At 70.6% G+C, this 112276-nt stretch carries 107 protein-coding genes and 2 pseudogenes (1 of these 109 cut by a window edge); 45 read left to right on the forward strand and 64 right to left on the reverse strand.

Features of this window, described 5'->3' with window-relative positions; all coding sequences use genetic code 11:
• Nucleotides 1–230 precede the first annotated feature (230 nt).
• Nucleotides 231–1109, forward strand: a complete 879-nt coding sequence (locus tag APR04_RS14385; RefSeq protein ID WP_253871352.1) for an IS3 family transposase — start codon at nucleotides 231–233, stop codon at nucleotides 1107–1109.
• On the opposite strand, the gene APR04_RS31295 is transcribed toward APR04_RS14385, so the two are convergent.
• The 5 genes and pseudogenes from APR04_RS31295 to APR04_RS14405 form a co-directional block, all read right to left on the reverse strand.
• Complete coding sequence (locus APR04_RS31295; protein WP_372496113.1) at nucleotides 997–1476, reverse strand: polymorphic toxin-type HINT domain-containing protein; 480 nt, start codon at nucleotides 1474–1476, stop codon at nucleotides 997–999. The two genes, APR04_RS14385 and APR04_RS31295, sit on opposite strands and share 113 nt — an antisense overlap.
• Before the next feature lie 383 nt (nucleotides 1477–1859).
• A pseudogene (locus APR04_RS31300) lies at nucleotides 1860–2633 on the reverse strand (putative T7SS-secreted protein); the annotation flags it as partial.
• On the reverse strand, nucleotides 2524–3987 hold the full coding sequence (locus APR04_RS14395; protein ID WP_253871356.1) for an NAD-dependent succinate-semialdehyde dehydrogenase: 1464 nt from the start codon (nucleotides 3985–3987) through the stop codon (nucleotides 2524–2526). The gene APR04_RS14395 and the pseudogene APR04_RS31300, both read right to left, overlap by 110 nt.
• A complete protein-coding gene (locus APR04_RS14400; RefSeq protein ID WP_253871358.1) occupies nucleotides 3984–5945 on the reverse strand; it encodes an FAD-binding monooxygenase in 1962 nt (653 codons plus the stop codon). The genes APR04_RS14395 and APR04_RS14400 overlap by 4 nt, the downstream gene beginning before the upstream one ends.
• Nucleotides 5946–6001: 56 nt before the next feature.
• On the reverse strand, nucleotides 6002–7381 hold the full coding sequence (locus APR04_RS14405; RefSeq protein WP_253871359.1) for an MFS transporter: 1380 nt from the start codon (nucleotides 7379–7381) through the stop codon (nucleotides 6002–6004).
• A 159-nt stretch (nucleotides 7382–7540) separates the two neighbouring features.
• Between APR04_RS14405 and APR04_RS14410 the strand changes: the two genes are divergently transcribed.
• Genes APR04_RS14410 through APR04_RS14435 form a run of 6 tightly spaced genes read left to right on the forward strand, consistent with a single transcriptional unit; the run spans nucleotide 7541 to nucleotide 14099 of the window.
• On the forward strand, nucleotides 7541–9094 hold the full coding sequence (locus tag APR04_RS14410) for a fumarylacetoacetate hydrolase family protein (protein ID WP_253871361.1): 1554 nt from the start codon (nucleotides 7541–7543) through the stop codon (nucleotides 9092–9094).
• Complete coding sequence (locus APR04_RS14415; RefSeq protein WP_253871363.1) at nucleotides 9091–9822, forward strand: GntR family transcriptional regulator; 732 nt, start codon at nucleotides 9091–9093, stop codon at nucleotides 9820–9822. Before APR04_RS14410 ends, APR04_RS14415 begins: the two co-directional genes overlap by 4 nt.
• Nucleotides 9819–11369, forward strand: coding sequence for a 5-carboxymethyl-2-hydroxymuconate semialdehyde dehydrogenase (hpaE, locus tag APR04_RS14420; protein WP_253871365.1), 1551 nt, complete (start codon nucleotides 9819–9821; stop codon nucleotides 11367–11369). Before APR04_RS14415 ends, hpaE begins: the two co-directional genes overlap by 4 nt.
• A gap of 2 nt (nucleotides 11370–11371) precedes the next feature.
• The gene (gene hpaD, locus APR04_RS14425; protein ID WP_253871367.1) at nucleotides 11372–12517 is read left to right on the forward strand and encodes a 3,4-dihydroxyphenylacetate 2,3-dioxygenase; all 1146 of its coding nucleotides are present in this window, start codon (nucleotides 11372–11374) and stop codon (nucleotides 12515–12517) included.
• A gap of 11 nt (nucleotides 12518–12528) precedes the next feature.
• Nucleotides 12529–13314 (forward strand): 2-oxo-hept-4-ene-1,7-dioate hydratase, encoded by a 786-nt coding sequence (gene hpaH, locus APR04_RS14430; protein WP_253871640.1) that lies wholly within the window; start codon nucleotides 12529–12531, stop codon nucleotides 13312–13314.
• On the forward strand, nucleotides 13299–14099 hold the full coding sequence (locus APR04_RS14435) for an HpcH/HpaI aldolase family protein (protein ID WP_253871368.1): 801 nt from the start codon (nucleotides 13299–13301) through the stop codon (nucleotides 14097–14099). Before hpaH ends, APR04_RS14435 begins: the two co-directional genes overlap by 16 nt.
• Nucleotides 14100–15029: 930 nt before the next feature.
• On the opposite strand, the gene APR04_RS14440 is transcribed toward APR04_RS14435, so the two are convergent.
• The gene (locus tag APR04_RS14440; protein WP_253871369.1) at nucleotides 15030–15590 is read right to left on the reverse strand and encodes a TetR/AcrR family transcriptional regulator; all 561 of its coding nucleotides are present in this window, start codon (nucleotides 15588–15590) and stop codon (nucleotides 15030–15032) included.
• Between the two features lie 79 nt (nucleotides 15591–15669).
• Here APR04_RS14440 and APR04_RS14445 point away from each other — a divergent pair, with 79 nt between their 5' ends.
• The gene (locus APR04_RS14445; RefSeq protein ID WP_253871370.1) at nucleotides 15670–17184 is read left to right on the forward strand and encodes an MFS transporter; all 1515 of its coding nucleotides are present in this window, start codon (nucleotides 15670–15672) and stop codon (nucleotides 17182–17184) included.
• Between the two features lie 183 nt (nucleotides 17185–17367).
• Nucleotides 17368–18216: a glycosyltransferase family 2 protein gene (locus tag APR04_RS14450; RefSeq protein ID WP_253871371.1), complete on the forward strand. Its 849-nt coding sequence runs from the start codon at nucleotides 17368–17370 to the stop codon at nucleotides 18214–18216.
• Nucleotides 18217–18282: 66 nt separating this feature from the next.
• Here the strand turns inward: APR04_RS14450 and APR04_RS14455 are convergent, their stop codons facing one another.
• From APR04_RS14455 to APR04_RS14475, 5 genes are all read right to left on the reverse strand, one after another.
• Nucleotides 18283–18828, reverse strand: a complete 546-nt coding sequence (locus tag APR04_RS14455; RefSeq protein ID WP_253871372.1) for a ferritin — start codon at nucleotides 18826–18828, stop codon at nucleotides 18283–18285.
• Nucleotides 18829–18913: 85 nt separating this feature from the next.
• Complete coding sequence (locus APR04_RS14460; protein ID WP_253871373.1) at nucleotides 18914–19201, reverse strand: hypothetical protein; 288 nt, start codon at nucleotides 19199–19201, stop codon at nucleotides 18914–18916.
• A gap of 91 nt (nucleotides 19202–19292) precedes the next feature.
• On the reverse strand, nucleotides 19293–19775 hold the full coding sequence (locus APR04_RS14465; protein ID WP_253871374.1) for a hypothetical protein: 483 nt from the start codon (nucleotides 19773–19775) through the stop codon (nucleotides 19293–19295).
• Nucleotides 19772–22237 (reverse strand): molybdopterin oxidoreductase family protein, encoded by a 2466-nt coding sequence (locus APR04_RS14470; protein ID WP_253871375.1) that lies wholly within the window; start codon nucleotides 22235–22237, stop codon nucleotides 19772–19774. Before APR04_RS14470 ends, APR04_RS14465 begins: the two co-directional genes overlap by 4 nt.
• Nucleotides 22238–22291: 54 nt before the next feature.
• Complete coding sequence (locus APR04_RS14475; protein ID WP_253871376.1) at nucleotides 22292–22774, reverse strand: MarR family winged helix-turn-helix transcriptional regulator; 483 nt, start codon at nucleotides 22772–22774, stop codon at nucleotides 22292–22294.
• 90 nt (nucleotides 22775–22864) lie between these two features.
• On the opposite strand from APR04_RS14475, the gene APR04_RS14480 reads away from it, so the two are divergent.
• The 3 genes from APR04_RS14480 (at nucleotide 22865) to APR04_RS31035 (ending at nucleotide 25351) form a co-directional block, all read left to right on the forward strand.
• Nucleotides 22865–23923 (forward strand): LLM class flavin-dependent oxidoreductase, encoded by a 1059-nt coding sequence (locus APR04_RS14480; RefSeq protein WP_253871378.1) that lies wholly within the window; start codon nucleotides 22865–22867, stop codon nucleotides 23921–23923.
• Nucleotides 23923–24612: an NADPH-dependent F420 reductase gene (locus tag APR04_RS14485; protein ID WP_253871379.1), complete on the forward strand. Its 690-nt coding sequence runs from the start codon at nucleotides 23923–23925 to the stop codon at nucleotides 24610–24612. Before APR04_RS14480 ends, APR04_RS14485 begins: the two co-directional genes overlap by 1 nt.
• 67 nt (nucleotides 24613–24679) lie before the next feature.
• A complete protein-coding gene (locus tag APR04_RS31035) occupies nucleotides 24680–25351 on the forward strand; it encodes a GNAT family N-acetyltransferase (protein ID WP_253871380.1) in 672 nt (223 codons plus the stop codon).
• Nucleotides 25352–25412: 61 nt separating this feature from the next.
• Here APR04_RS31035 and APR04_RS14495 read toward each other — a convergent pair whose 3' ends face one another.
• The 5 genes from APR04_RS14495 to otnK form a co-directional block, all read right to left on the reverse strand.
• Nucleotides 25413–26585 (reverse strand): MarP family serine protease, encoded by a 1173-nt coding sequence (locus APR04_RS14495; protein WP_253871381.1) that lies wholly within the window; start codon nucleotides 26583–26585, stop codon nucleotides 25413–25415.
• A 155-nt stretch (nucleotides 26586–26740) separates the two neighbouring features.
• Complete coding sequence (locus tag APR04_RS14500) at nucleotides 26741–27634, reverse strand: CHAD domain-containing protein (RefSeq protein ID WP_372496114.1); 894 nt, start codon at nucleotides 27632–27634, stop codon at nucleotides 26741–26743.
• A 37-nt stretch (nucleotides 27635–27671) separates the two neighbouring features.
• A complete protein-coding gene (locus APR04_RS14505) occupies nucleotides 27672–28460 on the reverse strand; it encodes a DeoR/GlpR family DNA-binding transcription regulator (RefSeq protein WP_253871384.1) in 789 nt (262 codons plus the stop codon).
• Nucleotides 28461–28476: 16 nt separating this feature from the next.
• Nucleotides 28477–29184, reverse strand: a complete 708-nt coding sequence (locus APR04_RS14510; RefSeq protein ID WP_253871385.1) for a class II aldolase/adducin family protein — start codon at nucleotides 29182–29184, stop codon at nucleotides 28477–28479.
• Nucleotides 29181–30410 carry a 3-oxo-tetronate kinase gene (gene otnK, locus APR04_RS14515; RefSeq protein ID WP_253871386.1) on the reverse strand — a complete coding sequence of 410 codons (1230 nt, stop codon included), beginning with the start codon at nucleotides 30408–30410 and terminating at the stop codon, nucleotides 29181–29183. Before otnK ends, APR04_RS14510 begins: the two co-directional genes overlap by 4 nt.
• Before the next feature lie 120 nt (nucleotides 30411–30530).
• On the opposite strand from otnK, the gene APR04_RS14520 reads away from it, so the two are divergent.
• Nucleotides 30531–31922: a homoserine dehydrogenase gene (locus APR04_RS14520; RefSeq protein ID WP_253871387.1), complete on the forward strand. Its 1392-nt coding sequence runs from the start codon at nucleotides 30531–30533 to the stop codon at nucleotides 31920–31922.
• A gap of 52 nt (nucleotides 31923–31974) precedes the next feature.
• Nucleotides 31975–33360, forward strand: a complete 1386-nt coding sequence (locus APR04_RS14525) for an SLC13 family permease (protein WP_253871388.1) — start codon at nucleotides 31975–31977, stop codon at nucleotides 33358–33360.
• A 9-nt stretch (nucleotides 33361–33369) separates the two neighbouring features.
• Here the strand turns inward: APR04_RS14525 and APR04_RS14530 are convergent, their stop codons facing one another.
• The 5 genes from APR04_RS14530 to APR04_RS14550 all read right to left on the reverse strand — a co-directional run bounded on the left by APR04_RS14530 (nucleotide 33370) and on the right by APR04_RS14550 (nucleotide 39535).
• Entirely contained in the window at nucleotides 33370–34164 is a 795-nt protein-coding gene (locus APR04_RS14530) for an SDR family NAD(P)-dependent oxidoreductase (protein WP_253871389.1), read from the reverse strand.
• A gap of 346 nt (nucleotides 34165–34510) precedes the next feature.
• On the reverse strand, nucleotides 34511–35032 hold the full coding sequence (locus APR04_RS14535; RefSeq protein ID WP_253871390.1) for a mycothiol transferase: 522 nt from the start codon (nucleotides 35030–35032) through the stop codon (nucleotides 34511–34513).
• A gap of 93 nt (nucleotides 35033–35125) precedes the next feature.
• Nucleotides 35126–37021, reverse strand: a complete 1896-nt coding sequence (locus APR04_RS14540; RefSeq protein ID WP_253871392.1) for a PhoX family protein — start codon at nucleotides 37019–37021, stop codon at nucleotides 35126–35128.
• Between the two features lie 118 nt (nucleotides 37022–37139).
• Nucleotides 37140–38165 (reverse strand): L-idonate 5-dehydrogenase, encoded by a 1026-nt coding sequence (locus tag APR04_RS14545; RefSeq protein ID WP_253871394.1) that lies wholly within the window; start codon nucleotides 38163–38165, stop codon nucleotides 37140–37142.
• A complete protein-coding gene (locus APR04_RS14550; protein ID WP_253871397.1) occupies nucleotides 38162–39535 on the reverse strand; it encodes an MFS transporter in 1374 nt (457 codons plus the stop codon). The genes APR04_RS14545 and APR04_RS14550 overlap by 4 nt, the downstream gene beginning before the upstream one ends.
• Nucleotides 39536–39686: 151 nt before the next feature.
• Here APR04_RS14550 and APR04_RS14555 point away from each other — a divergent pair, with 151 nt between their 5' ends.
• Nucleotides 39687–40397 carry a GntR family transcriptional regulator gene (locus APR04_RS14555; protein WP_253871399.1) on the forward strand — a complete coding sequence of 237 codons (711 nt, stop codon included), beginning with the start codon at nucleotides 39687–39689 and terminating at the stop codon, nucleotides 40395–40397.
• Between the two features lie 184 nt (nucleotides 40398–40581).
• On the opposite strand, the gene APR04_RS14560 is transcribed toward APR04_RS14555, so the two are convergent.
• From APR04_RS14560 to APR04_RS14590, 7 genes are all read right to left on the reverse strand, one after another.
• Complete coding sequence (locus APR04_RS14560) at nucleotides 40582–42423, reverse strand: HNH endonuclease signature motif containing protein (RefSeq protein ID WP_253871400.1); 1842 nt, start codon at nucleotides 42421–42423, stop codon at nucleotides 40582–40584.
• 287 nt (nucleotides 42424–42710) lie between these two features.
• Entirely contained in the window at nucleotides 42711–43472 is a 762-nt protein-coding gene (locus APR04_RS14565; protein WP_253871401.1) for an ABC transporter permease, read from the reverse strand.
• Between the two features lie 11 nt (nucleotides 43473–43483).
• Nucleotides 43484–44311 (reverse strand): ABC transporter ATP-binding protein, encoded by an 828-nt coding sequence (locus tag APR04_RS14570; RefSeq protein ID WP_253871402.1) that lies wholly within the window; start codon nucleotides 44309–44311, stop codon nucleotides 43484–43486.
• A 143-nt stretch (nucleotides 44312–44454) separates the two neighbouring features.
• Entirely contained in the window at nucleotides 44455–45297 is an 843-nt protein-coding gene (locus APR04_RS14575) for a DUF4097 family beta strand repeat-containing protein (protein WP_253871403.1), read from the reverse strand.
• 79 nt (nucleotides 45298–45376) lie between these two features.
• Nucleotides 45377–45946: a histidine kinase gene (locus APR04_RS14580; protein WP_253871404.1), complete on the reverse strand. Its 570-nt coding sequence runs from the start codon at nucleotides 45944–45946 to the stop codon at nucleotides 45377–45379.
• A 132-nt stretch (nucleotides 45947–46078) separates the two neighbouring features.
• Complete coding sequence (locus APR04_RS14585) at nucleotides 46079–46747, reverse strand: response regulator transcription factor (protein ID WP_253871405.1); 669 nt, start codon at nucleotides 46745–46747, stop codon at nucleotides 46079–46081.
• On the reverse strand, nucleotides 46744–47934 hold the full coding sequence (locus tag APR04_RS14590) for a sensor histidine kinase (RefSeq protein ID WP_253871407.1): 1191 nt from the start codon (nucleotides 47932–47934) through the stop codon (nucleotides 46744–46746). Before APR04_RS14590 ends, APR04_RS14585 begins: the two co-directional genes overlap by 4 nt.
• Before the next feature lie 213 nt (nucleotides 47935–48147).
• On the opposite strand from APR04_RS14590, the gene APR04_RS14595 reads away from it, so the two are divergent.
• From APR04_RS14595 to APR04_RS14605, 3 genes are all read left to right on the forward strand, one after another.
• On the forward strand, nucleotides 48148–48798 hold the full coding sequence (locus APR04_RS14595; protein ID WP_253871409.1) for an ABC transporter ATP-binding protein: 651 nt from the start codon (nucleotides 48148–48150) through the stop codon (nucleotides 48796–48798).
• Nucleotides 48799–48839: 41 nt separating this feature from the next.
• Nucleotides 48840–50123 (forward strand): ABC transporter permease, encoded by a 1284-nt coding sequence (locus APR04_RS14600; protein ID WP_253871411.1) that lies wholly within the window; start codon nucleotides 48840–48842, stop codon nucleotides 50121–50123.
• Between the two features lie 188 nt (nucleotides 50124–50311).
• Nucleotides 50312–51502: an alcohol dehydrogenase catalytic domain-containing protein gene (locus APR04_RS14605; RefSeq protein WP_253871413.1), complete on the forward strand. Its 1191-nt coding sequence runs from the start codon at nucleotides 50312–50314 to the stop codon at nucleotides 51500–51502.
• A gap of 27 nt (nucleotides 51503–51529) precedes the next feature.
• Here the strand turns inward: APR04_RS14605 and APR04_RS14610 are convergent, their stop codons facing one another.
• Nucleotides 51530–52300, reverse strand: coding sequence for a UdgX family uracil-DNA binding protein (locus tag APR04_RS14610; protein WP_308292355.1), 771 nt, complete (start codon nucleotides 52298–52300; stop codon nucleotides 51530–51532).
• Between the two features lie 49 nt (nucleotides 52301–52349).
• Between APR04_RS14610 and APR04_RS30555 the strand changes: the two genes are divergently transcribed.
• Nucleotides 52350–53804 carry a BadF/BadG/BcrA/BcrD ATPase family protein gene (locus tag APR04_RS30555; RefSeq protein ID WP_308292356.1) on the forward strand — a complete coding sequence of 485 codons (1455 nt, stop codon included), beginning with the start codon at nucleotides 52350–52352 and terminating at the stop codon, nucleotides 53802–53804.
• Between the two features lie 50 nt (nucleotides 53805–53854).
• A complete protein-coding gene (locus APR04_RS14625) occupies nucleotides 53855–54907 on the forward strand; it encodes a DUF4037 domain-containing protein (RefSeq protein ID WP_253871417.1) in 1053 nt (350 codons plus the stop codon).
• Here APR04_RS14625 and APR04_RS14630 read toward each other — a convergent pair.
• Nucleotides 54898–55209 (reverse strand): annotated as a pseudogene (locus tag APR04_RS14630) (SDR family NAD(P)-dependent oxidoreductase); the annotation flags it as partial. The gene APR04_RS14625 and the pseudogene APR04_RS14630 sit on opposite strands and share 10 nt — an antisense overlap.
• A 129-nt stretch (nucleotides 55210–55338) precedes the next feature.
• Between APR04_RS14630 and APR04_RS14635 the strand changes: the two are divergent.
• The 4 genes from APR04_RS14635 (at nucleotide 55339) to APR04_RS14650 (ending at nucleotide 61542) form a co-directional block, all read left to right on the forward strand.
• The gene (locus APR04_RS14635) at nucleotides 55339–55947 is read left to right on the forward strand and encodes a TetR/AcrR family transcriptional regulator (RefSeq protein ID WP_253871419.1); all 609 of its coding nucleotides are present in this window, start codon (nucleotides 55339–55341) and stop codon (nucleotides 55945–55947) included.
• A 66-nt stretch (nucleotides 55948–56013) separates the two neighbouring features.
• The gene (locus APR04_RS14640) at nucleotides 56014–57507 is read left to right on the forward strand and encodes a DUF3375 domain-containing protein (RefSeq protein WP_253871421.1); all 1494 of its coding nucleotides are present in this window, start codon (nucleotides 56014–56016) and stop codon (nucleotides 57505–57507) included.
• On the forward strand, nucleotides 57500–58156 hold the full coding sequence (locus APR04_RS14645) for a DUF4194 domain-containing protein (protein ID WP_253871424.1): 657 nt from the start codon (nucleotides 57500–57502) through the stop codon (nucleotides 58154–58156). The genes APR04_RS14640 and APR04_RS14645 overlap by 8 nt, the downstream gene beginning before the upstream one ends.
• Nucleotides 58153–61542, forward strand: coding sequence for an ATP-binding protein (locus tag APR04_RS14650; RefSeq protein WP_253871426.1), 3390 nt, complete (start codon nucleotides 58153–58155; stop codon nucleotides 61540–61542). Before APR04_RS14645 ends, APR04_RS14650 begins: the two co-directional genes overlap by 4 nt.
• Nucleotides 61543–61592: 50 nt before the next feature.
• Here the strand turns inward: APR04_RS14650 and APR04_RS14655 are convergent, their stop codons facing one another.
• Genes APR04_RS14655 through APR04_RS14670 form a run of 4 tightly spaced genes read right to left on the reverse strand, consistent with a single transcriptional unit; the run spans nucleotide 61593 to nucleotide 65900 of the window.
• A complete protein-coding gene (locus APR04_RS14655) occupies nucleotides 61593–62246 on the reverse strand; it encodes a M15 family metallopeptidase (protein ID WP_253871428.1) in 654 nt (217 codons plus the stop codon).
• 45 nt (nucleotides 62247–62291) lie between these two features.
• Entirely contained in the window at nucleotides 62292–63398 is a 1107-nt protein-coding gene (locus APR04_RS14660; protein ID WP_253871642.1) for a sensor histidine kinase, read from the reverse strand.
• Nucleotides 63391–64086: a response regulator transcription factor gene (locus APR04_RS14665; RefSeq protein WP_253871429.1), complete on the reverse strand. Its 696-nt coding sequence runs from the start codon at nucleotides 64084–64086 to the stop codon at nucleotides 63391–63393. Before APR04_RS14665 ends, APR04_RS14660 begins: the two co-directional genes overlap by 8 nt.
• Before the next feature lie 44 nt (nucleotides 64087–64130).
• Complete coding sequence (locus APR04_RS14670) at nucleotides 64131–65900, reverse strand: ABC transporter ATP-binding protein (RefSeq protein ID WP_253871430.1); 1770 nt, start codon at nucleotides 65898–65900, stop codon at nucleotides 64131–64133.
• 256 nt (nucleotides 65901–66156) lie between these two features.
• Between APR04_RS14670 and APR04_RS14675 the strand changes: the two genes are divergently transcribed.
• Both APR04_RS14675 and APR04_RS14680 read left to right on the forward strand, forming a co-directional pair.
• Nucleotides 66157–67554, forward strand: a complete 1398-nt coding sequence (locus APR04_RS14675; RefSeq protein ID WP_253871431.1) for an AAA family ATPase — start codon at nucleotides 66157–66159, stop codon at nucleotides 67552–67554.
• Entirely contained in the window at nucleotides 67551–68180 is a 630-nt protein-coding gene (locus tag APR04_RS14680; protein WP_253871433.1) for a DUF4276 family protein, read from the forward strand. Before APR04_RS14675 ends, APR04_RS14680 begins: the two co-directional genes overlap by 4 nt.
• Nucleotides 68181–68318: 138 nt before the next feature.
• Here APR04_RS14680 and APR04_RS14685 read toward each other — a convergent pair whose 3' ends face one another.
• The 7 genes from APR04_RS14685 to APR04_RS14715 form a co-directional block, all read right to left on the reverse strand.
• Nucleotides 68319–70649, reverse strand: a complete 2331-nt coding sequence (locus APR04_RS14685; RefSeq protein ID WP_253871435.1) for a PQQ-dependent sugar dehydrogenase — start codon at nucleotides 70647–70649, stop codon at nucleotides 68319–68321.
• Between the two features lie 83 nt (nucleotides 70650–70732).
• Nucleotides 70733–71785, reverse strand: coding sequence for a ThuA domain-containing protein (locus APR04_RS14690; RefSeq protein ID WP_253871437.1), 1053 nt, complete (start codon nucleotides 71783–71785; stop codon nucleotides 70733–70735).
• 60 nt (nucleotides 71786–71845) lie between these two features.
• Nucleotides 71846–72625, reverse strand: coding sequence for an ABC transporter ATP-binding protein (locus APR04_RS14695; RefSeq protein ID WP_253871439.1), 780 nt, complete (start codon nucleotides 72623–72625; stop codon nucleotides 71846–71848).
• Complete coding sequence (locus APR04_RS14700; RefSeq protein ID WP_253871441.1) at nucleotides 72615–73370, reverse strand: ABC transporter ATP-binding protein; 756 nt, start codon at nucleotides 73368–73370, stop codon at nucleotides 72615–72617. Before APR04_RS14700 ends, APR04_RS14695 begins: the two co-directional genes overlap by 11 nt.
• Complete coding sequence (locus tag APR04_RS14705; RefSeq protein ID WP_253871443.1) at nucleotides 73367–74425, reverse strand: branched-chain amino acid ABC transporter permease; 1059 nt, start codon at nucleotides 74423–74425, stop codon at nucleotides 73367–73369. Before APR04_RS14705 ends, APR04_RS14700 begins: the two co-directional genes overlap by 4 nt.
• Nucleotides 74409–75293 (reverse strand): branched-chain amino acid ABC transporter permease, encoded by an 885-nt coding sequence (locus APR04_RS14710; RefSeq protein ID WP_253871445.1) that lies wholly within the window; start codon nucleotides 75291–75293, stop codon nucleotides 74409–74411. The genes APR04_RS14705 and APR04_RS14710 overlap by 17 nt, the downstream gene beginning before the upstream one ends.
• Before the next feature lie 4 nt (nucleotides 75294–75297).
• Nucleotides 75298–76539, reverse strand: a complete 1242-nt coding sequence (locus APR04_RS14715) for an amino acid ABC transporter substrate-binding protein (protein ID WP_253871447.1) — start codon at nucleotides 76537–76539, stop codon at nucleotides 75298–75300.
• 124 nt (nucleotides 76540–76663) lie between these two features.
• Between APR04_RS14715 and APR04_RS14720 the strand changes: the two genes are divergently transcribed.
• The gene (locus APR04_RS14720) at nucleotides 76664–77701 is read left to right on the forward strand and encodes a LacI family DNA-binding transcriptional regulator (protein WP_253871449.1); all 1038 of its coding nucleotides are present in this window, start codon (nucleotides 76664–76666) and stop codon (nucleotides 77699–77701) included.
• Between the two features lie 220 nt (nucleotides 77702–77921).
• Here APR04_RS14720 and APR04_RS14725 read toward each other — a convergent pair whose 3' ends face one another.
• The 3 genes from APR04_RS14725 to APR04_RS14735 form a co-directional block, all read right to left on the reverse strand.
• Nucleotides 77922–78743, reverse strand: coding sequence for an alpha/beta fold hydrolase (locus tag APR04_RS14725; protein WP_253871451.1), 822 nt, complete (start codon nucleotides 78741–78743; stop codon nucleotides 77922–77924).
• 8 nt (nucleotides 78744–78751) lie between these two features.
• Nucleotides 78752–79264 carry a PadR family transcriptional regulator gene (locus APR04_RS14730; protein WP_253871453.1) on the reverse strand — a complete coding sequence of 171 codons (513 nt, stop codon included), beginning with the start codon at nucleotides 79262–79264 and terminating at the stop codon, nucleotides 78752–78754.
• Nucleotides 79265–79341: 77 nt separating this feature from the next.
• Nucleotides 79342–80715, reverse strand: coding sequence for a serine hydrolase domain-containing protein (locus APR04_RS14735; protein ID WP_253871455.1), 1374 nt, complete (start codon nucleotides 80713–80715; stop codon nucleotides 79342–79344).
• A gap of 134 nt (nucleotides 80716–80849) precedes the next feature.
• Between APR04_RS14735 and APR04_RS14740 the strand changes: the two genes are divergently transcribed.
• The gene (locus APR04_RS14740) at nucleotides 80850–81575 is read left to right on the forward strand and encodes a TetR/AcrR family transcriptional regulator (RefSeq protein WP_253871457.1); all 726 of its coding nucleotides are present in this window, start codon (nucleotides 80850–80852) and stop codon (nucleotides 81573–81575) included.
• 141 nt (nucleotides 81576–81716) lie between these two features.
• Nucleotides 81717–82988 (forward strand): ATP-grasp domain-containing protein, encoded by a 1272-nt coding sequence (locus tag APR04_RS14745; RefSeq protein ID WP_253871459.1) that lies wholly within the window; start codon nucleotides 81717–81719, stop codon nucleotides 82986–82988.
• 54 nt (nucleotides 82989–83042) lie between these two features.
• Here APR04_RS14745 and rpmF read toward each other — a convergent pair whose 3' ends face one another.
• From rpmF to rpmB, 6 genes are read right to left on the reverse strand one after another with little or no spacing between them, the layout of a single operon-like run.
• Nucleotides 83043–83213 (reverse strand): 50S ribosomal protein L32, encoded by a 171-nt coding sequence (gene rpmF, locus APR04_RS14750; protein ID WP_253871461.1) that lies wholly within the window; start codon nucleotides 83211–83213, stop codon nucleotides 83043–83045.
• Nucleotides 83214–83255: 42 nt separating this feature from the next.
• A complete protein-coding gene (gene rpmG / locus APR04_RS14755) occupies nucleotides 83256–83423 on the reverse strand; it encodes a 50S ribosomal protein L33 (RefSeq protein ID WP_253871463.1) in 168 nt (55 codons plus the stop codon).
• Nucleotides 83423–83731, reverse strand: coding sequence for a type B 50S ribosomal protein L31 (locus tag APR04_RS14760; RefSeq protein ID WP_253871465.1), 309 nt, complete (start codon nucleotides 83729–83731; stop codon nucleotides 83423–83425). Before APR04_RS14760 ends, rpmG begins: the two co-directional genes overlap by 1 nt.
• A 16-nt stretch (nucleotides 83732–83747) precedes the next feature.
• Nucleotides 83748–83870 carry a type B 50S ribosomal protein L36 gene (ykgO, locus tag APR04_RS14765; protein ID WP_253871467.1) on the reverse strand — a complete coding sequence of 41 codons (123 nt, stop codon included), beginning with the start codon at nucleotides 83868–83870 and terminating at the stop codon, nucleotides 83748–83750.
• 52 nt (nucleotides 83871–83922) lie between these two features.
• Nucleotides 83923–84228 (reverse strand): 30S ribosomal protein S14, encoded by a 306-nt coding sequence (gene rpsN, locus APR04_RS14770; protein ID WP_253871469.1) that lies wholly within the window; start codon nucleotides 84226–84228, stop codon nucleotides 83923–83925.
• Nucleotides 84228–84464, reverse strand: coding sequence for a 50S ribosomal protein L28 (rpmB, locus tag APR04_RS14775; RefSeq protein ID WP_108496538.1), 237 nt, complete (start codon nucleotides 84462–84464; stop codon nucleotides 84228–84230). The genes rpsN and rpmB overlap by 1 nt, the downstream gene beginning before the upstream one ends.
• Before the next feature lie 123 nt (nucleotides 84465–84587).
• On the opposite strand from rpmB, the gene APR04_RS14780 reads away from it, so the two are divergent.
• Complete coding sequence (locus tag APR04_RS14780; RefSeq protein ID WP_253871471.1) at nucleotides 84588–85709, forward strand: CobW family GTP-binding protein; 1122 nt, start codon at nucleotides 84588–84590, stop codon at nucleotides 85707–85709.
• A 16-nt stretch (nucleotides 85710–85725) separates the two neighbouring features.
• On the opposite strand, the gene APR04_RS14785 is transcribed toward APR04_RS14780, so the two are convergent.
• Entirely contained in the window at nucleotides 85726–86241 is a 516-nt protein-coding gene (locus APR04_RS14785; RefSeq protein ID WP_253871473.1) for a GNAT family N-acetyltransferase, read from the reverse strand.
• A gap of 181 nt (nucleotides 86242–86422) precedes the next feature.
• Here APR04_RS14785 and APR04_RS14790 point away from each other — a divergent pair, with 181 nt between their 5' ends.
• The 3 genes from APR04_RS14790 to APR04_RS14800 are packed head-to-tail and all read left to right on the forward strand — an operon-like array spanning nucleotide 86423 to nucleotide 89051.
• Nucleotides 86423–88177 (forward strand): polymorphic toxin-type HINT domain-containing protein, encoded by a 1755-nt coding sequence (locus tag APR04_RS14790; protein WP_253871475.1) that lies wholly within the window; start codon nucleotides 86423–86425, stop codon nucleotides 88175–88177.
• Nucleotides 88178–88205: 28 nt separating this feature from the next.
• Entirely contained in the window at nucleotides 88206–88538 is a 333-nt protein-coding gene (locus APR04_RS14795; protein ID WP_253871477.1) for a hypothetical protein, read from the forward strand.
• A gap of 3 nt (nucleotides 88539–88541) precedes the next feature.
• Complete coding sequence (locus APR04_RS14800; protein ID WP_253871479.1) at nucleotides 88542–89051, forward strand: hypothetical protein; 510 nt, start codon at nucleotides 88542–88544, stop codon at nucleotides 89049–89051.
• A gap of 139 nt (nucleotides 89052–89190) precedes the next feature.
• On the opposite strand, the gene APR04_RS14805 is transcribed toward APR04_RS14800, so the two are convergent.
• The 3 genes from APR04_RS14805 to APR04_RS14815 form a co-directional block, all read right to left on the reverse strand.
• Complete coding sequence (locus APR04_RS14805) at nucleotides 89191–89652, reverse strand: NUDIX hydrolase (protein WP_253871481.1); 462 nt, start codon at nucleotides 89650–89652, stop codon at nucleotides 89191–89193.
• A gap of 84 nt (nucleotides 89653–89736) precedes the next feature.
• On the reverse strand, nucleotides 89737–90354 hold the full coding sequence (locus APR04_RS14810; protein ID WP_253871483.1) for an RloB family protein: 618 nt from the start codon (nucleotides 90352–90354) through the stop codon (nucleotides 89737–89739).
• The gene (locus APR04_RS14815) at nucleotides 90354–91634 is read right to left on the reverse strand and encodes an AAA family ATPase (RefSeq protein ID WP_253871485.1); all 1281 of its coding nucleotides are present in this window, start codon (nucleotides 91632–91634) and stop codon (nucleotides 90354–90356) included. The genes APR04_RS14810 and APR04_RS14815 overlap by 1 nt, the downstream gene beginning before the upstream one ends.
• A gap of 249 nt (nucleotides 91635–91883) precedes the next feature.
• Here APR04_RS14815 and APR04_RS14820 point away from each other — a divergent pair, with 249 nt between their 5' ends.
• Genes APR04_RS14820 through APR04_RS14840 form a run of 5 tightly spaced genes read left to right on the forward strand, consistent with a single transcriptional unit; the run spans nucleotide 91884 to nucleotide 97396 of the window.
• The gene (locus tag APR04_RS14820) at nucleotides 91884–92711 is read left to right on the forward strand and encodes a MurR/RpiR family transcriptional regulator (protein WP_253871487.1); all 828 of its coding nucleotides are present in this window, start codon (nucleotides 91884–91886) and stop codon (nucleotides 92709–92711) included.
• A gap of 59 nt (nucleotides 92712–92770) precedes the next feature.
• The gene (locus APR04_RS14825; protein WP_253871489.1) at nucleotides 92771–93943 is read left to right on the forward strand and encodes an ABC transporter substrate-binding protein; all 1173 of its coding nucleotides are present in this window, start codon (nucleotides 92771–92773) and stop codon (nucleotides 93941–93943) included.
• Nucleotides 93940–95673, forward strand: a complete 1734-nt coding sequence (locus APR04_RS14830; protein ID WP_253871491.1) for an ABC transporter permease — start codon at nucleotides 93940–93942, stop codon at nucleotides 95671–95673. The genes APR04_RS14825 and APR04_RS14830 overlap by 4 nt, the downstream gene beginning before the upstream one ends.
• Entirely contained in the window at nucleotides 95670–96734 is a 1065-nt protein-coding gene (locus APR04_RS14835; protein ID WP_253871493.1) for an ABC transporter ATP-binding protein, read from the forward strand. The genes APR04_RS14830 and APR04_RS14835 overlap by 4 nt, the downstream gene beginning before the upstream one ends.
• A gap of 44 nt (nucleotides 96735–96778) precedes the next feature.
• Entirely contained in the window at nucleotides 96779–97396 is a 618-nt protein-coding gene (locus APR04_RS14840) for a histidine phosphatase family protein (protein ID WP_253871495.1), read from the forward strand.
• 80 nt (nucleotides 97397–97476) lie between these two features.
• Here the strand turns inward: APR04_RS14840 and APR04_RS14845 are convergent, their stop codons facing one another.
• Nucleotides 97477–98421, reverse strand: a complete 945-nt coding sequence (locus APR04_RS14845; RefSeq protein ID WP_253871498.1) for a sugar phosphate isomerase/epimerase family protein — start codon at nucleotides 98419–98421, stop codon at nucleotides 97477–97479.
• A 182-nt stretch (nucleotides 98422–98603) separates the two neighbouring features.
• Between APR04_RS14845 and APR04_RS14850 the strand changes: the two genes are divergently transcribed.
• Nucleotides 98604–99488, forward strand: a complete 885-nt coding sequence (locus APR04_RS14850; protein ID WP_253871500.1) for a hypothetical protein — start codon at nucleotides 98604–98606, stop codon at nucleotides 99486–99488.
• 5 nt (nucleotides 99489–99493) lie between these two features.
• A complete protein-coding gene (locus APR04_RS14855) occupies nucleotides 99494–99910 on the forward strand; it encodes a DUF6933 domain-containing protein (protein WP_372496115.1) in 417 nt (138 codons plus the stop codon).
• Between the two features lie 137 nt (nucleotides 99911–100047).
• Here the strand turns inward: APR04_RS14855 and APR04_RS14860 are convergent, their stop codons facing one another.
• Nucleotides 100048–100317 carry a hypothetical protein gene (locus tag APR04_RS14860; RefSeq protein ID WP_253871504.1) on the reverse strand — a complete coding sequence of 90 codons (270 nt, stop codon included), beginning with the start codon at nucleotides 100315–100317 and terminating at the stop codon, nucleotides 100048–100050.
• Nucleotides 100318–100435: 118 nt separating this feature from the next.
• On the opposite strand from APR04_RS14860, the gene APR04_RS14865 reads away from it, so the two are divergent.
• Nucleotides 100436–101146 carry an ASCH domain-containing protein gene (locus APR04_RS14865; protein WP_253871506.1) on the forward strand — a complete coding sequence of 237 codons (711 nt, stop codon included), beginning with the start codon at nucleotides 100436–100438 and terminating at the stop codon, nucleotides 101144–101146.
• Nucleotides 101147–101200: 54 nt separating this feature from the next.
• Here the strand turns inward: APR04_RS14865 and APR04_RS14870 are convergent, their stop codons facing one another.
• Complete coding sequence (locus APR04_RS14870; RefSeq protein ID WP_253871508.1) at nucleotides 101201–102541, reverse strand: hypothetical protein; 1341 nt, start codon at nucleotides 102539–102541, stop codon at nucleotides 101201–101203.
• Between the two features lie 118 nt (nucleotides 102542–102659).
• On the opposite strand from APR04_RS14870, the gene APR04_RS14875 reads away from it, so the two are divergent.
• Nucleotides 102660–102995 carry a nucleotide pyrophosphohydrolase gene (locus APR04_RS14875; protein WP_253871510.1) on the forward strand — a complete coding sequence of 112 codons (336 nt, stop codon included), beginning with the start codon at nucleotides 102660–102662 and terminating at the stop codon, nucleotides 102993–102995.
• 108 nt (nucleotides 102996–103103) lie between these two features.
• Here APR04_RS14875 and APR04_RS14880 read toward each other — a convergent pair whose 3' ends face one another.
• The 7 genes from APR04_RS14880 to APR04_RS14910 all read right to left on the reverse strand — a co-directional run bounded on the left by APR04_RS14880 (nucleotide 103104) and on the right by APR04_RS14910 (nucleotide 109853).
• Entirely contained in the window at nucleotides 103104–104933 is a 1830-nt protein-coding gene (locus APR04_RS14880; protein ID WP_253871511.1) for a calcineurin-like phosphoesterase C-terminal domain-containing protein, read from the reverse strand.
• Nucleotides 104934–105152: 219 nt separating this feature from the next.
• The gene (locus APR04_RS14885; RefSeq protein ID WP_253871512.1) at nucleotides 105153–105668 is read right to left on the reverse strand and encodes a hypothetical protein; all 516 of its coding nucleotides are present in this window, start codon (nucleotides 105666–105668) and stop codon (nucleotides 105153–105155) included.
• Nucleotides 105669–105734: 66 nt separating this feature from the next.
• On the reverse strand, nucleotides 105735–106010 hold the full coding sequence (locus APR04_RS14890; protein WP_253871513.1) for a hypothetical protein: 276 nt from the start codon (nucleotides 106008–106010) through the stop codon (nucleotides 105735–105737).
• Nucleotides 106011–106236: 226 nt separating this feature from the next.
• Nucleotides 106237–106839 (reverse strand): hypothetical protein, encoded by a 603-nt coding sequence (locus APR04_RS14895; RefSeq protein ID WP_253871514.1) that lies wholly within the window; start codon nucleotides 106837–106839, stop codon nucleotides 106237–106239.
• Nucleotides 106840–106841: 2 nt separating this feature from the next.
• On the reverse strand, nucleotides 106842–106982 hold the full coding sequence (locus APR04_RS14900) for a hypothetical protein (RefSeq protein ID WP_253871515.1): 141 nt from the start codon (nucleotides 106980–106982) through the stop codon (nucleotides 106842–106844).
• A gap of 2 nt (nucleotides 106983–106984) precedes the next feature.
• A complete protein-coding gene (locus APR04_RS14905) occupies nucleotides 106985–108109 on the reverse strand; it encodes an ISAs1 family transposase (protein WP_253871516.1) in 1125 nt (374 codons plus the stop codon).
• Nucleotides 108110–108218: 109 nt separating this feature from the next.
• Entirely contained in the window at nucleotides 108219–109853 is a 1635-nt protein-coding gene (locus tag APR04_RS14910) for a polymorphic toxin-type HINT domain-containing protein (protein ID WP_253871517.1), read from the reverse strand.
• A 162-nt stretch (nucleotides 109854–110015) separates the two neighbouring features.
• On the opposite strand from APR04_RS14910, the gene APR04_RS14915 reads away from it, so the two are divergent.
• The 3 genes in view from APR04_RS14915 to APR04_RS14925 are tightly spaced (at most 41 nt apart) and all read left to right on the forward strand, a layout consistent with a single transcriptional unit that may run on beyond the window.
• The gene (locus APR04_RS14915; RefSeq protein ID WP_253871518.1) at nucleotides 110016–110522 is read left to right on the forward strand and encodes an HAD domain-containing protein; all 507 of its coding nucleotides are present in this window, start codon (nucleotides 110016–110018) and stop codon (nucleotides 110520–110522) included.
• A gap of 41 nt (nucleotides 110523–110563) precedes the next feature.
• The gene (locus APR04_RS14920) at nucleotides 110564–111814 is read left to right on the forward strand and encodes a hypothetical protein (protein ID WP_253871520.1); all 1251 of its coding nucleotides are present in this window, start codon (nucleotides 110564–110566) and stop codon (nucleotides 111812–111814) included.
• On the forward strand, nucleotides 111811–112276 hold the 5' portion of the coding sequence (locus APR04_RS14925) for a glycerophosphodiester phosphodiesterase (protein ID WP_253871521.1). 299 nt of this gene lie beyond the right edge of the window; only the first 466 of its 765 coding nucleotides appear in the window; it begins with the start codon at nucleotides 111811–111813; its stop codon lies off the right edge, out of view. Before APR04_RS14920 ends, APR04_RS14925 begins: the two co-directional genes overlap by 4 nt.

Raw genomic sequence — 112276 nt, forward strand, 5'->3', positions numbered from 1 at the left:
CCGATCGTCCGCCACATCAAGGTCAAGGGCCGGGCGTCACCAGACGATCCTGCTTTGACCGAGTACTGGCACCGACGGCGTCGACGACCACCATCACTCCCTATGCCTTCCGCTGCCCTCGGGCTTGCTTGAGCCGGATGCTCGGAAACGGGCACGTCCGGTTCTGAGGAGGCCCCGGCACAGCAATGTGCCGGGGCTATCCGACTCTTCGCGAAGAAACACCGGTGAGCGTGAGGTACGCGTTCATCCGAAGCGAAGAAGGCAACTATCCCGTGGCGTCGATGTGCCGGTGGGCACGCGTGTCACGGTCGGGCTATCACGCGTTCAGGACCCGCAAGCCCTCCACCCGGGCGCGCCGGCGGGCCGACCTGGCCGCGATCGTCCGGTTCAGCTTCGACGAGTCCGACGAGACGTACGGGTACCGGCGTGTGCATGCTGACCTGGTCCGATGGGGCTTCCAGGTCGATGACGAGACGATCCGCTCGATCATGCGCGAGCTGGACCTGGTGCCGTGCCAGCCACGCCCATGGCGCCCGGTCACCACGATCCCCGGCCACGCCGGAGACACACCTGACCTCGTCAGACGCGACTTCACCGCCACCGAGCCAGGAGTCAAACTGGTCGGGGACATCACATACATCCCCACGTGGGAGGGCTGGCTGTACCTCGCCACGGTCCTGGACTGCTTCAGCAAGAAGGTCGTCGGGTACGCGATGGCCGAGCACATGCGCACCTCTTTGGTGACCGACGCCCTGGACATGGCGGCCAAGAATGGTCACGTCCGGCCCGGAATTACTCTGATGCATACGGACCGAGGCACGCAATACACGTCTGATGAATATGCCAGGCATGCTCAGAAGCTCGGGATCACCCGGTCCGTTGGACGCACCGGGATCTGCTACGACAATGCGTGGGCCGAGTCGTTCAACGGCACCTTGAAGAACGAGCGGGTTCACCGTACCGAGTATCCAACTCGCGAGCACGCGCGTTTTGACATTACCCGCTACGTCGAACTACGCTACAACACCAGAAGGCTCCACTCCACGCTCGGTTACCGTACACCGAACGAAGTCGAAGAAGCCTGGCACGCGGCGAATATTGCGGCGTAAGAATCATCGGAATCAACTGTCCGAAATTCTTAGGGCCCCTCACTTCGATCGGTGTGGTTGTGCCCTCCGGCGTGACCAACAGGTCGCCGACCTGTAGGAACGCAGTGTCCAACCAGCCGCGGTCGTGGACCATGAACGGGTGCTCTGCCGTGGTCGAGACCCGTTCGCCGTTGATCGTGAGGTGGAACAGCTCGGTCGTGGTCCGCACGAACGTCTCGACGACCAGCTGCAGCTCATCACGACCGGTGACCAGGTTGTGGGCCCAGACCTTGTCGCCCGCCACGATGTCCTCGATCGCCCTGGGCCGTCCGGGGTATGGATCAGCGTCCCGGCGACGAAGCACTTGCCGAACCCGAACTTGCACCACCCCTTGCTCATCGCCTGCCGGAACCCACCCGACTTCGCGATGGTCTTCGACAACCCCATCGCAGCCTTCGCAGCACCACCCAGCCCAATGAGCGACAACGCGGCACCGGCGATGGCGAGACCCGCTTCGGCCCAGGATCGTTCACCTGTGGCCGCGAGCGTGATATTCGCGACCGCACTGACTATGGCCGCGACCGCGGCGATGACGATCAGCACCCCAGCCAGCGCCGTCCCCACGATGGGGATGAACGCGACGATGATCGCCAGGATTCCCGCGATGGTGGAGATCATGTCGGCGATGTCCGCGATCGCGGCGACGAGCTTGGAACCCCAGTTGTCCCACCACCCATCATTGAGATCATCCGAAGAGGTGATCTCCTCGATCCGGTCGACCGCATGCTCCGCCGCCCGATCCCGGTCCGACACAGCCGACTCCACGCTCGACCTCGCCGAACTGATGACCCCGGCGGCCTGGTCCGCGTCACCGCCGGCCTGCTGCGCCTTCTGCTCGTACTCCTGCTTCTCGCTCTCGTCCTTCGCCCCATCGGCGAGGTCCTGCCACCGGTCCTTCGACCCCGCAGCCGCCTGCGCCGCATCCTGCGCCTCACGCGCCCGGTCCAACGCCGCCAACGTCTCACCCTGCACCCGCTCCAGAGACGACGCGTACCCCACCAGCGCGTCACCCGCGGCGACGTACCGGGAGTGGGCCTTACGGATCTCACCGATGGTGTCTTCCTTGGCCTCCATCAGAGAATCCACGGCCTGCGAGATCGTCCCGTCCACATCGAGGCGACTCATCGCGGAGGCCGCGTTGTCGATCGAGCGGGCAACCTCCTGATACTCCTGCCCACCCGAGAGCACCAGCACCGGATCACCCGGCGTCGGATCAGCATCCAGACCCACCGGCGACCAATCAGACGGCCTCATCAACCCCACCCCTGAGCAGCAACGACAACGACGCAGATGAGAGTACCTAGCGGACGGCACCATAGCCACGAAGACCGACCTGGGCCGTCCTGCATACAGCATCCCCACATGCCCAGGGCGATCAGGCCGGGGTGAGGGTGTACTTGGTCTGGAGGTACTCGTGGATGCCCTCCGCGCCGCCCTCGCGGCCCAGGCCGGACATCTTCCAGCCCCCGAAGGGCGCTGCGGCATTGGAGACGACGCCGACGTTGAGCCCCATCATCCCGGTCTCGAGCTGGTCGATCATGCGCTGGCCGCGCGACAGGCTCTCGGTGTAGACGTAGCTGACGAGCCCGTACTCCGTGTCGTTCGCGAGCGCGACGGCCTCGTCCTCGGTCTCGAAGGTGGCGATCGCGAGCACCGGGCCGAAGATCTCCTCCCGCAGGATGTCGCTGCCTGGCGCGACGCCGGTCAGGACCGTCGGCTCGAAGAAGCTGCCTGCCCCGTCGACGCGGGAGCCGCCGGTGGCGATCCGCGCGCCCCGGGACACCGCGTCCTGGACCAGGGTCTCGGCCTTGGCGACGGCCTTGTCGTCCACCAGGGGCCCGATGGTCACGCCGGACTCGGTGCCCCGGCCGATCACGAAGTCGTCCACCGCCGCGGTGACCCGGCGGGCGAACTCGTCGGCGACCGAGCGGTGCACGATGAAGCGGTTCGCGGCCGTGCAGGCCTGCCCGATGTTGCGGAACTTCGCCGCGAGGGCACCCGTGACGGCCTGGTCCAGGTCGGCATCCTCGAAGATCACGAAGGGGGCGTTGCCGCCCAGCTCCATCGAGGTGCGCAGCACGCCGGGCGCTGCCTGCTCCAGCAGCTTCTGGCCCACCGGCGTCGACCCCGTGAAGGACAGCTTGCGCAGCCGCGGGTCGGCGATGATCGGGGCCGAGACGGCGCCGGAGCTGGACGTCGTGAGCACGTTGACCACGCCGTCGGGCAGGCCGGCCTCCTGCAGGAGCTTCGCGAGGTACAGGGTGGTCAGCGGCGTCAGCGCGGCCGGCTTGATGACCACCGTGCAGCCCGCGGCCAGGGCGGGCGCGATCTTGCGGGTCGCCATGGCCAGGGGGAAGTTCCACGGGGTGATGAGGAAGCAGGGCCCGACGGGATGCTGGGTGACGATCATGCGCCCGGTGCCCTCGGGGCTGGTCCCGTAGCGGCCGGTGGCCCGCACCGCCTCCTCGGAGAACCAGCGCAGGAACTCGCCGCCGTACGTCACCTCGCCGCGCGCCTCAGCGAGCGGCTTGCCCATCTCGAGCGTCATGAGCAGGGCGACGTCCTCCCGGCGTCCCTGCAGCAGGTCGAACGCGCGGCGCAGGATCTCGCCGCGGTCACGGGCCGGCGTCGCCGCCCACTGGGCCGCGGCGGAGACCGCGGCGTCGAGCGCCGCCCTGCCGTCGTCCGCACCGGCGTCGGCGATGGTCCTGATGGTCTCGCCGGTCGCCGGGTCCTCGACCGTGAGCGTGGCTCCCGACGCGGCCGGACGCCACCGGCCACCGATGAACAGGCCGTCGGGGACGGCGGCGAGCAGGTCGGTCTCGCGGGTGTCGGTCATGCGCTCTCCTCGGTGTTCGTGGTGTTCGTGGTGTTCGTGGTGTTCTGCGGCAGCAGCGCCCCGGCGAAGAACTCCCGGAGCTCGTCCGTCGCGCTCAGCGGCAGGACGGTGGCCACGTACTGGTCGGGCCGGACGACGACGACGGCGCCACCGCGGTCGATGCCGCGCTGCTCGAAGATGTCCTGGGCCGGGTCGGTCGCGTAGACCTTCTCGTAGTCGACCAGAGCGAACGGGCCGACGCGCGGCGTGAAGACGTCTGGCACGTCGGCGAACTCGACGCCGAAGTGGTCCTGCTGGTAGACGACCTTGACGTCGAGCACGGAGTCCGGATCGGTTCCAGCGGGGGTGTGCCGCAGGAGCGGGGAGTCGGGGGACGTGCCCAGCCACTGCGCCCAGTCCCGCAGGGCCGACGGCTCGCTCGGCGCCGCGGCGTCGGCGAACGCGTAGACGCGCCAGCGACCGTCGGCGCGGGCGTGGTGCCCCAGGTGGGCCGCGTTGCCCTCGGCCACGCGCTCCACCGGCGCTGACTTGAACCGCTTGCCGACGGGGAACCCCGTGGCGAGCTCCTGGTGCGCCGGGCCGGCCACGATCATGGAGGGCTGGTACTGCGTCATGAACCCGCAGGGGAACTCGGCGGTCTTGACGTAGAAGTCTTCGAGGTACGTCGGGTCGGGCAGGTCCTCCGGCGGCGTGGCCATGAGCCGCGACCACTCCCGGTCGAAGTCGATCAGGTTCTGGGCCACGACCTGCCGCTCGGCCGAGTAGGTGGCCAGCAGCGCCTCCGGCGCCCGGCGCGTGAGCACGTGCGCCAGCTTCCAGGCGATGTTCCAGCCGTCCTGCATCGACACGTTCATGCCCTGGCCGGCCTTCGCGCTGTGCGTGTGGCAGGCATCGCCGGTGAGGAACACCCGGGGCGTGCGGGTACCGGTGAGGTGGTCGGGGACGTCGTCGAAACCGTCGGTGACCCGGTGGCCGACCTCGTACACGCTGTGCCAGGGCACGTCCTTCACGTCCAGCGTGTAGGGGTGGATGATCCGGTTGGCCTTCTCGATGACCTGTTCCAGCGGGGTCGCGCGGATGCGGCCGGCGTCGTCGGGCGGCACCTCGCCGAGATCGACGTACCAGCGGGCCAGGAACCCGCCCTCGCGGGGGATGAGCAGGATGGACCCGCCGTCGTGCGACTGGATGGCGCACTTGGTGCGGACGTCGGGGAAGTCGGTCACGGCGAGCACGTCCATCACGCCCCAGGCGTGGTTGGCCCGGTCGCCGACCGCCTTGCGCCCGATCGACTCCCTGACGGAGCTGTGCGCCCCGTCGCAGCCGATGACGTAGCCGGCCCGCACCGTGCGTTCCGTGCCCTCGTCCGGTCCCGCCGTGTGCCGGAGCGTCACCGTGACCGGGTACGGGTCCTGAGTGGTGCCGCCGGCCGCGTCCGTCGTGTCGGCCACCGTGAGCCCGACTGCCTCGAGCCCGTAGTCCGGCGTGATGCGGGCGGGCCCGGCGGCGGCCACCTCGGCGAAGTAGTCGAGCACGCGGGCCTGGTTGACGATCAGGTGCGGGAACTCGCTGATCCCATGGGCGTCGTCCGGCGGGACGGCGCCGCGGACGATGTTCGCCGGGTTCTCGGGGTCGGGCTTCCAGAACGCCATCTCCGTGATCCGGTAGGCCTCGGCGGTGATCCGCTCGGCGAACCCGAACGCCTGGAACGTCTCCACGCTGCGTGCCTGGATGCCGTCGGCCTGGCCCATCTCGAGGCGTCCGGCCCGCCGCTCGACGAGGTGGGTGCGGATGCCGGGGAACTGTGCGAGCTGGGCCGACGCGATCATTCCTGCGGGGCCGCTGCCGACGATCAGCACGTCGACCTCGTCGGGCAGCTCGGCCGGTCGCTCGAGACCGTAGCCATCGGCCGGCCGGACGCGCGGGTCGCCGGACACGTAGCCGTGGTGGTGGAACTGCATTGTTCGTCCGTTCTGCTCGGTGGGCGTGCTGCTCGGGCTCGGGCCCGGGTGCGGGCTCAGGCCTTGGCGAGGCCGTAGATCGGGCTGGCGGCCTGCAGCTGCTCGTGGTCGGGGCCCAGCGGGATACCCGTACGGTCGCGCAGCATGAGCGTCGCGGCGAGCCCGATCACCGTCATGCCCGCCAGGTACATGGTCACCGCCGCCGTCGTGCCGGTCGCCTGGACGAGCGCTGTGGCGATGGTCGGCGCGAACGCGCCGCCCAGGATGGACCCGATCGCGTAGGAGATCGAGACGCCGGAGAACCGGATCGACGCGGGGAACAGCTCGGCGTAGAGCGCGGCCTGCGGCCCGTACGTGAATCCGAGGCCGACGGACAGGAAGACCAGTCCGAGCAGCAGCGAGCCGAACGTCGCGCCGTTGACCAGCGGGAACAGAGTAAGGACGCCGGCGAGCTGCACCACGAAGCCGATGACGTAGGTGGTGCGGCGGCCGAGCCGGTCGGACAGCGCGCCCGCGGACCACGTCGAGGCGAGCCACACGACCGCCGAGATGGTCACGGCCCAGAACACCGGCCCGCGGTCCAGCCCGACGGGGCCCTCCGGGTCGGACGCGTAGCTCTGGATGTAGCCGCCGGTCGTCATGTAGCCGACGGCGTTGTTGCCCGCGAAGACGAGGGCGGCCACGATCACGAGCGGCGTGTGCTTGCGGAAAAGCTGCAGCAAGGGCTGGCGGGTGGTCTCGGCACGCTCGGCGATCTCGACGAACACGGGGCTCTCCTCGACGCTGCGGCGTACCCAGTACCCGATGCCGATCAGGACGACGCTCAGCAGGAACGGGACGCGCCAGCCCCACGTGAGGAACGCTTCGCCGGGCGCGACGGCGTTCATGATGCCCAGCACCGCGGACGCGAGCAGGAGGCCGAGCGGGACGCCGATCTGGGGCGAGGCGCCGAACAGGCCGCGGCGCTTGACCGGTGCGTGCTCGCAGGACATGAGTACGGCGCCGCCCCACTCGCCGCCGGCCGAGATGCCCTGCAGGATCCTTAGGAGGACCAGCAGGACGGGGGCGGCGATGCCGATCTGGCCGTAGGTCGGCAGCACGCCGATGAGCGCGGTGGCCAGGCCCATCAGGACCAGGGTGAGCACCAGGACGACGCGTCGTCCGTACTTGTCGCCGAGGTGCCCGGCGACGAAGGCGCCGAACGGGCGGAAGAGGAAGCTGACCCCCACCGAGCCGAACGCCAGCAGCGTCCCGAGGCTCGCACCGGCCGGCTCGAAGAAGAGCTGGCCGAAGACGAGGCCTGCCGCGGAGGCGTAGATGAAGAAGTCGTACCACTCGACGGTCGTGCCGACGACGGTGGCGAGGACGACGCGGCGCCGCTCGCGTGAGGAGGGGGAGCGGGCCGCTGCGGGCCCGTCGGGGGTGAGGCGTGACATCGCATGACTCCCTTGTCATCCGGGCCCGCCCTCGTCGGAGGGCCCTTCGTGTGTGCTCGGCAGGGACGACCTTGCCGTGTTCTCCTAGACCATATACGATCTGAGATACGAAATGCCAGAGGTCGTCGAAGACCAGTGGATCGACGGGCAAGGGAGCTCATGGGTACCGAAGCGCACGCCCCGACGGCACGGGAGCTGCCGCCGTCCGGGCCGCTCGCGGCACGGCCGGGCAAGATCGTCGCCGTCCATCTCGCCTACGTGTCGCGCGCCGAGCAGCGCGGCCGGCGGCCCGCGGCGCCGTCGTACTTCTTCAAGCCGGCCAGCTCGCTCGCCGCGACGGGCGGAGTGGCCGAGCGCCCCGCGGGCACGGAGCTGCTCGCGTTCGAGGGCGAGGTGGCGCTGGTCATCGGCGAGCCGGCCCGGCACGTGCCGGTCGAGCGGGCGTGGGACCACGTCGTCGCCGTGACCGCCGCGAACGACCTCGGTGTCTACGACCTGCGCTGGGCGGACAAGGGCTCGAACGTGCGCTCGAAGGGTCGCGACGGCTACACGCCGATCGGCCCGGAGCTCCTCGACGCCCGCGTGGTCGACCCTGCCGCGCTGCGCATACGCACCTGGGTCAACGGTGAGCTCGTGCAGCAGGACACCACGGGTGACGACGGGCTGCTGTTCCCGTTCGCGCAGATCGTGGCCGACCTGTCCCAGCACCTCACGCTCGAGACGGGCGACGTCATCCTGACGGGTACGCCCGCCGGGTCGAGCGTCGTGGCGCCGGGTGACGTCGTCGAGGTAGAGGTGGACGCGCCGACGGCGCCCGGCGCGCCGACGTCGGGCCGCCTCGTGACCACGGTGGTGCAGGGTGACGTGCCGTTCGGCGACGTCGGAGCGGGCCCGAAGATCGACGACACCCAGCGCGCCGAGGCGTGGGGGAGCCGCGAGGCCGCCGGCCTGGCGCCAGAGCCGGGGCCGTTCTTGCTCACGGCCGAGCTCGTCGACAAGCTGCGGCGCGCGCCGGTCGCCGGGCTGTCGGCCCAGCTGCGCAAGCGTGGCCTGAACAACGTGCTCATCGAGGGCGTGCGGCCGAACACGCCGGGCGCGACGATCGTCGGCCGCGCGCGGACGCTGCGCTTCGTGCCGAACCGGGAGGACCTGTTCGTCTCGCACGGCGGTGGCTACAACGCGCAGAAGCGGTTGTTCGACGCGGTCGACGCCGGCGAGGTCATCGTCATCGAGGCCCGTGGCGAGACAGGTTCGGCGACGCTCGGCGACGTCCTCGCGCTGCGCGCGCACGTGCGCGGCGCTGCAGGCATCGTCACCGACGGCGGCGTGCGGGACTTCGACGCCGTCGCCGCGACCGGGCTGCCGGTCTTCTCCCAGGGCGCCCACCCCGCGGTGCTCGGCCGCCGGCACGTCCCGTGGGACACCGACGTCGCCGTGGCCTGCGGCGGGGCGACGGTGCTGCCGGGTGACGTCGTCGTGGGTGACGCGGACGGTGTGGTCGTGGTCCCGCCGCACCTGGTCGAGGAGGTCGCCGACGCGACCATCGCCCAGGAGGAGCAGGACGCCTGGGTCGCACAGCAGGTGGCTGCAGGCCACCCGGTCGACGGGCTCTTCCCCCCGAACGCCGAATGGCGCGCGCGGTACGAGTCGTGGAAGTCCCAGTCATCGAAGTCCCAGGCACCGAAGTCCCAGGCACCCAGGGAATCGCGATGACGACCGAAGACGTCACGGCCTCGGCCGTCGAGGTCGCGTTCGCCGGCGCGCTCAGCAAGTCCCAGCTCGCCTACGACTACCTCCGCGACCGCATCGCGCGTCACGAGCTGAGCCCTGGCTACCGCCTCGTGCTCCAGGGCATAGCGGATGAGCTCGCGATGAGCGTCGTGCCAGTCCGCGAGGCGATCCGACGCCTGGAGGCGGAGGGCCTGGTCACCTACGAGCGCAACGTCGGTGCGCGGGTCGCGATGGTCGACGAGAACGGGTACGTCGACGCCATGCAGGCCCTCGGCGTCGTCGAGGGAGCCGCGACCGGGCTCTCGGCGCGCGCCATCTCCACCGCCGACCTCCAGCGGGCGACCGAGGTGAACGACCACCTGCGTTCCCTGCTCGACCACTTCGACCCGCACGCGTTCACCGCCCTGAACCGGCAGTTCCACTCGGTGCTGTTCGAGTCGTGCCCCAACCAGCTGCTGCTCGACATGGTCCACCGGGGCTGGGCCCAGCTGTCCGGGCTGCGCGACTCCACGTTCGCGTTCGTCCCCGGCCGCGCGCACGACTCCGTGGCCGAGCACACCCACATCCTCGACCTGATCACCCGCGAGGCCGACCCGCTCGAGATCGAGATCGCCGCACGCAACCACCGCTGGGCGACCATGCGGGCCTTCCTGGACGCGCGTGCCGACGCAGCCCCGCCCCGCCAGACCGCACACAGGGAGACACAGTGACCAACCAGGCGAACGACCAGCCGACCCGCTACGTGCCGGCCGACCTGCCCGGCCGTATCCAGCACTACATCGGCGGCGCGTTCGTCGACTCGGCCGACGGCGCGACGTTCGACGTGCTCGAGCCGGTGACCAACGACGTCTACCTGCAGGCGGCAGCAGGGAAGAAGGCCGACGTCGACCGCGCCGTCGCCGCGGCGCGCGACGCGTTCGTGAACGGGCCGTGGCCCCGGATGCTGCCGCGGGAACGTTCGCGGATCCTGCACCGGATCGCGGACCTCGTCGAGTCCCGCGACGCGCGGCTCGCCGAGCTGGAGAGCTTCGACTCCGGCCTGCCGATCACGCAGGCACTGGGCCAGGCCCGCCGGGCCGCGGAGAACTTCCGGTTCTTCGCCGACCTCGTGGTGGCCCAGGCGGACGACACCTTCAAGGTTCCTGGCCGCCAGATCAACTACGTCAACCGCAAGCCGATCGGCGTCGCCGGCCTCATCACGCCGTGGAACACACCGTTCATGCTCGAGTCCTGGAAGCTCGGGCCGGCGCTCGCGACCGGCAACACGGTGGTGCTCAAGCCCGCCGAGTTCACGCCGCTGTCGGCGTCGCTGTGGGCGGGCATCTTCGAGGAGGCGGGTCTGCCCGAGGGCGTGTTCAACCTGGTCAACGGTCTCGGCGAGGAGGCGGGGGACGCGCTGGTCAAGCATCCTGACGTCCCGCTCATCTCGTTCACGGGGGAGAGCAGCACCGGCCAGCTGATCTTCGCCAACGCCGCCCCGAACCTCAAGGGGCTGTCGATGGAGCTGGGGGGAAAGTCCCCGGCCGTCGTCTTCGCCGACGCCGACCTGGACGCCGCGATCGACGCGACGATCTTCGGCGTCTTCTCGCTCAACGGCGAGCGCTGCACCGCGGGCAGCCGCATCCTGGTCGAGCGCGCGGTCTACGACGAGTTCGTCGAGCGGTATGCCGCGCAGGCGCAGCGCGTGGTCGTCGGCGATCCGCAGGACCCGGAGACGGAGGTCGGCGCGCTCGTCCACCCCGAGCACTACGACAAGGTCATGTCCTACATCGAGATCGGGAAGTCAGAGGGCCGGCTCGTGGCGGGCGGCGGGCGCCCCGAGGGTTTCGAGAGCGGCAACTACGTGGCGCCGACGGTGTTCGCGGACGTGCCGCCGTCGGCCCGGATCTTCCAGGAGGAGATCTTCGGCCCGGTCGTGGCGATCACGCCGTTCGACACCGACGAGGAGGCTCTCGCCCTGGCCAACGGGGTCAGGTACGGGCTGGCCGCCTACGTGTGGACCAACGATCTCAAGCGCGCGCACAACTTCTCGCAGGCCATCGAGGCGGGCATGGTCTGGCTCAACTCGAACAACGTGCGCGACCTGCGCACACCGTTCGGCGGGGTCAAGGCGTCCGGCCTCGGGCACGAGGGCGGCTACCGCTCGATCGACTTCTACACCGACCAGCAGGCCGTGCACATCACGCTCGGCAAGGTGCACAATCCGACGTTCGGCAAGCAAGCTGCCGGCAAGCCAGCTTTCGGCAAGGGAGCCTGAAAATGACCGACCCGACGGGACCCGTCGTGACCAGCGAGGCACCGATCACCGCCGCGGACCCGGTCCCCACGCCGCTGGCGCCACCGCCGGACATCCTGCGGTGCGCGTACATGGAGCTGGTGGTCACGGACCTGGCCGCCTCCCGAGGCTTCTACGTCGACGTGCTCGGCCTGGTCGTCACCGAGGAGGACGAGGACGCCGTCTACCTGCGGAGCCTCGAGGAGTTCATCCACCACAACCTCGTGCTGCGCAAGGGACCGGTGGCCGCCGTCGCCGCGTTCTCCTACCGGGTGCGCAGCCCCGAGGAGCTCGACCGCGCCGTCGCGTTCTACACCGAGCTGGGCTGCCGCGTCGAGCGCCGCGCGGACGGCTTCACCCGCGGGATCGGCGACTCGGTGCGAGTGACCGACCCGCTCGGCTTCCCCTACGAGTTCTTCTACGACGTCGACCACGTCGAGCGGCTCGCGTGGCGCTACGACCTGCACACCCCCGGCGCCCTGGTGCGGCTGGACCACTTCAACCAGGTGACCCCGGACGTGCCGCGCGCCGTGAAGTTCATGGAGGACCTCGGCTTCCGGGTCACGGAGGACATCCAGGACGGCGAGGGCACGACGTACGCCGCGTGGATGCGCCGCAAGCCGACGGTGCACGACACGGCGATGACGGGCGGCGACGGCCCGCGCATGCACCACGTCGCGTTCGCCACGCACGAGAAGCACAACATCATCGCCATCTGCGACAAGCTCGGCGCGCTGCGGCTGTCGGACCACATCGAGCGCGGCCCGGGCCGGCACGGCGTCTCCAACGCGTTCTACCTCTACCTGCGGGACCCGGACGGCCACCGCGTGGAGATCTACACGCAGGACTACTACACGGGCGACCCGGACAATCCCGTGGTCACCTGGGACGTGCACGACAACCAGCGCCGCGACTGGTGGGGCAACCCGGTGGTGCCGTCCTGGTACACCGAGGCGTCCCTCGTCCTGGACCTGGACGGCAACCCGCAGCGCGTCGTCGCCCGCACGGACACCTCGGAGATGGCGGTGACCATCGGGGCGGACGGGTTTTCCTACACCCGTCCCGAGGACGACGCCGACGTGCTGCCCTCGTGGAAGCAGGGCGAGTACAAGCTGGGACACCAGCTGTGACGGGGGAGCGCATGCTGGACGACGCGACGATCACCACGATCGCGGACGAGCTGGCCCACGCCGAGGCCGAGCGCACGACGGTGCCGCTCCTGACGGCGCGGTACCCCGGCATGACCGTCGAGGACTCCTACGCCGTGCAGAACACCTGGCGCCGGCGTGGCATCGAGTCCGGGCGCCGCCCGGTAGGCCGCAAGATCGGGCTCACCTCCAAGGTCATGCAGGCCGCCACAGGCATCACCGAGCCGGACTACGGTGCGATCTTCGCGGACATGGTCTTCGACAACGGGTCGGTCATCGAGCACTCGCGGTTCTCGAACGTGCGGATCGAGGTGGAGCTCGCCTTCGTGCTGCGCGACGGGCTCAAGGGACCCGACGTCACGGTGTTCGACGTGTTGAGGGCCACCGAGTACGTGGTGCCCGCCCTGGAGATCCTGTCGTCGCGCATCGAGATGACCGGGCGCACCGTCGTCGACACGATCAGCGACAACGCCGCGATGGGCGGCATGGTCTACGGCGGGAACCCGGTGGCGATCGGGGAGACCGACCTGCGCTGGGTCTCCGCGCTGCTCTACCGCAACGAGGCCATCGAGGAGTCCGGCGTCGCGGCCGCCGTGCTGAACCACCCGGCCACCGGCGTCGCCTGGCTGGCGAACAAGCTGGCCCAGCACGACGACGCGCTGGAACCCGGCGAGATCATCCTGGCCGGTTCGTTCACCCGGCCGATCTGGGTGGAGCCGGGGGACACCGTGCTGGCCGACTACCGAGAGCTGGGGACCGTCTCGTGCCGATTCGTCTGACCCTCCCGCCCACGCTCCGCGACCGCATCGCCGGCGCCGACCGGCCGCAGATAGGCATGTGGGTCTGCAGCGGCAGTCCGCTGGTGGCGGAGATCTGCGCGGGCGCCGGCCTGGACTGGCTGCTGATCGACGGCGAGCACTCGCCGATCGGCCTGGAGACCACCTCGGCGCTGCTCCAGGCGGTCGCGCCCTATCCGGTCACCCCGCTCGTGCGGGCTCCGTCCGACGACGCAGTGGGGCTCAAGCAGCTGCTCGATCTGGGCGCCCAGAACGTGCTGGTGCCCATGATCGACACGGCCGAGCAGGCCCGCGCCGTCGTACGGGCCGTCCGCTACCCGCCGCGCGGCATCCGCGGGGTGGGCAGCGCGCTGTCCCGCGGTGCGCGCTGGAACCGCGTCGAGGGCTATATGGCCGACGCCGACCGGCACGTCTCGCTGTTCGTGCAGATCGAGTCCGCGACCGGCGTCGAGAACGCCGCGGCGATCGCGGCTGTCGACGGCGTGGACGGCGTCTTCGTGGGACCGTCCGACCTGGCGGCGTCCCTTGGCGTGCTCGGCCAGCAGACGCACCCGGACGTCACCGCAGCGGTGCGCGCGACGTTCGAGGCGGTGCGGGCAGCGGGCAAGCCCGTCGGCGTCAACGCCTTCGACCCGGCGGTGGCGCAGGCCTACCTGGACGGCGGGGCATCCTTCGTTCTAGTCGGGGCCGACGTCGCCATGCTCGCCCGCGGCTCGGAAGCGCTGGCGGACCGCTGGACCGACGTCGGCGGGACGGCCGGGGAGTAGAGACTCGCTGGGATGGCCTTGAGTTGGCGTTGGTGTAGACGCAGCTTGGGGTGGTATTGACGTAGCGCTGACGTAACGCTGACGTGGCTTTGGCGCAGCGGCGGGGGTGGCGTGGGATTGAGCCGGCACGAGACCGGCGCGCAGCTGGCGCGGGTCCGCGGCGAGTGAGCCGCCGCGGTCGGTCGGCGGCGGGTTCGGTCACCGGTGGGCTGGTCGCCGCAGTACCTATGGGGGTGCCGGGTAGGCCGAACTTTGTTCAGCCCAGGCTCGGATTTGCGAGCTGTGCCGAATAGTTCAGCCAAGGGCGAATCAGGCATGACTGGACCGATCGAAGTTCAGCCGGCCTGACGGCGTCGAGCCGCCGCAAGTCGTGAGCCCATGGACACACCCGCCGGCGTCGAACCGCAAGCTGCGCGTCGATAGGTCTGCGGGTCAGTGTCGAACCGCAAGATCATCGTTGATCGGGCTAGGCCCGAGCGTCGAACCGCAAGATCACGGTTGATCGGGCTGGGGTCGAGCGTCGAACCGCAAGTTCGTCGTTGCTCTTGGCGTCGATCCGCAAAGTACGCGTCGATTGCGGCCAGTCTGGACCTGCAAGTTGCGGTTCGGCTCCGGAGAGCACGCGCAGCTTGCGGTTCGGCGCCGTTCGGTCGTTCGGTGGACGCGCAGCTTGCGGTTCGGCGTCGTTCGGTCGTCTGGTCGACGCGGAACTTGCGGCTCGGCGCCTCAGGTGACGGCTAGCTTGCGGCTCGTCGCCGGTCGGCCTGCCGGGCAGGTCGGTCTGCCGGGCTGGCCGGGCAAACCAGGCCCAGGCGGGCTCGGCCGGTCGGAGGCGTACATCAGACGGACCGTCCGGATCAGTTCGCCGCGACCCATTCGCCGCGACCTGTTCGCCGCGACCCATTCGCCGCGACACACATTCCTCGTGACCTACTGGTCGAGGACCGTCAGTGCGAGCAGCTGCTCGCGGAGTCGCTCCAGCTCCTCCGGTGCGGGCTCCATGCCCCATACCGGCTGGGCGCTGGCGCCGTCGGCCGCGGCGAGGACGAGCAGAAGGACGTCCTCGGGAAGGCCGTCCGCCCGCAGGTCGTCCTGCCAGCGCAGTGCGTCGGCGCGGGCGAGGTCGGTGACCGCCTCGACGGTCGACAGGTGCGCGATCACCACGAGTGCGTCTCGCGTGGCGGCCGCGTCCAGCGCGCCGTCGATCGACGTCCGCACATAGGCGCGCACCAGGCTTCCGGGAGCGTCGTCGTCCGGGTCGACGGCGGCGAGCACGGCCATCCTGAACCGCTCGAGCCAGTCGTGCGCCATCGCCAGGAGCAGCTCCTGCTTGCTCGCGAAGTGGTAGAGCAGCCCACCCTTGGACACCCCCGCGCGGCGTGCGACGTCGTCGAGGGTGGCCGAGATCCCGCGTTCACGGACCAGCTGGCCCGCCGCGTCCAGGAGCGCGGACCGCGTCTGCTCCGGGTCTCTGCCCGCCGTTCGACCCACTCGCCACCACCTCTACCTTCGACACGCACTATAGGGCCCGCACTATGAAACTGTACCGGCTGGACGGTACAGTTGTCACATGACCGTTCCTGTCCCCGTCCTCTCCACGCGCCGCCGGTGGGCCGCGCTCGCCGTCCTCGTGCTGGCGGTCGGCCTGCTCGCGATCGACGGCACCGTCCTCTATCTGGCGGTTCCGTCGCTGACCCGCGACCTGGCGGCTACCGCCACCCAGGTGCTGTGGATCGGGGACATCTACTCGCTGGCCATCGCCGGGCTGCTCGTCACCATGGGCACGCTTGCCGACCGCATCGGCCGCAAGCGACTCCTGCTGATCGGTTCGACGGCGTTCGGCGCCGCCTCGGCCCTCGCCGCGTTCGCGCCGAGCGCCGAGGTCCTCATCGCCGCCCGGCTGCTGCTCGGCGTGGCGGGGGCGACGATCATGCCGTCGACGCTGTCGCTCATCCGGACGCTGTTCCCGGACGCCCGCGAGCGCAGCCGCGCCATCGCTGCGTGGTCGGCGGCGGCCGGTGGTGGCGCGGCGGTGGGGCCGCTGGTCGGCGGTGCGCTGCTGGAGCACTTCTGGTGGGGCTCGGTCTTCCTCGTGAACATCCCGGTGGTCGTGGTGCTGGTTGTCGCGGGCGCCGTGCTGCTGCCTGAGGCGAAGGACCCGGACCCGGGCCGCCTCGACGTCCTGTCGGTCGTGCTGTCCTTCGCCGCCGTGATGCCGCTGGTGTGGTCCATCAAGCACGCGGCCTCCGAAGGCGTGGACCTGCTCGCGGTCGGGGTGCTGGCGCTGGCGGTGCTCGCCGGGATCGGCTTCGTCCGGCGTCAGGCCCGGCTGGTCGCCGACGGGCGGGGTCCGCTGCTCGACATCGGCCTGTTCCGGATCCCGGCGTTCAGCGGCGCGGTGGCGGCGAACCTGATCGCGATCTTCGCGCTCACCGGCATGCTGTTCTTCTTCTCGCAGTACCTGCAGCTCGTGCGGGGGTACTCGCCGCTGGTGGCAGGCATCGCCGAGCTCCCGGCCACCATCGCGTCCATCGTGGTGGTCGTGGTGGTCGGCTGGTCGATCACGCGGTTCGGGCGTGGCCCCGCGATCGCGCTCGGCCTCGGGGTCACCGCGCTCGGGATGCTGGCCATCGCGGCGGCCGAGGGTGCCGACCACTACGTGTGGCTCGCGCTCGCCCTGGTCCCGGCCGGGCTGGGCGTTGGACTGGCGATGACCCTGACGACCGACGCCGTCGTCTCCGCGGTGCCGCCGGCCAAGGCGGGTGGCGCGTCGGCGATCTCCGAGACGGCGTACGAGCTGGGCGTGGCGCTCGGTGTCGCGGTGCTCGGCTCGCTGGTCACGCTCGGCTACCAGGCGCGCATCGCGCTACCCGCTGACGTGTCGGCGGACGTGCGGGTCCAGGCCGGTGACTCGCTCGCCTCGGCGGTAGCGGTCGCCGGCGAACGGGCGGACGTGCTGGAGGCGGCCCAGGAGGCGTTCGTCGCCGCCCTGCAGGTCGCGTGCGTCGTCGCGGCGGTGCTGACCGCGATCGCCGCCGTCGTCGCCTGGCGGCTCATCCCGGACGAGGGCAAGCGCGCCCGGTGAGCCCCGGCGCCCTGCGCGGAGGAGTTGCCTCCGTCGGTCGAGGCACCGGAGCGGACCAGGGCCGTGCTGGAGCAGCACCATCTGGACGCCTGGCTGGCCGCCGTCCGGCCCGGATGCGGGCGGGCCGGACGGCGGCCACCCTGGGAGTGGCCAGTCGAGTCGACGTACTGAAGGGGGAACGCGGTGGAGGCCGAGGACGACCGCGTCACGGTCGTGGTCGCGAGCCGGAACCGCCGGGCCGACCTGCTCGCTTCGCTGCCCGTCCATCGGGCGCCCGTGATCCTGGTGGACAACGCCTCGACCGACGGCAGCCCCGACGCCGTCGAGGCGGCATGTCCCGACGTGCGGGTCATCCGCCTGCCGCGCAACGTCGGCGCCGTGGCCCGGACGGTCGGGGTCCGGGCCGCGACCACACCGTTCGTCGCCTTCGCCGACGACGACTCGTGGTGGGCGCCGGGCTCGCTGCACGACGCCGCCGCCGTGCTGTCCGATCATCCTCGGCTCGGACTCGTCTGCGCCAGGATCCTCGTCGGACCGGAGGAGCGCACCGACCCGGTGAGCGAGCTGATGGCCGCTTCGCCCCTGCCGCAGGACGCCTCCGTGCCCGGCGAGGCGCTCCTCGGCTTCGTGGCCTGCGCTGCGATGGTCCGCCGTAGCGCGTTCCTCGCCGCGGGAGGGTTCGACCCCGTGGTGCGGTTCCCCGGCGAGGAGGAGCGGCTGGCGCTCGACCTCGCGGCGGCCGGCTGGGCGATGTCCTACGTCAAGGAAGTGGTGGTGCACCACCACCCGTCACCGAGCCGGCAGCCGCCGGCCGCGCGGCAGCACGGGATCGCCCGCGCGGCGACGCTCACCGCGCTGATGCGCCTGCCGTGGCGCGACGCCGTCGGCGAGCTCCGCGGTGTTGCGGCGCAGAGCCAGAGCCACCGGTCCGGCGTGGTCCGGGGCCTGCGGGAAGCGCCCGCCGCGCTCCGCCGGCGTCGGCCCGTGCCGGCCGAGGTGGCCGCGATGCGGAGGCTCCTCGTGCGGTGGTGAGACAGCGCCGTGGTGAGGCAGCGCCGTGGTGCGGCAGCGCCGTGGTGCGGCAGCGCCGTGGTTCGCTCAGAGGGCCCCGCCGGCCACCCTCGGTGCGGCAGCGGACTCTCCGGCGTCGCCGATGGTCTCGCGCGCGACGTAGTTCTCCAGGTCGAACAGGTTGTCGCCGGCGCGCTTGGCCACGGTGACGAGCGTGGTCGCTGCGGCGACCTCCTCGACCTGCTCCTCGAGGAACCACATCAGGAACTGCTCGCCCAGGGCGTCGCCCTCGTCGCGGGCGGCCCGGAAGATCGCCTCGATCTGCCGGGTGACCTGCTGCTCCTGGTCGAGCGCGAGCTGGAGCGGCTCGATGACGTCTTCGAAGTCGTTGCGCACCTCGGGGGTGCCGGGGATCTTCACGGGCAGCGACCGGTCGAGGTGGTACTGGACGATCATCATCCCGTGGTTGCGCTCCTCGAGCGCCTGGCGGTAGAAGTGCGCGGCGAGCTGCGGCAGGTCGTGGCTGTCGAACCAGACAGCGATCGCCATGTACTGCAGGTGCGCCGCCAGCTCGTGGCCCACCTGCTCGCCCAGCAGCCGCAGATACTGGGAGCTCTCCGAGGTCGTCGTCATGCGCTCACGCTACCGCTCCGTTCCGAGCACACCGAGCACACCGAGCGCACCGAGCGCACCGAGCGCATCCAGCGCACCGGCCGCGTCAGAGCGGCGTCGGCTCGCCCAGCAGCACGAGCCCGCGCGGGAACTGGCCGTCCGTCACCTCCTGGACGCGGCGGCGCGCCTCGTCGGCGCTCCCGGCGTGGAGCCGCAGCTCCCTGGTGGTCGGGCCCGGGTCCGGTCGCGCCGAGTCGCCGGGGGAGTCCAGGCCGGGCTCGGCGACCATCCGGGCCTGCAGGCCGGCGGCACGCAACGCGTCAACGAACGACCCGGCGTCGCGCTTGGCCGTGTCCAGATCGGGGAAGGTCACGGCAATGAGGTAGTTCTCCATGTCGGCATCTCCATGTCCTGGTACTCGTGTGGCCTGGTACTCGTGTGGCCTGGTACTCGTGTGGCCTGGTACTCGTGTGGTGACGAGCTGGTCAGCTGATCAGCACCTGGGTCGACGACTCCTTGAGCTTGGCGTTCGCCCAGCGCATCTGGCGCAGCGTGTCGGGATGGCACCGTTCGGTCAGGGCGAGCACGTCGGTGTGCTGGATACCCTGTGCCGCCTGGGCGAGCATCTCCCAGTCCACCGACACGCCCGCCGCGTCCAGATAGAGCGCGCGCAGATCACGCAGCAGCAGGAGCCCCGGGGTGCGGGCCCGCCCGACGAGCTCGCTGCTCTTCTCGCGCACCGAGCGGGCGAGCGAGCGCTCGGCCTGCGGCTCGGCGTCGAGATCGACGCCGTAGTCGACAGCCGCCTCCGCGATGTCGCGGACGTGCCGCTGGGACCAGGCGGCGATGTCCCGGGCCACGTGATAGATCTCGTGGTCCACCTGGTGCCGCTCCGAGATCCGCAGCAGGTCGAGCGCCAGGTGGTTCTCGGACCGGTGCAGCTCCCGCAGGACGAGGCCGAGCTTCATCGCGGGCCCCCTGGTCGGGTGGCGGACAGGTCCTCGTCGGCGACCGCCTCTGCTCCGCCGGCGGTCGCAGGCACCCCTGGCGTGACCGAGGCCGAGCCGGTCGACGGCGCCGGAGCGGGGGAGCCGTCCCCGTCCCTGACCTTGCGCACGGCCGCCGCCGCTGTCTTGAAGAGCGGCTGCTTGGAGCAGGGGTCCCAGTCCGTCATCGTCAGCTCGTTCGCCGCGCGGCCCTGGCCGTCCGGTTCGTGGCCGCCGCTGGTGTCCCAGTAGCCGTAGTGGAACGGCACGAACGCGACGCCCGGGCGGATGCCGCTGATGCGCGCCTTGGCCCGTAGACCACCCCGTGGCGTGGTCACCTCGGCGAGGTCGCCCTCCGCGAGGCCGAGCGCCTCGGCGTCGTGCGCCGAGACCTCCACCCAGACCCCGGGGGCCGCCGCCTGCAGCTGCGGCGCCCGGCCTGTCTTGGTGCGGGTATGGAACTGGTACAGCGTGCGCCCGGTGATGAGCTGGAGCGGGAACTGCTCGCTGGGGATCTCGTGGGGCACGAGGTACTGGGCCGCCTTGATGACGGCCCGGCCCTCCGGGTTCAGCGCGGCGTACTCCGTCGGCTCCAGCGGTGCCCCGGTGATCAGGTCGCGGCCGTAGCTCTCGCAGTAGTCGGGGCTGCTCCAGAACTGCCCGTCGGCGTAGAGGCGCTCCGTGCCAGCGGGCTGCTCCTCCGTGCAGGGCCACTGGATGCCGCTGCCGCCGCGCAGCTTGTCATAGCTGAGACCGGTGTAGTCGCACGGGCGCCCGCGGCTGCACTCCTTCCACGCCTCGAAGGCGGACTCGGCGTCGTGCCACTTGACCAGCGGCGCGTCGTCCTTGTCCCGCAGCCCCATCCGGTGCCCGAAGTCGATGAAGATGTCGAGGTCCGGCCGCGCCTCGCCGGGCGGCTCGACGGCCTTCTCCGAGAGGTGCACGGTGCGGTCGACGTTCGTGAAGGTGCCGGTCTTCTCGCCCCACGTCGCGGCGGGAAGCACGACGTCGGCCAGCTGAGCCGTCTCCGACAGGAAGATGTCCTGGACGACGAGGAACAGCCGCTCCTGCGTCAGGATCGAGCGGACGCGGGCCAGCTCCGGCAGGGACACGGCCGGGTTGGTCGCCTGCACCCAGAGCATCCGGATCGAGCCCTCCTCGACGTACCGCATCATCTGCATGACGTGGGTCGGCGGAGAGTAGTGCGGGATGCGCATCGGGTCCACGTTCCACACCTCGGCCAGGTCCTTCACGTGCGCGTCGTTGGACCAGTTGCGGAATCCCGGCAGGTCGCCGTCGGCCCCGCACTCCCTGGTGTTCTCTGCCGTGGGCTGCCCGTTCATCTGCAGGAGGCCGCACCCCGGCTTTCCGAGCATGCCCCGGACCAGGTGGACGTTGTTGACCTGCACCGACGCGGCGGTGGCCTGGTGGGACTGGTAGAAGCCCTGGAGCACGGTGGACAGCAGCCGCTCCCCGGTGCCCAGGATGCGGGCCGCCTCGCGCAGGTCGGCGGCGGGGACGTCGCAGATCGTGGCGACGCGCTCCACGGGGTAGTCCGCGACCATCTGCGCCAGGTCGGCGAAGCCCACGGTGTGCTGGTCGATGTACTCGTGGTCCACCCAGTCCTGCGCGACGATCTCGTGCAGCAGACCGTTCATCAGCGCGAGGTTGGTGCCGGGGCGCGGCGCCAGGTGGACGGTGGCGGCGCGCGCCACCGGCGTCATCCGGGGGTCGACACAGATGATGGCCGGCGGGTTCGGGCCGGCGAGCCGGTCCAGGACCCGGGACCACAGCACGGTCTGCGTCTCGGCCATGTTGTGCCCGAAGAGCGCGATCACGTCGGCGTGGTCGATGTCCGTGTAGGACCCGGGCTGCCCGTCGGAGCCGAACGACTCCTTGAGCGCGGCGGCCGCCGTCGCGGTGCACAGCCGCGTGTTGCCGTCGACGTGGTTGGTGCCGATGCCCCCGTGCGCGATCAGGCCGAGGGTGTAGTACTCCTCCAGGAAGAGCTGACCCGTGGTGTAGAAGCCGATGGCGCTAGCGCCCTGCTCCGCCATGAGCTGCTTGGCGTTGCTCACCACACGTTCCATCGCCTCGTCCCAGGTGGCCTCCACCAGCTCGCCGTCCTTGCGGACGAGCGGCCGCGTGAGCCGGGCGGGGTCGGCGTTGGCCTGCCAGCCGTAGAGGTCCTTTGGCCCGAGCCGGCCGTGGTTGACCCGGTCCTCGACCCGGCCGCGGACGCCCACCATGCGGCCGTCGCGCACCGCGATGTCGAGCGCGTCGCCGTTCGAGTGCAGGATCGTCGCGGACTGTACCCAGCGGTCGACCTCGTCGGCGGTGACGCCGTCAGCGAGGAACGTGTCGGTCCGTGCGGGCCACGGGGTTCCCGGGCCGTAGGGCGTCCGGGTTCCCCAGGGTTCGGCGATGCGATCGGTCTGCGGCATCTGTCCAGGCAATTGCGGCTCGGAGCCGCTCGCAACCGGAGGCCCGCGGCTCGCTCACCGAGCGGGACGGTCCAAACGGGTGCGGAGCGCCGCCGTGAGGTGCTCTACCTGTTCCAGCTGGTCCGGGGTCAGGGCGTCGACGAACAGCTCGCGCACCGCGCGCAGGTGCGGCACCGAGGCGCTCCGGAAGGCCTGCGCCCCGTGGTCCGTGAGGACCACCTCGGCGCCGCGGTAGTCGACGGCGCAGTCGTCGCGGCGGATGAGGTCGCGCCCCTCCATGCGCCTGATGTGGTGGGACAGCCGACTGCGTTCCCAGCCGACGGCGTCGGCGAGCTCGGAGGAGCGCAGGCGGCGCCCGTCCGCCTCGCTCAGGGCGAGCAGCACCGCGTAGTCGCCGGGCGACAGCGCTGACTCCTCGTGCAGACGGGCGCTCAGCCGCGCGTTCAGCGCCTGTGCGGTCTCGATGAACCCGCGCCAGGTGCGCAGCTCGTCCGCCGTCGGCGACTGCCGGGAGCGGAGCGGTGTGTCCTCTGTCACGACGACCTCCAGTGATTGACGTGTCAACCATATCGGGCGCATGATTGACACGTCAATCAAATGTGCAGGCCAGTCGTGGAGGAGTCCCCCATGGGCGACATCGAGTTCGGCATCGACACTTTCGGCGACCTGCCGCGGAACGACCACGGTGAGGTCGTCTCCTACGCGGAGGCGATCCGGCGCACGGTCGACGAGGCGGTGCTCGCCGACCAGGTCGGGATCGATGCCGTCACCGTCGGCGAGCACCACCGCCCCGAGTACGCGATCTCGACCCCGGAGACCGTGCTGGCCGGGATAGCGACCAGGACCTCGAACATCAAGCTCGGCTCGGGCGTCACGGTCCTGAGCTCGGACGACCCGGTACGCGTCTTCCAGCGGTTCGCGACCGTCGACGCCCTGTCGAACGGCCGCGCGGAGGTCATCCTCGGGCGCGGCTCGTTCACCGAGTCGTTCCCGCTGTTCGGCTACGACCTGCGCGACTACGACGAGCTCTTCGAGGAGAAGATCAACCTGTTCGTCCGGCTCCTCGACGAGAAGCCGGTCACGTGGGAGGGCACCCTGCGGCCGTCGCTGGCGCAGGCCGACGTCTTCCCCAAGACGGAGTCCGGGCGCCTGACGACCTGGGTCGGCGTGGGCGGTACGCCGCAGTCGGTGCTCCGCACCGCCACGTACGGGCTGCGGCTGATGCTCGCGATCATCGGCGGCCCGCCCGAGCGGTTCGTGCCGTACGTCGACCTCTACCGCCGGGCGGCCGCCGAGGTCGGCACCACCGCCTACCCCGTCGGCATGCACTCGCCCGGCTTCATCGCGGACACGGACGAGAAGGCGATGGAGCTGTTCTACCCCGGCTACAAGGTGGTCCGTGACCGCATCGGCGCCCTGCGGGGCTGGCCGCCGCTGCGCCGGGGCGAGTTCGAGGCCGACGTCGCGCAGGGCTCGCTCTACATCGGCTCCCCCGAGACTGTGGCCCGCAAGATGGCCCGGGCCATCGGCACCCTGGACGTCGGCCGGTTCGACCTCATCTACTCCGCAGGCGGGGCCATGCGCGCCAGCGACCGGCTGCGCGCCGTCGAGCTGTACGGCACGCGCGTGCTCCCGATGGTCCGCGAGCTGCTCGCCGAGCAGCCGGCGAAGCCGGCGGTGTCCTGATGTCGGCGGCCCCCGTACGCACCCTCGGGATTCTCGGCGCAGGCAAGGTCGGCACGGTGCTGGCCCGCCTTGCCGTCGCGGCCGGATACCGTGTGCTCGTGGCAGGCTCCGGCGACCCAGATCGCATAGCGCTCACCGTCGAGGTGCTCGCTCCGGGCGCCCGCGCGGTCGATGCCGAGACGGCGGCGCGCGAGGCGGACGCCGTCGTCCTCGCCCTCCCGCTGGGCAGGTACCGGACCATCCCCGCCGCGGTGCTGGAGGGCACGCTGGTGATCGACTCGATGAACCACTGGTGGGAGGTCGACGGCCCGCGGGACGCGATCCTGCGGCCGGAGGAGTCCACGAGCGAGCTGGTCCAGGCGGCGCTCCCCGGGACGCATGTCGTCAAGGCGTTCAACCACATGGGCTATCACGACCTCGAGGACGAAGCGCGGCTGCCCGGGTCGCCCGGCCGCAAGGCCATCGGCGTCGCAGGCGACGACCCGGCCGACGTCGCGGCGGTGGCCGCGATCGTGGACGCGCTCGGCTTCGACCCGGTGGTCGCAGGCACGCTCGCCGAGGGGATCCGCATGGAGCCCGGCACTGCCGTGTTCGGCGCCGACGTCGACGCCCCGGAGCTGGGCGAGCTGCTGGGCGCCCGCGTTGCCTCGGAGCCGGACCAGGATCGTGCGGAGGCGGTCAGTGCCTGACGGTCGCGTGCCTGACGGTCGCGTGCCTGACGGTCGCGTGCCTGACGATCGGGTGCCTGACGATCGCGTGCCTGACGATCGCGTGCCTGACGAGCCAGGGGAGCCGCCGCTGCCCCGGCTCGTGCGTGCCTGGGTGGCGGGCTGGGCGCTGTCCCGGGGGACCGCCCCGCCGGTCGAGCAGGCGGAGGGCTTCCGGATCGAGGTCGGGCGGCCGGACCAGGTCGCCCGGTACGTGCTGCTCGACTCCAGCGAGGCGGCGGTCCGTACGGTGGCCGGTGCGGTCACCGTGCCCCACACGTGGCTCAGGGCGTTCGTCGCTCCGGAGGTCGTCGCCACGTGGCTCCCGCCCGGCTGGACGGCGGGGCCTCCGACGTTCCTCATGGCGACCGGCCTGCGTCCGTCGAGCGCCCGCGCCCCCGACGGCTACGCGGTGACCGCAGAGACCAGGGCAGGCGTCACCTTCGTCCGCGTGCTCGCCGCCGACGGCGGGCTCGCCGCCCGCGGCCAGGTCGCGGTGGCCGGCGAGAGCGCCGTCGTCGACCAGGTCGAGACCGAGCCGGCTCACCAGCGCCGCGGCCTGGGCAGCCTCGTGATGCGCACGCTGGCGAACGCCGCCGTCGAGCAGGGCGCCACGACGGGCGTGCTCGGCGCGAGCTCCGACGGGCGCGCCCTGTACGAGGCGCTGGGCTGGCGGCTGCACGCCCCGCTCGCCGGGTTCGTCTACCGGGCGACGGCCTGAGCCGCCCCGGCCGTCCCGCACCGCCGCCAGGCCGAGCGGGACGGCCGGGCCGTCCGGGGCGTCAGCTCGCGCACTGCCCGGTCGTCACCGCGGCCTCCAGGTCGGTGGCCTGAGCGGCGACCGGCATCAGCTCTGCGGTCGTCATCGCGTAGCCGATGTCGCGGTCGGAGTCGTCGCGCGCGAAGATCACGCCGGCCACCTCGCCCTGGGTCGTCAGGAGCGGGCCGCCCGAGTTGCCGGGGCGGACCACGGCCGCCAGGGAGTAGACCTCACGGTTCGCGCCGCCTGCGCCGTACGAGTCCGGGACGCGCGTGGTGCTGACGCTGAGCACCCCGGCGCTGCCCGAGGTGAACGGGCCGCCGTAGGGGTAGCCCTGGACGACGCCGCTGTCGCCGACCGACAGCGTCGGCGCTATGCCCAGCGGGTCCGCGTCGAGGTCGTCGACCGCGATCACGGCGAGGTCGTCGACGGGGTCGTAGTAGACCACTCGCCCCTCCCGGACCGTGCCGCCGGGAAGCTCGATGACCGGCCGGTCCACACCGGCCACGACGTGCGCGTTGGTCACCAGACGGTCGGGGGCGACGACGAACCCCGACCCGGTCGAGCTCTTGCCGCACGCGTACGCGATGCCCGAGATCCGGGCCACGGACTGCGCCGACGCCTCCAGCTCGGCGTTCTCCAGGTCGACGGCAGGCACCACCGGCGTGTCTCGCGGCACCATCAGGATGTTCAGCCGCGGCAGGCCGTCGTCGAGCACGATCGAGCGCATCTCGGCGAGCGGGCGGCCCACGGCGGGCGGCGTCAGGTCGTCGATGGTGCGCAGGACGGCGGACGAGGAGACCGCCGAGGCGACACCGGGCGCGCCCGTCGCGCTGATCGCGTTACCGACGAACGAGAGCGCAAGGGCGACGACGCCCACGTTCGCGACCCCGCCGAGCAGACGTTCGAGCGGGCGGAGCGAGGTGCGGTCCACGCCCTGTCGCAGGTTCCGGCCCAGCCCCGCACCGATGGAGGCGCAGAACAGGGGCAGAAGGATGGCCACGGCGATGGACACCGGGCCGCGCCACTCGGAGGTGGGCAGCAGGTCGTTGACGGCCGGGACCGCCCAGAAGGCCGCGACACCGCCGACGACGAGGCCGATCAGGCCGCCGAGCGTAGCCAGCAGGCCCCGGCTGAGGCCGGCCATGAGGGCGAGGAACAGCACCACGAGAAGCACCAGGTCGAAAAGCTGCACGGGGCTCCTTCGGGGGCGGTCGACGGCGGGCGGCGGTCAGGCGGTCAGGCAGGACGAGACGAGACGACCGTATGCGCTGAACCTGTGTGCGGCGGCCCGCGACCCGGCTCCATCACGCGATCCCCCGATTTGCGGCGAGAAGTTCACCGCCGTTTTCACCTTTCTTTCGGGGAGGGCGCGCGCGTCTCCAGCTCGCCCAGCGCGGCGGGCAGGTCCGCCAGGGCGGCGACGGCCTGCTCGTGGCACCCGACCACGACGGCGTCGTACGCCTCTGAGCCGCCCGCGTGCGCGTGGACGTGCTCGGCGAGGAGCAGGGCATCGCGGTGGTCGCCGAGCAGCGACTGGATCCGGTGTCCGGCGGAACCGAGGTCCTTGGTCCTGCGGCCGAGCAGCCCGACAGGCTCGCGCGTGATCGCCTCGCAGGTGTGCCGCAGCCGGCGTGCCGCCTTGCGCAGCTCGTGGGCGCTCGCGAGATCGGTGAGCTCGCCCACGGAACCGAGGGTGCGTTCGGCCTGCCGGCGGACGGCGCGACGGGCTGCCTTCTTCGCCGGCTGCGACGCTCGTTCGCCGAGGCGGGGCTCGGCCGCCCACTCGGTCAGCAGCCGGTCGAGGTCCCGACCCCTGTTCGACCGGGTCCAGCGGACGACGTCGGCGTGCGCTTGCTCGTGGGCCGTCAGCAGCGGGTCGAGCAGGGCGGAGCGAGCCTGCTCGTCGAGGCCGGCCGTGTCGGCCGCCGCGTCAGCCGCCGTGTCAGCCGCCGCGGCCACCTGCTGCGCGCGGACCTCCAGGTCGCGGGCCCGCCCCAGCACGTCGCCCCACTCCTTGAGCAGGGACCGCAGCTCGGCGGTCGCATCCTTGTCGAGGTACCTCCGGAACGCGGCGAGCACGTTGCGCAGGCGACGGACCGAGGTGCGCAGCCCGTGCACGGCGTCCGGCTCGTCGGCGAGCGCCGCCGGGACGCGGTCGTGGATCCGGCGCACGAGGTCCTCGACCGCGAGGGTCAGCAGCTCGCCAGCGGTCTCGGGACGTGTGGTGGTATCAGCGGCGATGCGGCCAGGCTATCGCGCGGGCCGACGAGCTCACGGGTCAGGGGAGCTGCGCGCGCACGACCTCGACGCCAAGGGCCTCGATCCGCTCGGCGTCGGGCTCGTCGAGCGCGAGGTCGCAGATCACGGTGTCGAGCTCGTCCAGGGACAGCACGCGGTACTTGGCGAAGCGGCCGAACTTGCCGCTGTCCGCGAGCAGCACGGTCGTCGTCGCCGACGCCATCGCGGCGCGCTTCGCCTCGATCTTCGCCTCGACCGGCGTCGTGACGCCGTGGCGCGCGTCCCAGGAGCTCGATGACAGGAACGCGATGTCGAGCGACAGCTCGGCGAGGGTCAGGGCCGCGAGGCGGCCGATGGTCGACTGGTTGTCCGGGTCGACGCGCCCGCCCACGCTGATGAGGTCGACGCTCGGGTGGTCGAGGAACGCGAGCACCGTGCTCAGGTCGTTCGAGACGACCGTGAGCCCCGTCCGGTCCTCAAGGTACGGGCGCATCGCCTGCACGGTGGTCCCCGCGTCGAGGTAGATGGTCATCGAGTCGGTGACCAGCTCGGCGGCCGCCCGGGCGATGGCCTTCTTCTCCGGCAGGCCGGTCACGGCCTTCTCGGCCCGCCGGGGCTCGTTCAGCAGCCGGGTCACGAGGGTGGCGCCGCCCTGCGTCGCCCGGACGCGGCCCTGCTCGGCGAGCAGGGCGACGTCGCGTCGCGCGGTCATCTGGCTGATGCCGAGCAGCTCGGTGATCTGCCGGTAGCTGAGCACCTGCTCCGTGCGCAGGTGCTGCAGGATCTGCTGCCTGCGCTGCTCCGGGATCAGGGCTGTCGTCTTCGCCATCGTTGCCTCCTGCGCGTCAGTTTAGGGGCGCCGGAGTCCAGGGGCTGCGCCAGCGTCCGGCCAGGTCCTGGATCTGTTCGGGCGCCAGCTCCCGGCGCGACGAGCCTGCCGTGAGCAGCGCGATCCGGCACGCCTCCTCCAGCTCGGTGGCGCGGTCGACGGCCTCGTCGAGGGACGAGCCGACGACGACGGCGCCGTGGTTGGCGAGCAGCGCGGCACGCAGGGGCCAGGGTGCGGCGAAGAGGTCGTCGCCCAGCGCGGGATCGCCCGGATGACGGTAGGGGAGCAGCGGCGTCTGCCCGACCCGCATCACGAAGTACGGCGTCAGGGGAGGGATCGCGTTGTGCGCGGCCCACGGGGCGAGGCACGCGAGCGCGACGGCGTGCGGTGAGTGCACGTGCACGACGGCGCGGTGGCCGGCGTCGCGCCGGTAGAAGGCCACGTGCAGCGGCGTCTCCTTCGAGGCGCGGGCGCCCCCCAGGTGCGTCCCGTCGAGCCCGACGTGCGCGAGGTCGGCCGCGGAGAGCTGCCCGAGGGACGAGCCGGTACCGCTGATCAGGATCCGGTCGCCGGCCAGCACGCTGACGTTCCCGCTGCTGCCCGGGCTGAGGCCGGCGGCGACGAGCTGCCGTCCGGCCTCGGCGAGAGCCTTCGTCGCCTCCTCAGCGGCGGCGTCCGTGGTGTCGTCCGTGGCGTCGTTCGGAGCGTGGTCCTGCGCGTTCACCGCAGCACCTCCCAGGCCTGCGTGAACAGGTCGGTGCCGCCGAAGTTCCCGCTCTTGAGCGCGAGCGCCACCGTGCGGCCCTCGGCGCTGCCTGTCGCCCAGCAGACGCCGGGCGCGAGCTCGGGCCCGATGTGCAGCGCGTCGACGCCCAGCGCACGCACCACCGATCCGCTGCTCTCGCCACCAGCGACGATCAGCGCCGTCACGGTTCCGCGGGCCACCAGCCGGCCGGCGACACCGGCGAGCACCCGTTCGACGACGGGCGCGACCTCGACGTCGTCAACGGAGGACCGCACGTCGGCGCGCTCTCGGGCCGCGCACACCACGGGACGGGAGGCGACGGGCTGCTGCTCGACCCACGCGGCCAGCTGCGCGATGGTGCCCTGCTCGTCGGCGACCGCCGCGGCGAGGTCGATCAGCCGCACGGGCTGGGTCCGTGCGGCGTGCGCGACCTGTTCGAGCGTCGTCGCAGACACGCTGCCGCACAGCACGACTCCGCGGTCGGTACCGGGCGGCGACCACAGGGCGTCGGGCAGCCGTGGTCCGGCGATGCCGAGTGCGAGGCCCGAACCCCCGGACACGAGGACGTCGTCGGTGGTGGCCTCGCCGATCACCGCAAGGTCGTCGTCGGCGACCGTGTCGAGCACCGTGTAGCGGGCGGCGGACGCGTCGAGCGCGGCCCGGACGGCGTCGGCCCCCTCGCGCACGGTGGGCAGGGCGACCTCGCCGACGTCGTGCGGGGTCTGCGGGCGTAACAGGTCCGCGACGCGCGAGCGTGTCATCGGTGTGAGCGGGTGCTGCCGCATCGAGGAGTTCTCGAGCAGGTCGGCGCCCACGAACAGCTGGCCGTTGTACACCGTGCGCCCGTTGGCGGGCAGCGCGGGCACGACGACGGCGCGCGCCGCGCCCACGGCGTCGGCCACGGCGTCGAGGACCGGGCCGATGTTGCCGTCGTCCGTCGAGTCGAAGGTCGAGCAGTACTTGACGTAGAAGCGCGTGGCGCCCCAGGCGCGCAGGCGGTCCACCGCGTCGAGCGAGGCGCGCACCGCCTCGGCGCGCGGCGCCGTGCGGGTCTTGAGCGCGACGACCACCGCGTCGACCTCGCGGAGCTGGTCTGGGGTGAGCGTGCCGTTCTCGACGACCACACAGACGCGATGACCGGACCTGCGCAGCATCGTGGCGAGGTCGGTGGCGCCGGTGAAGTCGTCGGCGATGGATCCGAGCATGTTCGGATCCTCTCACACCCTGTGACGATTTGATGCGAAGTTGGACGATAGTAGAAGCTGTGGCACAGTGGCCGCCAGCCCGCTCGATCGCCGAGCTGGTGCACGACGATCGGAACAACGGTGATCCTTCATCACGTCACACGGACGCGCGCCCCGCTCCGCGTCGCCCTGACGGGCGCCAACGGCGGCTACGGGCGCACTTTCCTCGCATCGCTCGGGCTGACCCCCGAGATCCGCCCGGTGGTCCTGGTGGACCCCGACGTCGCGGGCGTACGCCGCATGCTCGACGAGCTGGGTGTACCGGCGGAGCGGGTCGCAGAGGCCACGGACGCCGCGGCAACGGCACGCCTGGTCGAAGAGGGCCGCATCGCCCTCGTCACCTCGGCGGACGCCCTCGACTGGGCGAGCGTCGACGTGCTCGTCGAGGCCTGTGGCAGGGTGTCGGCGGGCTTCGCGTACGCCTCGGCCGCCCTCGACAACCACACGCACGTCGTCATGGTGAGCAAAGAGGTCGACACCGTCGTCGGCGTCGAGCTCGGGGCGCGTGCCGCCGCGAACGGCCTCAGCTACCTCCCGGGCGACGGCGACCAGCCGGCCAACCTGCTGCGCCTGGTCGACTGGGTCAGTGCCGTCGGGCTCGACATCGTCGCCATCGGCAAGTCCGGCGAGTACGACCTCGAGCTCGACCCCGCCACCGGCCGCGTGACCCAGGCCGGCGTGACCGTGGACGCGCCGGAGCTCACCGGCCTCCTGGAGCTCGGCGACGACGTCGCCGGCACGCTCGCCCGCCGCGCCGAGGCCGTGCGCGGTCTCAAGCGGGCAGCGGCGGCCGACTCCTGCGAGATGGCGGTCGTCGCCACGCGGACGGGAGCGACCGCCGACGTCGAGGCGATGCACTACCCGGTGGCCCGCATCGCGGAGCTCGCCGACATCTACGCCGCACGCGAGCACGGCGGCATCCTTGGGCACGACGGCGTCGTCGACGTCTTCTCGGCGCTGCGCCTGCCGGGCGAGGCGAGCTTCGCCGGCGGCGTGTTCGCCGTCGTGCGCACCGGTGATCCGGTCACCTGGGAGCTGCTGCGCGGCAAGGGCCACGTCATCAGCCGCGACGGACGCTACGCCTGCATCTACTGGCCATACCACTACATGGGCGTCGAGACGCCGCTCACCGTGCACGCCGCCGCCGACCGCGTGCCGGCGCTGCCGCCGCGCTGGACCACCCTGCTCGCCGCCCGCGCGGCGGAGGACCTCGGCGTCGGGACGGAGCTCCTTGTCCAGGGCCACCACCATGAGATCGACGGCGTGGCCCCCGTGCTGCTCGACCCCGCGGTCCTTGACGGGGCGGAGACGGCGGCCCCGTACTACCTGCTCGACGGCGCACGCCTCGTACGCCCCGTCGCTCAGGGCGACCTGATCGGCCTGGACGACGTCGAAGGCGTCGACGCGCCGGCGCTCGCCGCCTACCTGACGGGCATCACCCGCACCACCACGAACGACGGAGACGATCGATGACGATTCTCGACCCGAGCACGCACGCCGTGCGGAACCCAGAGGAGCGGGTGGCATGACCGCCGAGATCATTGCCCTGATCGGGCTCGCGGCGGTCTTCGGGATCTCCGCGCTGCGCCACATCCACATGGGCGCGCTCGCCCTGGTCGCCGCGTTCATCGTCGGCATCGGCGTCGTGGGCGAGAGCCTCGACGACGTGCTCGGTGGCTTCCCCGTCGACGCGTTGATCATCCTGCTCGGCATCACCTACCTGTTCGGCATCGCCCGCGAGACCGGCACCATCAGCTGGCTGGTGGACCGCTCGATCGGCCTGATCGGCGACCGCGTGGCGCTGCTGCCGTGGGGCCTCTGGCTCGTCGCGACCGGCGTCGCCTGCCTCGGCACCTCGCACGCTGCCTTCGCTGTCGTGCCGATCGCCATGAGCCTCGCGGCCACCCACCGGATCAGCTCCACGATGATGGCCATCGCCATGAGCTCCGCGATCGTCGGTGGTGCGCTGGCGCCCACCAGCATCGTCGGCATCACCGTGCAGACCGTTGCCTCCTCCGCGGACATCCGCTACGACGCCGGCCTGATGTTCGGACTCTCGGTGGGGGTCAACGCGCTCGTCGTGCTCGTCGCCTTCTTCATGTTCGGTGGTCGCGAGCTCATCCAGCGCTCGCGGCAGGCGTCCGGCTCGTCGTCCGGCTCGTCGTCCGGCGGCGGACCGGGCGGGGCGTCGTCCGGCGGCAGCTCCGGAAGTGGCGTCGGTGGCGGCAGCGGCAGCGCGTCCGGCGGCGTCGCGACCTTGACGCGCACCGAGACCACTGTCGAGACCACGAGGATCACGGCGATGCAGGTGCTCGTGCTGGCCTCGATCGTGGTGCTGATCGGCGGGTTCTTCCTGCTGACGCAGCTCGAGGTGGACGTCAACCTCGGTGTGGTCGCGCTGACCATCGCGGTGATCCTCGCGCTCGTCGACCCGGGCGTCGGACGCCGCGCGATCAACAAGGTCGACTGGAGCACGATCCTGCTGCTCGGCGGCATCATCACTTACGTGGAGGTACTGACCCGGCTCGGCGCCATCGACCAGCTCGGCGAGGCCGCCCGGTCGGTGAGCGACCCGCTCGTCGCCGCGTTCGTGATCTGCGTGGTGGCCGGCCTGGTCTCGGCGTTCGCCTCGACGATCGGCATCATCGGGGCGCTCATCCCGCTGGCGGTCCCGCTGCTCGTGCCGGGTGGCGGACTGGAGATGACCGGCTTCATCTACGCGCTGGCGATCTCGGCGTCGCTCGTCGACTGCGCACCGTTCGGGACCACTGGTGCGACCATCGTCGCCTCGACGGTGGAGGTGGATCGCACACGCGTGAACCGGAACCTCACGGTCTGGGGACTGTCGATGGTGATCATCACCCCGGTCGTGACGCTGCTGACCATGGTGGTGCCGTTCCTCTGGTTCTGACCCGCCGGGCTAGGGGAGGATCGAGTCCACGTAGCCGCCGTCGACGCGGACGGCGGCGCCCGTCGTCGCCGAGGCGAGCGGCGAGCTGAGGTAGGCGACCAGGTTCGCGATCTCCTGCGGCTCGATGAGCCGCTGGAGCAGCGACTGCGGGCGGTGCAGGCGCATGAACTCGCGCTGCGCCTCGTCCCACGGCAGGTTCGGGTCGACCAGCTCGTAGACGAACTGCTCGACGCCGCCGGTGTGCGTGGGCCCGGCGATGACGGAGTTGACCGTCACGCCGGTGCCCGCGGCCTCCTTCGCGAAGCCGCGGGAGACCCCGAGCAGCGCCGTCTTCGAGACGCCGTAGTGGATCATCTCGGCCGGGATGACTATCGCGGAGTCGCTGGCGATGTTGAGCACCCGGCCCCAGCCACGCGCCGTCATGCCGGGCAGGCTGGACCGGATCAGCCGGACGGCGGCGAGCACGTTGACCTCGAAGTACCTGCGCCACTCGTCGTCGTCGATCTCGAGCGGGGGCATGCTGCCGAAGATGCCCAGGTTGTTGACCAGGATGTCGACGTCGCCCGTCGCGGTGAGCACCTCGTCGGCGCCCGCTGCATCGGAGACGTCGCCCGTTGCCGCGACCAGCTCGCGACTCCCTGACTCTGCTCGTAGCTCGTCGATCGCGGCTGTGACGCCCTCGGCGCGTCGGCCGTTGATCGCCACCCGGGCACCCGCGTCGACGAGCGTCGCGGCGATCGCCCGTCCGATGCCCTGCGTCGAGCCGGTCACCAGAGCCGTCTTGCCGGTCAGGTCGATGCGCATGTCGTCCCCTTCACTGCGTGTCTCGTGCGTTCGGCACAGCCCGCATACCCCGGTCCCAGCCGAACACAGTTCAGCCCACCCGGCACCCGCCACCGGAGCACCGTGCCCCTGCGCTGTTGCCATCCGGCGGGGCAACGAGTGCGGTTCTCCGCACGGACTCTGGGGCGTGCTGGAGAATCCCCGGGTGACGAGCAGCTACTTCCAACGTGTCCGATGGCTTCATGAGAATCCGGAGGATCCCGTGGTGCTCTGGGCGCACGTTGTCGACGGTGTGCCGCTGGGTGCGCAGGAGTACGTCGAGGAGCAGCGCGTGCTCGGACGGCGCCCCGCCACCTCTTGGACTTCGTCAGGGCCGCTCGCGTCGTCGCAGCACGATCCCGCGGACGAACGAGGCCTGGCCCGCGTGCTGCAGGTCGTCGGCGACGATGCTGACCAGCCGGACGCCGAGCGTGACCGGCGGGTCCCAGGACTCGTCGATCACCTGCTCGAGGTCGGCGTCGGACAGGGTGGTCAGGTAGCGCACCGTCCGCGTGTGCACCGCGTCGTGGTAGCCCGTCAGCAGGTCGGCCGACGACACCCGGACGGCGGAGACCTCGTCGGCGTCGTGCCCGTAGCCGGTCTCCTCCGCAGGGAAGGGCAGCCCGAACCGGCGGTCCCACCCGTCGTCGGACCAGACCTGGCTGGCGCCGGCGGCGTCGGCGACGTGGTCGTCCTGGACCCGGGTCAGGTGCCAGACGAGCCACGCCACCGAGTTGGCTTCCTCGTCGACGCGGAACGCGAGCTCGTCGGCGGACAATCCCAGGACCGAGCCGTGCACCGCCTCCTTGATCCGGCCGAACGCGTCCGCGAGCAGATCCGTACCACGCATCGATGGTCCCCTCTCGTGCCTCGGCTTCCCCGGCCACGATGCCACGGCGCCCCCTGGCTCGCTCGGCGCGTCCGGCGCGGATCGGTACAAGAGCTATGCGCCGACCACGCCGCCGTCCTCCCTGGTGATGACGATCGTGGCGGACCGGGGGCGGCCCGTCGGGCTGTAGTCGGGCCAGCTCGAGCTCGCCCGCGGGTTGTCGGGAGTGCCCGAGTCGCCGGGGTGCTGGATGTTGACGAACAGCGACCGGCCGTCCGGGGTGGCGGTGATGCCGGTGATCTCGCAGCGCGGGGGACCGACGAGGAACCGGCGGATGTCGCCTCGCTCGGTGTCGGCCACCAGCATCTGGTTGTTCTGGTCGCCGCCGTCGACCTGCGGCTGGGCGCCGTCGGTCAGGATCCAGAGCCGCCCGACGGCGTCGAACCACAGGCCGTCGGGGGAGCCGAACGCCTGGTCCGAGGGAACGGTGGCGCCGCTGGCCTCGTCCCCGGCGAGAAGGAAGATGTCCCAGTCGAAGCGCACGGCGCTCGGGTTGCGGTTCTCGTCGATCTTCATGATGTGGCCGTAACGGTTGTTCAGCCGTGGGTTCGCCGCGTTCACGGTCTCGGTGCGGGCCGTGTTGTTCGTGCAGGTGAAGTACACGGCGCCGGTGTGCGGCTGCACGGTGCACCACTCGGGCCGGTCCATCGGCGTCGCGCCCACCGCGTCGGCCGCGAGGCGCGTGTGGATCAGCACCTGGGCCTGGTCCGCGAAGCCGTCCGCGGTGGTCAGGCCCGGCTCGCCGTGCACAAGCGGCAGCCAGCGGCCCGAGCCGTCCTCGTCGAACCTGGCGACGTACAGCGTGCCCTCGTCGAGCGGGCTCCGCCCGGCCTTGCGCGCCTTCACGATCGGCTCGGCGCCCACGAACTTGTAGAAGTAGTCGAACTGGGTGTCGTCACCCATGTACACGACGGCCTCGCCGCGCCGCCCCCGCACGACGACGGCGTTCTCGTGCTCCATCCGGCCGAGCGCGGTCCGCTTCTTCGGCGTCGACGTCGGGTCGAAGGGGTCGACCTCCACCACCCAGCCGAACCGGTTGTACTCGTTCGGCTCGTCCTGCATGTCGAAGCGGCTGTCGGTGGTGTACCAGGGGTACGGGCTCTCGGAACCGATGCCGTAGCGCTCCTCGACCGACCCGGCCGTCGGCGGCTGCTCGCCGTAGTAGAAGTACTTGTTGATCGTCTCTTCGCACGTCAGGTACGTGTCCCACGGGGTGGGGCCGCTCGCGCAGTTGTTCAGGGTGCCTAGCACGAGCACGCCGTCCGGGTCGGCGCCCGTCCGCATCAGCGGGTGCCCCGCCGCGGGGCCGGTGAGCTCGATCGGCGTGGTCATGGTGACGCGCCGGGCGAACCGCGACTCGGCGAGCTGCCACTCGCCCCGGCGGTCCTGCTCGACCTGGATGACCGAGACGCCGTGCGCGGCCTGCGACTTGGCGGTCTTCTCCGCCGACCAGGCGGCCCGGCCGTCGGTGTGCAGCAGGTTCTCGGTGGTGGCCTCGTGGTTGACGCAGAGCAGGCCGGAGCGCCGGTCCCGGAGCGGGAAGAACCACATGCCGTCGTGGTGGTCGCCGGCCTGCCGCGCCTGGTCGGCCGCGCTGTTGCTCGCGTCCTCGGCGAACGCAGGGCCGGACGGGACGATCGGGTGGCCCCACGGGAAGAGCACGTCGTACCGGTATCCCGGCGGCAGCAGCACCTCGTCGGCGATGCTGGGCGCGATGGCGGGGAAGCCGAGCAGCGGGCGCCCGCCGCCGCGGCCAAGGCTCTCCGCCGCCGCGGCGGCACCGCCACTGGCCCCGGCACTCGCACCCGACCCGGCCGCGGCCGCCGGGGCCGTGACGCCGAAGAAGGCGGCCGCCGCGGTGGCCAGACCGCCCGCCATGGCGGTCCGGCGGGACAGCCGAAGCTCAGCGAGCTCGGAGATCGACGGTGTGTCGGGGGTGTCGGCGTTCACTGCGGCTCCAACCGTTGGCGCGGGCCGCGATGCGGCCGGGACGCCCGCCACGGTAGGCAGCCGATATGGCCAGGTCCTCACACGAGGGTGAACGACGGCGGAAGGTGCCGGGCCCGGGTCAGTCGCCGGAGAGGCGGATCAGCACCTTGCTGCTGCCGGGCCCCGCGGCCGTGGCGAGCGCCTCGCCGGCCTGCTCGATGCCGAAGCGGTGCGTGACCACGCCGGACACGTCCAGACCGTCACCCAGGGCGTCGAGGGCGTCGCTGATCTCCTCGACGAACCGGTAGGCGCCCACCCACGTGATCTCGCGGGTGACGAGGTCGCCGAGGGCGGCAGGGGCAGGGGCGCCGGGCAGGTTGCCGACCTGGACGAGCGTCCCGCCGCGAGCGGTGGCCCGCAGCACACCGCCGAGGGCCGCCGGAGCCCCGGAGGCCTCGAACACGAGCTCGCAGTCGTCGGGCAGCCGGTCGCCTGCGCCGAGGTCGAGGACGTGGTCGGCGCCCAGCTCCTTGGCCACGGCCAGCGAGGAGGCGGAGAGGTCTGCGGCGGTGACGGTCGCGGCGCCCGCGTGCTTGGCCGCGGCCACGACGAGGCAGCCGATCGGGCCCGCGCCGTTGACCAGCACGTCGCGCCCGCGGACGTCACCGGCGCGGTGGACGGCGTGCATGGCCACGGCCAGCGGCTCGGCGAGGGCTCCCTGCTCGGTGCTCACGCCGTCGGGCAGCCGGCGCAGCTGGTGGGCCGGGACGGCCCGCAGCTCGCTGAACCCGCCGTCGGTGTGCGGGTGGAACGCCGCCGAGCCGAAGTACCGCACTCGCGAGTGGAGGTTGGTCCGGCCGGCGAGCCTGGGTGGCAGGACCGAACCGTCGGCTGCCTGCGCCGGGTGGACGGTGACCGGCGTGCCGGACTCCCACCCAGTGACCCCCGGCCCGGTCGTGACGACCCGGCCGGCGACCTCGTGGCCGAGGACGAGCGGGTCGCGCAGCACGGCGGTGCCGGAGGAGCCGTTCTTCCAGTAGGCCAGGTCCGACCCGCAGACACCGCCCCACTCCATGGCCACGACGACCTCGCCGGCCTGGGCGACGGGGTCCGGGCGCTCCTCGACCCGCAGGTCGCCGGCGCCGTGCACGACGACGGCCCTCATGCTGCGTCCTCGAGCCGGACGAGGTCGCGGCCCACGGTCTCGGGGGAGAGGCGTGCGGCCACCAGGGTGATGGTCGAGTAGACGACCAGCATCGCGGCGATCGGCCACCAGCTGCCGGTGAGCGCGGTGAGCGACGCGGCGATGACGGGCCCGATCGCGGTCGCGAGGATGCCGCCGATCTCCTTGGTCAGGGCCAGCTGGGTGAACCGGGTCCGGGCGCCGAACAGCTCGGCCATCGTGACGCTCTCCAGGGCGAACAGCCCCAGGACGCCGAGGTTCAGCCCGGCGATCATGCCGAACAGGAGGCCAGCGGTGCTGCCGCTGGTGATCATCAGCATCATCGGGAACGCGAACGCGATGGTGAGCAGGGACAGCACGGTGTACATCGTGCGTCGGCCGAAGCGGTCGCCCAGCATGCCGATCACCGGCACGGTCACGAAGCCCGCGACGGAGCCCCACATGATCGCCTCGGTGGCCAGGGCGCGGTCCATCGCCAGGCTGGTGGCGATGTAGCCGACGAGGAAGGTCTGGATCAGCCCGGAGTTGCCGGCCTGGCCGAACCGCAGGGTCAGCGCCAGGAAGAACGCCTTGCCCTTGCGCTGCTTGAGGGCCGTCTGGAGCACCGGCTCGGTGGTGGCGGACTCGACCTCGGCGCGGCTGAGGGCGACCCCGTCCACGACGTCGGCCCGCGCCTCGAAGACTGGGCTCTCCTTCACGTTCCTGCGGACCCAGACCGCGAAGATCATCAGCACGAAGCTGAGCAGGAAGGGCAGCCGCCAGCCCCAGCTCAGGAGCTGCTCCTCGGTGAGCACGGCCAGCAGCAGCGCCCACAGGCCCGACGCCGCCAGCGTGCCGGAGTTGGTGCCGAGCGAGACCAGCGAGGCGACGAGGCCGCGACGCTTCACCGGCGCGTACTCCGCCAGCATCACGGTGGCGCCCGCGATCTCGGCGCCGGCGCCGAAGCCCTGGATCAGGCGCAGCACGACAAGGAGGATCGGCGCGGTGATGCCGATCATCTGGTAGGTCGGCAGCACACCGATCAGCGTCGTCGACACGCCCATGAGCGCGATCGTGATGAACAGGACCTTGCGCCGGCCGAGACGGTCGCCCATGCGGCCGAAGTAGACGGCGCCCGCGAGCCGGGCCACGTACCCGACGCCGTAGGTGGCCATCGCGGCGATCAGGGCGATCGCGGGGCTGGCCTCGGGGAAGAAGATCTGGTTGAAGACGATGGCGGCCGCCAGCGAGTACAGCTGGAAGTCCATGAACTCCATGGCGGTGCCGAGCCAGCCCGACACGGCTGCCCGCGTGAGGTCCTTGGTTGATCGGGTGACCGTGTTACCCGGCGGGGTCGTTGCTGTTTCCGCCATTGGAGTGTGCTCCTTGCGTTCTTGACTGACGTCGTTGTCGGGGATGCCCGCCCGCCAATGTGTGGCAGTTCTTGTATGTAAGCAGCGTCGACAAGTAGGTGTCAACTGACCATGGTGTGGAAGGAGGGGTCTTCTCGCCTAGACTCCGTGCATGAGGGAAGCCTCGAACCGATCCAACAGGCGAGTCGTCTACGAGACGCTGCGCCGCAAGGTGCTCACCCTCGAGCTGCCGCCCGGCGCCTCCCTGTCGGAGAACGAGCTCGCCGCGTCCCTCGGCGTGAGCCGGACGCCGGTGCGCGAGAGCCTGATCCTCCTCGGCGAGGAGGGCCTCGTCCGGGTGTTCCCCAAGGTCGGGTCCTTCGTGTCCCGGGTGGACGCCGCACGCGTCGCGGACGCGCAGTTCCTCCGCGAGGCGGTCGAGCTGGCCGCGTTCGACGACATCCCGGAGACCCTCGACCCCGACCTGCTTGCCGAGCTGCGCGCCAACCTGGAGCAGCAGCGGGCGCCCGGGCTCGACCTCGAGAAGTTCTTCGAGCTCGACGAGTCGTTCCACCACGGGCTCCTGCGCCTCAGCGGGCACGGCAGGGCCTGGTCGACGGTCGTCGCCGCCAAGGGGCACCTGGACCGGGCCCGCCGTCTCGGGCTGCACGAGACCAATGGCATGGGCCGCTTCGTCGACGAGCACCACACCATTCTCGACGCGGTGGTGGCCGGTGACATCCCGAGCGCGCGCGCCGGCCTGCGGGCCCACCTCCGCGCGGTGTTCGACGACATCGAGAAGACCCGCCGGCGTTCGCCGGAGCTCTTCGCCAGCGACGACGGCTCCGTTCCCGTGCGCCGCAGCGTCGCCGTCTGGGAGTAGCCGGCCGCGCTCGGCGAGGGCTGTCGGCGCGGCCGTTCCGGCCGACGCGTCCCGGAGGGTGTCGAGCGCTTGACTGACCGCGCGGGCCTATTGGGCTGCTGAGCTGCTGAGGTGCTGGGCGGGTGGCTTCGGTGGTCGGTGTCCGCCGGCCGGCTACTTCTGTGGCCGGTGTGGCCTGGCGGGGTCAGGCGGCTTCGGCGGACGGTTGGTCTGCGGGTGGGTCGGTGGCAGGTGGTGGTGCGGCGTCGATGGGTTCGGGCAGGGTGATGCGGTGCCCGGCGGCGTCGGTGAAGGCCCATCCGGTCTCCAGCAGGGCGCCGGGGACGGTGCCTGTGGTGGTGCCGCCGGCGGTACCACCGGTGGTGGTGCTGGGGTCGACGATGCTGGTGGTGGTCTTGCCGGTCCATTGCATGGTGATGCCTCGGGTGTCGACGAGCTGATGGTGGTACCAGCACAGCAGGGCACTGTTGGTCACGGAGGTGTTCCCGCCGTGCGCCCAGTGGGTCACGGCGTGGTGGACCTCGCATCTCGATGGCGGTTGGTCACATCCCGGGAACACGCAATGCTGATCCCGGGCGATCACCGCGCGACGCATCTGGCCGGTCACAGTGCGCTGCGCCCGCCCGACGTCCAGTACGGCGCCGTCGGGCCCGAACACGATCCTGGTGACCGCACTGTCACACGCCAGCCTGCGCAGCAGCGCCCGCGGGGCGCGCCCACCCGTCTCGGTGAACACCGGGCCACCGGGTGACAGCAACCCGGACACCGCAAGGGTGTCTACTGCACCCGTGCCTGTAGCTGTGCCTGTGCCCGTTCCTGCGGCTGTGCCTGTGTCCGTGCCTGCGTCCGTGACTAGTGTGCTTGGTCCGGTATCCGGTGCGCCTGTGCCGGTCACGCGGGCCGGTGCGCGGCGTGGTGTCGCTCGGCCTGGCGTCCCGCGGCCTGGTGTGGTCTGTCCGCAGGTCAGGCACAGGCCGTCGCGGGTGCGGGCGGCCTGGGTGAGCAGCTCGGTCCAGGACACGGTCACGTTCAGGTGGGGTGGGATCCCGGCGCCGGGTGAGGCCTGGTTGGTGTGCAGGACCACGCGGGCCACGTCGGCCAGGCCCTGCGCGCGGCGTTGTGTCGTCGTGCGAGGGTCCTCGGCCGAGGGTGCGCCGGTGAGGGCGTTGATCGCGGTGGTGATCAGAAGTCCGTGTTCGTCGGTGAGGAATCCTGCGACGTGGTAGCCGCCGAACGTCTTGGCCAGGTCGAGGAACTCGCCCTTCGCGGCCTTGTCGTCGTCGGTGTCGTCGGTGTCCGGGTCGGTCACCGTCGCGAACCGGCGCGCCACCACCCGGAACTGATCCGCATTGAGCACGGTCGCCTCCCGCAGGACCAGGCCCTCACCCGTCACCAGCGTCCCCTCGGTGACCGCGTCCTGCAGTATCTGGGTGATCAGCTCGCGGGTGTGGGTGCCGTCCGGGTCCTCGACCGGGTCAGGGCAGTCGACCGGCACGGTCTGCACGAACTGCTCCGGTGTCGTGGTCTCGCCGGTGCGGGTGTCGATCAGCCACGCCAACGCGTCTGTGCGGGTCTCGCTCGTCGGCGCGACGTCGGTCATCACCTTCGCGTGGTCCGCGCTGAGCGTTCCGGCGATCAGGCGCTCCCGCGTCCCGGGCAGCGCGGTGGCCAGGCGTCGGGCCATCGTCATGTCCTTGCCCGCCGTCGCCGCGGACACGCCCTCACGTACGCGTAGCCAGGTCGTGAACGCCCGCGCCATCCCACCCGCCCGCCACGACCCCTCGTTCTCGATCCGGGACAGCAGGGTGTACCGCACCCCGTCCAGGCGGCCGGTCAACCGACGAATCCGGGTATGCGCATCCACCAGGCGCCCCACGCTGGGCGCGTCCCACCCATCCAGCACCGCGGGGTCGGTCAGGGCCGCCAAGTCGTGCAGCACACCCTCGAACCGCGCCAGCGCGTCCTCGATCGAGCCCGCAGCGGGAGACAGGCCACCGGCCGCCATGCCACTCGTCGACTGCTCCACCGTCCACCACCTCCTGCGCCCTAGTGCTCGTGTCCCTAGTTTGTCTATTATCTCGAACATGCGTACGCAACGCAGCGGCAGGACGAAATCTGTGGATGACCCTGCACGGCCGCGCCGCGTCACCACGGCCGCGCCGCGACACCGCGGCCGCCGCGACACCGCGATGCCCCGCGCGCCAGGCGGACCGCAAGTCCAGCCCGCCTCGATCCGCCGGCATGCCGCGGTCCTCGGTCGCACACCGGGTGGTGTGCGACCGAGGACCCTGGTCGAGCGTCGTGTCGGTGCTGTCAGGAGACCCTGCGTCGGTAGGTGGCCATGGCGAAGCCGTAGGCGAGGGCGAGGATGCCGATGCACCAGGCCAGGGCGATCCAGATGTCGGTGCCGACGGGCTGCTGGGCCAGCAGGCTGCGGATCGCGTCGACGATGGAGGTGACGGGTTGGTTCTCGGCGAACCAGCGTACGGGGCCGGGCATGGTCTCGGTGGGCACGAACGCCGAGCTGACGAACGGCAGGAAGATGAGGGGGTAGGAGAATGCGCTGGCGCCGTCGACGGTCTTGGCGGACAGGCCGGCGATGACGGCGAGCCAGGTCAGGGCGAGGGTGAACATGGTCAGGATGCCTGCGACGGCGAGCCAGGAGAGCGCGCCTGCTCCTGAGCGGAAGCCCATGAGCAGGGCGACCAGGACGACGAGGGCGACGGAGACGAGGTTGGCGACGAGGGAGGTCAGGACGTGTCCCCAGAGCACTGCTGAGCGGGCGATGGGCATGGACTGGAATCGTTCGAAGATGCCGCCCTGCATGTCGAGGAAGAGTCGGTAGGCGGTGTAGGCGATGCCGGAGGCGATGGTGATGAGCAGGATGCCGGGCAGGAGGTAGTTCACGTAGCTGCCGGTGCCGGTGTTGATGGCGCCGCCGAGTACGTAGACGAACATCAGCATGAGGGCGATCGGTGTGACGGCGGTGGTGATGATGGTGTCGGGGCTGCGGAGGATGTGGCTCAGGGAGCGTCCGGTCAGGACGGCGGTGTCACCGAAGAAGTGCTTGCTCATGGTCTCGTTCCTCACTTGTCCGTGCCGGCGGGGCTGGTGGTCGTGGTGCCGGTCGTGCCGGCGCTGCCGTTGTCGCCGACGACGGCGAAGAACACGTCCTCGAGGGTGGGCTGCTTCTCGACGTACTCGACCTTGGCCGGGGGCAGCAGTGCCTTGAGCTCGGCCAGGGTGCCGTTGACGATGATGCGGCCCTGGTGGAGGATCGCGATCCGGTCGGCGAGCTGTTCGGCCTCGTCGAGGTACTGGGTGGTCAGCAGCACCGTGGTGCCGTTCCGGGCGAGCTCCTTGACGGCGTCCCACACCTCGATGCGCGCCTGCGGGTCCAGCCCTGTCGTCGGCTCGTCGAGGAAGATGACGGGCGGGTTGCCGATCAGGCTCATGGAGATGTCCAGGCGGCGGCGCATGCCCCCGGAGTACGTGGCGGCCTTGCGCCCGCCGGCGTCGGTCAGCGAGAAGCGGGCCAGGAGGTCGTCGGCGACGGTGCCGGGGTTGTTCAGGTGGCGCAGCCTGGCGACCAGGATCAGGTTCTCCCGGCCGGTCAGGACCTCGTCGACCGCCGCGAACTGCCCGGTCAGGCTGATCGACTCGCGGACGTCACCGGCCTGCGACGCGACGTCGTACCCGTTCACGCTCGCGCTGCCGCCGTCGGCCTTGAGCAGCGTGGACAGGATTCGCACCACGGTCGTCTTGCCTGCGCCGTTGGAGCCCAGCAGCGCGAAGATGCTGCCCCGCGCCACCTCGAGGTCCACGCCCTTCAGGACGTGCAGCTCCTTGTACGACTTCTCGATGTTCTGCACTCGGATCGCGGGCTCGCGGCTCCGCTCGGTGTGCGTGCTCATGTTCTTTCCCTCTCTGGGGGTGGTTCTGAACGGTTTTTGGGTAGGGGGTAGCCAGGAAGGCGGTTCAGGTGCTTCTCGGCCGACGACGTCGGCCCGGGCCTCAGGTCAGGCGCGGCTCACGCCCGTCCGGCGTGCAGGGATGCTCAGGGGCGGCGGACGATGATGTCGCCCCAGCCGGTGCTGGCATGGATCTCGGCGGTGGCCTCGTTCTCGACGGGCCCCTCGGTGGGCGTCAGCTGGTTGCGGACGGTGCCGTGCTCCGAGGCGACGTCGAGCCAGGCGGCGGTGCCCTCTGGCACGTCGACCTCGATCGAGCCGTAGGACGTGGTGAGCGTGACGCTGCCGGACTCGACGCGGTCGACGCGGATGCCGGCGTGCGCCGACTTGACGGTGAGCGTGCCGTGCACCCGGCCCACGGCGATCTCGGCGTGCGCGCCGACGACCTCCAGCGCACCTGTCACGGACCCGACCGTCGTGGTCCCGTTGCTGGCGCGGACGGTGCCCTCGCCGGAGAACTCGGTGATCCGTACGGAGCCCGCGTTCGCCTTCACGGTGGTGGGGCCCGTGGCGCGCTTGATGATGACGGACCCGGCGGATACCTTGAGGTCGAGACGGGACGCCTCGTCGACCCGGGCGTCGCCGCCGTTGAGGTTGAGGTCGACGGCGCCGAGCCGCCCCTCGGCGTACAGCGAGCCGGCCTTGCCGCTGAGGGCCGACCCGGCGGGCAGCTCGATGTTGACGATCGCGCCGCCGGCGGCGAAGGGCAGGACGTACTGCTTCCAGGCGGCCGGGTAGATGATCGTGATGGCGTCGCCGTCCCGCTCGACACGCGTCTCCTCCGCGGCGCGCACGGAGCCTGACTTGGCCGGGTCGGCCGGCAGGACGGTGACGACGACGTCGTCCCGTTCGCCGGCGACGACGTGCAGGTTGCCGAAGGGCACGTCCACGACGACGGGGACGGGGGTGGGGGCGGGAAAAGTGGGCATGACGGCTCCAGGTGAGGGCGAGGGCGAGGGACGGAAGCGGCGGTGGGAGTGGTGTCGGTGTGGTGTCGCGGTGGGCTGGTCAGCGCACCCAGCCGGTGAGGCGGTTGGTGCCCGACTGCCCGGTGCCCGCCTGTGCGGCCGGGCGGCCGGTGGGCTGGTCGAGCGACGCGGCGACCGCCCGCACGAGCCAGGTGTTGACGGAGACGCCGTCGCGGGCGGCGGCTCCCTCCGCCTGCGTCTTGAGGTGGTCGGGCAGGCGCAGGGTGGTGCGGGTGGTGGCGCCGCCGTCCGCGTCGGTGGCCGGCGACCCTGCGGGGGACAGCGAGGGGGACAGGGCGGGGGACAGCGCGGGGGACAGCGCGGGAGACGCTGCCGGCGTCGCTGTGGCGGCCGGTTGCGCGACGGCAGCGGGTGCCGCCACGACGAACTCCGGCTCGCCGCCGCGCAGCCGCACGTCGACCGAGCCGGGAGCGAGCTCGGCCGAGATCTCGCCCGCCGCGGCGGAGAGCGCCTCGAGCAGCACGAGCCGCACGGCGGCGTCGAGCGGGGCGGTCAGGCGGCCGGCGAGCTCGCGTGCCTCGTCCCCGCCCGCGGCGGCCGCGGTGGCGAGCTGGCGCTGCAGCTCGTCGACATATCTCGTGAGGTCCATGACGCCACTATGACACCACTCGTGGTGTCGATTCAAGGGGTGTGGCGTCAGAAGTGACACCAACGCGGCGTCGGGTGGTGTCACCTCGGTGAAAGGCCACGTCAGCGACCAGCCCGTCAGCGACCCAGCCCGTCAGTGACCGCCCGGTTGCACCAGCCCGTTCTCGTACGCCGCGATGACCAGCTGGGCGCGGTCGTGCGCCTGCAGCTTGGTCATGATGCGGTTGACGTGCGTCTTGGCGGTGAGCGGCGAGATGGTCAGCAGGTCGGCGATATCAGCGTTGGAGCGGCCCGTGCCGACGAGCGCCAGGACCTCGGCCTCACGCCCCGTGAGCCCGTCCAGCGCCCGCGTGGGCTCGCTGGTGTGCAGACGAGCCGACCGCACGTACCGGTTGATCAGGGTCCGCGTGGCGGTGGGGGACAGCAGCGCGTCGCCCCGGTGCACCGCCCGGATCGCGGCGGCGATGTCGTCGCGCTCCGCGCCCTTGCCGATGAAACCGCTCGCGCCGGCGCGCAGGGCGGCGACGATGTACTCGTCCTCCTCGAACGTCGTCAGCACCAGGACCCGCACCGCCGCGAGGGCCGGGTCCGCGCAGATTTCCCGGGTCGCGGCGATACCGTCCATGCCGGGCATCCGGATGTCCATCAGCACCAGGTCCGGACGGCGCTCCCGGGCGAGAGCCAGCGCCTGGTGCCCGTCGGCCGCCTCGCCCGCGATGGTCAGACCCTCGCTGTGCGTGACGAGGTCGGCGATCGCGGAGCGGATGAGCGCCTGGTCGTCGGCGATGAGGACGGCGATCATCGGTGGCTCTCCGGTGCGGGGACGGGCAGGTCCACGTCCAGCTCGAACGAGCTCGGACCGGCCCGGCCGTGGGTGAGCGTGCCGCGCACCGACTCAACGCGCTCGCGGGCCCCGACGAGGCCGTGCCCCGCACCGGCGCCGGTGGGCCGGGCGGCGTGGGCGGACCTGGTGGTGTGTGCGGGAGGGGCGGGAACCGGGTTGGTCACGGTGACGCGCAGCCGGTCCGGCAGGTACTCGAGGACGATGTGCGCGCGGTGCTCGACACCGTGCTTGTGGGCGTTGGTGAGCGCTTCCTGGATGACCCGGAGCGCGACGACGTCGACCGCAGCGGGCAGCTCGCGTGGTTCGCCGAGCCGGCGCACCGTGACGTCGAGGCCGTGCCCGCGGAACTGCCGCAGGATGTCGTCGAGCTGGGTCAGGCCGGTCGGCCCGGTGCCCGGCGACCCGGGGTCGCGCAGCGTGGCGAGCAGGTCGCCGATCTGGGTCAGCACGGTCCGTGAGGCGCGGCGGATGACGGTCAGCGAGTGCTCGGCGTCGTCGGGCCGGTCGCGCAGCGCCGACCCGGCGACGCCCGCGTGCAGGTTGATGACTGCTATCTGGTGCGCGACGGCGTCGTGCAGGTCGCGGGCGATCGCCAGCCGGTCCTCCGCCACCCGCTGCTGGGCGAGGGCCTCCCGGGTCGCCTCGGCGCGCTCGGCGCGTTCGGTGACCGCCTGGAACTGTTCGCCGTGCACGCGCACCAGGTCGCCAAGCGCGCCGAACAGCAGGACCAGGAGCAGGAACTGCAGGGTGCCGCGGCCGAGGGCCAGTGCCGCCGCGGCCGCCACGAGCACGGCGGCCGCGAGGACGAGCCACGGGGCTCGCCGCCGGGTCAGCGCGCGGCTCGCGGAGAACGTGGCGATCGCCGCCGCGAGCACGACCCCGGGGTTGAACAGCCCGAGCGGCACGCTGAGCCACACGACGCCCACGGTCGCCGCGACCGTCGTGACGGGCAGCCGGCGGCGCGCGAGGAGCAGCACGCCCGCGACGAGCGCGACGGCGGCGAGCTCCCAGCGCCAGCGTGCGGGCAGGTCCTCCCGCACCGGGAGCGCGCAGCTACCCACCACGGCGACCACCGCGACCACGTGGCCCACCCAGACGGGCACCTGGTGCGTGAGGCCGAACCGCAGCTCGTTGCTTCGTGGCATGTCGTCCCTCGTCCGGCGGCTGTCCGGCGGCTGTCCGGCGCCGCAGGACCAAGCATCCCGCACGCCGTACCCGGGGGCGTCCCGCTCAGGCGGTATCCCGGAGTACTACCAGCGCGGTACACGAGAGACACCGCCAGGGCGATTCGCGCGGGCTCGGCGTCGGCGAGATTTGACCACGTCAACATCTCCGGCAACACGAGAGAGGCGGCCGACGTGGCACCCCCACTGCTCTCCGTCAGCAACCTGCACAAGACCTACGGGTCGGGCCCGAGCGCCTTCGAGGCGCTCAAGGGCCTGGACCTGGACATCGCCGAGGGCGAGTCCCTGGCGATCATCGGCAAGAGCGGATCGGGCAAGTCGACCCTGATGCACCTGCTCGCCCTGCTCGACCGGCCGACCTCCGGGACCATCACCCTGGACGGGACCGACACGTCCCGGCTGTCGGCCAAGCAGCTCAACCAGACCCGCAACAGCGCGTTCGGGTTCGTCTTCCAGCAGTTCTTCCTCAACGCCCAGGCCAGCGTGCTCGACAACGTGACGCTCCCGCTGAAGATCGCCGGGGTCCCGCGCCGCGAGCGCACCGCCCGCGGGATGGCGGCGCTGGCGCAGCTCGAGCTCGACGACAAGGCCAGCAACAAGGCCAACGACCTGTCCGGCGGGCAGAAGCAGCGCGTGGTCATCGCCCGCGCCCTGATCAACCAGCCGCGCGTGATCTTCGCCGACGAGCCGACCGGGAACCTGGACACCGCCACGGGCGCCGTCGTCGAGGACATCCTCTTCGACCTCAACCGGCGGCGGGGCATCAACCTGGTGGTCGTCACGCACGACGAGGACCTCGCGTCCCGGTGCGACCGCAGCATCTAAGTCCGCGACGGTCTGCTGGCCACGCACGCGGGGGTGGCGGCATGAAGCCCCTCGACGTCGTCGCGAGCGCGTTCCGCAACGCCTTCCGGTCCAGGCTGCGGACCAGCCTGACCGTGCTGGCCATCTTCATCGGTGCCTTCACGCTGTCCCTGACCAACGGCCTGGGCACCGGCATCAACCAGTACATCGACGACACGGTGTCCTCCGTCGGGGTCGACGACGTCATGACCGTCACCAAGGCGAGCGAGGACGTGCCCACCGACGGCGGTCCGGCCGAGTACGACCCTGACCAGATCGCGGCCGACGGGCCGCCCGGAGCCACGGCGACCGCCCTGACCGACGACGACATCGACACCATCGCCGGCATCGAGGGCGTGCAGAGCGTCGAGCCGGCCAAGAGCGTCATGGTCGACTACGTCCAGCACGACGACGGGACCAGGTACCAGCTGTCCGTCGCCGAGTTCGTGCCCGGGATGAGGGTCGAGCTGGCGTCCGGCGAACAGGTGGACCTCGACGCCGCCGACCCTGAGCTCGTGCTGCCTGAGAGCTACCTCGAGGCGCTGGACCTTGGCACCGCCGCCGACGCCGTCGGGCAGACGGTCGCACTGGCGGTCACCGACGCCACAGGGAAGCAGGTGACGGCAGAGGCGACGATCGTCGGCGTCGCCGAGCCCGGCGTGATCACCATGGGCGGCGCGATCCCGAACGACGTCCTCACGGAAGAGCTCCACGACCTGCAGACCACCGGCGCACCCGAGGCGGAGACCACCCGCTACGCGCAGGCCTCGGTCTCGTTCGACGCCGCCGCCGGCGCGGTGGAGGCCCAGGCGCTGCAGGACCGCCTGGACGACGCCGGCTTCACCGGCAGCACGCTGGAGGACCAGCTCGGCGCGGTCACCGCCGTCATCGACGGCATAGTGCTCGTCCTGAACGGGTTCGCGGTGATCGCCCTGGTCGCGGCGGGCATCGGGATCGTCAACACGCTCTTCATGGCGGTCCAGGAGCGCACCCGCGAGGTCGGGCTCATGAAGGCGATGGGCCTGTCGAGCTCGCGCGTCTTCTCCCTGTTCAGCATCGAGGCAGTGGTCATCGGCCTGGTCGGCAGCGCGCTGGGCGTGCTCGGCGCTATCGGCGTCGGGCAGCTCGTGAACGGCGTGTCCGGGGACCTCCTGGCAGACCTTCCAGGGCTGACGCTGATCGCCTTCGACCCGGTCAGCGTCGCTACGGTCGTGCTGAGCGTCATGGCCATCGCCTTCCTCGCCGGCACCCTGCCCGCGCTGCGGGCGGCCCGTCAGGACCCGATCTCGTCGCTGCGGTACGAGTGAGGCGCCCGGGCCGGCCGCTCGTCTGAGCGGCGCCGGGCCGGCCGGACCGCACCCTGGTCGGGTGCGGTCCGGCCGGCAGAGATGCGGGTGAGAGGCGGCGGTGCCAGCGTGGACGTGTCGATGGCACGGCGCCCAGGACAAGGCACCCCACGGCACGGCACACCACCCACCGGCACGAGGAGCGGACGATGAGAGCAGTCACGTGGCAGAGCCGGGAGCACGTCAGCGTCGAGACGGTCCCCGACCCGCGGATCGAGGAGCCGAACGACGCGATCGTCCGCGTCACCTCGACGGCGATCTGCGGCTCCGACCTGCACCTCTACGGGGTGCTGGGAGCGTTCCTCGACGCAGGCGACGTGATCGGGCACGAGGCCATGGGCGTGGTCGAGGAGGTCGGCCCGCAGGCGGGCGACCTTCGCGTCGGCGACCGCGTGGTGGTGCCGTTCGGGATCGCCTGCGGGCGGTGCTGGATGTGCCGCCGCGGCCTGCAGTCGCAGTGCGAGACGACCCAGGTCACCGCGCAGGGCAACGGAGCGGCGCTGTTCGGCTACACCAAGCTGTACGGGCAGGTGCCGGGCGGTCAGGCGGAGTACCTGCGCGTGCCGCAGGCGCAGTACGGCCCGGTCGTCGTGCCGGACGACGGCGCGCCGGACGAGCGGTACCTGTATCTCTCGGACGTGCTGCCCACCGCGTGGCAGGCCGTCGAGTACGCGCACGTGCCCGACGGCGGGTCGGTGGTCGTGCTCGGCCTGGGCCCGGTCGGCCAGATGGCGGCACGGATCGCCGCCCACCGCGGGGCAGGCCTCGTGATCGGGGTGGACCTGGTGCCGGAGCGGCTCGCGATGGCGGCCCGGCACGGCGTCACCGTCCTCGACTCGGGCCGGAAGGACCTGGCCGACGCCGTCAGGGACCTCACCGGGGGGCGCGGACCCGACTCCGTGATCGACGCCGTCGGCATGGAGGCGCACGGGTCACCGGTCGCGGAGACCATGCAGAAGGCCGCAGGGATCCTGCCCGACGTGATCGGGAAGCCACTGGTCAAGCACGCAGGCACCGACCGCCTGGCGGCCCTGCTCACCGCCATCGAGCTGGTGCGCCGCGGCGGCGTCATCTCCTTGTCGGGCGTGTACGGCGGCGCGAAGGACCCGCTGCCGATGCTGCGCCTGTTCGACAAGCAGGTGACGATCCGGCAGGGGCAGGCCAACGTCCGGCACTGGACCGACGGCCTGCTGCGGCTCGCGGCCGACCCCGCTGACCCGCTCGGCGTGCAGGACCTGAGGACCCATCGCTGGCCGCTCGAGCGCGCCGCCGAGGCGTACGCGATGTTCCAGCGCAAGGAGGACGGCTGCATCAAGGTGGTGCTCGACCCGACCGCGTGAGCCGGCCTGGGCTGGCCTGAGCTGCCGTCAGCGCGCCGCGGCCTCCGCCGCCGTCCGCAGGTCCGCGACCAGTGCGTCGAGCGCCTCGCCGTACGTCGACCGGTCCCGCAGCCGCAGCAGCGCCGAGGGGTGCGTGGTGACCACGATGTCGTGCGCCTCGCCGTCGAGCACCTGCCCGCGCTCGGCGCCGATCCGGACCTCGTGGCCCAGCACCGCGCGGGCTGCCGTCGCCCCGAGCGCGACCACTACCCGCGGACGCACGGCGGACAGCTCCGCCTCCAGCCACGGCATGCACGCCCGGACGTGCGCGACGTCCGGTTTCTTGTGCAGCCGCCGCTTGCCCCGCTCGGTGAACCGGAAGTGCTTGACGGCGTTGGTCAGGTAGACCTGCTCTGGGTCCAGGCCTGCGGCCTCCAGCGCCTCGGCCAGCACCCGACCCGCCGGGCCGACGAACGGCTCGCCCTCCCGGTCCTCCCGGTCGCCCGGCTGCTCGCCGACCAGCATCAGCCTGGCGTCGTCCGGCCCGGACGAGAAGACCGCCTGGGTCGCGGGGCCCCACAGCTCGCAGCCACGGCAGTCGTGCACCGCCTGCGAGAGCTTTTCGACGTCGGCGCGCGCCGGCACCCACTCCTCGGCGCCCGGGCGGGCGGGCTTGCGTCCGGCGGCGGCGGTACGTGACACGGTCGGCCTCCTCGGTGTGCTCGTCACCAGCCTGTCCCGACCCTGGTCCGCTCGCCGTGCGAAGACCGGACAGGTGCCGAGCGCATATGACACTCGCCGCATCGCGGACCGCGACATCTCGGGTGAGTATGTCCCGGTGTCGATAGCGACTGTTCAGCAGGGCGGGGTGAGGGCTCAGAGAGCGGACGCCGGGGTAGCCGGTGTGGACATCGGCGGCACGGGTTCCCGCCTGCGGGTCAGCACGGGACCGGGCGGCCGGTCCTACGAGGTCACCGGGCCGCCGGCCACCGTCATCGCCGGGCGCTCGACCGCGCCCGACGTGGTGCGGGGCCTGTGCCGTGGGTTCGCGGCAGAGTTCGGCGGGCGTCCCCGGGTGGCGGCTGCCGCCGTCGGGATGCGCGGGTTCCGCTCCCAGACGCAGGCCGGGAGCCTCGATCCCAACCTCGTGCACGACATCCTCACCGAGGAGCTGCGCACCAGCTCGACCGCCGTGTCGAGCGACGCCGTCACGGCCCACCTGGGTGCCCTCGGTTCGGGGCCGGGCGCCACGCTCGCCGTCGGGACCGGAGCGGTGGCGGTGGCGTGCGACGACGTCGGGCGGTGGCACCTCGCTGACGGGATGGGGCCGCACGTGGGCGACAACGGCGGCGGCGCGTGGATCGGCCGGCGCGGGCTGGACGCCGCGGCGCGGTCGATGGACGGTCGCCGGGTGGGTGCGTCGCCGGGTCTTGTGCAGGCCGCCGAGCGGCACTTCGGGCGACGGGAGCGGTGGGCCGCCGTCACCGACGTGTCCGTGTTCGCCGGCTTCGCGCCGCAGGTCATCAGGGCGGCGGGCAACGGTGACCTGGCGTGCCGCGAGATCCTCGACGAGGCGGCCCGGTCCCTGGCGGACGGGCTGTGCGCCGTGCTGAACCATCCCGGCGTCGAGCCGGTGGCCGTCACCACAGGAAAGCTTCTGATGTACGCGCCGATGTTCCGGTCGATGGTGCTCCAGCACCTCTTGGAGAAGCGGGACGACGTGCGCGTGCAGCCCAGCGCAGGGCTCCCGCTCGACGGGGCGCTGAGCCTGGCCAGGATGCTGGCCGCCCACCCGGTCGTCGTCCGGGAGCACGTTCCCCTGCTGGCGGTACGGATCGGTGCGGCGCCCCGGCCGGACGACTCCATCACCCTGCCGCGCGTGGTGCTGCCGGTCGTCCGGCCGATGCGGATGGAGACCGAGCCAACGGCGTGGGCCGTCGAGATCCGGTCGGACGTCGAGTGGTCGGCCGACCAGGTCCCCGAGGACACGCTGATCGCCACGTCCGTCGACGCCGTCGTACCGCTGACGGGTGCACGCCTCGTGGTCGGTCGCGCGTCGCGCAGCCGCGGCGTCGTGCCCGACATCGTCTGCGACGACACCGGCGTGTCCCGCAGGCACTGCGAGATCGCCTGGGTGGAGGGCGGCTGGAGCGTCATCGACCTCGGATCGGCCAACGGCACCTACGTGGCCGGGCGCGGCGAGGTCGTCCCCGCGGAGCCGCTGCGGCAGGGGGAGCGGCGCTGGCTGTCCGACGGCGACCGTATCTACGTGGGCGGCTCGACCTGCTTCACGGCGCGGGCCGTCACCGCGAACGTGCGGTGAGCCGGCCGAATCACCTGGACCGCCTCCGGCCCGGCTCCTAGGTTGGCGGGATGTCCGGAACTGAGCTCGCCCACGCGTACTGGGCCGACGTCGTCCGCCCGATCCTGGAGCGCGCGCTGCCCGACGTGCCGAGGGCGGCGGGTCGGCTCGGCACCGGCTCGGACGTGCTGGGGCTCGACGACGACACGTCCCGTGACCACGACTGGGGGCTCCGGCTCACGTTGCTGGTCCCGGCCGACCGGGCCGGCGAGGTCGACGAGCTCCTTGCCGAGTCGCTCCCGGCCGCCTACCAGGGGTGGCCGACGGCGTTCCCGCTCACCTGGGACCCGACGGCCCGGCACCGGGTCGAGGTCGCGGCGCCTGCCGACTTCGTCCGGTCCTGCACGGGGCTCGACGTCGGTGGCGACCTCACCGTGCCGGACTGGCTGTCGCTCACGGGGCAGTCCGTGCTGGAGGTCACGGCCGGGCCGGTGTTCGAGGACACGGCCGGCGAGATCACCGCGCTGCGCGAGCGGCTCGCCTGGTACCCGCACGACGTATGGCTGCACGTGCTCGCGGCCGACTGGACTCGGATCGGGCACGAGCTGCCGTTCGTGGGCCGCACCGGACAGCGGGGCGACGGCCTCGGCTCCCGGCTGATCGCCGCGCGCCTGGTCACGACGCTGGTCCGGCTCGGCTTCCTCCTGGAGCGGCGCTGGCCGCCGTACCCCAAGTGGGCGGGGACGCTGTTCGGGCGGTTGCCCGTGGCGCCGTCGGCCGACCGGCACCTGGCGGAGGCGCTCGCGGCACCCACCTGGCAGGAGCGGGACGCCGCGCTGCGTGCGGCGTGCGAGGCGCTGCACGCACGGCAGCGTGCCGTCGGGCTGCCGACGCTGGACGGGCCGGCGTGCGAGCCGTTCTTCGACCGGCCGTTCACGGGGCTGCGCGACGGGGTGGCCGGGACGCTGCGCGGAGCGATCACCGACCCGGAGGTGCGGGTGCTGTCACACCGCGGGGGTATCGAGCAGTGGGTGGACGACGTCGGCACTCTCACCGACAAGGACCTGCGCGGCCGGCTGGCGCAGGTCCTCATCGGTGAGGGTGCCGAGCGGAGTCAGGGGTAGACCTGCACCTCGCCGCCGTCCACGAACAGCTCGCTGCCCGTGATGAAGCTGGACTGGTCGGAGGCCAGGAAGAGCACGGCGTTGGCGATCTCGGCGGGATCGGCGGCGCGGCCCATGGGCGTGCTGCTGGCCATGCCGTCGAGCAGCGCGGCGGTCTGGCCCGGGTCCATGGCGAGGCCACGGAGTCCTGGGGTGTCGGTGGGCCCGGGCACCACCGTGTTCACGCGCAGGCGGCGTGGCGCGAGCTCGGCCGCCCAGACCCGGCCGAACTGCCTCAGGGTCGCCTTCGTGGCGGAGTAGACGCCGAAGCCCGCCGGAGCGTGCTGAGGCGGGGTGTCCGTCCGGTCGCGGACGCCTCACGAAGATTCTTGACCGGCCGGTCCAGATTAGGCGTGCTGGACCGGCTGGTCAAGAATCCCTATCCTGGGGGCATGGCGAGGCCGAGGCAGTTCGACGAGGACGCGGTGCTGCGCGCGGTCTGCAACCAGTTCTGGGACTCGGGCTATGCGGCCACCTCGATGCAGGACCTCATGCGGGTGAGCGGCCTGGGCAAGGGCAGCCTCTACGCCGCCTTCGGGGACAAGCACGAGCTCTTCCTCCGGGTGCTGCGCCGGTACGTGGAGTCGCTCGACCTCGGACTGCGCCGGTCCCTCGGCTCCGCGCCGCGCGCTGTCGACGCGCTGCGGTCCTTCCTGACGGGGTCGGTGGGCGACCCCGACGGCGTGTCCGCGCGGCGCGGCTGCCTGCTCGCCAACAGCACCACCGAGCTGGCGTCCGCCGATCCCGTCGTCGCGGCGGAGGCGCGGCAGGCGTACGAGGGAACCACTGCGCTCCTGGCCGGGTGCGTGGCGCGGGCGCAGGCCGATGGCGACCTGCCGGCCTCCGCCGACCCGGACGGCACCGCACGGGCGCTGCTCGCCGCGCAGCAGGGGCTGACCTTCATGGGGCGCAGCGGGATGGACGTCGAGACCCTGGCGGAGACGGCCCGTTCGCTCGCGGCCCAGCTCCTGCCCGCCGTCGTCGACCGCCCGGCGGGATGAACACATGGCCGCGCCTGTGGATGACGGCGCGGTGAATGTCACCGGTCCGACGTACCCTGACCGGCGATGATTACTCGTGCAGAGGGTGCGTACCAAGGCGCGCTCCGGGCTTTCCAGGAGCCGATGCTGGACCTCCTCCACCGGAGGTACGCGCCGCTCGTCGTGTCGCTGCTGTCCCTCGTGTTCACGCCCGAGCGGTCGACCGTCCCCGTCGCGGAGGCGCACACCGAGATCGGTGATGCCCTGGACCAGCTGCGCGCCCAGGGGTATGAGCTCAACGCCGACGGCACGCGGGCGATCCCCCTCGGTAGCGCCCGCGAGCTGTGCAGGCAGTGGTCCGACGTCGGCTGGCTGAAGCGGCAGATCGTCGACGGAGACATCGAGGTCTACCAGCTCTCCGCGCACGCGGTCGGGGCGCTGGAGGTCGCCGGGCGGGCGGGCGGAACCAGGGCCCGCGTCTCGGAGTCGCGCGTCCGGACGCTGCTGGACGCCGTGGAGCAGCTCGCCCAGGACTCCGACCCCGACGTGCTGGTGCGCATGTCCCGGCTGGACGCGCAGATCCGGCGGCTCCAGGACGAGCTGGCACGGATCCAGCGCACGGGCGAGGTCGACGAGGTCGACGACGAGGTGCTGCTGGAGGAGGCGGAGAACGTGCTGCACCTGGTGCGTGAGCTGCCGGCGGACTTCGCGCGCGTGGCCGAGTCGATCCGGGCGATGCAGCGGGACGTGGTCACCGCGCTGCGCCAGGACGAGCGCCCGTCGGGCGACGTCCTGCGCGAGTACCTGGAACGGGGCGAGCAGGTGATGAACGCGACGCCGGAGGGCCGCGCGTTCGCCGGTGCGCTGCGGCTGATCGGGGACCCGGAGCGGATCGACGAGCTGTCGCTCCAGCTCGACACGGTGCTGCGCCACCGCTTCACGGGGCGGCTGCCGGGCCAGCAGCGCACCGAGCTGCGCGACGTGGGCCGGCGGATCGAGCAGGGCGTCGCCGAGGTCATCAAGGCCCAGCGCCAGGCGTCCCACGTCATCACGACGCAGGTGCGCAACCACGACCCGCTGCGCGACCGGCAGGTCGACGAGCTGCTGCGTGAGGTCATGGTCAGCTTCCAGAGATGGATGCCGACCACCCGCCGCGGGGAGGGCGTCGCACCGGTGCGACGGTTGCCCGTGGCCGAGATCGCGCACCTGCGGCAGTCGACGAACGACCTGACCCCACCCCAACCGCCGGTCCCGCTGCACGTGCTGGACGACGACCCGGACGCCGGCCTGGAGGACGGTGCGCGCGAGTGGGGCGGCCCGCACTATGCGGAGCTGACGGAGCATCTCTCCTCGTTCGCCGCCGGCGCCGACAGCGCGGACCTCGCCGAGGTCTTCAGGGGTGCACCCGAGCCGATCCGGCGCCCGGTCGACCTGCTCGGGCTGCTGGAGATCGCGCACAGGAACGGCATGGCAGAGACCGATCAGATCGCGTTCGTCGAAGCGGTCCGACCCGACGGGTCCCGCAGGCGGTTCGCGTTCGGTGGCGTCACGGTACGGACGAAGGAAGGCACGGATGACTGAGGCAGCGCTCGAGGAGTCCGGCGGGTTCATCACGCCGGTCTCGATGGAGGAGGATCCCCAGGCGCCGTTCGCCGGCGACACGGGAACGCTGGACGTGGCGGTGCGCCGGGTGCTCGTCCGCCTGCTGCAGCGCCGGTTCCTCGTGGCGGACAAGAACCGCGCGCAGTGGCGCACGCTGCTGGAGAACCAGCAGCTGGTCGAGTCCCGGCTGCACGACCTGTTCGTCCACCTCGTCGTCGACCACGACCGGGGGATCGCGTACAAGAAGCAGGTCCGGTCGGCCGAGCTGGACGTCCCGATCCTGTTGAAGGACGACCCGTACGGCAGAGCCGAGACGCTGGTGCTGGTCCACCTGCGCACCGTGTTCCAGCGGGAACGGGGCGCGGGGGAGACCTCGGCGCGAGTCGACGTCGAGGAGGTCGTGCAGATGGTGCTGACCTTCTTCGACCCGGAGGACAAGAACCTGGCCGCCCGGCAGACGGAGATCCGGAGCGCGGTCAAGAGACTGGAGAAGGAAGGGATCATCGAAGAGGAGTCCGAGGGGCGCTACCGGGTCACGCCGCTGGTCGAGGTCGTGCTCAGCAACGAGCGCCTCGTCGAGCTGCGCGACTGGCTGCGCGAGCGGCCAGGCAAGGAGGACCCGCGATGACCATGATCGACACCCTGTTCGGGATGATCCCGGTCGCCTCGACCGGACAGCAATGGGTCGCCCGCGACCTCCAGCTCGTCAACTGGGGCGGCTACGACGGGCACCACCAGGTCCGGTTCGCGTCGACGGCGTCCCTGCTGTCCGGTGCGTCGGGCTCGGGAAAGTCCACGCTGATGGACGCCTACATCGCGCTGCTCATGCCACACACCACACCGTTCAACGGGGCGTCGAACGGTGGCGTCGTCGGCCGTCCGCGAGGCAAGGACCAGCGCAACATCCTGTCCTACGCGCGCGGCAAGATCGACGAGTCCCGCACGGACGACGGCACCCGACAGCGCGTGCTGCGTGGCGACGGGCGAGACACCTGGTCGGCGATCGCGATGACCTGGGTGGACCAGTCCGGGACGCACTTCACAGCGCTCCGCGCCTGGTACGTCCCCGCCACCGCGCGCAGCCTCGACGAGGTGACCCCGCTGCGAGCCACCCTTGACGGCGCCTTCGCCCTCCCCGACCTCGAGCAGGCCGCTACGCAGCGGCTGGCCCGCGTCGCGGTGACCGCCGCAGGCCTGACCTGCTTCGACACGGACCGCGAGTTCACCGCACGGCTCCACTCGACGCTCGGGATCGGCGCGTCCGGCGACGGCAACAAGGCGGTCGGGCTGCTGGGCCGGATCCAGGCCGGGCAGCAGATCACCACGGTCGACGCGCTGTACAAGGCCATGGTCCTGGAAGAGCCGGAGACGCTGGCCAAGGCGGACGAGGTGGTCGAGCACTTCGACGAGCTCGCCGGCACCCGCGAGCAGATGATCACGGCCAAGCGCCAGGTCAACGCGCTCTCGCCCATCCGAGAGCACCACGCCGCCATCGACCGTGCGGCGCGGCGCCTGCAGGTCATCGACCAGATCGGTTCCTTCATCGACGACACGTCGCCAGCGGCACTGTGGCGCCACGGACGACGGCTCGCCCTCCTGCGCGCCGTCGAGCACCGCCTGCAGACCGGCCACAGGGACGCACTGGCGCTCGCCGCGGAGACCACCTCCCGGATCGCGGCGGCGAAGTCCGAGGCGGAGGCCGTGCAGGAGACGCTCCGCGCGTCCGGCGGCGACCGGCTGGCCACCGCCCAGCGAGAGCTGAAGACCGTCGGCTCCCGGCTGACCGAGGTGGAACGCAGCCGGGGCCGGCTCGACACGGCCCTGGAGGTCCTGGACGCCCACGCCGCCACGGAGGCCGAGTTCGCGGCCCTGTCCGCGCGCGCCAGGGCAGCGCTGGACGACGTCGGGTCCAAGCAGGCCGCCCGCACCGCGTACGGCGACGCGATGTCAGCGAGGAGCACCGCGCGGGACCGCCTCACCGAGCTCGAGAGCCGGCGCAAAGCAGCCGCCGAGCGGCGGGGCAACATCCCCGACGCCCTGCACCGGGCCCGCACCGCACTGGCCGAGGCCGCCGGGCTGACCCCTGAGGACCTGCCCTTCGTCGGCGAGCTCCTGGAGGTCCGCACCGAGCACGAGCCCTGGCGCGGAGCCTTCAACCTCGCACTCGGTGGCTTCGCGACCAAGATGCTCATCGACACCGCCCGGCTCGCGGCGTTCCGCAAGGCCATCGACGGCGTCCCGACCGGCACGCGCGTGCGGTTCGAAGCCGTCTCCACCGGGATGCGCGACGACGTCCGGCACGACTCGCGGACCCTGCCCGGGCGCCTCGACATCCGTCGCGGACCGTTCGCGGGCTGGCTCTCGAGCGAGCTGGCACGGCGCTTCGCCTACGTCTGCGTCGACACCCCCGGCCAGCTCGGGCAGCACACCCAGGCGCTCACCCGGTCGGGCCAGGTGTCCGAAGGCGCCAGGGGAGCCCACGGCGGCAACCTCCGCTCCAACGTCCTCGGCTTCACCAACGGACGGCTGCTGGCCGACCTGGACGAGCAGCTCGACCAGGCCCGGGCGGCGCTCGCCGCCGCGCAGGCCCGGGTCGATGCCGCCGACGACGCACTGAACCGGTACGACGACGAGCTCGACGCCTACCGCACCGTCAGCGCCCTGGTCTGGGAGCAGGTCGACGTCGCCTCCGTCACGGCGGAGCAGGCCCGGTGGGCGTCGGTGATCGAAGAGGTCACCTCCGGCAACCCCGAGATCGCCCGCCTGCAGGAACAGTCCGGCACGCTCGACAAGCGGATCGACGAGCTCAACCAGAGCCTCGGGCAGACCAGAGCGCACGCCGACATGCTCAGAGCGCGGTGGACAGCGATCACCGACGACGTGGACACCGCACAGCAGGCGCTCGACGACGCCGAGGAGGCAGCCGTCGTCGTCCGGCCGGAACAGCAGGAATACCTGGACGCGCTGCTCCGCGGCGGCGCACCCGGCCCGGCGCAGGCCGCCGACACGGCGGAGACCGACAGGACGCCGGACACCGCGCTCGCCACCTTCGACGACACGCTGAGACAGGCCACCGAGCGGCTCAAGGCCGACCGCGAGACCGCGCAGACCACGCTCGGCACGGCGCGGGAAGCACTGCGCCGGACGTTCGAGAACTTCAAGGAACGCTGGCACGACCCCAACCTCGGCACCGACCCGGACGACTCCTACGGCGACTACGACCGGATACTGGCCGACCTCGAGACCAACGGCATCCACGAGCTCGAGACCGACTGGCGCAACAGCCTCCTGCGGCTGTCCGGGAACGACCTCACCGACCTGCACAGCGCCCTGACCGGAGCGGTCCGCGAGATCAAGGAACGGATCGGACCGGTCAACGACATCCTCGCCGACCTCCCGTTCGCCGACGACGACCACCGGCTCCGGATCGACGCGAGCGACAACCAGTCCGCCGTCGTCGCCTCGTTCCGCAAGGAGCTGCGCGGCCTCCGTGAGACGCTGACCCGCGAAGCCACCGACGACGAGCGCGAGAAGCGGTTCCTCCGGACGGCCCGGGTCGTCGACCGCATCCGCCGCACCGCGCCGGACTTCGCCGACCTCGTCGACGTGCGGCGACACGTGCGGCTCAGCGCCGAGAAGGTCGACCTCGACGGCAACCACGTGGCGCACTACGACAGCATCGGGGAGAAGTCCGGCGGCGAGTCCCAGGAGCTGGTCGCCTTCATCGTCGGCGCGGCCCTGCGCTACCAGCTCGGCGACGCCGGCGAGACCCGGCCACGCTACGCACCGGTCTTCCTCGACGAGGCCCTCATCAAGGCAGACGCACAGTTCACCGGACGCGCGATCGGCGCATGGCGCGGCCTGGGCTTCCAGCTCATCATCGGAGCGCCGAACGACAAGTTCAGCGCCCTCGAACCGCACGTCGAGGCCAAGTACGTGGTGCTGAAGGACGCCGCGGGGCGCTCGCGGACCAAGCTGGTGGCGGGCGTCGCCGAGCCGGCCGGGGCGTCGTGACCGCACGGCTGGTCCGCCCGCCCGAGGCGGGTGCCCACCTGGCGGCGCGGTCACCCGGCCGCGCCGTCGAGCATCGGCGGGCAGGTGCCGCCCGGCTCGGTCAGCAGCTCGAAGTGCCAGATCTCGTTCGAGTACGCCTGGCACAGGCCGTAGTCGGTGCCGTGCTCGATGAGCCAGTAGTCGCCCTCTGTCGGTCCGATGTCGACGGCCTTGCCGCTGACGTGGTTGGACTTCTCGGGGGTGCTGACCTTGCGACGGGCCTCGGCCAGGCCCTTCGTCCGGACCGCCTCGTCGAACAGGTGCTCCTGGAAGGCGGGACTGCGCCAGCCGCTCGTGATCCAGAAGTCGATGTCGTCGGCGGCCGCGTCCGCCGCAGCCTGGCGGACGGCCTCCCGGAGCTCCGGATCGAGCCCGGTGATGGCCGGGAGGTCGTCGTCGAGCGTCGCGGTGCCGTCGGGGAGCTCGCCACCGGCCACACCGGTCGACCCGGCAGGGTCGGGGCTCGTGTCCAGAGCGTCGCCGACGGCCAGCACGACCGGCGCAGCGGCGCGGTCGAACAGGGGGTAGGCACCGAAGACGGCGGCCAAGGCTACGGCCGTCGCGATGAGGCCGAATACGGTGAGACGCCGGCGCGGACGGCGGCCTGGTCGCCGGGCGGAAACGCCGGCAGGTGCGGGGGGCTGGGCGAGCTCCTGTCGAGTCATGCTCCAAGCGAAGCGGAGCCGACGTTGCCCGAGCGTCTCCTGTTTTCAATATGCCGACGATATGCCGACGTCCGGCACGATCGCGGCGGGCAGGCGCACCGTGATGCGTAGCCCGCCGGCGGGCCGGGGCGCCACGGCGAGGGTGCCGTCGTGCGCCTGGACGATGCTCCGCACGATCGCCAGGCCGAGGCCCACACCCGAGTCGCTGTGGACGCGTTCGGTGCCCCGCTGGAACGGTTCGGTGAGCGTCGACACCAGCTGCGGGTCGAGGTGCGCGCCGGTGTTCTCGACGGTGAGCAGCACGCCGTCGGCGAAGGCTGCGGTGCTGACCCGCACGCTGCCGCCGTCGGTCAGGTTGTGGACTATCGCGTTGTGGACCAGGTTCGTGGTCATCTGCAGCAGGAGCGCCTGCGACCCGATGGCCCGAGTGATGTCGCCGGACGTCTCGATGGTGATGCCGCGTCCTTCGGCGAGGGGGAGGAGCGTCTCGGTAGCTTCCTCCACGGCCAGGGACAGGTCGACGGGTTCGCGCATGAACGCCCGTTGGTCGCTGCGGCTGAGCAGCAGCAGAGCCTCGGTGAGCTGGATCGCCCGGGAGTTGACGGCGTAGAGACGGTCGACGAGCTCGTCGGCGCCCCGTCCCGGATCGTTCCGGGCGACGTCGAGCATGGTCTGCGAGATCGTCAGCGGGGTGCGCAGCTCGTGGGAGGCGTTGGCCGCGAAGCGCTGCTGCTCGGTGACCTGCGCCTCGAGCCTGGCCAGCATGGTGTCGAAGGCGTCGGCGAGCTCTCGGAACTCGTCGTTGCCACCCTCCAGCCCTACCCGGTGCGACAGCGATCCGGTCGCGGCCCTGCGGGTGGCCTCGGTGATGCGAGTCAGCGGGGCGAGCATCCGGCCGGCGAGAACCCAGCCACCCACCAGACCGAACACCAGCAGGAACACCATCGCGAGGGCCGCCTTCGGTGCGAAAGCGGCCTGGAGGTCGCTACGGTCGGGGACGAAGCCTCCGCGGCTGAACATGGCCTCGTCGGGTACGTACCGCAGCAGGAACAGCCACACGGTGGCGAGCAGCAAGGTGCCCGCGATCATGAGGAACCCCGCGTAGCTGAGGGTGAGCCTGAGGCGGACGCTCGGCCCCGGCGCTCTATCCACGGTCGTCGTCCCCACGGCCCGGATCTCCTGACGAGTCGATGCGATAGCCGACGCCGGCCACCGTCGCGATGAGCCACGGTTCGCCGAGCCGCTTGCGCAGGGCCGAGACCGTGATGCGCACGGCATTGGTGAAGGGGTCCGCGTTCTCGTCCCACGCCCGCTCCAGCAGCTCCTCCGCGCTGACGATGCCGCCCTCCGCTGCGACGAGCACCTCGAGCACGGCGAACTGCTTCCTGGTCAGCGCGACGTAGCGGCCGTCCCGGTAGACCTCTCGGCGGAAGGGGTCCAGCCGGAGCCCCGCGATCTCGCTGACCGGGGGCCGGGCGCGCCCGCGCCTCCGGTCGAGGGCCCTCAGGCGCAGGACGAGCTCGCGGAGCTCGAACGGTTTGGTGAGGTAGTCGTCGGCGCCGAGCTCGAACCCGGAGGCCTTGTCGTCGATCCGGTCGGCGGCGGTCAGCATGAGGATCGGGATGCCGCTGCCGGAGGCGACGATGCGCCGGGCGACCTCGTCGCCGGACGGGCCGGGGATGTCGCGGTCGAGGACCGCGAGGTCGTAGGAGTTGATGCTCAGGAGCTCCAGGGCGGAGTCGCCGTCGCCGGCGATGTCGGCGGCGATCGCCTCCAGCCGGAGACCGTCCCGGACGGCTTCGGCCAGGTAGGGCTCGTCCTCCACGATCAGCACACGCATACGTGCAGCCTAGGTCGCAGGGCATATCGCCGATGTATCGGGAGCTATCCCGCCTGGGTCGCGTGCAGGGTCGCGTAGCGGCCGCCGTGGGCGACCAGGTAGTCGTGCGTGCCCTGCTCCACGATGCGGCCGTGCTCCAGCACGACGATGCGGTCGGCCTGCCGGATGGTGGAGAGCCGGTGCGCGACGACCAGCGTCGTGCGCCCCGTCATCAGGCGGCTGAGCGCCTCCTTCACCAGCGTCTCCGACTCGGTGTCCAGGGCGCTGGTGGCCTCGTCGAGCAGGAGGATGCGCGGGTCGCGCACCAGGGCGCGGGCGATGGCGATGCGCTGCCGCTGGCCGCCCGACAGCAGGGCACCGCGCTCGCCGACGACGGTGTCCCACCCCTGCGGCTGCGCGTCCACGAAGTCCAGCGCGTTGGCGTCCCGCAGGGCGGCGCGGACGACGTCGTCGGGCGCGTCCGGGAGCCCGTAGGTGACGTTGTCGCGGATGGTGCCCTCGAAGAGCACCGACTCCTGCGGCACCACCGAGACGTGGCGGCGCACGGTGCGCAGGTCGAGCTCCTGCGCGTCCGTGCCGTCGACCAGCACCCGGCCCGACGTCGGGCGGATGAAGCCGAGCACCAGGTTCAGCAGCGTCGACTTGCCCGACCCGGACGAGCCGACGAACGCGACCGTCTCGCCCGCGGGGACGGTGAGCGTCACGTCGTGCAGGGCATCGTCGTCGGAGCCGGGGTAGCGGTGGTGCACGTGGTCCAGCGTCAGCTCGCCCTCGACGACGTCGACCGTGCGGCGGCCCGCGTTCTCCTCGAGGTCGGGCTCCTCCAGCACCTCGGCGATCGAGCGCACAGACTCCATGCCGCGCGCCGTGACCGGGATGAGCATGAGCAGCTGGGTCAGGCCCTGGGTGAGCAGCGTGAAGTAGGCCGACAGCAGCACCACCTCGCCCGGCGTCACGGGTAGGAAGCCCGTGAGGGAGAAGATCGCGGCGAGCGCGAGGCACGTGACGCCGAGCAGCTGCATGGTCACCCAGGACAGCGACGCGACCCGGCCGTTGAGCATGTCGAGGTGCAGGCCCGCCCGGCGGACGCCGTCGGCTCCAGCGGCCAGGCGGGTGACCGCCGTCTGCTCCAGGCCGTGGGCGCGGGTGATCGGGATGAGCGAGGCCATCTCGCCCACGCGGGAGGCGAAACCCTCGACCTCACGGCGAAAGTGCTCGTTGCGGTCGCGGGAGCGCCGGGCCGTCGCCCAGCGCAGCCCGAGCGCGAGCGGCACGGCCAGCACGTAGACGGGCAGGAACTGGGGGACCTTGAGCGCCGTCATGGTCAGGGCGCCGGCGAGCACCATCAGCGACGAGAGCAGGGGGTGGGTGACCTGCTGGAGCATCACCTCGATGTTCTCGACGTCGCGCACCACCTTGGACTGCACCACCGACGAGCTCGCCCTGGTGTGGTAGCCGATCGACAGGCTCTGCAGCCGTGCGGCGAGCGCGTTGCGCAGGCCGGCGCCGGTGTCGCGCACCACCGTCATGAAGTTGCGCGTGTAGACGAGGTGGTTGGGGAAGTTCTGCAGCAGCAGGGCGGCGGCCACGGCGAACCAGACGAGCACGTCGCGGACCGGCCCGCCCGTCGCCACGATGTCGATGACGGCGGCCGTGACGACCGGCAGGAACCACATCGGGATCTCTTTGACCGTGAACGCGCCGATCGCCACCGACATGCGGCCGGGTCGGCGGGCGAGCAGGCGCAGGATCGAGCGGGCGGGGCGCGAGCTGTCGATGCGGATCGGGGAGGTAAGCGCTTTCTCGGCGGCCATGCCGCACATGCTATGCCGAGACAGAACTGACGGCAGGCCCTGCAAGCCAATGCTGCTCCCGTACGTAGGCGCCCGGTGTGACTCAGATGGGAAGCGCGTCCAGACGCCAACGAGGGTTGGTGGTGAGCCAGTGCTGCCGCCGACGGACATCGCCTGGTCCACTTACCGAACTACGTACGACTTCGGTGCAGCAGTATGATCCGGTAGTGCGACGAAGGACGACCTGCGGCCCAATCCGAACCGACCGGAGAAGTTAATGCTAACGCACCTAGAAGTCGATGGGTTCAAGAACCTACTTGACTTCTCCGTGGATTTCGGCCCCTTTACCTGTATTGCAGGGCCAAATGCCATCGGCAAATCGAACGTGTTCGATGCTATCCAATTTTTATCGTCAATGGCGGACAAAACTTTCGTCGAGGCCGCTTCGGAACTCAGGACGCCGGGTACGCCGGCAGCCGACCTTGCCAGCCTATTCTGGGCGGGTGCTAATGAGGGTGCCCGCATGCGGTTCGGCGCAGAATTCATTGTCGACAGGCATGTGCAAGACGATTTCGGGCGAGACGCGAACCCTACAGCGACGTTTCTCCGGTACGACCTCGAGCTCCAGTATGTCGCTGCGGCAGACGGTATTGGGGTTGGCGGTGACCGCATGCGGCTAATCCGGGAAGAGTTAGGGTATATCACCCTCGGTGACGCTGCGAAGAAAATCCCATGGGAGCATAGCAAGCAGGCCTTTCGCGATGCAGTCTTAATGAACCGTCGGCGAGGCAGTGCGTACATCTCGACAACCGAAGACGAAGGCGTGCGGATAATCAACGTTCACCAGGATGGTGGTAGCCGCGGACAAACGCGGAAATCTCCCGCTGCGCGGGCCCCCCGTACTGTAATGAGCACAACGACGACTAGTGACGACCCCACGGTGCTCGCTGCTCGACGGGAGATGCAAGGTTGGCGCAACCTCGCGCTTGAGCCCTCGGCGCTTCGGCGACCTGACAATGTCACAGACCCCGACGTGATGACCGAAAATGGCGAGCACATGCCGGCGGCACTCCGTCGTATTGCAGCGAGGAGAGGGCCGGACGCGCTGGCGGCGGTGACTGCGAGTGCTGCTGCTCTGACCGACGTGCGCAGTGTTGATGTAGATATCGATCCGCAAAGGCAGACGCTCACCCTTAGGGCTTCGATCCGTTCAGGGCCGGATCTCCCGGCCCGAAGCTTGTCGGACGGAACCCTGCGCTTCTTGGCGTTGTCCATTATGGCGAACGACCCAGATTATACAGGTCTGATTTGCATGGAAGAGCCCGAAAATGGGATACATCCAGCCAGGATTGAGGTTATGGCGGATCTGGTGCGCGGTATTGCGGTCGACCCGGATGAGGCTCCGGGAGACGACAATCCTATGCGCCAGGTCGTTGTCAATACTCACTCGCCTCGCTACGTGGAGGCGCAGCACGCTGCTGATCTGCTATTTGCTGAAAACGCGACTGTTATGCGCGACGGGCGGAGAGCAGCAACCCTTCGATTGCTTCCGTTGCGTGGAACCTGGAGAGACTCGAAGAATCAAGCAGCGCTGACGCAGAAGGATATTCAGGTCTTCCTGGAATCCGACGAGGAAACGCAACTCAGGTTGGACCTCGGATTGGTTGAACAGTGAGTGTCAGCCTGACCTTCTTCTTCCTGTGTGAAGGTACTTCAGACGAAGCGCTCGTCGAGCACCTGGAGACACTAATATTGCGCGAGGGTGTTAGTGAGGCATTAGGGATTCCGCGCTCCGGGAGTGCGCCGGTGTTGGAGAAGCTGAAGGCTCTTCGTGATGAGGACAACACTTTCGACTTTGTCCTGGTGCATCGCGATGCGGACGGACGGGATCCGAGTCCGAGGATTGCTGAGATCCAATCAGCGCTGAAGGAGAGCGGCCTGCCGGGTTGCCCGGTTGTGCCGGTGCAGATGACCGAAGCGTGGTTGCTTGTAGACGAGCAGGCTATTCGGGACGCTGTCGGACGTCCGTCGGGTAGGGAGCCGATGTCTCTGCCGAATCTGAATGGGATCGAACGCACGCACGACCCAAAGGCAGTTCTGAAGGCAGCACTATTGGCGGCGACTGGCACTTCGGGGCGTAAGCACCGCCGCGCGGTGACTCAGTGGTCGACGAACCGGCGAATTCTTTTGCAGCGGCTTGACGTCGACGGGCCGGTCCGACAGCTTGAGTCGTGGCAGCGCCTGGAGCAGGACCTTTCGGTCGCAGTACGGGAACTGATGGCTGGCCAGACCAGTCCCTAGTTTCGTGGGCCTCTGCGTGGCGATGTAAGTTGCTCGGTTGGACTCGAACTGCGCTGCCGGCGGCTGTCAGGACGTCGAGCCGACGGCGGCCGGTCACCTGCGGGCACAGGTGGGCCGGTCCGCCGGGCACGGGAGTGCCTATCGGTTCATGAGCCGGTACTGGTGGGCCACCTCCCGCGACGTCGCCGCCTTGTCGAACAGCTGGAGGGTGTCCATGCTGCAGCTGCACGGGTTCGCCTCCCGCGTGTCCTGCGGGAAGCTGCCGCCGATCTTGATCCCGCGCGGCGTCGTCCCGGAGGCACCGGAACCGTCGACCTGCCACGGGTCGCCGTCCTTCGTGTAGAAGCCGGGCACCCGCTCACCGTCGCGGTACAGCGCCATCCGGCCGGTGGTGTAGTCGAACGTGGCGGCCAGGTGCACCCACTCGTCCCGGGGCAGCAGGGTGCGCCAGTCCTCGTGCGCGGCGAAGGTCTGCGACTCGCCGCCGTCGACCCGTCGGCCGAGCGCGACGAGCCGCAGCTCGCCGTCCACCTCGATGATCTCCAGGAGCGCGCGCACGCCGTGCCCGTCGGAGTCGCCGCTGAGCACGCCCGCCAGGCCGATGGCGTTGTAGAGGTCGTCCGGGTCGGCGCTGTTGGTGTTCGGGCTCGGGTTCTGGCCGGTCATCTTGACCCAGCCCATCACCGTGATCCCGTCCACCCCGCTGAGCGCGGACAGGGTGTCGACCCCGTCGGCGTCGTACACGCCCGCCTTCCAGTCGTCGTTGCCGACGGCCGACTGGTCCACCTGCCCCAGCTGGACGGAGTTGTTGCTGCCCGGGTGGGCGCCGTCGGCGACGCGCATGTCCTCCCCGCCGTTGACCAGGTCCAGGTACGTGCGGGACGCGCCGCGGTCGATCTCGACGGCCCCGTCCTGCTGGAACGGGTGCTCGAAGTCGTACAGGCTCACCTGGTTCGGCTCCAGCGAGCGGGTGACGTCCCGCGGCACCGGCGCGCTGATCGTGTCGACCACCTTCCAGATCTTCCCGTTCGCCTTGGCGATCAGGTAGAGGTCGCCCGAACGGTCGCGGCCCATCCGCAGGTCGGCCCGCTCGTCGCCGGTGAGGTCGGGCATCCGCTTGCGGGTGCCGTCGGTGTCGTAGAGCGCGAGCTCGTACATCTGCGCCTCCGGTCCGCCGCGCCGCATCTGCGACTCCCTGGCGAAGAACACCCGTCCTTCGACCAGGTCGGTGAACAGGTACTTGCCGTCAAGGGCCGGCAGGTCGTGCCCGCGGTAGACGAACCCGCCGCTGATCGCGTAGCCGCTGTCCGACGTGCACGGCCAGCCGGGCGGCGGGTCGTGGTCGTACGCGACGACCGGGTAGGTGAAGCCGAGCTCGGCGTCGTTCTCCGGGAGCGGGTAGAGGTTGCAGCGGTCGGCCGAGTCGAAGACGTACTTGCCCTCGCGGTCGCCCCAGCCGAAGTTGTCGCCGGCCTGCACGTCGTAGACGGCCTCGATGGCGTGCTCGCCGATGTGGCCGAGGAACATGCGCGTGTCGCCGCGCCGGCCCTGCTTGTCCCAGCTGAACCGGTGCGGGTCGCGCATGCCGACGGCGTAGATCTCGCCCAGCGCACCGGGCGTCCCGACGAACGGGTTCGACGGCGGGATCCCGTAGGTTCCGCCCGGCCCGTCGCTCCCGGCCGGGTCGATGCGCAGGATCTTGCCCGCCGGCGTCCCCATGTCCTGCGGGATGCCGGTCCCGACACCCCGCCCGCCGTCGCCGACGGCGAGGTAGAGCAGGCCGTAGTCCTCGGCGCCGGGCCGTGCCGTCGGGTTGAAGTCGATCTGCTGGATCGCGTGGATCTGGCCGGCGAAGCCCAGGCGCAGCACCTCACGGCTCGTCCCGGAGAAGACGTCGGCGGCCGGGTCGTCCGCCACCCACTCGGTCACCACGGAGTGCAGGAACGTCGGGTTCTGCGGCGGGTACGTCGTGGGGTCCTGCGGTGGTCCCGCGTTGCCGGGACGCTCCGTGTGCACCGTGTAGAAGGTGCCGTTGTCCTCGAAGTCCGGGTGGAACGTCGCGTACCCGAACCCGCTGCCCATGCCGCGCCCCGAGAAGAACTCCGGGGCGAACTCGGCGGCCACGTCCAGGTAGACCTGCGGTTCGCCGTCCTCGACGAGGTAGAGCGGGCCGTTCAGGTCCGGCACGTACGTGCGGCCCGACCCGTCCGGTAGCTCACCGAGCCCGTTGATGCGCGCGTGCCGCATCAGCCGACGGTCGGTGGGCGCCGGGATCGGCTCCGTCTTGGGGAACTGGGCGTACTCCTCCAGGACGAGGCCCAGCGTGGACTGGAGCTCTTCCGGAGCGGGGTCGGCGATCGGGCCGGGATCGGCCGTCGCGGTCGTCAGCGTCGTCGTCGTCAACGGGACCAGTGCGGCCGCGGTGATCGCCACCGCGGCGACCACCGATCGCCATCGTCGCTTGCTCATGGTGCCTCCTGAATGTCGTCGTCGTCATTGCGGAGTGCTGTTGTCGCTGGTCGAACCGTCTCGGTGGTCGACAACGTCGAGACCTACCGGCAGAAGGGGCGCGCGCCGGCCGCGCTGAGGATCCCGCCCACCACGTGCGCCTCGAACGACCCTGCGCCCGCGAGCGCCGAGTCCTCGGTCCAGGCCGCCGGGTCGTGGCCGAGCGTGGTGACCCAGGCGCGACCGCCGTCGTAGTACTGGCACCACGAGACGGGGTGGTCGCCCGCGTGCCCGGGGTGCCCGTTGAACCCGGTGTGGTCACCGATGGTCTCGGTGTCCACCTCGGCGAGGAACCGCACGCCCGTGGGGAAGGGCTCGAGGTGGTACCACTCGTCGCGGAAGTCCCAGTGCCGCGGCAGGTCGCGCGTCGAGGCGTCGCGCCGGTCGACGGTCACGACCTGCCCGTCGCGGTGCGGTCCGTGGTCGTAGAAGCTGGCCCCGCCGAGCAGGCCCTGGAACCACGGCCAGTGGTACATCGCGCCGAGCGTGTTGTGGACGGCCACGAAGCCGCCGCCCGACCGGACGTACTGCAGCAGCGCGGTCTGGGACGCGTCGTCGAGCATGGTGCGCGAGTTGCTGAGGAACACGACGGCGTCGTAGGGCGCGAGCTTGGCCGGGGCGTCGAGCTGGCGCACGTCCTCGGTCCAGTCGACCTCGAACCCGTGCTCCTGCCCCCACCGGACCACCGCGTTCTGCGCGACGTGCGCGGACGTGAGCGGCGGGTTCATCCCGGCGGGCAGCAGCGGCCCGAGGTGCGCGTGCCGGGAGCTGCCCGTCGCGGTGAGGACGAGCACGCGCACGACGCCGTCGTCGTGGCGCGGCAGGTCCCAGTCGTTGTAGCAGGCCGGGTCGGTACCCCGGCAGACGCCGTAGTCGGCGAGCTTGTCCTGGTACGGCGAGCCGGCTCGGTCCGCCGGTATGGGCCCGTCCGGCGATGTCAGCGCTGTCGGCGCTGTCGGCGCTGTCGGCGATGTCAGCGCTATCGGCGCTGTCGGCGCGAGGTGCAGGCCGGCCAGCAGCGCGGCCAGGATGGCGAGGCCGAGCACGACCTGTCCTGCGCCGCCGAGCGTCTTTCCGAGCAGAGTCCTGAACGACATGACGGTTCTCCTTCGAGCTGCCACCGGGAAGCCGTGTGTTGTGCGCCCACAGCCAAGGGGTCAGGGCACCTCCTTGGGGCGGCCGCCCAGGTAGAGCTGGGCCAGGCGGGGGTCGGCGAGGAGGGTCGGGGCCGGGCCCGTGATGTGGACCTTGCCGAGGTCGAGCACGCAGCCGACGTCGGCCGCCTCCAGCGCCCGGCGCGCGTTCTGCTCCACGAGCAGCACCGCCGTACCGGCGTCGCGCATGCGCTGCACCTGCTCGAACACTTTTCCCGTCGCCTTGGGGTCGAGCCCCATGGACGGTTCGTCGAGCAGCACCACCTTGGGCCGCACCATGAGCGAGCGGGCGAACTCGACCTGCTTCTGCTGCCCGCCCGAGAGCGCACCCGCCAGCGCGGACCAGCGCTCGCCGACCAGCGGGAACAGCCCGGTGACGAAGTCGGCGCGCTCGGCGATCACCGACCTGTCGTGCACCGTGTAGGCGCCGAGCAGCACGTTCTCCGCCACCGTCATCTCGGGGAACACGCTGTGCCCCTGCGGCACGTGGGACAGGCCGGCGGCCAGGAGCTGCTGCGGGGTGCGCCCGGTGACGTCGACGCCGTCCACCACCACCTGCCCGGCGCGCGGCGTCAGCAGACCGCTGGCGACCTTGAGCACCGTCGACTTGCCCGCCCCGTTCGGCCCCACGAGGCAGACTACGCTGGACGGCGCGACCGTCACGGACAGTCCGCGCAGCACGAGGGCCGCGCGGCCGTAGCCGGCCTGGACGTCGGTCAGGCGCAGGAGGGGTTCGACGGCGGCCGGGTCGGAGGCCTGTGCGGAGGCCGGTTCAGACGCCAAGGTATGCCTCCAGGACCAGGGGGTCGTCCTGCACGACGGCGGGGGCGCCCTGCGCGATCGGCCGCCCCCTGTCGAACACGACCACGTGGTCGCTCAGACCCATGACGAGCTCCATGTTGTGCTCCACGATGATGAAGGTGCGGCCCTCGGCGTTGAGCTCCCGCACGAGGTCGGCTATCCGGTCAACGAGTGCCGGGTTCACCCCGCCGGCCGGCTCGTCGAGCATGATCGTGCGCGGGTCGCCCATGAGCACCCCGGCGAGCTCGAGCAGCTTCTGCTGGCCGTAGGAGATGTCGCGCGCCTCGGCGTGCTCCAGGTGGTCGATGCCGACGCGCGCCAGCAGCTCGCGCGCCCGCCCGACGTCGGCGGGGTTGCGCGATCCCCGCAGCCGCTGCAGCAGCCCGTGCGGCTGCACCGCTACCAGCATGTTCTCCAGCACGGTGAGCCGGGGGAAGATTCGGCAGAGCTGGAAGCTGCGGCCGATCCCGGACCGGGCGATCCGGTGCGGCGGGAGCCCGGTCACGTCCCGGCCCTGATAGGTGACGGTGCCGCTGTCGGGCCGGATCATGCCGGTCACGCAGTTGAAGAACGTCGTCTTGCCGGAGCCGTTGGGGCCGATCAGCGCGTTGATCTCGCCCTCGTGGAAGGCGACGGAGGCGCCGTCGATCGCCCGGACGCCGCCGAACGACTTGGTCAGGTCCCGCGTCGTGACGGAGCCTGTCGGGCTGCCCGTGGTACCGGTCATCGGGCCGTCTCCTCACGCTGGTTCGCCAGCTCCTCGGCGCTGACCTCACGGATCGACGCCGCCCCGCGCCGCCGGTTCAGGGCCGAGGTCAGCGCCGGGATGACGCCGTCGGGCATGAACAGGACGACCAGGCCGAGCAGGACGCCCGTGGCGACCAGGTGGAGCTGCGTGTCGCCGTACTGGGACTTGAACACCTCGACGGCGTAGCCGACGACGACGGCGCCGAGCAGCGGGCCGAACAGGCTGCGCACGCCGCCGAGCAGCGACATGAGCACCATGTAGCTGCCGATGAGGATCGAGAACTGGAAGATCGGGTCCAGGTAGCCGAACCAGAGCGCGTACAGGCCGCCGCCCAGGGCCGTGAAGAACGCGCTCACCACGAGCGCGGTGAGCTTGTAGGCGAAGGTCGGCACGCCGAGCGCCTGCGCCTTGTCCTCGTCCTCCCGGATGGCCTTGAGCCCGGCGCCGAGCCGGGAGCGCTCGATGAGCCACCAGGTCAGCAGCGCCAGCGCGAGGAGCACGGCGTGCAGGTAGAAGAAGCGTTCGTGCTGCTCCGGCCGCAGCACCTCGGTGCCGAACGGACGAGGCACCCGCAGCCCGTTCGAGCCGCCGGTGAACGTGTGCCAGCTCTGGAACACGAGCTGCACGATGAGCACCAGCGCGATGGACGCGATCACGAACGACGCACCCCGCACGCGCAGCGACGCGATGCCGACGGGAACCGCGATGACGGCGACGATCAGGCCGCCCGCGATCAGCGCGAGCCACGGGTCCATCCCGGTACGCAGGATGAGCAGCGCCGTCGCGTACCCGCCGAGTCCCGAGTAGGCGGCGTGGCCCAGCGAGATGTACCCGGTGAAGCCGCCCACGAGGTTCCAGGACGTCGCGAGCACCGCGTAGCTCAGGATCACCACGCCGACGGACAGGATGAACGGGTCGGGGGCCAGGGACGGGAACAGGACGATCAGTGCCACGAGGGCGAGCAGCGCGACGGTCCGGGCGGCTCGCACCGCCGTCGGCCGGGAGGTCCGGACGTTGCTAGAACCGTTGGGCAAGGCGACCTCCGAAGAATCCCTGCGGGCGGATCATGAGGGTCAGGAACAGGGCCAGGTAGAACACGGTCTGCGCCCAGGTGGTGCCGAGCGGTACCTGGAGCAGGCTCGCGGCCACGCCGAGCAGCATCGCCGCCATCGCGGCTCCTGGGATGCTGCCCAGCCCGCCGACGACGATGATCGCCATCAGCGGACCTATCCAGTGCCAGTGCAGCGACGGGTAGATCGTGTAGTCGAGCGCGAGCGCCGTACCGCCGACGGCGGCCGTCGCCAGCCCCAGCCCGAAACCGAGCCCGGCCACCCGGTCGGTGTCGATGCCGATCAGTCGCGCGGCCTCGGGATGCTGGGTGGTGGCGCGCAGTGCCCGGCCGAAGGAGGTCTTGCGCAGGATCAGGTACAGCGCCCCGAGCGACACCGCGGCGAGGGCGAACGCGATCAGCTTGACGACGGCGATGCTGACGCCGGCCACCTCGATGCTCGCCCCGGAGTACTCGAGCTGTACGCGGCGCTGCGTCCCGGTCCACACGAAGCCGAGCAGGCCCTCGATGGTCAGGGCGACCGCGAACGTGAGCAGCACCGACATGGTGGTGAGGCTGATGGGCCGCAGCCGGGACACCAGGAACCGCTGCATCCCGTACCCGACGACGAAGAAGAGCGGCACCGTGATGACCAGCGACAGCAGCGGGTCGAGCCCGGAGCGCTCGTGGAAGTACCAGGCGAGGTAGGCGGCGAGGATCAGGAACGCGGAGTGGGCGATCATGACCACCCGCATGACGCCGAAGTACAGCGTCAGGCCGGCGGCCAGGAGGGCGTACAGCCCGCCAAGGAGGATGCCCAGCACCAGGCTCTGCGCGAACAGGGCACCGGTCATGCGATCACCACTCGGGCTTTGGGTGGACGAGGTCGGCTTCCTTGACGTCGTCGGGCAGCACGATCGTGATCTCGCCGTCGACGTACTGCTGGATCAGGTGCGCGCTCTGCGGGCGCCCCTGCGCGTCCCAGCTCAGCGGGCCGACCACGGTCTCGACCTCGTTGCCGTGCAGCCAGTCGATGAGCTGCTGCTGGCACTCGGGCGACGCGTCGGCGCAGCCGACGGCCTCCACCGCTGCGGCCACCACCTGGCCGGTGGTCCAGGCGTTCGCCTCGTCCTCCGCGGGCTCTGCGTCGTGCTCCTCCGAGTAGGCCGCTACGAACTCCTCGTTCGAGGGGTATGGCGCATCGGGCGTGTAGCCCGTGGGCGCGAGGATGCCCTCCGTCTTGTCGCCGATGGCGGCGGGGAACTCGGCGTTCGTCGGGGCGCCGGAGATGGCGGCCATCTCGGGCTGGTAGCCCTGCTGCTGCAGCGCGACGACGAGGTTGACGCCGTCCTGGTACTGCGACCCGACGACGAGCAGGTCGGCCCCGGAGTCCGCGATCTTCGCCGCGATGCCGCTGAAGTCGGTGGTGTTCGGCGGGTAGACCTCGTCGACGACCACCTCGATGCCCTCGGCGGCCAGCGCGTCGCGCAGGCCGTACGCGGTGCCCTGGGCGAACGGGTCGTCCATGGAGGCGACGGCGATCGTCTCGGGCCGTTCGTCCTCCGGCAGGGCGAGGATGTGGTCGGCGAGGTGGTTGTAGTGGTCGTCGGCGATGGCCGGCGCGGCGTAGAACAGGTTGTCGAAACCCTGCTCGAACACCTCGGCGGCGGCGCCCGCCGGCTCCACGAAGAGGAAGCCGTAGTCCTGGGCGACCTGTGCGGCGGGCACCACCAGCCGGGTCGAGAACGGCCCGAAGATCAGGTCGACGCCGTCCTGGTTGATCAGGCGCTCGTAGTCGGAGGCGACCCGGTCCGCGCTGGACTGGTCGTCGACGATGACGAGCTCCACCTGGCGGTCCAGGAGCCCGCCGTTCTCGTTCACGTGGGCCGCCCACGCCTCGTAGCCGCGCTGCACGCCTTTGCCGGGTTCGGCGAAGTCGCCGGTCAGGGGGAGGGAGACGCCGATGACTATGGGGTCGTCGGGGCCGCCGGACTCCGCGCCCTGGTCGTCGCCCTGGTCGGGGCTCGCCAGGCAGGCGGACAGGGTCAGTGCCGTGGTCGCGGCGACAGCCGCTACCGTCAGGCGTCGGGTTGCTCTCATGGTCCACTCCTTTGTGGCAAGCGCTTCCGTAACCGCTTACGGCACTCTAGGAACTGGGACGCTGAGTGACAAGGGTTTTGGCACCATCCATTACCCATGGCTTTACCTGCGGCGAGGAGATCTCATGCGGAAGCACACCTCCGGGTTACGTCTGGTCGACGTCGCCGAGCACGCCGGCGTCTCCATCGCCACCGCTTCGCGCGCCCTGTCCGGCGCGCCCGGCGTGTCCGAGGCGTTGGCGAGGCGCGTACGCACCGTGGCCGCCGAGCTGGGCTACGTGGCGAACGTGCACGCGCGGTCGCTCGCCAGCGGCGCCAGCCCGGGGGTGGGGCTCGTGGTGCACGAGATCGGCGACCCGTACTTCGCCGAGATCGCCAGCGGCGTGCTGGAGGTCGCGAGCGCGCACGGGCGCATGGTGCAGATCTGCCACACCGGCCGGGACCCGTTCACCGAGGTGGCGCAGCTGCGGGCGCTCGTGAACGCCCGCGTGGGGATCATCGTCGTGGCGGGGTCCGGGCACCTCGACCGCGACATCCAGACGCGGATGAAGGCCGAGGTGCAGGGCTTCGAGGCGGTCGGCGGGCGCGTCGCCGTGATCGGGCGGCATCCTCAGCTCGGTGTCGACGCCGTGGTCCCGGCCAACGTCGAGGGCGGCCGCGCGATCGCCGAGCACCTGCTCCAGCTCGGGCACCGGCGCATCGGCGTCGCGACCGGGGCGCGAGGGCTGGCGACGATGGCCGACCGGCTCGCCGGCATCGAGCAGGCGCTGGGCGCGTACGGCCTGGCGCTGGCCGACCTGCCCGTGGTCGAGGCGGAGTTCACGCTCGACGGCGGGAAGGAGGCCGCCCGCCGCATCCTCGACGAGCACCCGGACGTCACGGCGATCCTCGCGCTCAACGACGACATGGCCGTGGGTGTGCTGTCGGTGCTGGGGGAGCGTGGCGTGGCGGTCCCCGGCGAGGTCTCGGTGACGGGGTTCGACGACGTCACCGTGGCCGGCCACCTGTCGCCCGCCCTGACGACGGTGCACCTGCCGATGAAGGAGATGGGACGTCAGGCGCTCGAGCTCGCACTCCTGCCGCGGGCCGCGCGCCCCCGGCGTCGGACCGCGGAGCAGGAGCTCATGGTGCGGGCCTCGACGGCTGCGGTGCGCGGCCGCTGAGGCGGAGCGGCGTGGAGCTCGCCGGGGTGAGGTAGCCCCGAGTGAAGGGTGCCAGGTCTGCTGAATTTCGTTCGGCGCGACCACGCCTGATTCACCCTGGCTGAATTGTTCAGCTCAGCCCGCAAATCCGGGGCTCAGGTGAACGAGATTCAGCAGACCTGGCACCCACCACAACAGCACACCCTGCCCGGCCGACCAGCCCGCGAACGGCCCGGGGCTCTCACCTCGCCGCAGGTGCACCCCGTTCCCTCGGCCCGACCGGGCGCAGGGCGGGGGACGGTTCGCCCGTCGCCAGCCAGTGGGCGAGCGTGGTGTGGAACAGGTCCGGGTCCTCGACGTCCCAGACGTGGTGCATCCCCGGGGCGAGCCGCACCTCCGCGTGGGGAACTCGGGAGGTGACCTCGTCCAGCGCGTCGCGGAAGGTCGGGGACTCCTTCTCGCCGACGATCGCGAGGATCGGGGCGGTGAGCCGGCGGAGCCCGTCGAGCTCGCGGGCCGGCACGCCGTCGTAGATCTCCGGGACCATCCGGCGGACCGAGTCACGGTCGATCCCGAGCCCCGTCGCGACGAACAGGTCGACCGTGTCCGGTGGGATGCGGTACACCCGGGCCATCGCCTTCCAGTACCCGGGGCTGCCGAAGAGGCGGATCTGGGCCAGTCCGGCCCAGCGGCCGAACCCGCGCACGCCGCGCAGGATCGCTCCGGTCACGAAGACGCTCCGGATCACGTCCGGGTGGCGCGCCGCGAGGGCCACGCCCACGACGCCGCCGAGCGACAGCCCGACGACATGGGTCTTGCCGCCGTGGGCGCGCTCGCGGACGAGATCGGCCAGCTCGTCGGCCGTCGTCGCGAGGTCGGTCCACGGATGCCGCGCCGAGGCGCCGAACCCGGGCAGGTCGGGGATGAGGGCATGGTGGTCGGGGAGCGCCTTGGCCTGCTCGGTCCACGACCAGCCGGCGACGCTGCCACCGTGCAGGAACAGGACCGAATCGCCGGCCTCGGGGCGCTGCTCTGCGACGTGGATGGTCGCAGGGCGGTTCATCGGGTGGCTCACAGGGCGGCCTCCAGCTCGTCGAGCCACACGAGCTCGGCCTGGGTCTGCAGGATGCCGTTGCGCAGCGTCGCCGACCGGAGCCGGGCGGCCAGGTCGCCGTCCGCGACGGGAATGCTCTCCAGCGTGGCGAGATGGCGGCGGCCCGCCTCCCGGCGCTCTGCGATCAGTGTCCTGACCTGCTCGGGATCGTCCGCCCGCCCGACGAAGAAGAGCCGCGCGAGGAACGGCTCCCGGGGCTTCTCGTCGGGCAGGGGGGACCGCAGCCATTCGGAGAGCCTGGCGCGGCCGTCATCGGTGAGCCGGTGCTCGCGGCGGTCCGGCTTGCCCTCCTGCGGGATGACGCGGACGTCCACGAGCCCGTCGTTCTCGAGGCGGGCGAGGGTGCGGTAGATCTGCGACTGGTCGGCGGACCAGAAGTGGGCGACGGTGCCGTCGAAGGCTTTCTTGAGGTCGTAGCCGGTCATGGGGCGCAGGTCGAGGAGACCGAGGATCAGGGCGTCGAGTGCCATGCCGCATACCCTACAGCACACATATGGGACCGTGCACATATTGGACGGTGCGACTGTGCCGCGGGAGCGGCGAGCGGTCACGCGACCTTGGGGCCGCAGCGCATGCCGATGTAGACGCAGGCAGTGCCGTCCGGCAGCGTGGAGAAGACGACGGGGATGTAGTCCTCGCTGAACGCCGCGCCCACCCCCGTGCCGGCGAACACCGTCTCCGTCACCGGCACGAGGTCGCACTCCAAGGGCTCCGAGAAGTCCCTCATGCCGCCGACGAACTCGTACACCAGGTGGCCCGCGCCGTCCCGCTCGGTCACGGTGATGACCACGCCCTCGCGCTGATAGGTGCCGACGAGGCGTCCGTAGTCCACGGCCGGCGGCTCGGCCGGCGGTGCGAAGGGTTCGGGCATCGTCACGTCGGCCAGCTCGGCGAGGAGCTCCCGGTAGAGCGCCGCGTACAGCTCGCGCGCACCGCCGCCGTTGGTCAGCAGCGCCACCGCGACACCCGCCGACGGCACGACGCGCAGGTAGGCGTACTGCCCGATGGAGGCGCCGTCGTGCCCGTAGCCCTGGACGCCGTTCCAGTCGTACAGGGTCCAGCCCAGGCCCCAGCCGTCGGCGCTGACCGTCCACTTGTCGGGGGAGTCCACCACCCGGCGCTGCATCAGCGCGACCGTCTCCGCGGAGAGCACCCGCGTGCCGTCCTGCGCCACGCCGCCGTCGAGGTGCATGCGCGCGAGCCGGGCGAGGTCCCCGGCGCTGGCGATGACCCGGCCGTACGGGCCTGCCGAACGCGGCATCAGGTCCCAGGACGGCGCGGGGTCCGGGTCCTGGCCGGCCTCGCCAAGGTGGCCCATCGCCGCACGGAACCGCAGCGCCTCCTCGGGCAGCGTCATGGTGTGCGTGAGGCCGAGCGGGGTCAGGAGCAGGTCCTTGAGCGCCTCGTCCCAGACCTTGCCGGTCACCACCTCGATGATGCGGCCGAGCACGTTGTAGCCGACGCTGCTGTACGAGATCGCCGTGCCCGGCGGGCAGTCGAGCGCCACGTCCTTCGCTGCCTCGACGTACTTGGCCAGGCAGTCGTCGCCGCGGCCGCTGTCATGGTTGAAGTCGCAGGTGAGGCCGCTCGTGTGGCTGAGCAGCTGGCGCGTGGTGATCACCTTGGTCGCCTCGGCGTCGGCCACCGAGAAATCCGGGAGCACGTCCACGACAGGAGTGTCCAGGTCCAGCTTGCCGGACTCGGCGAGCCGCATGATCAGGGTGGCCGTGTAGACCTTGGCGATCGAGCCCATCTGGAAGACGGAGTCGGTGGTCGCCTCCACGCCCGTCCCGCGGTGCAGCACGCCGCTGGCCAGCTCGTGGACCGTCCCGTCCACGACGAGCGCCAGGGATGCGCCGGGGACGTGGTGCTCGGCGCGCAGCTCGTCGAGGCGGGCCTGCCAGTGGGCGAGATCGGTCATGTTCATTTCTCCCTCGATGCGTACGGCGTTCCCTTAGTGCGAACACTGTACGCACAGCGGAACGCTGTACGCAAGGCGCGTACGGTGTGCGCTAGCCTGAGGTCGAAGAGGCGCGACGAGAGGAAGTGGGCTGCATGCCGGTCGACCCGAAGGTGCCCGGATCGGTGTGGACCCGTCCGAGCCGCCCGCAGCGGGAACAGCTGACGCGAGAGCAGATAGTGGCCGCCACGATCGAGCTGCTGGACGCAGAGGGCGTCGGGACGCTCAGCATGCGCAAGCTCGGCACGCGCCTGGATGCTGCCGCGACGTCGCTCTACCGGCACGTGGCCAACAAGGACGAGCTGATGGAGCTCGTCGTGGACGACATCTACGGCGAGCTCGAGATCCCGGCGGCCGGCGGCCCTGCCGACTGGCGTGCGGCCACGACCCGCGCCGCGGCCGGTCTGCGGGCGATGGCCCTGCGGCATCCCTGGATCGCCCCCGAGCTCGGCCAGGCGGGCCTGGCGCACGTCGGGCCCAATACCATGCGGGTGTCGTCGGAGCTGCTCGCGCTGTTCGAGGCGGCAGGCTTCCCCGCGCAGGAGAAGGACCGGGCGATGGGGACCCTGATGGCCTACGTCATCGGCATCGCGACCTCGGAGGCTGCGTACCTCTCGCTGATCGCCCGCAGCGGCAGGACGGAGAGCGAGTGGGTGGCGGACCAGCGCCCCCGCTTCGACGAGGCGTCCCAGGAACATCCGCGGCTGCGCGAGGGGAGCTCCGCCCGGCAGGACGTGAACCCGAAGAAGATTCGCGACGACGACTTCGCGTACGGGCTCGATCGGATCCTGGACGGCCTGGCGGCCCGGCTCGACGCCTGAACGACTCCAGTTCTGAACCTCCGGTCGTACTTTTCCACAGGCGTCGCCTGATGGACGAGAACGACCCGGGGATTCGTGGCAGGCTGTGCGCCATGTTGAGAACGACTCTCGTTCGCGCCCGCCTCGACGGAGGGTGCTGACGTGGCGAACCTGCTCATGATCGAGAGCTGGCTGCAGTCCACCGGCCTGATGCTCCCGCCCCTGCTGCGCGACGGCGGCCACCACTACGTCCTGGTGACCCGCGACCCCGACCTCTATCGCCTGCCGGACGGCGAGCCCCATCCCGTCCTGGCGCTCGCCTCCGATGTGGTGGTGGCCGAGACCAACGACGACGCCGCGCTCGTCGCCGCGGCCCGGGCGGTGGCGGCCCGACGGCGGATCGACGGCGTGCTGACGACCTGTGACTACTACCTGCCGGCGGTCGCGCTGGTCGCCGAGGAGCTGGACCTGCCCGGCGCGCCGGCCGACGTGCTGCACACCGCTACGCGCAAGCACCTGGTGCGCCAGGTGCTTGCGGCCGCGGGAGTGCCGGACGTGCCGTTCGCGGTGGCCGCGACCTGGGACCAGGCGCACAAGGCGGCCGCCGATCTCGGCTATCCGCTGGTGGTCAAACCCGTCGACATGAACTCCGGGACCGGCGTGCGCAAGGTGCTGGACGAGGCAGGGCTCGCCGTCGCCTTCGCCGAGGCTGCGGCGCCCGAGCGCAACACCCGCGACCAGCGGCTGGAGCGGCTCGCGCTGCTCGAGCGCGTCCTGGACGGGCCGGAGTTCAGCGTGGAGTCCGTGACCAGGGACGGCGTCACGCGGGTGCTCGGCATCACCGCGAAGTCGGTCGCCGAGCCGGGCGTCGACGGGGGTTCCGGTTTCGTCGAGTCGGGGCACCTGTTCCCGGCCCCGCTCGCACCGGACGAGCGCGACGCGATCGAGCGGCACGTCGTCGCGGTGCTGGGCGCCGTCGGGCTCACGCACGGCATCAGCCATACGGAGGTGCGGGTCACCGCGAGCGGGCCGCGGCTGATCGAGCTGAACCCGCGCCAGGGCGGCGGCTACATCTTCGAGCTGGTGCGCCTGGTGACGGGCTTCAACCCGCTGCAGGTCCTGGTGGACCTGGCGCTCGGCCGCGAGCCGGTGCCCGGTCCGTCCGCCGCGAAGAGCGCGGCGGTCACGTTCCTGCTGCCGGCGTCCGACGGCGTCGTGCGCGAGGTCCGGGGCGCGCAGCGCCTGGCCGACGACGACCGCGTGCTCAGCCACGAGACGCCGTCGGCCGGTCGCGTGGTGCGCCCGGGGGACAACAACGAGCGCATCGGCCACGTCCTGGTCGCGGACCCGCGGGGTCAGGACGCGAAGACCTGGTCGGACGAGCTCGCGTCCGCCGTGACCGTCCGCCTCGACACGATGGTCCGGACCCCCTGACCGAGCCACAACAAACGCCCCGGCGCTGAGCGCCGGGGCGTCGTGCGTGTGGTGTCAGTCCGGGACGACCAGTCCGCGCCGGACGGCGGGAACCAGCCGGGCCGGGACCTTGACCTGGCGCCCGTCCACGGTGGTCGTCAGGACGAGCTCAGGCACCTGGGCCTTCCACTGCGAGCGCCGGGCTCGCGTGTTCGACCGGGACATCTTTCTCTTGGGGACCGCCATGACGGCCTCCTTTCTGTCGGAACTCCGTCAGGAGCGCTGAGGTCAGCGCTCCTCGCGGAAGTCCACGTGCTTGCGGGCGACGGGGTCGAACTTGCGCAGGACGAGCCGGTCGGGGTCGTTGCGCCGGTTCTTCCGGGTGACGTAGGTGAACCCGGTGCCCGCCGTCGAGCGCAGCTTGATGATCGGCCGGAGGTCTACGCGCGAGGCCATCAGCTACCGCCCTTGCTGTCGTCGGTGGTGTTGGTGCTGCCGTGCTTGGCGTAGCGCTGCCGGAACTTCTCGACGCGACCGGCGGTGTCGACCACGCGGGCCGACCCGGTCCAGAACGGGTGGCTCGCGCTGCTGATCTCGACGTCGACCACGGGGTACGTGTTGCCGTCGGTCCACTCGATGGTGGCCGTCGGGCGCCCGGGGCCGGAGTCCGTGTCAGCCGCGAGCGTGGAGCGGGTCAGGAACGTGAATCCTGCGCTCGCGTCCCGGAACACCACGGGGCCGTAGGTGGGGTGGATGTTCTTCATGACTTGCTCCTCTCGCTCAGCCCTGGCGCGCCTTCCAGCGCGGGTTGAGCTTGTTGATCACGAACGTCTTGCCGCGCCGGCGCACTACCTTCGCGCCGGGCTTGCTCTTCAGGGAACGCAGGGACGCGCGAACCTTCATGTGCCACTCCTTGGATGGTGAACCTGGGTCGGGACGAGTCGCCAGCGGGCGTTCACCAGCTGGACTTCGTCACCCCGGGCAGCTCGCCCCGGTGCGCCATGTCGCGCAGCCGGATGCGGGACAGGCCGAACTTGCGCGAGTACGCGCGGGGCCGGCCGTCCACGACGTCGCGGTTGCGCAGCCGCGTGGGGCTGGCGTCGCGCGGCTGCTTGGCCAGCTCGCTGACGGCGGCGGCGCGCACCGTGGGGTGCAGCTCCAGGTTCCGGATGATGCCGCGCAGCTCGGCGCGTCGCTCGGCGTACCGGGCGACCACCTCGCGGCGTCGGACGTCGGCGGCGATCTTGGACTTCTTGGCCATCAGACCTTCTCCCCTCGGGCGAGGATCTGGGCCACGACCACGTCGATGCCCCGGCGATCGATGGTCTTGATGCCCTTGGCACTCACACGCAGCGTGACGTTGCGGCCGAGCGACGGAACCCAGTAGCGCTTCTTCTGGATGTTCGGGTTGAACCGGCGCTTGGTACGCACGTGGGAGTGCGAGACCGAGTGGCCGAAGCCTGGCACGGTGCCCAGCACCTGACATCTGGCTGACACATGACCTCCTGTGACGACGGACTGACCGCCGTGAGTGAGAACCGTTCTCATAACGCGCTACAGTGAACCAGAACTGAGAACGGTTATCAATAATTCCCGGCTGGGCCGGGGCGAGGAGGCAGCATGTACCGAACCGGAAAGAACCGCGGAACCATCCCCGTGAGCGTCCTGGCCAGCAGCGACCCCGTGCTGCGCGACTCCGCACTCTTCGGCCTCCTCATGGACGCCCCCGGAGTCGTCGCCGTACGGCACGACATCAGCACCGACCACCTCCGGCGCGTCGTCCTCGACGCCACCGGCGTCATCGAGGACGTGATCGTGCCGCTCGAGCACGCCTGCCTCTCCTGCGCCGTCCGCGAGGACGCAGTCCCCACCATCGCCCGCCTCGCCCGCGACGGCCGCTGGACCCAGGTCCTGCTCGCCCTGCCCGTCAGTGCCGAACCTCTGCCCGCCGCCCGCGCCCTCGCGGTCGAGGCCGAACCTGGGGGAGCGCTCGACCACACCCGCGTCGCCACCTCCTTCACCATCGTCGACGTCGACACGCTCCACCAGGACCTCTTCGGCGACGACACCCTCGTCGAACGCGGCCTCGAGCTCACCGCCGACGACGAACGCTCGGTCGGCGAGGCGCTCGCGGCGCAGATCGAGCAGGCGGACCTGGTGGTCGTCTGCGGGAGCGAGCAGCTGTCAGCGACGACGTCGGGCCTGCTCGACCGCCTGCGCGGTGCCGGGACGCGCCGCGTCGACGGGTTGCACGCGCTGTCGGCGGCCGATCTGGCCGCCGCCACACACTCGCCGGCCCACGCCGAGCGCAGGGCTCACCCGCTGGGCGCCCGCGTGGTCAAGGGTCCGGGCAGCTCGCCCGACGACCGGAGCTGGACGCTCGAGCTGCGCTCGTCGCTGCCGTTCCACCCGGAGCGGCTGCTGGACCACATCGAGGAGCTGAGCACCGGCGGCCTGCGGGCCCGCGGCGTGTTCCACGTCGCCGACCGGCCGGGCCTCGCCTGCCTGTGGGACGGCGCGGGCGGGCAGCTCGCCGTCGCCGACCTGGGGCCGTGGTCAGAGGTGTGCGCGGGGACGAAGCCGCACACGCGGATCGTGGTGGTGGGGGTGGCCGACGACCGGCAGCGGCTGCGCGAGGCGTTCCACGCGGCGCTGTGCACGCCCGAGGAGGTGGCCGCCGGAGTCGAGTGGCTGTGGCGCGAGGACCACCTGGCGCCGTGGCTGGGTGCCCGGACCGTCTGATCCTCCGTTGAGCGGGTCAGCGGGGGCGGAGGTAGGCGGCGGTCCGCGGGCGGACGCCGTCGGGTCGCGTCCAGCTCGCCGGGCCCGCTGCCACGCGTACCCAGCCGAGCCGTTCGTACAGGCGGATCGCGGGGCCGCCGTCGTCGACCACGTCGAGCACGAGGCGTCGACCGCGCCGGGCTGGCATGTCCTCGGCCCGCTTCAGGAGGGCGGCGGCCACCCGTGTGCCGCGCGCCGCGGGCGTGACGAACAGGCGGCTCACGCCCGCGAGCCCGGTCACGGGGACGCCTGCGGCCTCCGCGAGCTCGGCTGCGAACTCGACCTTGCCGCCGTCGACGAGGATGATGTGGCCGACGATCTCGCCGTCGGCCAGGGCCACCCACCCGTCGAGCGTGCCGGGGGGCGTGAGCCAGGCGGTCGGGTCGTCCGGCCAGACCATCGGGTAGCCGTCGCGCTCATGGACCAGCCGCAGCGCCTCCGCCACCCGGTCGAGGTGGGCGGCATGGCGCGGGGCGATCATGAGGTCGGGCACGGGGCTCAAGGTAGCTGACGGCTGGAGGGGGTTGGTGCCCGGTTGTTCGGGTGTGGATGAACCTCGGATCCGTGCCTATTTTTGCTGTCTGACCAGCATGTCTTCCCTTAACCTGACTCCTCGGGAATATCGTGCATGTCGGGCAGGAGGGGTGCGCATGAGGCCGTCTGATTGGTCGCCGGTGGGGTTGGATGCTGATCCGACGCCGGGGGATCCGGTGCTGGTCCTGTCGGGTGGGCAGGAGTACCTGGAGGTCGCGGAGTCGATCGACAGTGCTGCGTCGTCGATGAGTCGTCTGGATGTGGACGGGACGATCTCGCAGGCCGTGGACTCGTTGATGAGTGCCAAGGAAGACACCATCGGGGAGATCCGCAAGGCTCACTCCCGGTATGTCGCGGCGGGGGACGCCCTGGTGGGGTACGCGTCGTCGTTGGAGCGGGTGCAGGGCGAGACGTTGGCGGCGTTGGACCGGGCGCGTGAGGCGCAGGATGCGGCGCAGGCGGCGTCGGGGTCCAAGGACCGGTGGCAGGACCTGGCCGATGGCGCGAAGGACGAGAGCGAGAAGCAGGAGTACGAGCAGAAGGCGCAGCAGGCCGGCGGTGACGCGGACCAGGCCGCCGGGGTCATCAGTTCGGCGAGGTCGAGCGTGGAGTCGGCTGTGTCGGACCGGGATCGGGCGGCGGAGCATGCGGTCGACCGGATCGAGGAGATCACGTCTTCGGATGATCTCAATGATGGGTGGTGGGACAACTGGGGTTCCAAGCTCGTCGCCGCGATCGCGGACATCGCCGACATGATCTCCACGATCGCCGGGATCCTGGCGATCATCGTCGCGTTCATCCCCATCGTGGGGACGGCGCTTGCTGGGGTGTTGATCGTCATCGCCGCGGTCGCGGCCATCGTGAGCGCGGTCGCGAACATCACGCTGGCCGCTACCGGGGAGCGCTCCTGGGCCGAGGCCGGCCTGGCGATCGCGGGTGCGGCCCTGTCGTTGATCGGGTTGGGTGCCGCGGCCAAGGCCATCAAGGGCCTGAAGGGCGTCAAGTGCTTCTTTGGTACCTGCTTCGTGGCGGGGACCCTCGTCCGCACTTCGGATGGCGAGAAGCCGATCGAGGATATCCGGGTCGGGGACAAGGTCTGGGCTCGGAACCTGGACACAGTTGTGGACGAGTTGCACCTCGTCGAAGAGACCTTCGTTCGGTCCACCGCTGAGCTGTTCCACCTGACGATCGGTGGGACGGTAGTGACCACCACCGCCGAGCACCCGTTCATGGTGGCCGGACAGGGATGGACGGACGCCGCGTTCCTCAAGGAAGGGGACACGCTGGTTACCTCGGAGGGGACCGTCACCCTCGACGGCATCGACGTCGAAGCCCGCGAGGAGACGGTCTACAACTTCCACGTCGAGATGCACCGCAACTACTACGTCTACGCCGGGGGCACTGCGGTCCTGGTCCACAACGCGGGCCACACCGGCGCAGCCGCCAAGAGAAGCTACAAGGTCGTCACCGAACGAGCGGTGGGGTCGTACCGCAAATTCACTCCCGGCAAGCCCGGTGACAAACTGACTCCTAACCACATGCCACAGAATGCGCTGCTGCAGAAGGGGCTCAAGGACCGCGCGGGCAAACTTGTGGACATCTCGATGGGCGATGGCATCACTGTCGTGATGAAGCATGCCGACCACAAGCTCACCCGCACGTTCTGCGGACGGGGAGGAACTCCTGGCACCAACGCAGGGGACAACTTTCAGGACGTCCTTGAGCTCGACATCAAGGACCTCCAGAAGATCGGCAATACACAGTACGGCGACCCCACTTACTATGACGGCGCGGCGCGCGAACTGATCGATCAGTGGGACACCTTCACCGACACGAACGGGAAGGTCCTCAATCTGGTCGATGGAGCGGCGTTGAAGACGAAGCTCGGGTTGTGAGCACAGGATCACAGATTGGATGGACTTCATGGCGATTCGTCAGGCAATCCAGGACATCATCGATGCAGGTCCGCTGCCCACCTGGAGAGAACCGGACGGGAGCGCACGAATCAGCGCAATCGCGGGACTGATCGACCAGGCCCCGACCCCCGTGACGGACGAGGAAGCACAGGCACTCACCCTGTGCTTCGGTCCGGACGACGCGCTCGGTGCCGCGTGGGCGCTCTTGCACCTCATCGAGACGGCTCCCGGTGCGACGACGGCAACGTACGGCGAGAACGGGACCGCGGACAACGAGTGGGTGCAGAAGCTCAACGAGCGCGTCGCCTACGCCGCGGACGAGGAAGAAGAGACGAATTAGTACGTGACCGAGGCTGGGAACCTGGTTCCGAGCGGCACGGCCTTCGACTGGGCGGACGCCGAGCGCCAGATCGAGGCTCCGATACCTGTCGACTACCAGAAGCTGATCGACGCCGGCGGTGACGGGGTCTGGTTCGACTACATCCGTCTCTATGCGCCGGATGCCCGGTACCAGGACCAGAACCTCCTCAAGGCACCCGGTGTCTTCAACGAGCTCCAGGCGTTCTGGGAGGACGGGGACACGGAGCCGCCCGAGGGCTGGGACGACGACGATCGACTGGTCGTCTGGGCCGGGACGGGTAACGGCGAGCGAATCTACTGGAGGCAGTCACCGAGCGAGAACGCCGAGCAGTTCCCCGTCTATGTCGCAGACGCCGACGGTGACCGCTGGGAGCGGTTCGACATGTCTGCCACCGATTTCCTCGTCGGCATCTTGACCGGCGAGGTGCGCAGTGCGTTCTTCTCACAGACGTTCCTGCGCACCGACAGGGTGTTCAGGCGCTACGACGCCTGACTCTTCTCCTTCGCAGGGTCGTGCGGTGAGGAGAGCCGTTCCGCCGGTGTCGCTCGGCGAGCTTACGTGCTCGCCGAGCGGCACCGTGGCGTAGTGGAACGAACACGGCCGGGAGCTCTCTGGTGCGAGGTCTGAGTATTCAGCCCCGCTCGAAGTGCCCCCGCTCGACGGCCAGGCGGATCGCCTTCTTGTAGTCCTCTGGCATGTCGAGCGCGCCAGCCTCGTCGGGCGTGACGAGCACCAGCTCCTTGTGCTCGTCGCTGAAGACGGGCGCCGCGTCGCCGTCGTACGTCGCGAGGAACGTCAGGACGAAGACGTGGCGGTGCGGGAACACCCGGTAGACCCAGGTGTGGAAGGGATCGCCGACAGTGGCGTCCCAAGCGAGCTCCTCCCGGATCTCGCGGGCGAGGCACGCGGCAGGCTCCTCGCCCGGCTCGAGCTTGCCGCCAGGGAGCTCCCACTCGTCGCGCTCGTTGCGCAGGAGTGGGAGTCGGCCCTTCCAGCCGATGACCGCCTTGAGCGAGACCGGGACCTGGTACTCGAAGTAGCCGGCATCGCGCTCGATCAGGTAAGGCTCTTCGGGGGAGCGGGAGTTGAGCATCTGGCGTCTCGCTATCGGCTGACTGTGTGGCGCATCGTCGATCGAGGAGAGCGGCCTAGGCGCGAGCTGGGGCCGTCGCTAGCTCTAGGGGCTTGACTTCCTCGCCGCCGCCTCCACCGCCTCAACGAACAAGTGGATGTCGGTAGTTGGGTTGTCGTCCGGGAAAGAGCGGCCTGCGCGCCGATGCTGTTGCGCAAGCAGGCGTGCCCGCCTGGCCGCCTCGTCACGCAAGGGGACATACTCGGACGCCTTGAGCTGCTTGTCCGACAGGCCGTCCAGACTGTTCGCGAGCTTGCACGCATCGGCCGTGGAGAGATGCCTGGTGACGTCCTGGTGATGCAGCAGCAACCACAACTCGAAGCAGGGATTCGAGATGGCGAGATGGACCTTGTCGTTCTTCGCCGCAAGCGCGGCCGCCTCCTTCAGCCGAGGGTGGGGCTGGGGAGACTCGACGTCGAAGAGGCACCAGATGTCGTCGATCTCGGAGTCGGCCGCATGGTCGAGCGCTCGCTCCACCAGTGGGTAGGGGACCGTGTGGGCGCCGGCGATCTCCACGCGGATGCTGGTGCTCTGTCGAACGTGGTCGAGGCGCTTGAGCTCCTTGACGTAGGCAGGCTCCGTGACCGTGCCCTCGGTGAAGACGAGGATCGTGCGCTTCGGTTCACGGATCGCCACCTTGCGCTTGAGAGACTTGCTGCCCATCAGCCGATGAGCCCGAGAGTGCGGAGCTCGGCCGGGTCGATATCCGGTAGCGCACCGTAGCGTCCGTGCAGGTACGCCGACTCGATGTTGACGGACTTGCGCACACGCTCGCCCGCGAACTCGGCGAGCGCGCCGAGCTCCGTCGAACCGTCGGATCTCTTCTGCGTCAGCCATACCTCGTCTCGGTTCAGGTGGTTGAGCAGGCTCGTGTCGTGCGACGTGAAGATGAGCTGGGCGCCGTTCGGATTGGTCGACTTGTCCTGGAAGACGCGCAGCAGCTCTGCCGAGAGCACGGGGTGGAGGCTGGCATCGAGCTCGTCGAAGACGATGGGGGACCCCAGACGCAAGGACTCGATCACCGGTCCGATCAGCGCGAACCAGGTTCGTGTCCCCTCTGACTCCTGGTGCAGGTCGAGAGCAGCGTCGCCTGCCAAGGTGCTGTGTACGAGGCGTGCGCGCAGCCTGGACGGAGGCGGACGATCACCAGGCCGAGCTTCGGGCTCTTCACGGTCGATCAGAACATCATTCACGCCGAGGTCAGCGAGGCGTAGGAGCGCCAGCGCCCGGTCGCGTTCGCCCACCAGGTCGTCCTCGAACAAAGAGCCTTGCCCAGCGTGCGCTGATTCGAAGAGCTTGATCGTCGATCGCGGAGCTCGTCGTAGATCGAAACGCAACGAGCCGTATCGCGTGTTGCGGCTTGGGAGGTGGCCGAAGGCCGTCGTCGCTATGAGCGCATCCGCGAAAGCCGCTGCCTCGGGTAGGCCGAACCGTCGAGCCAACGACAGCAACAGCGTAGTGGGAGTCAGGAGCTCGAGGAACGGGCTTGCAGAGCCGAGCGCACGGTTCATCGTGACGTCGGCACCGTTGCGCTCGAAGATCTTTCGGGCCTTCTTCTGCGGGTAATGGCGCAGTTCTTCGCGCAGTACCTCAGTGCTGTCGACCTCGAGCGTGTACTCGAAACGAACGCCGTCGACCACGAAGTCGATGGTGAACTCGGTGGGCTTGCCCTGCCCAGCGGCGAACGCGAACGGCTCGATCGGGACGTCGTCCTCCCACATGCGCAAGGAGTCCCGCACTGCATCAACCAGCCACACCAGGGCGGCGAGCACGTTCGACTTTCCGGAAGCGTTCGGACCGTAGATCGCGGCGCGCGTGAGCACGCTCTCTCCGATGCTGGGCACGTCGCGCGCGGCCTCGCGGTCCCTGTCGACAGCCACCATCGAGAGTTCCACGGTGTCGGAGACCGAGCGAAAGTTTGTGACCTCGAAGCGGACGAGCATGACGTCAACGTAGCGCATATGCGCTGCCAAGGGCTGCTGTGCGTAGAACATGAACGAAATCGACCCCAGGTTTGCGGGATCTGGACATCAGGCTGTTTGGAAATGGCCTGGTCACCGGGTGGTGGCGACCAGCGAACGAGATCCGGCCTTGGCCGGCTTGGATGACGCCCGCCCGGCAGTCTGCTGAACAGCACATGAACGTGCACCACTTGCGCTCAATGCAAGTGAGTTTGCATCTAGCGTGACGGCGTGCTCATTACACAGCTGGTCAAGGCGCGGGGTGATCGGCTCACCGCCACCGACCGTCGGCTCGTTGCCGTACTGCAGGCTCAGCCTGCGGAAGCAGCGTTCTGGTACGCGGCCGAGCTGACCGAGCCGCTGGGGCTGCACCAGTCCGCGGCGACCCGGATGGCGCAGCGGCTGGGCTTCGACGGCTACCCGCAGCTGCGGGACGCGCTGCGGCAGGACTACCTCGCCGGCGACGGGCCGTCGCAGCGGGTGCGTGGCCTGCTCGAGCGGCATCCGGACGACGTGCTGCGCGGCTTCGTCGACGACGAGGTGGCGGCTCTCTCCGCGCTGCCGCAGCACGTCGCCCAGGCCGAGCTGGACGACCTCGCCGCTCAGATCGTGGCAGCCGGGCACGTCTATCTGTTCGCCCAGGGAAATGCCGCAGTGCTCGCGGACCTGCTCGCTCGGAGGTTGCGCAGGTTCGGCATGCGCTCGACCGTGCTCACGGGCGCCGACCGCGAGCTCGCCGAGCGCCTGTCCGCGCTGCAGCCGGGAGACCTGCTGCTCGCCTGCGCGTTCCGGCGCGTGCCGTCCGCGCTGGCCCCGGTGCTCGAGATCGCTGCCTCCGGTGGCGCTTTCACGGCGCTGATCACCGACACCCTGCTCACTCTCTCGCCGCAGCCCGACGTCATCCTCGCCGCACCCCGCGGCGGCGACGACTACCTGTCGCTGACGGTGCCGATGGCCATCGCCAACGCCCTCGTCCTGACGATCGCGCGGCAGGCTCCGGAACAGTCCATCGGCTCGCTGGACCACCTCGGCGCGCTGCTGGAGCGCTTCGCCCGCTGACGCTTCCACGCACGACCCGCCCCGGCGCGTGCCGGGCAACGACAGAACAGGATCCACCCATGTCCGCTCTCCGTACGCGCGTCCGTCCCGCGCTGGCGGCTCTGCTACCTCTCACCCTCTGCTTCGGCCTCGCTGCCTGCGCTACCCCCGGTGCCGACGCGGACACCGACGACACGACCGACTGGGGCTCCGTCGGTCACGACGAGCTCGTCGAGCTCGCCGAGGAGGAGGGTGAGGTCGTCGTCTACGCGTTCACCAGCCGCATCGCCGCCGTCGAGGAGTCGTTCGAGGCCGAGTACCCCGGCATCGACGTCGTCGCCAGCGACATCTCCTCCAGCGAGCTGATCACCCGACTCGCCAGCGAGCACGCTGCCGGCACCAGCACGGCCGACGTCGCCTATGTCTCGGACGCTCCCGTCGTCGTGACGGAGCTGCTCGCCGACGGAGTGCTCGTGCCGTACCTGCCGGCCCGCCTCGCCGACGTCCTGCCCGAGGAGTACCGGGAGCCGCTCGTCGCGAACCGCCTCTCCACCAAGGTGCTCATGTACAACGAGGAGGCCCACCCCGACGGGTCGCCGGTCTCGAACCTCTGGCAGCTGACCGATCCCAGCTGGGCGGGCAAGGTCGTGCTGGTCGACCCGAACGTGCGCGGCGACTACCTCGACCTCGCCACCGAGCTGTCGCTCCGTGCCGACGAGATGGCCGCCGCCTATGCGGACCAGTTCGGCGAGGAGCTCGTGCTCGACGACGGTGTGCCTGACGCGGGACTGCAGTTCCTCAAGGACCTCTACGACAACGAGGCGGTGCTCGTCGACGACACCGACACGGTCAACGCCGCCGTCGGCGCCGTCGGGCAGGACGACCCGCCGGTCGGCTTCACCTCGTACTCCGACCGCCGCGACAACGAGGACGAGGGCTGGGCGCTGCAGGTGGCCTCGGGCGTCGCCCCGTCCAACGGCATCGTCTTCCCCGCCTACCTCGGAGCGACCGAGAACGCCGCCAACCCGGCCGCGGCCCGACTGCTCATCGACTACATGATGGGCGATGACACCGAGACGGGCGGCGCGGGCTTCGACCCCTTCTACGTCGCCGGTGACTACCCGACCCGCAGCGACGTCACACCGCCGGCCGACGCGCTCCCGCTCGAGGAGCTGGGAGCCTGGGAGATCGACGCGGAGACCTCCGCCGAGCATCGCGGCGACGTCGCCGACTTCCTCCTGACCATCCAGTGACCCTCGTCGCCCGCGCGAGCGCGGCGACGCGCCGGCCGCTCACGTGGCTGACCGTCGCTGTGCTCGCCGTCCTGATCGTCCTCGTCGCGCTGCCCCTGCTCGGCCTGGTGCGCGCGACCCTGTCCGACGGCGCCGGTGACACCTGGTCCGAGGTGCTCGCCAGCCCCATGTCGAGCGCGCTGTTCTGGGAGCCGCTGGGCGGATCGCTCGTCGTCGGCCTCGGCACCGGACTTCTGTCCACCCTGCTCGGCGCGTTCCTCGCCTGGGTCGTCGTCATGAGCGACGTGCCTGGACGCAAGGCCATCGCAGTCTTCGCCACGATCCCGTTCGCGCTGCCCAGCTTCGCGATCGCGCTCGCCTGGGAGAGTGTCTTCCGCAACGACCACATCGGCGGGAACCCTGGCCTGCTCGCCTCGCTGGGCCTGGCCGTTCCCGACTGGCTCGCCTGGGGCCCGGTGCCCGTGGTGCTCACGCTCGCAGCGCACTACTACTCGCTGAGCTTCGTGGTCGCCGCGGCCGCGCTGGCCAACGTCGGTGGGGACCTGGTCGCCGCGGCCGAGCTGACGGGCGCGTCCCGGCTCCGCGTCGCGGTGCGCATCGTCATCCCGGCCGTCGCTCCCGCCGTCGTGTCCGGGTTCCTCCTCGCGTTCGCCGAGGGTGTGTCGAACTTCGCCGTGCCGGCTCTGCTGGGCCTGCCGGTCCGTTTCCAGACCCTCAGCACGAGGTTGTACGGCGCGATCTCCACCGGGGACGAGGTGCGCGGGTACGTCCTGTCGATTCTGCTCGTCCTCGTCGCGGCCGTCATCCTCTTCGCGGGCAACCGGATCACCCGCAACCGCTCGTACTCCACGATCACCGGCAAGGCGGCCCGCGCCCGCACGACCCGCACGGGCGGCTGGCGCCTGCCGCTGGCGGCCGCGGCCTGGGCGATCGTGACGGTCACGGCCATCCTGCCCGGCATCGTCCTCGCGGTGAGCACCGTGCTGCGCCGCACCAACAGTCTTGAGGGCGGGTTCACGCTGCACTACTGGACCGGGGCGTCCGACCCGTCGATCTCGCAGGGCATGCGCGGCATCCTGCGCGACCCGATAGTGATGCAGGCGCTCGGTGGCACGGTCGGCCTCGGCGTGGCCGTCGCGCTCGGGGCGGTGCTGATCGGTGCGCTCGCCGCGTACGTCGTGCGGCACCTCCCGGGAGCCCCGCGCGCCAAGGGCCTGATCGGCCTGCTCAGCTACGTGCCGTTCCTCATCCCCGGCGTCGCGCTCGGTGCGGCGTTCATCGCTCAGTTCGGCGCGCCCGTCGGCCCGTTCGGGTCGCTGTACGGCACGTTCGCGATCCTCGTCCTGGCCGGGATCGCCGCCAGCCTGCCGTTCGCGTTCCAGACGGCCACCACGTCGTTCGGGCAGGTCTCCGCCGAGCTCGACGAGGCAGCGGTGCTCACCGGCGCGTCAAGCCCGCGCCGGTTCGGCCGAATCACCGTCCCGCTCGTCTCCCGGGGTCTGGCCAACGGGGGAGTGCTCGTCTTCGTGACGATGGTGCGCGACCTCTCCGTGGTAGTGCTTCTCGTCACCCCGGCCACCCCGCTGCTGTCGATGATGACCTTCCGGTACGCCTCGGAAGGCTTCACCCAGCAGGCCAACGCCATCACCCTCATCATCGCCGTCATCTCGGTCGCGGCGACCCTGCTCGCCCGGCGACTCGGCGACCGCACCGACCGGAGCACCTCGTGACCACCATCAGCATCCAGGGCCTCGGCAAGAGGTTCGGTACGTCCGTCGCCGTCCGCGACGTCTCGCTCGAGGTCCCCTCCGGCGCGTTCGTCGTGCTGCTCGGACCGTCCGGGTGCGGCAAGACCACGACGCTGCGCATGCTCGCCGGCCTCGACGAGCCGACGAGCGGCGTCATCCGTTTCGGCGACCGTGTCGTCGCCGACGGCGGCAGCGCCTACAGCCTCCCGCCCGAGAAGCGCCACCTCGGCATGGTGTTCCAGAGCTACGCGCTGTGGCCCCACATGACCGTGCGGCAGAACATCGAGTGGCCGCTCTCGGTGGCCGGGTGGTCCCGCTCGGAGCGCACCGCGCGGGTCGACGAGGTCCTGGCGTCCCTCGAGATCACGCAGCTGGCGGACCGGTCGCCCGCGCAGGTCTCGGGCGGGCAGCAGCAGCGTGTGGCGATCGCCCGCACCATCGCCCCGCGACCTGAGGTCGTCCTGTTCGACGAGCCGCTGTCGAACCTCGACGCCCGGCTCCGCGTCGAGACCCGCGCCGAGCTCGGACGCGTGCACCGCGAGAACGACGCCACGAGCGTGTACGTCACCCACGACCAGGTCGAAGCCCTCTCCCTGGCCACCCACATCGCGGTCATGAAGGACGGCCTGGTCGAGCAGTTCGGCGCTCCGTCCGAGCTGCTGGAACGTCCGGCGACGGCGTTCGTCGCCTCCTTCCTGGGCAGCCCTCCGGCCGTGCTGCTGTCCGGCCACGCCGACGCCGGGTCGTTCGTGCACCGTGGGGTCCCCATCGCGGCGGTTCCCGCGGGAACGTCGCCCGCGCAGGCGATGTACCGGCCACAGGATGTCCGGCTCGATCCCGAGGGAACGTTCGCGTTCGAGATCCTCGAGTCCACGCCGGCCGCCGGTATGCACCTCGTCACCGGCTATGTCGGCTCCGGTCAGGAAGAGCGCGAGCGGGTCACCGTGGTGAGCGACCGTCCCGCCGTGCCAGGGGACGCGACACGGCTGCGCCTCCCCGATGCGCCTGCTGCGCTGTTCGGCCAGGAGGGTGGTCGGCTGTGAAGCCGGGCGGGCGGACGACGGCGGAGCGTGCGACGCCTGCTGGCGTGACCACGCTGCTGCTGGTTCGTCACGGAGCGACAAGCTGGACGCACGACCGGCGCCTCCAAGGACGCACCGACATCGACCTGTCCGACATCGGACGCAGCGATGTCGCGGCGCTCGGCCCTGCGGTCGCGGCCTGGGCGCCCCGGTCCCTGGTGGTCTCTCCGCTGCGCCGCACGCGCAGCACCGCCGAGCTGCTCTCCACGGCACTGCGCGACTCGGGAGAGGCCGAGCTGCCGGTGCCCGTCGTCGAGGCCGGCTGGACCGAGCACGGCCTGGGGGAGTGGGAGGGGCTCACGCCCCACGAGATCGGCGACGACTACGCCCGCTGGCGCGCCGGCGCGCTCGTCCCGCCCGGCGGCGAGCCCCGCGACGACATCCGGGCGCGCGTCGCCGCCGCCGTCCGGTCGGCGGCCGCCTTGCCGGGGCCGGTGCTCGTGGTCACCCACGGCGGCACCATCCGCGCGGTGCTCGCCGCCTGCGTGGGGCTCACCGCCGAACGCATCGAGCCCGTGGCGCCGCCCAGTCTCACGGTGCTCGACGTCGCCGACCCTCACGCATCGGAGCACGGACCGAGCGGGGTGAACGGCGCGCGGCTGCGGCACTTCAACATCCGGTGACGCGACCGCTGCCCTGAGGGCGCTGACAGCGCAGCCGAGGGTGACTGCGCTGTCAGCACTGATCGAGCAGATCGCACGGGTCAGAAGGTGAAGCAGTCCAGGAACCGGAACGACTTCGCCGATGACTCGAACGACGGCGCCCAGTCCCACTCGTAGGTGTAGTACCGCACGTCGCCCTTGGCGGCGCCGAGGACCTCGGCGAAGTCCATCTCACCGTCACCGAGCCCGACCTGGGTGAGCCCCTCCTCGGAGCCGATGTTCACGGCGTCCTTGACGTGCAGCAGGTCCATGCGGTCGCCGTGCTCCTCGATGAGGTTCGCGACGTCGACACCCGCCTCGGCGGCCCAGCCGATGTCCAGCTCGAAGGTGACGTACCGCGGGTCGGTGTTCTCCTCCAGGACGTCCCAGGCGGTGACGGTCTCACCCGTCTCGGGGTGCGTGAACTTCACGTCGAAGGTCGAGGTGTGGTTGTGCACCAGCACCTTGTTCACCCCGTTGTGGTGGGCGTACTCACCGAGCTGGTCGAGGTAGGCCGCCGTCTCGACGGTGTCCTCGTAGGAGTCGATGCCGCCCGGGATGCCGCCCGAGCCGACGTAGCGCTGGCCGAGCTCTGCCGCGTAGGCCACGGTCTCCGGCCAGGTGTCCCAGTCGGTGCTGCCGTGGCTCGACGCCGCGTGCAGGCCGTGCTCGTCGAGCAGCGCCTTGAGCTCCTCGACGGGCATGTCGTACGGCTGGTCGTACAGCTCGACGTTGCGGAACCCGGCGTCGGCTACCTCCCCGAGCACCCGGTCCAGGTTCTCGGCGGTCGGCGTTCCGGACCCGAGCTCCCCGACGTGCGTGTACAGCTGGATGGAGATCTGCGAGTCCGGGATGCCGCGGCCGGCGCCGCACTGGGCTGCGGCCCCTTCCGGTGACGCGGTCGCCGCCGGTGCGGCCACGAGCGCCCCCAGGGCGATGGTCGCGGCCACCGTGGTCGCTTGCAGTCGTCGACGGTGGTGTCGTGAGCGGTCTAGTGAGTCCCGCATCTGTGCTCCTGACGTCGTTGTCCGTGATCACCGCGCGTCGACTTTTGACGCGCGGCGCACAAAAGAGTCTTGTCGGGCGCCATATGTCTGTCAAGGGCGCGGGACCCAAGAGGTGACGATGTGTCCGCGCATGACGGCGCAAGTATCCTGCTGTGTTCCTGCAGGTCAGCGATGGGTCGAGGGTGAGCGAGTACCAGTACTACGAGTTCCTGGCGTTAGATCGGCCGTTGACTGCCGAGCAGCAAGCAGAGATGCGGCAACTGTCCACGCGGGCGCGGATCACGGCGACGTCGTTCACCAACGAGTACCACTGGGGCGACTTCAAGGGCGACCCGCTGAAGCTGGTGCGGGGGCCCTACGACGCGCACCTGTACTACGCGGTCTGGGGTGCCCGCCGTCTGGTCCTCCGGCTGCCAGCTATGGCGTTCGACGGAGTGGACCTCGACGCGTACGCAGTGGTCGACGCAGCGGACATTGCGACCCACAGGAAGTACGTGATCTGGGACGTGAGCTCTGAGGGCAAGGAAGAAGATTGGGAAGACGACGAGTCCTTCAGCCTTGGGGTCCTGTCCGGTCTGCGTGGGGAGATGCTCGCCGGTGACCTGAGGCCGCTGTACCTGGCCTGGTTGGCGGCGGTCGGGGTGTGGGAGCGGGACGAGGACGCGTTCGACTACGAGACCGACGAGCACACTATCGAACCACCGGTCCCGCCCGGCCTAGGATCACTGACCGGTCCGCAGGTGGCGCTGGCCGAGCTGCTGCGGCTGGACCAGGACCTCCTGGCCGAGGCCGCGACCACCTCTCCGCCGCTGGGACGGACCGGTCCGGTCGAGTACCGCGCCTGGGTCAAGGACCTGCCTGACACCGTGAAGGTCGACGCGCTGGTTGCACTGCTTGATGGCGACGTCGGCACAGCACATGCAGTGCTCCTGGCCCGCCACCGCGGCCAGCTGTCCGGCGTCGGACCGGGCGCCGCGCATGACGATGAAGCGCGCACCATCGGCGGACTGTTGGACCAGGCGGCGAAGCGCCGCGCGGCCCGCGTGGAAGCCGGAGCCGCCGAGTAACTATCCTGGGCGACTGGTACGTGAACGCGACGCCGTGGCAGCCGCAGGTGGCGATCCTCGTCAATGAGCGCACGCTCGTGCCGGTCCTGATCCCGCTGGCGCCGGCCGCGTCGATGTCGAAGAGAGCCCCGGGCGCGATCGAGGAGGTGCTGACGGCACACGGCATGCCCGAAGGCCTGCTCGCCGCGGAGCTGGACCACATGCGCGAGGTGCGGATCGCCCAGACCGTCGACCGGAGCGTCGTCGGCTCGATGAACGACTTTATCTACCTCGCGGACGTCTGGCGCTCCCGGGACTTGTCGCTCAGCCTGCTCGACCTGTCGCTCCGGTTGGCGCACGTCCCGTGCAGCCCGCTGAGCAAGCGGCAAGTTTTCCCAGACGCGGAGTTCGCGGCGCTCATAGCGAACACCAGAAGCGGCTGATCGACGCGCCGGTCAGGGTGCCTGTTCGGGTCCGCGGAACCGTTCCTGGGTCAGTCCCGCGTGCTCAAGGGACGAGTTCGAGGAGTCCTTCACGTCGAAAAAGGCGTAGAGCGGTCCAGTGTCGAGAACCGTTGCGATCACGTGTGCCTGCTGAAGCGATCACGCAGGCGGTCACGGATGTAGTCGTCGTGTCGCTCAGCCACGTCGCCGGGCCCTTCGATGCTCCCGGCGAGCTCCATGAAACTAGCTGGCAGGGGAGCAACGGCGCTGGGTACTGGGGAGGGGCGGACGGTTGCGCTGGCCAGCTGCTCATCGTTGGCCACGAGAACACGCAGATGTCTTGCCTGCGCAGGTGTCAGTCGATCGACCAGGTGCCGTAGGTCCTCGTAATCGTCCGCGACGCTCATGTGGTCAGCCTAGACGAGCGTGCCGCAATTCATCGAGAGGAGGCCTCGGTCTGACCTGCGGCCGACCGGGCTGCAAATGACCTCGATGTGAGGCGCTCGGCATGTCAGGGTCGCACCCATGTTGAACCCTCCCGAGCAGCGCCTCCTCGACGCGGCGCTCGACACTGCTTCCCGCCTTCCGGCCGACGGCAAGTACCTGCACACCGTTGCGTCCGCGGTGATGGACATCCACGGTGACATCTACACCGGCGTGAACGTCGGCCACTTCACGGGTGGCCCATGCGCCGAGCTCGTCACGCTCGGGGTGGCGGCGGCCGCCGGCTCCGGGCCGATCTCGCGGATCGTCGCGGTGGGGGACAGGGGCCGCGGCGTCATGCCCCCGTGCGGACGATGCCGCCAGGTCATGCTCGACCAGCAGCCGGACTGCCGCGTCATCGTGCCCGACGGCGATGATGCGTCCTCCGTCCCGGCCCGCGAGCTGCTCCCGTACCCTTCGCAGCACCCGGACGCCGACCCGCCGCGCCTGCTGCGGTTCTCCCCGGGGCACTGGGGGAACGTGGTCGACGGCGTCAAGACCGCCACCACCCGCTTCAAGGACCCTGCCGCGCCGGGGCCGGCCACGCTCCTGTTCGAGTTCGACGACCGGTACCGGTCCCTGCCTGGCGTCGTCGAGTCGGTCGAGCACGTCCGGTTCGCCGACATCACCGACGCCCAGGCCGCCCTGGAGGACTGCACGGCCGACGAGCTCCGCGCGGCGCTGCGGAGCTACTACTACCCGGAGGTCGCCGACGACGACATGGTCGACTTCGTGCGGTTCCGGGTCGCCTGAGCTGGCTCTGGTTCAGCAGGCTCGAGGGCCCGACCCTGGCCTCTGGCGGAGCCGTCACCGTGCCGTCGCTGGGGCCGCTGCCTCCCGGGCGCCTCGGAGCCGCGCCACCCGTTCCTCGCCGAGGCGGATCCCGATCTCGCCGAAGCGTCGCAACGGCCCTCTGCCGAACGCGCCGCTGTACAGAGCGGCGACCGAGATCACGGTGAGCAGGACCTGGAGGACGATCAGGGCCGCAGGCGCCCACGTCGCGGCCGACATCGCGGAAGCGAGGGTCAGCTCTCCGCAGAGGAAGAGAAGGATCGAGGCTGGTACGGCGAGGGCGGCGCCGATCGAGTCACCGAGTCGCACGTGGGTGGGAATGCGTGCCACCAGGACCGCGCCGAGCGCCCACGACGACGCCGCGATGACGAACTGCAGCGACTTGCCCGTGGTCAACGGCACGGACGGGAACAGGCCCACCATGATGGGCACGAGCAGGGCGACGAAGGCGGTCAGGACGGCGGCTCGCACGGTCGTCCGCCCCATGCGGCCACCGGCGGTGCCGCGCCGCACGGTCCGGAGGGCCAGGCCCTCCTCGTCCTCGGACGACTTCGCGGCGCCGAGCAGCTCGCTGGTGGAACGGACCGCCCGGAACAGCCGGATGGTCTCGCCCTCGACCCAGACGATCATGATCAGGCCCAGGCCGACGTGGACCACCCACCCCGGCTGCTGTGCGAGCGCCGCGCCCACGACCACGAGGATCGCGGCGAGACTGATCGCGACACCCAGGCAGGCCTGGACCCCGGCACGCTGGCGCAGCAGTCTCAGGTCGTCCGAGGGCCCGGCCAGGCTCTTCGCCGCGGAGCCGGCCAGCCGCCGGGCGCGAGCGACCGTCGGCTCCGCTGCGACGGTCAGCACGACGACCAGCAGCGCAAGGACCTGAAGGAGCTCGACCACGCCGCCGAGACCGTCGGCCACGAGCTCGCCGACGCCCTGGACGGTCAGCTCTACCAGCGCGCCAACGGCCGGCACTGTCGACTCCAGGACGCTCGGCGCTCCTCCCGGGCCCTGGAGCGAGGGCAGGAACGCCAAGGCTCCGAGGAGCACGACCACCAAGGCTTCGGTGAGGATGCGCCACTGGTCCAGCCCGCCGATCGCCGGGCGCTGCTGCGTCGCGGTGCATTCTTCGCACACGAACTCGGCGTCGTCGCCGCTCGCTGCCGTGCCGTCCTCTCGGGTACGGCAGATGCGACAGCGACGGCGCTCCCGCAGATCCTGCGCCGGCTCCTCGCGCGGGGCGGGTCTGCGGACGGGCCGCGGCGTCGGTGCGGGTGCGGGGGCGGGCGCCGGCACGCCGGGGATCTCGATCCGGCCGAGGTCCCGGTCCGGCCCTGTCCACTCTGTGCTGTACGACACACCATGACTTTAGGGGCAGGTCCGTCGCATCAACATGGGTACCGGTCGACGTTCTGTTGCCGATGGCGGCGTCGGGCCGCCTGTCCGGCGACCGCGTGGCCGGGGCATCATGAGCCACATGAACGACGCCACGATCGAATCCGTACGCGACAGGCTTCGCGACTTCGCGGTCGCGCGGGACTGGGGCCAGTTCCACACGCCCAAGAATCTCGCGATGGCGCTCGGCGGTGAGGTGGGTGAGCTCCTCGCTGAGATGCAGTGGCTGACCGACGACCAGGTCCACGCGAAGCTGGCCGATCCCGAGTCCCGGAACGGAGTCGAGGAAGAGTTCGCTGACGTCTTCCTGTACCTGGTCCAGCTCGCCGACATCTGCGGCGTGGACCTGATCCAGGCGGGGCACGCGAAGATCACGCGGAACGACGGGCGGTTCCCGCCGTCGTCGGAGGAATCTTGAACTCGTCGCGCGGCCGCGACGGGGTGGGCCGTGCCGCCGACGTCCCCTGGCCGGGATGGCCAGGGGACGTCGGCACTGCAACGGGCTAGGACATGGGAGCGTCGTCGGTCACTCGGTGACCTCGAAGGTCAGCGACTCGGTGAACTCCCGTCCGTGCACGTCCGTGGCGGTCACCTCGGCGGTGTGCTCACCGACAGCTAGGTCGGAGGGCAGCTCCAGCCGCCACAGGTGCATGGTCCGCTCCACGAGGCCACCGCCGTGGGGGAGCGTCTCCAGGTTGGCCGTCGGGTCGGACCACTCGGCGCCGATGCGCACGTCCTCGCCCCGCAGCTGCTGGGTGCGCTCCGCCTCGACGGCGCTGCCGCCGTCGACCCGAACCTGCACGGTCGACCCGGTGGAACCCATCCAGAAGTTCGTGGTCAGCCAGGTCTCGGCGAGCTCGTCCCGAGACACGGAGAGCGGCTCTGCCAGCTCGGGCGCGGACCCCACCTTGCTCCTGTTCGCGGTGAACCAGTCGCGGTACCGGGGCGTGTTGAGCCCGAGCGACAGCTGGTGAGCGCCGTCGTCGCCGCGGACGGTGTAACGCTCGGTGATCTTCGTGTTCTTGATGTCCAGCGTCAGCACGCCCGGAGGCGTCCCGTCCCGCTGGACGGCGGTGGGATAGCCGGCGTCGAGCTGTCGACCTGCGTACCAGTGACCCGAGACCGCCCCGACGGTGAGGTGCGTGAACGGGAGGCCGTCCTCGCCCAGCAGGTCCTTCCACCCCGCCATCAGGTCGCCCTCGCGCAGGTTCTCCGACATGTGCGTGTGCCCACCGAGCGAGATGACCTCGCGACCCTCGAGGATGTCGTAGATCTCCCGCAGCTGCTTGGTGCGGTGCGAGTCGCTGTACCAGAACTCCAGCAGCGGGCTGTGTCCGGCCAGCACGATCGCGCGATCCTCCGGCACGGCCGCGATGTCGTTGCGCAGCCACTCCAGCTGCCGCTCGCCGAGGCCGTAGGTGTACTTGCTGGTGGTGCCCGGGTACTCGATCGTGCTCAGGGCCACGACGTGCGCCTTGCCGGCGTCGTAGGAGAAGTACTCCGGGCCGAGCTGGGCGCGGAACGTGTCGAAGTTGTGCTCCCGGGCCGGGGAGTCGAAGTCGAGGTCGTGGTTGCCGGGAAGGAACCGCGCCGGGCCGTTGAGCGTCGCGGTCAGGTCGCGCGTCTCGTCGAACATCGACAGGTCGTCGCCCACGACGTCGCCGATGAAGAGGACGCCGCAGCCGGCGTAGTCGTTCCGCTCGGCCAGGTCGGCGAAGACGCCTGCCCTGGCGTACTCAGCTTCCTTCGGGTTGTAGGTCTGCACGTCAGCGCCGATCGCGCAGTGCTGCTCGGGTGAGCGCGTCTCCGTGCTGGCGGTGAGCGGGAAGTTCAGCTCGTCGGGCACCGGGCCGGTGGGCTCAAGGCCGCCGTAGCGCAGCTGGGGGGAGCCTTCGGGCAGGTGGTGGTAGTGGAACTGGGCGACGTTGTCGTCGTCGACCGGCACCTGGTAGCCGCGGGGCTGCGTGACGAAGACCGTCATGTTGTCCTCGACCGGCAGCTCGTAGCGGCCCTTGCTGTCGGTGGTGGTCACCGCACGTCCGTTGGACACCGAGACACCGGCGAGGCCGCGCTCGTTCCCGTCCTGGGCCGAGCTGCGGTTCCGGTCGACGAAGACGGTGCCCGTGACAGTCTTCCGGTCCGCGTCAGGGCCCTCGACGACGTCGACGCCGCCGCGGTAGGCGGTCTCGTCCCAGCCCTCCGTGGCCGACGACGCCTCCGGGGCCGTGCTGTTCGCGGGTGCGGCACTGCTGGCCACCGGTGCCAGCAGGGCGCCGGAGAGGGTGACGATCAGTGCGCCGACGCCCAACCGCGCCGAACGCGGGGAGCGGGTGCGTGATCCAGACACCGGATTCACGGGGGCCTCCTCGAAGTAGCGACGCCGACCTGTACGGCCGGCAGGTCGCACTCTGGCGATCAGGTGTGAACCGGACCCGGCTTTCTGTTGAGTGCTGGGTGAATTTGACCTGTCTTGGTGGCGGCGGTGCCGTCAGTTCGCGCTACCTGTCCGGCGGCAAGGTGAGTAGCGTCTCGACGGATGGGCAAGGGGAGAGCGTCGGATGCGCGGGTCGACGGGTCAGTGCTTTCGCTCCGCTCCGGTGTCTGCCCAGGTGAGCCACTGCTCGAAGGGCTCGATGGCAGCGAGGGCCGGGTCGACTGTTCGCGCTCCGAGCGCGAAGTCGGCCGCGAGCTTTCTGAGCATCTGGAGCAGGGGACCATGGCCAAGGCGCTCAGTCGCCGGATCGGGTACCCACGCGGTTCGGGACGAGCATCTGATTGTCAGCTCGTCACCGTCCGGCGAGAACTCGAGCTCGGTTTCGGTGCCCTGCGAGTACATGTCAAGCCCGAAGAGGTCACCGGACTCAAGGTTCTCGAGCAGGTCCGGCAGCTGTTCCAGGAACACCGACATGTCGTAGTCGACGCTCATCGGCCAGGGTTCACGGCCGAAACCGCTCAGGATAAACCGTGCGCCTTCAGTTTTTGCGAGGACCTGGCAGAGCTCCATGACAAGGCTTTCGTAGTCATAGGTCAGGTCGAACGAGTGGCCACTGTTCCCGAGGTCGCCGGACTCGTACGCGACGCGAAAGGCCATCAGGGTTTCTCCAGGATCGGGTAGGCGTCCTCAATCATTCCGTTGTGCCGCGGTAAGGCCCCGGAGTCACAGTGCCAGTCTGCCCGCTTGGTTGACGGCGTCCTCCCACGTGACTTCGGCCAGGCTCGGCAGGGAGTCGGGCAACAACCCAGCCAGATTGGAAAGGAGCGTTTGGTCGCTGACAACGACGTATCCGCCCCACGGATGATGGTCCAACGGAATCAGGCTGGCATAGCCACCGGCAGGACCAGAGACCAGATAGGTGAGTGCTGCCGACCGATCTGCCTCTTCGCGATCAACGCCGCCGAGCCCTCCGAAAGCGAACAAGCCACGCTGCATCATGGTCGTTGATGCTGCGTACCAGGCCCGGGGCGAGGCTTCCGGCGCCATGAGCCCGACGCACGAGCCGGTGCCACGGGCCTCCCGTGTTGCCGTGAGGAACTCGTGCAACCTAGCCGAGCGCGGATTCAGCGTGTGCAGGTGGCAAGCGCCTGGAAACCTCGTCAGACCAGTAGAGCAGGGCCGCCAGTTCCGATCCGTCGATTTTCGTGATGGCTGCCATATGTGCTCAGCTGCCTAGTGCTGTCTGGACGTCGACATGTGTGGCCAGTTCCGCGGTGGGGTTGCCCAACGACCACGCGGCGTGATCCGCCGCGTGATGTTCGATGGCGTCCCGTCGGACGACCAGGCGGTCGGGAGCAGGCGGAGTGGTGCTCGGATCGGCGATGAACGCATCCCAATCGAAGTCCTCTGTGCTGCCGCGCTTGTCGATCACTACTCCAATGACCTCGTCCGATGAAGCACTCGCGAGCTGATCAGCACCGGATATCGCAGACTCGACCTGGTCGAACTCAAGACCGTCCAAATAACAGGTCACAGAATAGAACGCGGTGCCCGACGAGGTCTCGGTGAGGTTGCGACGGACCGTGACGACCATGTCCTCCGACTTCGAGTACCACATCTGGAAGGTCAATGACGGAGAGTCGTTGTCTTCCAGCAGCGGTATGAAGCCCTCGCTGGAAATAACCTCCCGAGTTCCCTCGAGATCAAGAACGCTGACCTGGCCTTCGCCGATCGGATAGTCCAGGGTCGCGCCGGTGGCCGCCAGGTGGTCGACGACGCGTTCGGTGGGTTCTCCACGAAGGAACCAGATCATGAATCCGTCAGACATTGTCACTCCTTGGGAAAGCTGTGCACGTAGCCGTCGCCGAACCACTTCTTGGCCTGGTCGATAGCGCTCGAGGGCGTTCCGTCTTCCAGGTAGTACAACGCATCGACACCGTCACGGTCGGCGGCCGCCCAGGGCTCCGGCAAAGTTATGACTGGAGGAGCGTGGTGATGGGACGGTCGAGGTCTCGGGCGTGATGGCGGGTGGCTTCGGCGAGGTTGTCCCAGTCGTTCAGGCGCAGGATGGCGATGACGGCGTTGCGCAGGCTGGCCATGACCTGTGGCGCGTTCCCGGAGGCGACCTGTGAGCGGTCCTCGTCGAACGTCACGTCCCGCACCCAGTGCAGGCGGTTCTCGATTGACCACTGCCCCTTGACCCACGCGGCGAGGGTCGCCGGTGGTGCGGTGCGGGCGTCCGCGCTGGTGATGAGGTAGACGACCTCGACGGTGCGCTTGCCCTTCTTCGTGACGGTGCGGCGCAGCTGAGCGACCTGCAGCGCGCCCTGGAACTCGATCCACGCGGGTGCTTGCAGGACCTTGATGGTGCGGGTCGCGCGGCGCCCGTGCCCGTTGTCGGTCGCGGTGATGCCGGGGATCTTGGCCCACGGCAACGCCTTGAGCAGGCAGTACAACGTCTTCTGGTTCGCCTTCACGGTGAGCACGAAATGCGCGCCGGCGACGCGGATCTTGGCCGCTGTGGCGTGCTGGGTATGCAGCGCATCCATCGTGATGATCGCGCCGGTCAGGTCGAGCAGGTCCAGCAGGGTGCGGGCCGCGGTGATCTCGGAGTCCTTGGACCCGATCCCGACCTGGGCGGCGACCATCCCGGTGGCGTGGTCGAACGCCGCCACCAGGAACGACTTGCCCGAGCCCTTCTTCCTCGCGCCGCGCACGGACTTTCCATCGATCGCGAACACGCGGCGGCCGTCCACGACGGCGGCCCGGGTCATCGCCCAGGCGCCCAGCAGCTGATCCAGCACCCCGGCGTCGAGGCGGGCGAACACCCGCCGGAAGGTGGACTCGTCCGCGACGGCCTTGGTCATACCGAGCCGGCCCAGGCGTGTGCTGCCGGCGTCGCGCGCCCACTCGGCCATTGCTGTGAAGCCCTTCGCGCCGGTCAGCACCGCGGCCACCGCGACCGCGACGAGCGCGGCGACCGTATGCCGCCTGCCTCGCCGGGCTCGCGGATCGGGCACCCTGTCCAGCAGATCGAGCAGGAGATCATCCGCCGAGACGGGCATGGTCTCGGGCGCGGCGATAGACGAAGATGGCATGCGCGGGCGTGCTCCCCGGGTGGACCGACAGGTGTAGGAACCACCGATCCAACCTGTTCAGGGCACGCCCGCACCCGACCATCCACCTGTAAAGACGCAGGTCACAGCCCTATCCAGCGACTTTGCCGGAGCCCTGGGCGGCCGCCTTGCTGATCTGCAACTTCTGGCCGAACGCTGCCGGGTTCTTCGCTTTCGCGGGTCCGCCGACGAAGATGTACTCACCGTTCGGACCGAGGACGTCGAGACCTGTCGACCCGACACCATCGACAGACACCTTGATGTCCTGGCCTTTCGCGTTCTTCGCGAGCTTGCCGCCGACAATCCTGGCGACCCGTTCCTCGCGTGAGAGGCCGAGTGCCTCGGCCTCGTGCCCGGAGTTGTGGACGAGGATCGGTGTGTTGCCGGCATAGATGTAGTAGTTGGAGTGGGTCTCGACGTGGAAGTTGTAGACCGTCTCGACGCAGGCCTCGGTGCGCTGTTCGGTCTCGATGGCCTCGACCGGGACGGTGGTGCCGTCCGGGGTGACCAGCAGGTCGCCGACGTTCAGGAACGCGGCGTCGATCCAGCCGCGCTCGTGGACCATGAACGGGTGCTCGGCCGTGGTCGAGACCCGTTCGTCGTTGATGGTCAGGTGGAACAGCTCGTCGGTGGTGCGGACGAATGTCTCGGTGACCAGTTGCAGCTCGTCGCGGCCCGTGACCGGGTCGTGGGCCCAGACCTTGTCCCCGACGACGATGTCCTCGATCGGCCGCGGACCGTCCGGGGTATGGATCAGGGTGCCGGCGACGAAACACTTGCCGAACCCGAACTTGCACGACTTACCGGACTTCAGGCCCTGCTTGACCGCGGTCTTGCTGATGCCCTTCGCGATCCCGGTCGCGGCCTTCGCAGCACCACCCAGCCCAATGAGCGACAACGCGGCACCCGCGATCGCGATCCCAGCCTCCGCCCACGACCGCTCACCGGTCGCGGCCAGGGTGATGTTCGCGACCGCTGACACGATCGCCGCGACCGCCGCGATGACGATCAGCACTCCCGCCAGCGCGGTACCGACGATGGGGATGAACGCGACGATGATCGCGAGGATCCCGGCGATGGTGGAGATCATGTCGGCGATGTCCGCGATCGCGGCGACGAGCTTGGAACCCCAGTTGTCCCACCACCCATCATTCAGGTCGTCGGAGGAGGTGATCTCCTCGATCCGGTCGACCGCATGCTCCGCCGCCCGGTCCCGGTCCGAGACCGCGGACTCCACGGTGGACCTCGCGGAGGAGAGCACCCCGGCCGCCTGGTCGGCGTCACCGCTGGCCTGCTGGGCCTTCTGCTCGTACTCGGCTTTCTCGGTCTCGTCCTTCGCGCCATCGGCGAGGTCCTGCCACCGGTCCTTCGAGCCCGCAGCCGCCTGCGCCGCATCCTGGGCCTCCCTGGCCCGGTCCAACGCTGCGAGCGTCTCGCCCTGCACGCGCTCCAGGGAGGACGCGTACCCGACCAGGGCGTCCCCGGCGGCGACGTACCGGGAGTGGGCCTTGCGGATCTCCCCGATGGTGTCTTCCTTGGCATCCATCAACGAGTCCACGGCCTGCGAGATCGTCCCGTCCACATCCAGACGACTCATCGACGACGCCGCGTTGTCGATCGAGCGGGCAACCTCCTGATACTCCTGCCCACCGGAGAGGACCAGCACCGGATCACCCGGCGTCGGATCAGCATCCAACCCCACCGGCGACCAATCAGACGGCCTCATCAAACCCACCCCTGAGCAGCAACGACAGCGACGCTGCCGAGGGTACCCACCGACTGCTAGCAGGGCTATGAATAGATGCAGCCAGCGACCGGAACCCGCGCCGCATGGAAGTCCGCGAGCAGGGCTGCATCGTCGGCCAGATGCCATCGCTATCGTGCCGGGATGACCGATGCCTCGCGCCCGATCCTCTTCCTCGACGTCGACGGAACGCTGCTGCCGTTCGGCGGCCCCGGTATGCCGATCGTGCCGGATGCGCCGGAGGTGTGGCCCGCGTCGTCGAACCCTCATCTTGCGCGGGTTGACCGGACGCTCGGGCCGCTGCTGAGCGGCCTCGGCTGCGACCTGGTGTGGGCGACGGCGTGGATGGACGACGCCAATGAGGTGATCGCGCCGCTGCTCGGCCTGCCGTCCCTGCCGGTGGCCAACCTGCCCGCCTACGCCGGCGATATCGGGCACGACCGCCTGCAGTGGAAGACGAAGGCGCTGGTCCGGATCGCGGACGGGCGTCCGTTCGTGTGGGTCGACGACGTGATCGGGCATGCTGACCGGTGGTTCGTCGAGCTCGAGCATGCTGGAGCGGCGCTGCTGCACAAGGTCGACTCGGATATCGGGGTTACTGCCGCTGATCTGGCTGTGATCACCGCGTGGTTGAGGGACGTGGAGCGCTGAGAAACGCCTGTCCAGGCCTCTCACGTGGCACGATGCCGACTATGGCCCGCATCGTGCACATCTTCACGTTCCGCGCTTTCCCGACCGTATCCGATGGCGTTCCGCTGACCGAGGCCTATGATTTCGGGCGATTCACTCCCCACCTGGTGAACCGCCCCGGCGACATTCTTCGTGTCACGAACCTTGGCCGGCACACCGACGTCCGGGTCACCACTGAACAGTCCACTCTCGCGCCGCACGACATCACCGCACGCTTGTGGTCGGACGGGGCGTCTCTCGCACAGCTGCACCTGTCGTACGAGCTCGACGACCCATCCCCGCACGAGGTCGCGAGCCATCTTGCGGTCTTCTGCCACGAGCGGACCTCGCTGTCGTTCGACGGCGTTGCGCTGGTCGACTGGCTCGTCGGCAAGGCCGGCCTCGACCGAGTACCCCGGCTGGACCAGGACGTCCTGCAGTTCGTCGAGCTCGACGACGCCGCGAGGCTTGCCACCGACAAGGACGAGCCCAGTAACGACGCCATCGCAATGATCTACCGCACCGCTGAGCGGCTGCCCGACGGCGGCGTCCCGACTCACGTACCGGCGGCGCTCAACTCGTTGGCGGGTGCGTTCGCTGCCCACGGCCGGGGCGTCGTCGTCCTCGGCGGGCAGAGCGAGGCGACTGCGCTGACCGTGCGGCTCACGGCGTGCGAGCTGTTGTTCGCCGTCGGGCGGGCGCGGCATGCGCGAGCGAAGATCGAGAACCTGCTTCAGGGATCACGCACCCGGGACGAAGCCGCCGGTATCTGGGACGACGCGGAACGACTGAGTGAGGTCGCCAGGGAGGTCCGCAGGCAGCGCACCATCATGGCGCTCGACGTGCAGGGCTATGCCGACGGGCTGTTCATGCCCGAGCTGGTGATCGACAGCTTCCGCACGAGCTTCGCCGAGGCGCTCCGGCTCGGCGATCTGACCGACTCCACGGTCGGACTCATGGACGCGCTCAGCGACGTGATCGGCTCCAGCCTCGCCGACATCCAGCTGCGTGCGGCCAAGCTTGCCGACACGCGTGAGCGCCGCTGGCAGCTCGGGGTCGGCATGGCATCCGGTATCGCGATCCCGGTCGCGCTGCTCCTTTCGTACTTCGGCGTCTCCAGCGAGGCCACCATCCCCGCGGAACGGTCGATCTACGACCTCACGGTCTACGGTCTGGTGTGGGCGCTGGCAGTGGCCTCTGCTGGGGCTATCGCCGCGATGACGCTCAGGCAGTACTTCCGTACGAAGAACGGGGACAGCACGACATGGCGATGATCAGCGCGCATCGGTGCGGGGCCGGGAGCGACCTGGACCTCGAGAACACCCGGGCCGCGCTCGACAGGGCGCTCACTCTCGACGTGGACTACGTCGAGTTCGACGTCCAGCGGCTGGGCGACGGCACGTTCGTGCTCTTCCACGACGACTTCGTGGAGCTCGACGGTCATCACGTCCCGATGGCGGACCTGACTTTCGAGCAGTTCTCCGGGATGGCGGACCACTTCATGCGGTACGACGACGTGCTCGCCGCGCTCAAGGGTGTGAAGCACGCGCACATCGACCTCAAGTTCGTCTCGCCGGAGTCCGCGTACGTGAACCCCGAGAGCACGTATGAAGTGGCCGCAACGGAGCAGGCGCTGGAGATCCTCGGCGCCGGCCAGTTCATCATCACGACCCTCGAGGACCAGTCGGTGCGGGCAGTGCGCGACTGGGCCGACGGCGCCGGACTCGACCTGCTCG

This window comes from Promicromonospora umidemergens, assembly GCF_024171995.1.
Taxonomy (GTDB): Bacteria; Actinomycetota; Actinomycetes; order Actinomycetales; family Cellulomonadaceae; genus Promicromonospora; species Promicromonospora umidemergens.

Excerpts from the sequence above, each read along its gene's own strand:
- APR04_RS14395 (WP_253871356.1), bottom strand. The coding sequence starts at position 3,987 with ATGACCGACACCCGCGAGACCGACCTGCTCGCCGCCGTCCCCGACGGC.
- APR04_RS14400 (WP_253871358.1), bottom strand. The coding sequence starts at position 5,945 with ATGCAGTTCCACCACCACGGCTACGTGTCCGGCGACCCGCGCGTCCGG.
- APR04_RS14405 (WP_253871359.1), bottom strand. The coding sequence starts at position 7,381 with ATGTCACGCCTCACCCCCGACGGGCCCGCAGCGGCCCGCTCCCCCTCC.
- APR04_RS14410 (WP_253871361.1), top strand. The coding sequence starts at position 7,541 with ATGGGTACCGAAGCGCACGCCCCGACGGCACGGGAGCTGCCGCCGTCC.
- APR04_RS14415 (WP_253871363.1), top strand. The coding sequence starts at position 9,091 with ATGACGACCGAAGACGTCACGGCCTCGGCCGTCGAGGTCGCGTTCGCC.
- hpaD (WP_253871367.1), top strand. The coding sequence starts at position 11,372 with ATGACCGACCCGACGGGACCCGTCGTGACCAGCGAGGCACCGATCACC.
- hpaH (WP_253871640.1), top strand. The coding sequence starts at position 12,529 with ATGCTGGACGACGCGACGATCACCACGATCGCGGACGAGCTGGCCCAC.
- APR04_RS14445 (WP_253871370.1), top strand. The coding sequence starts at position 15,670 with ATGACCGTTCCTGTCCCCGTCCTCTCCACGCGCCGCCGGTGGGCCGCG.
- APR04_RS14455 (WP_253871372.1), bottom strand. The coding sequence starts at position 18,828 with ATGACGACGACCTCGGAGAGCTCCCAGTATCTGCGGCTGCTGGGCGAG.
- APR04_RS14460 (WP_253871373.1), bottom strand. The coding sequence starts at position 19,201 with ATGGAGAACTACCTCATTGCCGTGACCTTCCCCGATCTGGACACGGCC.
- APR04_RS14465 (WP_253871374.1), bottom strand. The coding sequence starts at position 19,775 with ATGAAGCTCGGCCTCGTCCTGCGGGAGCTGCACCGGTCCGAGAACCAC.
- APR04_RS14470 (WP_253871375.1), bottom strand. The coding sequence starts at position 22,237 with ATGCCGCAGACCGATCGCATCGCCGAACCCTGGGGAACCCGGACGCCC.
- APR04_RS14480 (WP_253871378.1), top strand. The coding sequence starts at position 22,865 with ATGGGCGACATCGAGTTCGGCATCGACACTTTCGGCGACCTGCCGCGG.
- APR04_RS14485 (WP_253871379.1), top strand. The coding sequence starts at position 23,923 with ATGTCGGCGGCCCCCGTACGCACCCTCGGGATTCTCGGCGCAGGCAAG.
- APR04_RS14505 (WP_253871384.1), bottom strand. The coding sequence starts at position 28,460 with ATGGCGAAGACGACAGCCCTGATCCCGGAGCAGCGCAGGCAGCAGATC.
- otnK (WP_253871386.1), bottom strand. The coding sequence starts at position 30,410 with ATGCTCGGATCCATCGCCGACGACTTCACCGGCGCCACCGACCTCGCC.
- APR04_RS14525 (WP_253871388.1), top strand. The coding sequence starts at position 31,975 with ATGACCGCCGAGATCATTGCCCTGATCGGGCTCGCGGCGGTCTTCGGG.
- APR04_RS14530 (WP_253871389.1), bottom strand. The coding sequence starts at position 34,164 with ATGCGCATCGACCTGACCGGCAAGACGGCTCTGGTGACCGGCTCGACG.
- APR04_RS14535 (WP_253871390.1), bottom strand. The coding sequence starts at position 35,032 with ATGCGTGGTACGGATCTGCTCGCGGACGCGTTCGGCCGGATCAAGGAG.
- APR04_RS14545 (WP_253871394.1), bottom strand. The coding sequence starts at position 38,165 with ATGAGGGCCGTCGTCGTGCACGGCGCCGGCGACCTGCGGGTCGAGGAG.
- APR04_RS14550 (WP_253871397.1), bottom strand. The coding sequence starts at position 39,535 with ATGGCGGAAACAGCAACGACCCCGCCGGGTAACACGGTCACCCGATCA.
- APR04_RS14555 (WP_253871399.1), top strand. The coding sequence starts at position 39,687 with ATGAGGGAAGCCTCGAACCGATCCAACAGGCGAGTCGTCTACGAGACG.
- APR04_RS14565 (WP_253871401.1), bottom strand. The coding sequence starts at position 43,472 with ATGAGCAAGCACTTCTTCGGTGACACCGCCGTCCTGACCGGACGCTCC.
- APR04_RS14570 (WP_253871402.1), bottom strand. The coding sequence starts at position 44,311 with ATGAGCACGCACACCGAGCGGAGCCGCGAGCCCGCGATCCGAGTGCAG.
- APR04_RS14575 (WP_253871403.1), bottom strand. The coding sequence starts at position 45,297 with ATGCCCACTTTTCCCGCCCCCACCCCCGTCCCCGTCGTCGTGGACGTG.
- APR04_RS14580 (WP_253871404.1), bottom strand. The coding sequence starts at position 45,946 with ATGGACCTCACGAGATATGTCGACGAGCTGCAGCGCCAGCTCGCCACC.
- APR04_RS14585 (WP_253871405.1), bottom strand. The coding sequence starts at position 46,747 with ATGATCGCCGTCCTCATCGCCGACGACCAGGCGCTCATCCGCTCCGCG.
- APR04_RS14590 (WP_253871407.1), bottom strand. The coding sequence starts at position 47,934 with ATGCCACGAAGCAACGAGCTGCGGTTCGGCCTCACGCACCAGGTGCCC.
- APR04_RS14600 (WP_253871411.1), top strand. The coding sequence starts at position 48,840 with ATGAAGCCCCTCGACGTCGTCGCGAGCGCGTTCCGCAACGCCTTCCGG.
- APR04_RS14605 (WP_253871413.1), top strand. The coding sequence starts at position 50,312 with ATGAGAGCAGTCACGTGGCAGAGCCGGGAGCACGTCAGCGTCGAGACG.
- APR04_RS14610 (WP_308292355.1), bottom strand. The coding sequence starts at position 52,300 with ATGTCGCGGTCCGCGATGCGGCGAGTGTCATATGCGCTCGGCACCTGT.
- APR04_RS14625 (WP_253871417.1), top strand. The coding sequence starts at position 53,855 with ATGTCCGGAACTGAGCTCGCCCACGCGTACTGGGCCGACGTCGTCCGC.
- APR04_RS14635 (WP_253871419.1), top strand. The coding sequence starts at position 55,339 with ATGGCGAGGCCGAGGCAGTTCGACGAGGACGCGGTGCTGCGCGCGGTC.
- APR04_RS14640 (WP_253871421.1), top strand. The coding sequence starts at position 56,014 with ATGATTACTCGTGCAGAGGGTGCGTACCAAGGCGCGCTCCGGGCTTTC.
- APR04_RS14645 (WP_253871424.1), top strand. The coding sequence starts at position 57,500 with ATGACTGAGGCAGCGCTCGAGGAGTCCGGCGGGTTCATCACGCCGGTC.
- APR04_RS14650 (WP_253871426.1), top strand. The coding sequence starts at position 58,153 with ATGACCATGATCGACACCCTGTTCGGGATGATCCCGGTCGCCTCGACC.
- APR04_RS14655 (WP_253871428.1), bottom strand. The coding sequence starts at position 62,246 with ATGACTCGACAGGAGCTCGCCCAGCCCCCCGCACCTGCCGGCGTTTCC.
- APR04_RS14665 (WP_253871429.1), bottom strand. The coding sequence starts at position 64,086 with ATGCGTGTGCTGATCGTGGAGGACGAGCCCTACCTGGCCGAAGCCGTC.
- APR04_RS14670 (WP_253871430.1), bottom strand. The coding sequence starts at position 65,900 with ATGGCCGCCGAGAAAGCGCTTACCTCCCCGATCCGCATCGACAGCTCG.
- APR04_RS14675 (WP_253871431.1), top strand. The coding sequence starts at position 66,157 with ATGCTAACGCACCTAGAAGTCGATGGGTTCAAGAACCTACTTGACTTC.
- APR04_RS14685 (WP_253871435.1), bottom strand. The coding sequence starts at position 70,649 with ATGAGCAAGCGACGATGGCGATCGGTGGTCGCCGCGGTGGCGATCACC.
- APR04_RS14690 (WP_253871437.1), bottom strand. The coding sequence starts at position 71,785 with ATGTCGTTCAGGACTCTGCTCGGAAAGACGCTCGGCGGCGCAGGACAG.
- APR04_RS14700 (WP_253871441.1), bottom strand. The coding sequence starts at position 73,370 with ATGACCGGTACCACGGGCAGCCCGACAGGCTCCGTCACGACGCGGGAC.
- APR04_RS14710 (WP_253871445.1), bottom strand. The coding sequence starts at position 75,293 with ATGACCGGTGCCCTGTTCGCGCAGAGCCTGGTGCTGGGCATCCTCCTT.
- APR04_RS14715 (WP_253871447.1), bottom strand. The coding sequence starts at position 76,539 with ATGAGAGCAACCCGACGCCTGACGGTAGCGGCTGTCGCCGCGACCACG.
- APR04_RS14720 (WP_253871449.1), top strand. The coding sequence starts at position 76,664 with ATGCGGAAGCACACCTCCGGGTTACGTCTGGTCGACGTCGCCGAGCAC.
- APR04_RS14725 (WP_253871451.1), bottom strand. The coding sequence starts at position 78,743 with ATGAACCGCCCTGCGACCATCCACGTCGCAGAGCAGCGCCCCGAGGCC.
- APR04_RS14730 (WP_253871453.1), bottom strand. The coding sequence starts at position 79,264 with ATGGCACTCGACGCCCTGATCCTCGGTCTCCTCGACCTGCGCCCCATG.
- APR04_RS14735 (WP_253871455.1), bottom strand. The coding sequence starts at position 80,715 with ATGACCGATCTCGCCCACTGGCAGGCCCGCCTCGACGAGCTGCGCGCC.
- APR04_RS14740 (WP_253871457.1), top strand. The coding sequence starts at position 80,850 with ATGCCGGTCGACCCGAAGGTGCCCGGATCGGTGTGGACCCGTCCGAGC.
- rpmF (WP_253871461.1), bottom strand. The coding sequence starts at position 83,213 with ATGGCGGTCCCCAAGAGAAAGATGTCCCGGTCGAACACGCGAGCCCGG.
- rpmG (WP_253871463.1), bottom strand. The coding sequence starts at position 83,423 with ATGGCCTCGCGCGTAGACCTCCGGCCGATCATCAAGCTGCGCTCGACG.
- APR04_RS14760 (WP_253871465.1), bottom strand. The coding sequence starts at position 83,731 with ATGAAGAACATCCACCCCACCTACGGCCCCGTGGTGTTCCGGGACGCG.
- ykgO (WP_253871467.1), bottom strand. The coding sequence starts at position 83,870 with ATGAAGGTTCGCGCGTCCCTGCGTTCCCTGAAGAGCAAGCCCGGCGCG.
- rpsN (WP_253871469.1), bottom strand. The coding sequence starts at position 84,228 with ATGGCCAAGAAGTCCAAGATCGCCGCCGACGTCCGACGCCGCGAGGTG.
- APR04_RS14780 (WP_253871471.1), top strand. The coding sequence starts at position 84,588 with ATGTACCGAACCGGAAAGAACCGCGGAACCATCCCCGTGAGCGTCCTG.
- APR04_RS14795 (WP_253871477.1), top strand. The coding sequence starts at position 88,206 with ATGGCGATTCGTCAGGCAATCCAGGACATCATCGATGCAGGTCCGCTG.
- APR04_RS14805 (WP_253871481.1), bottom strand. The coding sequence starts at position 89,652 with ATGCTCAACTCCCGCTCCCCCGAAGAGCCTTACCTGATCGAGCGCGAT.
- APR04_RS14810 (WP_253871483.1), bottom strand. The coding sequence starts at position 90,354 with ATGGGCAGCAAGTCTCTCAAGCGCAAGGTGGCGATCCGTGAACCGAAG.
- APR04_RS14815 (WP_253871485.1), bottom strand. The coding sequence starts at position 91,634 with ATGCTCGTCCGCTTCGAGGTCACAAACTTTCGCTCGGTCTCCGACACC.
- APR04_RS14825 (WP_253871489.1), top strand. The coding sequence starts at position 92,771 with ATGTCCGCTCTCCGTACGCGCGTCCGTCCCGCGCTGGCGGCTCTGCTA.
- APR04_RS14845 (WP_253871498.1), bottom strand. The coding sequence starts at position 98,421 with ATGCGGGACTCACTAGACCGCTCACGACACCACCGTCGACGACTGCAA.
- APR04_RS14860 (WP_253871504.1), bottom strand. The coding sequence starts at position 100,317 with ATGAGCGTCGCGGACGATTACGAGGACCTACGGCACCTGGTCGATCGA.
- APR04_RS14865 (WP_253871506.1), top strand. The coding sequence starts at position 100,436 with ATGTTGAACCCTCCCGAGCAGCGCCTCCTCGACGCGGCGCTCGACACT.
- APR04_RS14875 (WP_253871510.1), top strand. The coding sequence starts at position 102,660 with ATGAACGACGCCACGATCGAATCCGTACGCGACAGGCTTCGCGACTTC.
- APR04_RS14885 (WP_253871512.1), bottom strand. The coding sequence starts at position 105,668 with ATGGCCTTTCGCGTCGCGTACGAGTCCGGCGACCTCGGGAACAGTGGC.
- APR04_RS14890 (WP_253871513.1), bottom strand. The coding sequence starts at position 106,010 with ATGATGCAGCGTGGCTTGTTCGCTTTCGGAGGGCTCGGCGGCGTTGAT.
- APR04_RS14895 (WP_253871514.1), bottom strand. The coding sequence starts at position 106,839 with ATGTCTGACGGATTCATGATCTGGTTCCTTCGTGGAGAACCCACCGAA.
- APR04_RS14905 (WP_253871516.1), bottom strand. The coding sequence starts at position 108,109 with ATGCCATCTTCGTCTATCGCCGCGCCCGAGACCATGCCCGTCTCGGCG.
- APR04_RS14910 (WP_253871517.1), bottom strand. The coding sequence starts at position 109,853 with ATGAGGCCGTCTGATTGGTCGCCGGTGGGGTTGGATGCTGATCCGACG.
- APR04_RS14915 (WP_253871518.1), top strand. The coding sequence starts at position 110,016 with ATGACCGATGCCTCGCGCCCGATCCTCTTCCTCGACGTCGACGGAACG.
- APR04_RS14920 (WP_253871520.1), top strand. The coding sequence starts at position 110,564 with ATGGCCCGCATCGTGCACATCTTCACGTTCCGCGCTTTCCCGACCGTA.